At 61.2% G+C, this 113,166-nt stretch carries 102 protein-coding genes and 3 pseudogenes (1 of these 105 cut by a window edge); 46 read left to right on the forward strand and 59 right to left on the reverse strand.

Annotated elements, in window-relative coordinates; genetic code table 11:
* The 3 genes and pseudogenes from ACFIQF_RS09330 to katG all read left to right on the forward strand — a co-directional run.
* Window positions 1-360, forward strand: a pseudogene (locus tag ACFIQF_RS09330) (ornithine cyclodeaminase); the annotation flags it as partial.
* A complete protein-coding gene (rocF, locus tag ACFIQF_RS09335; RefSeq protein ID WP_393942197.1) occupies window positions 344-1,312 on the forward strand; it encodes an arginase in 969 nt (322 codons plus the stop codon). The pseudogene ACFIQF_RS09330 and the gene rocF, both read left to right, overlap by 17 nt.
* 341 nt (window positions 1,313-1,653) lie before the next feature.
* Window positions 1,654-3,858, forward strand: a complete 2,205-nt coding sequence (katG, locus tag ACFIQF_RS09340) for a catalase/peroxidase HPI (protein WP_393942199.1) — start codon at window positions 1,654-1,656, stop codon at window positions 3,856-3,858.
* Between the two features lie 140 nt (window positions 3,859-3,998).
* Here the strand turns inward: katG and ACFIQF_RS09345 are convergent, their stop codons facing one another.
* The 4 genes from ACFIQF_RS09345 to efeU are packed head-to-tail and all read right to left on the reverse strand — an operon-like array spanning window position 3,999 to window position 8,999.
* Window positions 3,999-4,526, reverse strand: a complete 528-nt coding sequence (locus ACFIQF_RS09345; protein WP_393942200.1) for a DUF6882 domain-containing protein — start codon at window positions 4,524-4,526, stop codon at window positions 3,999-4,001.
* Between the two features lie 11 nt (window positions 4,527-4,537).
* Window positions 4,538-5,380: an iron uptake system protein EfeO gene (efeO, locus tag ACFIQF_RS09350; RefSeq protein ID WP_393942201.1), complete on the reverse strand. Its 843-nt coding sequence runs from the start codon at window positions 5,378-5,380 to the stop codon at window positions 4,538-4,540.
* A 47-nt stretch (window positions 5,381-5,427) separates the two neighbouring features.
* Window positions 5,428-6,831 carry an iron uptake transporter deferrochelatase/peroxidase subunit gene (efeB, locus tag ACFIQF_RS09355; protein ID WP_393942203.1) on the reverse strand — a complete coding sequence of 468 codons (1,404 nt, stop codon included), beginning with the start codon at window positions 6,829-6,831 and terminating at the stop codon, window positions 5,428-5,430.
* Window positions 6,832-6,887: 56 nt separating this feature from the next.
* Window positions 6,888-8,999, reverse strand: coding sequence for an iron uptake transporter permease EfeU (efeU, locus tag ACFIQF_RS09360; protein WP_393942205.1), 2,112 nt, complete (start codon window positions 8,997-8,999; stop codon window positions 6,888-6,890).
* Window positions 9,000-9,735: 736 nt separating this feature from the next.
* On the opposite strand from efeU, the gene ACFIQF_RS09365 reads away from it, so the two are divergent.
* On the forward strand, window positions 9,736-10,323 hold the full coding sequence (locus tag ACFIQF_RS09365) for a peroxidase-related enzyme (RefSeq protein WP_393942207.1): 588 nt from the start codon (window positions 9,736-9,738) through the stop codon (window positions 10,321-10,323).
* Between the two features lie 14 nt (window positions 10,324-10,337).
* On the opposite strand, the gene ACFIQF_RS09370 is transcribed toward ACFIQF_RS09365, so the two are convergent.
* The 4 genes from ACFIQF_RS09370 to maiA all read right to left on the reverse strand — a co-directional run bounded on the left by ACFIQF_RS09370 (window position 10,338) and on the right by maiA (window position 13,717).
* A complete protein-coding gene (locus tag ACFIQF_RS09370; RefSeq protein ID WP_393942209.1) occupies window positions 10,338-11,651 on the reverse strand; it encodes a type II toxin-antitoxin system HipA family toxin in 1,314 nt (437 codons plus the stop codon).
* A gap of 33 nt (window positions 11,652-11,684) precedes the next feature.
* On the reverse strand, window positions 11,685-12,023 hold the full coding sequence (locus tag ACFIQF_RS09375; protein ID WP_393942211.1) for a helix-turn-helix domain-containing protein: 339 nt from the start codon (window positions 12,021-12,023) through the stop codon (window positions 11,685-11,687).
* Window positions 12,024-12,154: 131 nt separating this feature from the next.
* Window positions 12,155-13,033 carry a purine nucleoside phosphorylase YfiH/LACC1 family protein gene (locus tag ACFIQF_RS09380; protein WP_393942213.1) on the reverse strand — a complete coding sequence of 293 codons (879 nt, stop codon included), beginning with the start codon at window positions 13,031-13,033 and terminating at the stop codon, window positions 12,155-12,157.
* Between the two features lie 12 nt (window positions 13,034-13,045).
* Window positions 13,046-13,717 (reverse strand): maleylacetoacetate isomerase, encoded by a 672-nt coding sequence (maiA, locus tag ACFIQF_RS09385; RefSeq protein WP_393942215.1) that lies wholly within the window; start codon window positions 13,715-13,717, stop codon window positions 13,046-13,048.
* Between the two features lie 191 nt (window positions 13,718-13,908).
* Here maiA and ACFIQF_RS09390 point away from each other — a divergent pair, with 191 nt between their 5' ends.
* Complete coding sequence (locus ACFIQF_RS09390) at window positions 13,909-14,607, forward strand: fumarylacetoacetate hydrolase family protein (RefSeq protein ID WP_393942217.1); 699 nt, start codon at window positions 13,909-13,911, stop codon at window positions 14,605-14,607.
* 77 nt (window positions 14,608-14,684) lie between these two features.
* Here ACFIQF_RS09390 and ACFIQF_RS09395 read toward each other — a convergent pair whose 3' ends face one another.
* Both ACFIQF_RS09395 and ACFIQF_RS09400 read right to left on the reverse strand, forming a co-directional pair.
* Window positions 14,685-16,049, reverse strand: a complete 1,365-nt coding sequence (locus ACFIQF_RS09395) for a hypothetical protein (RefSeq protein ID WP_393942219.1) — start codon at window positions 16,047-16,049, stop codon at window positions 14,685-14,687.
* A complete protein-coding gene (locus ACFIQF_RS09400; protein ID WP_393942221.1) occupies window positions 16,046-16,546 on the reverse strand; it encodes a hypothetical protein in 501 nt (166 codons plus the stop codon). Before ACFIQF_RS09400 ends, ACFIQF_RS09395 begins: the two co-directional genes overlap by 4 nt.
* A gap of 313 nt (window positions 16,547-16,859) precedes the next feature.
* Here ACFIQF_RS09400 and ACFIQF_RS09405 point away from each other — a divergent pair, with 313 nt between their 5' ends.
* Window positions 16,860-17,426 (forward strand): NUDIX hydrolase, encoded by a 567-nt coding sequence (locus tag ACFIQF_RS09405; RefSeq protein WP_393942223.1) that lies wholly within the window; start codon window positions 16,860-16,862, stop codon window positions 17,424-17,426.
* Between the two features lie 56 nt (window positions 17,427-17,482).
* Window positions 17,483-18,025 carry a hypothetical protein gene (locus ACFIQF_RS09410; RefSeq protein ID WP_393942225.1) on the forward strand — a complete coding sequence of 181 codons (543 nt, stop codon included), beginning with the start codon at window positions 17,483-17,485 and terminating at the stop codon, window positions 18,023-18,025.
* Between the two features lie 83 nt (window positions 18,026-18,108).
* Here ACFIQF_RS09410 and ACFIQF_RS09415 read toward each other — a convergent pair whose 3' ends face one another.
* The 4 genes from ACFIQF_RS09415 to smc form a co-directional block, all read right to left on the reverse strand.
* Complete coding sequence (locus ACFIQF_RS09415; protein WP_393942227.1) at window positions 18,109-18,732, reverse strand: DMP19 family protein; 624 nt, start codon at window positions 18,730-18,732, stop codon at window positions 18,109-18,111.
* A 37-nt stretch (window positions 18,733-18,769) separates the two neighbouring features.
* A complete protein-coding gene (gene ligA / locus ACFIQF_RS09420) occupies window positions 18,770-20,863 on the reverse strand; it encodes an NAD-dependent DNA ligase LigA (protein WP_393942228.1) in 2,094 nt (697 codons plus the stop codon).
* A gap of 160 nt (window positions 20,864-21,023) precedes the next feature.
* Window positions 21,024-22,175, reverse strand: coding sequence for a cell division protein ZipA C-terminal FtsZ-binding domain-containing protein (locus tag ACFIQF_RS09425; protein ID WP_393942230.1), 1,152 nt, complete (start codon window positions 22,173-22,175; stop codon window positions 21,024-21,026).
* Window positions 22,176-22,198: 23 nt separating this feature from the next.
* Complete coding sequence (smc, locus tag ACFIQF_RS09430) at window positions 22,199-25,726, reverse strand: chromosome segregation protein SMC (protein WP_393942232.1); 3,528 nt, start codon at window positions 25,724-25,726, stop codon at window positions 22,199-22,201.
* 204 nt (window positions 25,727-25,930) lie between these two features.
* Here smc and ACFIQF_RS09435 point away from each other — a divergent pair, with 204 nt between their 5' ends.
* From ACFIQF_RS09435 to ACFIQF_RS09475, 9 genes are all read left to right on the forward strand, one after another.
* Window positions 25,931-27,451 carry a protein adenylyltransferase SelO gene (locus ACFIQF_RS09435; RefSeq protein ID WP_393942234.1) on the forward strand — a complete coding sequence of 507 codons (1,521 nt, stop codon included), beginning with the start codon at window positions 25,931-25,933 and terminating at the stop codon, window positions 27,449-27,451.
* A complete protein-coding gene (gene msrB / locus ACFIQF_RS09440) occupies window positions 27,448-27,858 on the forward strand; it encodes a peptide-methionine (R)-S-oxide reductase MsrB (RefSeq protein WP_393942235.1) in 411 nt (136 codons plus the stop codon). Before ACFIQF_RS09435 ends, msrB begins: the two co-directional genes overlap by 4 nt.
* A 198-nt stretch (window positions 27,859-28,056) precedes the next feature.
* Complete coding sequence (locus tag ACFIQF_RS09445) at window positions 28,057-28,626, forward strand: septation protein A (RefSeq protein WP_393942237.1); 570 nt, start codon at window positions 28,057-28,059, stop codon at window positions 28,624-28,626.
* 85 nt (window positions 28,627-28,711) lie between these two features.
* A complete protein-coding gene (locus ACFIQF_RS09450) occupies window positions 28,712-28,981 on the forward strand; it encodes a BolA family protein (RefSeq protein ID WP_393942239.1) in 270 nt (89 codons plus the stop codon).
* 63 nt (window positions 28,982-29,044) lie between these two features.
* The gene (locus ACFIQF_RS09455) at window positions 29,045-29,830 is read left to right on the forward strand and encodes a peptidylprolyl isomerase (RefSeq protein ID WP_393942241.1); all 786 of its coding nucleotides are present in this window, start codon (window positions 29,045-29,047) and stop codon (window positions 29,828-29,830) included.
* Window positions 29,831-30,002: 172 nt separating this feature from the next.
* Window positions 30,003-30,416 (forward strand): lactoylglutathione lyase, encoded by a 414-nt coding sequence (gloA, locus tag ACFIQF_RS09460; protein WP_393942243.1) that lies wholly within the window; start codon window positions 30,003-30,005, stop codon window positions 30,414-30,416.
* 194 nt (window positions 30,417-30,610) lie between these two features.
* Complete coding sequence (locus ACFIQF_RS09465) at window positions 30,611-31,597, forward strand: TRAP transporter substrate-binding protein (protein ID WP_393942245.1); 987 nt, start codon at window positions 30,611-30,613, stop codon at window positions 31,595-31,597.
* Window positions 31,598-31,847: 250 nt separating this feature from the next.
* Window positions 31,848-32,363 (forward strand): TRAP transporter small permease, encoded by a 516-nt coding sequence (locus ACFIQF_RS09470; protein ID WP_393942248.1) that lies wholly within the window; start codon window positions 31,848-31,850, stop codon window positions 32,361-32,363.
* Between the two features lie 18 nt (window positions 32,364-32,381).
* Entirely contained in the window at window positions 32,382-33,668 is a 1,287-nt protein-coding gene (locus ACFIQF_RS09475; protein WP_393942250.1) for a TRAP transporter large permease, read from the forward strand.
* 98 nt (window positions 33,669-33,766) lie between these two features.
* Here ACFIQF_RS09475 and ACFIQF_RS09480 read toward each other — a convergent pair whose 3' ends face one another.
* From ACFIQF_RS09480 to ACFIQF_RS09495, 4 genes are all read right to left on the reverse strand, one after another.
* Window positions 33,767-35,521, reverse strand: coding sequence for a diguanylate cyclase domain-containing protein (locus ACFIQF_RS09480; protein ID WP_393942253.1), 1,755 nt, complete (start codon window positions 35,519-35,521; stop codon window positions 33,767-33,769).
* Window positions 35,522-35,798: 277 nt separating this feature from the next.
* Window positions 35,799-36,440, reverse strand: coding sequence for a bifunctional 4-hydroxy-2-oxoglutarate aldolase/2-dehydro-3-deoxy-phosphogluconate aldolase (gene eda, locus ACFIQF_RS09485; protein WP_393942254.1), 642 nt, complete (start codon window positions 36,438-36,440; stop codon window positions 35,799-35,801).
* The gene (gene edd / locus ACFIQF_RS09490) at window positions 36,425-38,275 is read right to left on the reverse strand and encodes a phosphogluconate dehydratase (RefSeq protein ID WP_393942255.1); all 1,851 of its coding nucleotides are present in this window, start codon (window positions 38,273-38,275) and stop codon (window positions 36,425-36,427) included. Before edd ends, eda begins: the two co-directional genes overlap by 16 nt.
* A gap of 123 nt (window positions 38,276-38,398) precedes the next feature.
* The gene (locus ACFIQF_RS09495; protein WP_393942257.1) at window positions 38,399-38,926 is read right to left on the reverse strand and encodes a gluconokinase; all 528 of its coding nucleotides are present in this window, start codon (window positions 38,924-38,926) and stop codon (window positions 38,399-38,401) included.
* A gap of 145 nt (window positions 38,927-39,071) precedes the next feature.
* Here ACFIQF_RS09495 and gntR point away from each other — a divergent pair, with 145 nt between their 5' ends.
* The 6 genes from gntR (at window position 39,072) to ACFIQF_RS09525 (ending at window position 43,768) form a co-directional block, all read left to right on the forward strand.
* Window positions 39,072-40,172, forward strand: coding sequence for an HTH-type transcriptional regulator GntR (gene gntR, locus ACFIQF_RS09500; protein ID WP_393942259.1), 1,101 nt, complete (start codon window positions 39,072-39,074; stop codon window positions 40,170-40,172).
* Between the two features lie 220 nt (window positions 40,173-40,392).
* Window positions 40,393-40,920, forward strand: coding sequence for a 2,4'-dihydroxyacetophenone dioxygenase family protein (locus ACFIQF_RS09505; RefSeq protein WP_393942261.1), 528 nt, complete (start codon window positions 40,393-40,395; stop codon window positions 40,918-40,920).
* Window positions 40,898-41,662, forward strand: coding sequence for an SDR family NAD(P)-dependent oxidoreductase (locus tag ACFIQF_RS09510; RefSeq protein ID WP_393942263.1), 765 nt, complete (start codon window positions 40,898-40,900; stop codon window positions 41,660-41,662). The genes ACFIQF_RS09505 and ACFIQF_RS09510 overlap by 23 nt, the downstream gene beginning before the upstream one ends.
* Window positions 41,663-41,685: 23 nt before the next feature.
* Complete coding sequence (locus ACFIQF_RS09515) at window positions 41,686-42,405, forward strand: SDR family NAD(P)-dependent oxidoreductase (protein WP_393942265.1); 720 nt, start codon at window positions 41,686-41,688, stop codon at window positions 42,403-42,405.
* Between the two features lie 203 nt (window positions 42,406-42,608).
* Window positions 42,609-43,169 (forward strand): chromate transporter, encoded by a 561-nt coding sequence (locus tag ACFIQF_RS09520; RefSeq protein WP_393942267.1) that lies wholly within the window; start codon window positions 42,609-42,611, stop codon window positions 43,167-43,169.
* Entirely contained in the window at window positions 43,166-43,768 is a 603-nt protein-coding gene (locus tag ACFIQF_RS09525; protein ID WP_393942269.1) for a chromate transporter, read from the forward strand. Before ACFIQF_RS09520 ends, ACFIQF_RS09525 begins: the two co-directional genes overlap by 4 nt.
* A 92-nt stretch (window positions 43,769-43,860) precedes the next feature.
* Here the strand turns inward: ACFIQF_RS09525 and ACFIQF_RS09530 are convergent, their stop codons facing one another.
* Genes ACFIQF_RS09530 through ACFIQF_RS09550 form a run of 5 tightly spaced genes read right to left on the reverse strand, consistent with a single transcriptional unit; the run spans window position 43,861 to window position 50,273 of the window.
* Complete coding sequence (locus ACFIQF_RS09530) at window positions 43,861-44,847, reverse strand: Bug family tripartite tricarboxylate transporter substrate binding protein (protein WP_393942271.1); 987 nt, start codon at window positions 44,845-44,847, stop codon at window positions 43,861-43,863.
* Between the two features lie 23 nt (window positions 44,848-44,870).
* A complete protein-coding gene (locus ACFIQF_RS09535) occupies window positions 44,871-47,195 on the reverse strand; it encodes an acyl-CoA dehydrogenase family protein (RefSeq protein WP_393942273.1) in 2,325 nt (774 codons plus the stop codon).
* Window positions 47,196-47,242: 47 nt separating this feature from the next.
* Complete coding sequence (locus ACFIQF_RS09540; protein WP_393942275.1) at window positions 47,243-48,028, reverse strand: enoyl-CoA hydratase/isomerase family protein; 786 nt, start codon at window positions 48,026-48,028, stop codon at window positions 47,243-47,245.
* Between the two features lie 17 nt (window positions 48,029-48,045).
* Entirely contained in the window at window positions 48,046-49,263 is a 1,218-nt protein-coding gene (locus ACFIQF_RS09545) for a CaiB/BaiF CoA transferase family protein (RefSeq protein ID WP_393942277.1), read from the reverse strand.
* 38 nt (window positions 49,264-49,301) lie between these two features.
* Window positions 49,302-50,273 (reverse strand): Bug family tripartite tricarboxylate transporter substrate binding protein, encoded by a 972-nt coding sequence (locus tag ACFIQF_RS09550; protein WP_393942628.1) that lies wholly within the window; start codon window positions 50,271-50,273, stop codon window positions 49,302-49,304.
* A 106-nt stretch (window positions 50,274-50,379) separates the two neighbouring features.
* Here ACFIQF_RS09550 and ACFIQF_RS09555 point away from each other — a divergent pair, with 106 nt between their 5' ends.
* Window positions 50,380-51,330, forward strand: a complete 951-nt coding sequence (locus ACFIQF_RS09555) for a LysR family transcriptional regulator (RefSeq protein WP_393942278.1) — start codon at window positions 50,380-50,382, stop codon at window positions 51,328-51,330.
* A gap of 51 nt (window positions 51,331-51,381) precedes the next feature.
* Here ACFIQF_RS09555 and ACFIQF_RS09560 read toward each other — a convergent pair whose 3' ends face one another.
* On the reverse strand, window positions 51,382-52,011 hold the full coding sequence (locus tag ACFIQF_RS09560; protein WP_393942280.1) for a GNAT family N-acetyltransferase: 630 nt from the start codon (window positions 52,009-52,011) through the stop codon (window positions 51,382-51,384).
* Between the two features lie 497 nt (window positions 52,012-52,508).
* Here ACFIQF_RS09560 and ACFIQF_RS09565 point away from each other — a divergent pair, with 497 nt between their 5' ends.
* Entirely contained in the window at window positions 52,509-52,727 is a 219-nt protein-coding gene (locus ACFIQF_RS09565) for a YMGG-like glycine zipper-containing protein (RefSeq protein ID WP_393942282.1), read from the forward strand.
* 186 nt (window positions 52,728-52,913) lie between these two features.
* Here ACFIQF_RS09565 and ACFIQF_RS09570 read toward each other — a convergent pair whose 3' ends face one another.
* Window positions 52,914-53,414: a PH domain-containing protein gene (locus tag ACFIQF_RS09570; RefSeq protein WP_393942284.1), complete on the reverse strand. Its 501-nt coding sequence runs from the start codon at window positions 53,412-53,414 to the stop codon at window positions 52,914-52,916.
* A 53-nt stretch (window positions 53,415-53,467) separates the two neighbouring features.
* Here ACFIQF_RS09570 and ACFIQF_RS09575 point away from each other — a divergent pair, with 53 nt between their 5' ends.
* From ACFIQF_RS09575 to ACFIQF_RS09590, 4 genes are all read left to right on the forward strand, one after another.
* Complete coding sequence (locus tag ACFIQF_RS09575; RefSeq protein WP_393942286.1) at window positions 53,468-53,752, forward strand: hypothetical protein; 285 nt, start codon at window positions 53,468-53,470, stop codon at window positions 53,750-53,752.
* Between the two features lie 137 nt (window positions 53,753-53,889).
* Window positions 53,890-54,729 carry a LexA family transcriptional regulator gene (locus tag ACFIQF_RS09580; RefSeq protein WP_393942288.1) on the forward strand — a complete coding sequence of 280 codons (840 nt, stop codon included), beginning with the start codon at window positions 53,890-53,892 and terminating at the stop codon, window positions 54,727-54,729.
* Between the two features lie 568 nt (window positions 54,730-55,297).
* Window positions 55,298-55,489, forward strand: coding sequence for a CsbD family protein (locus tag ACFIQF_RS09585; protein ID WP_393942289.1), 192 nt, complete (start codon window positions 55,298-55,300; stop codon window positions 55,487-55,489).
* A gap of 201 nt (window positions 55,490-55,690) precedes the next feature.
* Complete coding sequence (locus ACFIQF_RS09590; RefSeq protein ID WP_393942291.1) at window positions 55,691-55,915, forward strand: hypothetical protein; 225 nt, start codon at window positions 55,691-55,693, stop codon at window positions 55,913-55,915.
* A 24-nt stretch (window positions 55,916-55,939) separates the two neighbouring features.
* On the opposite strand, the gene ACFIQF_RS09595 is transcribed toward ACFIQF_RS09590, so the two are convergent.
* The 4 genes from ACFIQF_RS09595 to lhpI form a co-directional block, all read right to left on the reverse strand.
* Window positions 55,940-56,716 (reverse strand): YdcF family protein, encoded by a 777-nt coding sequence (locus ACFIQF_RS09595; protein ID WP_393942294.1) that lies wholly within the window; start codon window positions 56,714-56,716, stop codon window positions 55,940-55,942.
* Window positions 56,717-56,814: 98 nt separating this feature from the next.
* The gene (brnQ, locus tag ACFIQF_RS09600; RefSeq protein WP_393942296.1) at window positions 56,815-58,167 is read right to left on the reverse strand and encodes a branched-chain amino acid transport system II carrier protein; all 1,353 of its coding nucleotides are present in this window, start codon (window positions 58,165-58,167) and stop codon (window positions 56,815-56,817) included.
* A 46-nt stretch (window positions 58,168-58,213) separates the two neighbouring features.
* Window positions 58,214-59,470, reverse strand: a complete 1,257-nt coding sequence (locus ACFIQF_RS09605; protein WP_393942298.1) for an NAD(P)/FAD-dependent oxidoreductase — start codon at window positions 59,468-59,470, stop codon at window positions 58,214-58,216.
* 120 nt (window positions 59,471-59,590) lie between these two features.
* The gene (gene lhpI, locus ACFIQF_RS09610; RefSeq protein ID WP_393942300.1) at window positions 59,591-60,586 is read right to left on the reverse strand and encodes a bifunctional Delta(1)-pyrroline-2-carboxylate/Delta(1)-piperideine-2-carboxylate reductase; all 996 of its coding nucleotides are present in this window, start codon (window positions 60,584-60,586) and stop codon (window positions 59,591-59,593) included.
* Window positions 60,587-60,817: 231 nt separating this feature from the next.
* Between lhpI and ACFIQF_RS09615 the strand changes: the two genes are divergently transcribed.
* Window positions 60,818-61,429, forward strand: a complete 612-nt coding sequence (locus ACFIQF_RS09615) for a helix-turn-helix domain-containing protein (protein WP_393942301.1) — start codon at window positions 60,818-60,820, stop codon at window positions 61,427-61,429.
* A 23-nt stretch (window positions 61,430-61,452) separates the two neighbouring features.
* Here ACFIQF_RS09615 and ACFIQF_RS09620 read toward each other — a convergent pair whose 3' ends face one another.
* The 11 genes from ACFIQF_RS09620 to scpA form a co-directional block, all read right to left on the reverse strand.
* On the reverse strand, window positions 61,453-62,904 hold the full coding sequence (locus tag ACFIQF_RS09620) for a SulP family inorganic anion transporter (protein ID WP_393942303.1): 1,452 nt from the start codon (window positions 62,902-62,904) through the stop codon (window positions 61,453-61,455).
* A gap of 472 nt (window positions 62,905-63,376) precedes the next feature.
* Window positions 63,377-63,859: a hypothetical protein gene (locus tag ACFIQF_RS09625; protein WP_393942305.1), complete on the reverse strand. Its 483-nt coding sequence runs from the start codon at window positions 63,857-63,859 to the stop codon at window positions 63,377-63,379.
* An 87-nt stretch (window positions 63,860-63,946) separates the two neighbouring features.
* On the reverse strand, window positions 63,947-65,197 hold the full coding sequence (locus ACFIQF_RS09630) for a S1 family peptidase (protein ID WP_393942307.1): 1,251 nt from the start codon (window positions 65,195-65,197) through the stop codon (window positions 63,947-63,949).
* Between the two features lie 668 nt (window positions 65,198-65,865).
* Window positions 65,866-67,914, reverse strand: coding sequence for an acetyl-CoA carboxylase biotin carboxylase subunit (gene accC, locus ACFIQF_RS09635; protein ID WP_393942309.1), 2,049 nt, complete (start codon window positions 67,912-67,914; stop codon window positions 65,866-65,868).
* Window positions 67,915-67,965: 51 nt separating this feature from the next.
* Entirely contained in the window at window positions 67,966-68,883 is a 918-nt protein-coding gene (locus ACFIQF_RS09640) for a hypothetical protein (RefSeq protein ID WP_393942310.1), read from the reverse strand.
* A 65-nt stretch (window positions 68,884-68,948) separates the two neighbouring features.
* A complete protein-coding gene (locus tag ACFIQF_RS09645) occupies window positions 68,949-69,665 on the reverse strand; it encodes a hypothetical protein (RefSeq protein WP_393942312.1) in 717 nt (238 codons plus the stop codon).
* Between the two features lie 22 nt (window positions 69,666-69,687).
* Window positions 69,688-71,223 (reverse strand): acyl-CoA carboxylase subunit beta, encoded by a 1,536-nt coding sequence (locus ACFIQF_RS09650; RefSeq protein ID WP_393942314.1) that lies wholly within the window; start codon window positions 71,221-71,223, stop codon window positions 69,688-69,690.
* Window positions 71,224-71,270: 47 nt separating this feature from the next.
* Window positions 71,271-72,341 (reverse strand): methylmalonyl Co-A mutase-associated GTPase MeaB, encoded by a 1,071-nt coding sequence (meaB, locus tag ACFIQF_RS09655; RefSeq protein ID WP_393942316.1) that lies wholly within the window; start codon window positions 72,339-72,341, stop codon window positions 71,271-71,273.
* Between the two features lie 80 nt (window positions 72,342-72,421).
* The gene (locus tag ACFIQF_RS09660) at window positions 72,422-72,880 is read right to left on the reverse strand and encodes a GNAT family N-acetyltransferase (RefSeq protein WP_393942318.1); all 459 of its coding nucleotides are present in this window, start codon (window positions 72,878-72,880) and stop codon (window positions 72,422-72,424) included.
* A complete protein-coding gene (locus ACFIQF_RS09665) occupies window positions 72,877-73,104 on the reverse strand; it encodes a hypothetical protein (RefSeq protein WP_393942320.1) in 228 nt (75 codons plus the stop codon). The genes ACFIQF_RS09660 and ACFIQF_RS09665 overlap by 4 nt, the downstream gene beginning before the upstream one ends.
* Before the next feature lie 5 nt (window positions 73,105-73,109).
* Window positions 73,110-75,284 carry a methylmalonyl-CoA mutase gene (gene scpA / locus ACFIQF_RS09670; protein ID WP_393942322.1) on the reverse strand — a complete coding sequence of 725 codons (2,175 nt, stop codon included), beginning with the start codon at window positions 75,282-75,284 and terminating at the stop codon, window positions 73,110-73,112.
* Window positions 75,285-75,415: 131 nt separating this feature from the next.
* Between scpA and ACFIQF_RS09675 the strand changes: the two genes are divergently transcribed.
* A complete protein-coding gene (locus ACFIQF_RS09675; protein WP_393942324.1) occupies window positions 75,416-76,051 on the forward strand; it encodes a GntR family transcriptional regulator in 636 nt (211 codons plus the stop codon).
* Window positions 76,052-76,138: 87 nt separating this feature from the next.
* Complete coding sequence (locus ACFIQF_RS09680) at window positions 76,139-77,173, forward strand: D-cysteine desulfhydrase family protein (RefSeq protein WP_393942326.1); 1,035 nt, start codon at window positions 76,139-76,141, stop codon at window positions 77,171-77,173.
* Between the two features lie 14 nt (window positions 77,174-77,187).
* Here ACFIQF_RS09680 and ACFIQF_RS09685 read toward each other — a convergent pair whose 3' ends face one another.
* Complete coding sequence (locus ACFIQF_RS09685) at window positions 77,188-78,492, reverse strand: TIGR03862 family flavoprotein (protein WP_393942329.1); 1,305 nt, start codon at window positions 78,490-78,492, stop codon at window positions 77,188-77,190.
* Window positions 78,493-78,724: 232 nt separating this feature from the next.
* Between ACFIQF_RS09685 and ACFIQF_RS09690 the strand changes: the two genes are divergently transcribed.
* Window positions 78,725-79,060, forward strand: a complete 336-nt coding sequence (locus ACFIQF_RS09690) for a hypothetical protein (RefSeq protein WP_393942331.1) — start codon at window positions 78,725-78,727, stop codon at window positions 79,058-79,060.
* 118 nt (window positions 79,061-79,178) lie between these two features.
* Window positions 79,179-79,679 carry a hypothetical protein gene (locus ACFIQF_RS09695; protein WP_393942332.1) on the forward strand — a complete coding sequence of 167 codons (501 nt, stop codon included), beginning with the start codon at window positions 79,179-79,181 and terminating at the stop codon, window positions 79,677-79,679.
* Window positions 79,680-79,925: 246 nt separating this feature from the next.
* Here the strand turns inward: ACFIQF_RS09695 and ACFIQF_RS09700 are convergent, their stop codons facing one another.
* Together ACFIQF_RS09700 and ACFIQF_RS09705 are read right to left on the reverse strand one after the other, a co-directional pair.
* A complete protein-coding gene (locus ACFIQF_RS09700; protein ID WP_393942334.1) occupies window positions 79,926-82,283 on the reverse strand; it encodes a midcut-by-XrtH protein in 2,358 nt (785 codons plus the stop codon).
* 352 nt (window positions 82,284-82,635) lie between these two features.
* On the reverse strand, window positions 82,636-83,139 hold the full coding sequence (locus ACFIQF_RS09705; RefSeq protein ID WP_393942336.1) for an MgtC/SapB family protein: 504 nt from the start codon (window positions 83,137-83,139) through the stop codon (window positions 82,636-82,638).
* A 422-nt stretch (window positions 83,140-83,561) separates the two neighbouring features.
* On the opposite strand from ACFIQF_RS09705, the gene ACFIQF_RS09710 reads away from it, so the two are divergent.
* A complete protein-coding gene (locus tag ACFIQF_RS09710; protein ID WP_393942337.1) occupies window positions 83,562-83,894 on the forward strand; it encodes a hypothetical protein in 333 nt (110 codons plus the stop codon).
* A gap of 237 nt (window positions 83,895-84,131) precedes the next feature.
* Here ACFIQF_RS09710 and ACFIQF_RS09715 read toward each other — a convergent pair whose 3' ends face one another.
* From ACFIQF_RS09715 to ACFIQF_RS09730, 4 genes and pseudogenes are all read right to left on the reverse strand, one after another.
* Window positions 84,132-85,700, reverse strand: coding sequence for an Ig-like domain repeat protein (locus tag ACFIQF_RS09715; RefSeq protein ID WP_393942339.1), 1,569 nt, complete (start codon window positions 85,698-85,700; stop codon window positions 84,132-84,134).
* A 45-nt stretch (window positions 85,701-85,745) separates the two neighbouring features.
* Window positions 85,746-86,462, reverse strand: a pseudogene (locus tag ACFIQF_RS09720) (Kelch repeat-containing protein); the annotation flags it as partial.
* Complete coding sequence (locus ACFIQF_RS09725) at window positions 86,384-86,863, reverse strand: Kelch repeat-containing protein (protein WP_393942630.1); 480 nt, start codon at window positions 86,861-86,863, stop codon at window positions 86,384-86,386. The gene ACFIQF_RS09725 and the pseudogene ACFIQF_RS09720, both read right to left, overlap by 79 nt.
* 626 nt (window positions 86,864-87,489) lie before the next feature.
* Window positions 87,490-89,256 carry an MBG domain-containing protein gene (locus ACFIQF_RS09730; protein ID WP_393942341.1) on the reverse strand — a complete coding sequence of 589 codons (1,767 nt, stop codon included), beginning with the start codon at window positions 89,254-89,256 and terminating at the stop codon, window positions 87,490-87,492.
* An 817-nt stretch (window positions 89,257-90,073) separates the two neighbouring features.
* Between ACFIQF_RS09730 and ACFIQF_RS09735 the strand changes: the two genes are divergently transcribed.
* The 5 genes from ACFIQF_RS09735 to arsH all read left to right on the forward strand — a co-directional run bounded on the left by ACFIQF_RS09735 (window position 90,074) and on the right by arsH (window position 93,681).
* Window positions 90,074-90,328 (forward strand): hypothetical protein, encoded by a 255-nt coding sequence (locus ACFIQF_RS09735; RefSeq protein ID WP_393942343.1) that lies wholly within the window; start codon window positions 90,074-90,076, stop codon window positions 90,326-90,328.
* A gap of 317 nt (window positions 90,329-90,645) precedes the next feature.
* A complete protein-coding gene (locus ACFIQF_RS09740; protein ID WP_393942344.1) occupies window positions 90,646-90,990 on the forward strand; it encodes an ArsR/SmtB family transcription factor in 345 nt (114 codons plus the stop codon).
* 103 nt (window positions 90,991-91,093) lie between these two features.
* Window positions 91,094-92,383 carry an arsenic transporter gene (locus tag ACFIQF_RS09745; protein WP_393942346.1) on the forward strand — a complete coding sequence of 430 codons (1,290 nt, stop codon included), beginning with the start codon at window positions 91,094-91,096 and terminating at the stop codon, window positions 92,381-92,383.
* A gap of 25 nt (window positions 92,384-92,408) precedes the next feature.
* The gene (gene arsC, locus ACFIQF_RS09750; protein WP_393942347.1) at window positions 92,409-92,840 is read left to right on the forward strand and encodes an arsenate reductase (glutaredoxin); all 432 of its coding nucleotides are present in this window, start codon (window positions 92,409-92,411) and stop codon (window positions 92,838-92,840) included.
* 124 nt (window positions 92,841-92,964) lie between these two features.
* On the forward strand, window positions 92,965-93,681 hold the full coding sequence (arsH, locus tag ACFIQF_RS09755) for an arsenical resistance protein ArsH (protein ID WP_393942349.1): 717 nt from the start codon (window positions 92,965-92,967) through the stop codon (window positions 93,679-93,681).
* An 83-nt stretch (window positions 93,682-93,764) separates the two neighbouring features.
* On the opposite strand, the pseudogene ACFIQF_RS09760 reads toward arsH, so the two are convergent.
* A pseudogene (locus ACFIQF_RS09760) lies at window positions 93,765-94,817 on the reverse strand (BclA C-terminal domain-containing protein).
* A 51-nt stretch (window positions 94,818-94,868) separates the two neighbouring features.
* The gene (locus ACFIQF_RS09765) at window positions 94,869-95,351 is read right to left on the reverse strand and encodes an IPTL-CTERM sorting domain-containing protein (RefSeq protein ID WP_393942352.1); all 483 of its coding nucleotides are present in this window, start codon (window positions 95,349-95,351) and stop codon (window positions 94,869-94,871) included.
* A 247-nt stretch (window positions 95,352-95,598) separates the two neighbouring features.
* Here ACFIQF_RS09765 and ACFIQF_RS09770 point away from each other — a divergent pair, with 247 nt between their 5' ends.
* Window positions 95,599-95,937 (forward strand): hypothetical protein, encoded by a 339-nt coding sequence (locus tag ACFIQF_RS09770; RefSeq protein WP_393942353.1) that lies wholly within the window; start codon window positions 95,599-95,601, stop codon window positions 95,935-95,937.
* A gap of 245 nt (window positions 95,938-96,182) precedes the next feature.
* Here the strand turns inward: ACFIQF_RS09770 and ACFIQF_RS09775 are convergent, their stop codons facing one another.
* The 10 genes from ACFIQF_RS09775 to ppa form a co-directional block, all read right to left on the reverse strand.
* Window positions 96,183-97,457 (reverse strand): amidohydrolase family protein, encoded by a 1,275-nt coding sequence (locus ACFIQF_RS09775; RefSeq protein ID WP_393942355.1) that lies wholly within the window; start codon window positions 97,455-97,457, stop codon window positions 96,183-96,185.
* A gap of 29 nt (window positions 97,458-97,486) precedes the next feature.
* The gene (locus tag ACFIQF_RS09780) at window positions 97,487-98,410 is read right to left on the reverse strand and encodes an ABC transporter permease (protein WP_393942357.1); all 924 of its coding nucleotides are present in this window, start codon (window positions 98,408-98,410) and stop codon (window positions 97,487-97,489) included.
* Window positions 98,411-98,457: 47 nt separating this feature from the next.
* Window positions 98,458-99,519, reverse strand: coding sequence for an ABC transporter permease (locus ACFIQF_RS09785; RefSeq protein ID WP_393942359.1), 1,062 nt, complete (start codon window positions 99,517-99,519; stop codon window positions 98,458-98,460).
* A 21-nt stretch (window positions 99,520-99,540) separates the two neighbouring features.
* Entirely contained in the window at window positions 99,541-101,109 is a 1,569-nt protein-coding gene (locus ACFIQF_RS09790; protein ID WP_393942360.1) for an ABC transporter ATP-binding protein, read from the reverse strand.
* 172 nt (window positions 101,110-101,281) lie between these two features.
* Entirely contained in the window at window positions 101,282-102,286 is a 1,005-nt protein-coding gene (locus tag ACFIQF_RS09795) for a BMP family protein (protein WP_393942362.1), read from the reverse strand.
* Between the two features lie 380 nt (window positions 102,287-102,666).
* Entirely contained in the window at window positions 102,667-102,990 is a 324-nt protein-coding gene (locus ACFIQF_RS09800; RefSeq protein ID WP_393942363.1) for a hypothetical protein, read from the reverse strand.
* A gap of 15 nt (window positions 102,991-103,005) precedes the next feature.
* Window positions 103,006-103,404: a phage holin family protein gene (locus ACFIQF_RS09805; RefSeq protein ID WP_393942365.1), complete on the reverse strand. Its 399-nt coding sequence runs from the start codon at window positions 103,402-103,404 to the stop codon at window positions 103,006-103,008.
* Between the two features lie 82 nt (window positions 103,405-103,486).
* Window positions 103,487-103,789 (reverse strand): ElaB/YgaM/YqjD family protein, encoded by a 303-nt coding sequence (locus tag ACFIQF_RS09810; RefSeq protein WP_431193941.1) that lies wholly within the window; start codon window positions 103,787-103,789, stop codon window positions 103,487-103,489.
* A gap of 255 nt (window positions 103,790-104,044) precedes the next feature.
* Window positions 104,045-105,160, reverse strand: a complete 1,116-nt coding sequence (locus ACFIQF_RS09815) for an NAD(P)/FAD-dependent oxidoreductase (protein WP_393942369.1) — start codon at window positions 105,158-105,160, stop codon at window positions 104,045-104,047.
* A 697-nt stretch (window positions 105,161-105,857) separates the two neighbouring features.
* Complete coding sequence (gene ppa / locus ACFIQF_RS09820; protein ID WP_393942370.1) at window positions 105,858-106,388, reverse strand: inorganic diphosphatase; 531 nt, start codon at window positions 106,386-106,388, stop codon at window positions 105,858-105,860.
* Window positions 106,389-106,655: 267 nt separating this feature from the next.
* Between ppa and ACFIQF_RS09825 the strand changes: the two genes are divergently transcribed.
* From ACFIQF_RS09825 to ACFIQF_RS09850, 6 genes are all read left to right on the forward strand, one after another.
* The gene (locus ACFIQF_RS09825; RefSeq protein WP_393942372.1) at window positions 106,656-108,089 is read left to right on the forward strand and encodes an aldehyde dehydrogenase family protein; all 1,434 of its coding nucleotides are present in this window, start codon (window positions 106,656-106,658) and stop codon (window positions 108,087-108,089) included.
* Between the two features lie 614 nt (window positions 108,090-108,703).
* Window positions 108,704-109,564 (forward strand): hypothetical protein, encoded by an 861-nt coding sequence (locus tag ACFIQF_RS09830; protein WP_393942373.1) that lies wholly within the window; start codon window positions 108,704-108,706, stop codon window positions 109,562-109,564.
* A 298-nt stretch (window positions 109,565-109,862) separates the two neighbouring features.
* Window positions 109,863-111,122, forward strand: a complete 1,260-nt coding sequence (locus tag ACFIQF_RS09835) for a glutamate carboxypeptidase (protein ID WP_393942375.1) — start codon at window positions 109,863-109,865, stop codon at window positions 111,120-111,122.
* A 276-nt stretch (window positions 111,123-111,398) separates the two neighbouring features.
* Complete coding sequence (locus ACFIQF_RS09840) at window positions 111,399-112,370, forward strand: TRAP transporter substrate-binding protein (protein WP_393942631.1); 972 nt, start codon at window positions 111,399-111,401, stop codon at window positions 112,368-112,370.
* A gap of 181 nt (window positions 112,371-112,551) precedes the next feature.
* The gene (locus ACFIQF_RS09845) at window positions 112,552-113,046 is read left to right on the forward strand and encodes a TRAP transporter small permease (protein WP_393942377.1); all 495 of its coding nucleotides are present in this window, start codon (window positions 112,552-112,554) and stop codon (window positions 113,044-113,046) included.
* On the forward strand, window positions 113,043-113,166 hold the start of the coding sequence (locus ACFIQF_RS09850; protein ID WP_393942379.1) for a TRAP transporter large permease. 1,151 nt of this gene lie beyond the right edge of the window; the window shows 124 of its 1,275 coding nt (coding positions 1-124); the start codon lies at window positions 113,043-113,045; its stop codon lies off the right edge, out of view. Before ACFIQF_RS09845 ends, ACFIQF_RS09850 begins: the two co-directional genes overlap by 4 nt.

The raw sequence follows: 113,166 nt of genomic DNA on the forward strand, positions 1-113,166 counted from the left end.
CTGGATGCCGCGATCTTGCATGCCGCGCAGGTATTTGTGGAATACACGCCGCAAAGCCGGATCGAAGGCGAAATTCAACACATGCCAGCCGACTTTGCCGTGACCGAGCTGTGGCAAGTGCTGCGCGGCGAAAAGCCGGGCCGCCAAAGCGATACCGACATTACCGTGTTCGACTCGGTCGGCTTTGCCATCGAAGACTATTCCGCCATGCGCTACCTGCACGCGCTGGCACGCAAACACGGCGTATTGCAAGCGTTGCCACTGCTGCCACAATTGGCCAATCCCAAGGATCTGTTCAGCCTGCTGAGCGCCGACACCAGCCCCACCACCCGCAGCAACCACCATGTCACCACTGCCTGATATGCCCCACAGCCCTGCCCTCAGCCTGATTGGCGTACCCACTGACATCGGCGCTGGTCGCTTGGGCGCGGCCATGGGGCCGGACGCCTTGCGGGTGGCGCAGTTGGGCCCGGCCTTGGCCGAGCTGGGCTGCGAGGTGCGCGACCTGGGCAATCTGGCTGGCCCGCCCAACCTGCGCCAGCCGCGCGATGCGGCCCATGGTGATTTGCGCAATTTTGCCGAAGCCGTGGCCTGGAACCAGGCGGTGCACGATGCCGTTCACGCCGAGCTGGCTGGTGGCCGCCTGCCGTTGATGCTGGGCGGCGACCACAGCCTGGCCATCGGCTCGATCAGCGCCGTGGCGCGCCACTGCCGCGCCGCGGGCAAGCGCCTGTACGTGTTGTGGCTCGATGCCCATGCCGATTTCAACACGCCAGAAACATCGCCCTCGGGCAATATCCACGGTATTCCGGTGGCCTGTCTGAGCGGCCTGGGCCCGCAAGAGCTGACGCAGCTGGCCGGCTTTGCGCCCGCGCTGGGCCCGCAGTCGCTGTGCCAGATAGGCTTGCGCAGTGTGGATGCACAAGAAAAGCACCTCATCAAAACCCACAACATCGAGGTGTTCGACATGCGCGCCATCGACGAGCTGGGCATGCGCGAGACCATGCTGCGCGCCCTGGCGCCGCTGCGCGACGCCGACCCGGCCACCACCCATTTGCACCTGAGCTTTGACGTGGATTTTCTCGACCCCGAAATCGCCCCCGGCACCGGCACCACCGTGCGCGGCGGTCCCAACTATCGCGAAGCCCAGCTGTGCATGGAGATGATTGCCGACACCGGCCTGCTCGGCTCTATCGACATCGTCGAGCTCAACCCCGCGCTGGATCTGCGCAACCAGACCGCCGAGCTGGTGGTGGACCTGGTGCAAAGCCTGTTTGGCAAAAGCACCCTGGTCAAGAACGTGCAGCGCTGAGCGCTTGCCTGCCCTGGCGTCTGGCTTCTCCCACCGGCCCAGACTTCAGCGCTTGGCTGACAAGGCCCTGCCACACAGCAATGCTCTAATGCCTCGGGCTGAGAACTCAACACGCACTGCACCGCTTGGCAACAGGCCGTGCATTGTGGCCGCCACCGATAGCTTTGTGGGTGATTTTTGGCTATGGTGCAGTTGCGTTTATTCAATGGGTAAAAGGCGCAAATATGGCGCCCAGCCATCATAATTAATAGCAATCAAGAGCGCACACACCATCGCCTTTGTATCCTTGCTGCTGCCCCGTGGCGGCCGGCCTTCTGTTAATCCCAAAACCGGAGAACCCCATGACCACTGAATCCAAGTGCCCCTTCCACCAAGGCAAGAACAGCGAAACCGCTGCCGAAGGCAATGGCACCACCAACCGCGACTGGTGGCCCAACCAGCTGCGTGTGGATCTGCTGAGCCAGCACAACGCCACCAGCAACCCGCTGGGCCAGGATTTTGACTACGCCGCCGCTTTTCAGAAGCTGGATTACGAAGCCGTCAAGCGCGATCTGCGTGCGCTGATGACCGATTCGCAAGACTGGTGGCCGGCCGACTTCGGCCACTACGGCCCGCAGTTCATCCGCATGGCCTGGCACGCCGCCGGCACCTACCGCGTGCAAGATGGCCGTGGCGGCGCAGGCCGTGGCCAGCAACGCTTTGCACCTTTGAACAGCTGGCCGGACAACGTCAACATCGACAAATCGCGCCGCCTGCTCTGGCCCATCAAGCAAAAGTACGGCAAGGCTTTGTCTTGGGGCGACTTGATGATTCTGTGCGGCAACGTGGCGCTGGAGACCATGGGCTTCCGCACCTTCGGCTTTGCCGGCGGCCGTGTCGACACCTGGGAACCCGATCAAGACGTGTACTGGGGCGCCGAGAAAGAATGGCTGGCCACCAGCGACAAGCCCAACAGCCGCTACAGCGGCAAGCGCGATCTGGAAAACCCGTTGGCCGCCGTGCAGATGGGCCTGATCTACGTGAACCCCGAAGGCCCGGACGGCAATGGCGACCCGATTGCTGCTGCGCACGACATTCGCGATACCTTCGCTCGCATGGCGATGGACGACGAAGAAACCGTGGCGCTGATCGCCGGCGGCCACACCTTTGGCAAAACCCACGGCGCCGGCCCGGCCACCAACGTTGGCGCTGACCCCGAAGCCGCCGGCCTGGAAGCCCAAGGCCTGGGCTGGCACAGCAGCTACAAGTCCGGCAAGGGCGGCGACGCCATCACCTCCGGCCTGGAAGTGACCTGGACGCAAACCCCCGCGCAGTGGAGCAATTTCTTCTTCGAAAACCTGTTCAAGTACGAATGGGTGAAAGAAAAGAGCCCGGCGGGCGCCCTGCAATGGGTGGCCAAGGATGCCGGCGATGTGATCCCTGACGCGCATGGCGGCCCCAACAAAAAGCCCACCATGCTGACCACCGACATTTCGCTGATCAAGGACCCGGCCTACGAGAAAATCTCGCGCCGCTTCCTGGAAAACCCACAGGCCTTTGCCGAAGCCTTTGCCCGCGCCTGGTTCAAGCTGACCCACCGCGACATGGGCCCGCGCGCCCGTTACCTGGGCCCCGAAGTACCCAAGGAAGAGCTGCTGTGGCAAGACGTGATCCCGGCCGTCAAACACCCGCTGGTCAATGACGCCGACGTGGCCGCGCTCAAGAGCAAGATCCTGGCTTCGGGCCTGACTATCTCCGAAGTCGTGGGTACGGCCTGGGGCTCGGCCTCGACCTTCCGTGGCTCGGACAAGCGCGGTGGTGCCAACGGTGCACGCATCCGCCTGGCGCCGCAAAAAGACTGGGCTGCCAACAAGCCTGCGCAACTGGCCAAAGTGCTGGCCAAGCTGGAAGAGATTCAGCGCGAGTTCAACAAGGCCGCTGACGGCGACAAGCGCATATCGATGGCCGATTTGATCGTGCTGGCGGGTAACGTCGGTATTGAAAAAGCAGCGGCCGATGCAGGCGTGACCCTCAGCGTGCCTTTCCATCCCGGCCGTGGCGACGCCACGCAAGAGCAAACCGATGTGGAATCTTTCCAATACCTGGAGCCCAAGGCCGACGGTTTCCGCAACCACCTGCAAGGCCAGTTTGCGGCACCAGCGGAAGCCCTGCTGATCGACAAAGCCCAGCTGATGACGCTGAGCGCGCCCGAGCTGACCGTGCTGATCGGCGGCCTGCGCAGCATCAACATCAACAGCGACGGCAGCAGCAACGGCGTGCTGACCAAGACGCCCGGCAAGCTGACGAACGATTTCTTCGTCAATCTGCTGGACATGGGCACGCAGTGGAAAGCCACCGAAGGCGGCAACTACGAAGGCCTGGACCGCAAGACGGGCGCCAAGAAGTGGACCGGCACGCGCGTGGACCTGGTGTTTGGCAGCAACGCCGTGCTGCGCGCTGTGGCCGAGGTCTATGCCGAGAAGGGCAACGAGCAGAAGTTCTACCAAGACTTCGTCGCCGCCTGGGCCAAGGTGATGGATCTGGACCGCTTTGATCTGAAGAAGTAAGCCAGCCATGCAGCGCTGGGGCCTGCGCCCCAGCGTCTACTGCCACGATCCTCCAACACAAAACGCCCTTTCGGGCGTTTTGTGTTTCTTGCTTTTGGGGCGCTATTGAGCGTCGCCGAGCAGAGCTACCGTGCCTGGCCTCAGTTCGGCAGTGCATCACCCTCCATCGGCGCCAGCTGCAAATGCAAGATGCTGAAGTACAAGCCCACATCGCCTTGCTGGTCGATGAAAGTGCCCACGGCACGCTGCAGGCGGGCGGCGATGCACATGCATTCGGTGGCCTCGGGCCGGCCTCCCGGGATGCGCGCTGTGGTCAGCAAGGCCAGGTGGTTTTCGCGACCGAAATCGTGCACCACTTCCAGCGCCTGGCCGTGTTGCGCGGGAATGGCCTCGTTGGCCCAGCTCCAGACAAAGCTGCCTTCGGATTCGCTGGTGGTGCCCACCAGGCAAACAGTGGCAATCACCTCGTGCAGCGGGCCTTCGAGCACCATGGTGGCGCTGTCCAGATCCCAGCGGAAATTAGGCTGGCCTTGCAGGCCGAACTGGCGCGGCCATTCGGCATTGCGCGCCACCATCATCTCGACGGCGGCGCGGCTCCAGGCGGACCAGTCGGTGTTTTCTGGACTATCGGTCGGGTCGGTTTTGTCGGTTTGGCTTGTTTCGCTCATGGCCGCCATTATCAGTTCAAGCCGAGCATGCCGCGCAGTTTGGACAGGTCTTCGGCCAAGGTATTGACCTTGCCGGCCAGCACCTTGCGGTCGCGGTCGCTGAGCTTGGTGTAAAGCTCAAAGCTGCCGTCGGGTTTGCGGTATTTGGCCAGGGTGTCGAACACGGTTTTGAAGTTGGCAGCCACCTTGTCGGCAAAGGCCTTGTCTTTTTTCTCGATCAAGGGCGCCAGCAGCAGCACGATCTTGTCGGCGCCTTCAAAGTTGGCCTGAAAATCGTCCAGATCGGTGTGGCTGTAGCGGTTTTCCTCGCCCGATATCTTGGTGGCGGCCACCTCTTCCATCAGCACCGCCGCGCCGCCCACCACTTTTTCGGGCGGGAAAGTCAGGCTGGCCACGCGCTTTTGCAGCTCTTTCACATCGGCCAGCAGCTTGTCTGCCACCGGGCCGAGGTTTTTGGTGGATTTTTCCACCCACAGGCCGTATTCGATGCGGTGAAAGCCGGTAAAGCCGGGGTCTTTTTCGCCTTTTTCGTGGTCGTCGGCGCGCGAGTCGATGGCCTTGTCCAGATCGGCAAACAGCTCGGCAATCGGCTCAATGCGCTCGTAGGGACGGCGCACCACGGGAAAGAGCTTTTTCGCCTTGTCGATATCGCCCGCCTTCACCGCCACCACAAACTCTTGCACGCCTTTGACCAGCTGACGCGCGTTGTCGTTAACGTAGAGCTTGTACTCGGCCAGCGGTTTGACCAGATCGAGCGGCGAAATGGCAGCGTCTGCTGCACACACCGGAGCAGCCAGGGTCGATGCGCTGCCAAGCAGCAGAATCTGTTGTAGAAATTGACGACGTTCGAGCATGAGTTTTCCTTATTGCTGATCTAGTAAACCAAGGGCGATCGCAGGCTTTAGACAGGTTTGGCGCCGGCATCTGTACCGTTGCGGGCGGCTGCCAACAGGCTGCGGCCCAGCCAATCGTCGGCACTCTGCACACCAGGCAACACGTAGAAGAAACCACCGCCAATGGGCTTGATGTATTCCTCCAGCGGCTCGCCATCGAGGCGCTTTTGCACGGTGTTGAAGCCCAGCTCTAGGCTGGCCTGGTAGCAGATAAAGAGCAGCCCCATCTCCAACTGGCCCGATTTGGTGACGCCATTGGAGTAGTTGAATGGGCGGCGCAGCATCAGGTTGGCCTCGCTGCCCGGCGTACGCGGGTTGGCCAGGCGGATGTGGGCGTCGAGCGGTGTCTTTTTGCCATCTGCATCGGCGCTGTAATCGGGCACATCGTGCTCGGTCTTGGCGCGTGCATCGAGCGGCGCGCCGCTGTCTTTGGCGCGGCCCATGATGGCTTCCTGCTCCTGCAGCGGCGTGCGGTCCCAGCGTTCGACAAAATTGCGGATGATGCGCACTACCTGGTAGCTGCCACCCACGGCCCAGGCCGGCTCGGCTGCGCCGGGCTGCACCCAGACAATGCGCTCCATCAACCCGCCGTCTCCCGCATCCGGGTTGGCCGAGCCATCGCGGAAGCCCAGAAAATTGCGAGCACTTTCCGCCGGTTGGCCCAGCACTTCGGGAATGGGCGGCACGCTGCCCTCTTGCTTCCAGCGCAGGCTGAGCAGATCAGGCAAATTCTTGATGATGTCGCGCAGCGCGTGGATATTGGTGTCGGGCGTGTTGGCGCAGAACTGGATGGACAAGTCACCATGGCACAGCCCGGGCACCAGCGCATCGTTAGGGTGTTGCCGCATGGGCGTGAGTTGGCGGGGCTTGAGCGCCTGCAAACCGTAGCGCTCTTCAAACAGGCTGGCGCCGACTGCTACCGTCACCGTCAGCGCATCGGGCTGCACCACTGGGCCCAGGATGCCTGAGCCAGCGGGTGGCAGCTTGGCATCCACCACCGGCTGAGCCCCGCCCTGGGTGAGAAAGCGGATGCGCTCGGTCAGCGTTTTGAACAAGCGCTCCAAATCGGCCGCGTTGTCGGCCAGCACATCAAAGCTGGCCACCATGCCAGCCAAGGGGCGCGGCGTCACAATGCCTGCCTGGTGCAGGCCTTGAAAAGGCACGCGCTGCTGGGAGTTGCTGGTGTGCGGCGCGTCTGTCACTTGGGCATGGCCGGTGGCGGACGCAGCCACGGCAGCCAGCTGCGCCTGTGCCGGGCAAGCCATGCCGGCCAGCATGCCTGCACCCACCACACTGGCTGCATCGCCCAGCCAACGGCGGCGAGCGGGTTGTTGCGGCTGGCTGGCAGTGCTGCCGCTAGCCGGGCAAGCGCTTAAGGATTGAGAATCGTTTCTATCGCTGAACAAAGACATGGTGAAAATCCTGCGGTTCTGCCATCGTAAACCTTCTGTCGCCAGGCAGCCTGCAGCTATGGCTGCAGCCCCAACGCGGCGTTGACCTTGCTCATGGCTTGCGAAGCCTGGTACAGCGCCTGCGCAAAGTTTTGGCACTGCACCGGGTTGAGCACTGCGCCATGGAGCTGGGCAGCATCGGCATCATCCGCCGGCACGCCCTGCTCTGCCAGCAGTTGCTGCACCTTGGCCAAGCTGGCTGAGAGTTGCTGCGCCAGCGCCGGGTTGGCTGGGCTGAGCACGGGTTGCAGCAACTGCTCGGTCTTGGCCGCTGCGGCCCAGCTGCCGCGCAAGAACTGCAGCACCCAGCGGCCCTGCTCCGCCGTCGTGGCTTCGCCTGGCACCAGGGTGGAGGCGCGTTCCAAAGCTTTGGCGCTGGCTGTTGCCATGCTGGCTGGCTGCAACTGCAAGCTGCCCAAGCGCTGGCCCAATGCCTGCAAATCTGTTTGCAAGGCTTGTGCCAGCGGCAGCAAAGTCTCTGGTGCATCGCCCGCTTGCAGACCGGCGGCAATGCGTTGCAAGCCGACAAAAGCAGGGTCTTTGTCGCGCTGCGCAAAATCGGCGGCGCGGGCATCGATGCGGGCGTTCAAGTCGCCATGCTGCATGGCGATCGGCACCAGCTTTTGGTACTGGCCACGCGCCAGCGCAGCGAGCTGCAACACATCGGCGGGGAGTCCGTCAATGGAAGCCTGGTTGGCTGCATCGGCCGGCTGAGCCAAGCGCTGCTGCAGCGCTTGCACCATGTCTTGCAGCGTGATCAGCTCGGTCTGCAGATAGACCTGGTAATCGGCCAGCGCACCGACAAAAGCCATCACCGGCGGCTTGGCTGCCGCGGCCTGAAAGGCGGCCGAAGGCGTTACCACCAGTTTGCCGCGCGGCGCATTGAGCAAGCCGCAGGTCATCGCATAAGTACCCGGAGCCAGGCGCGCGTTGATGCTTTGCGTCATGCCGGGCAAGATGTTTTCGCGCTCTTCGAGCACCATCACGCCGTCGAGAATTTCCCATTCCAGCGCGCGCTGCGAGCGGTTGACAATGCGAAACTGCACCCGGCCTGCGGGCACAGTAACATTGTCAGGTGTGCAGCTGTTCTGGCTGATTTCCACTGTGACCACAGGCGTGCCATCGGCCGCTGCGGCTGTGTCATGGGCCTGGCGTGGCGCAGACGAAGCCAGCGCAAAAGCCACCAGACCGGCCAGCAGCACCAACACGCTCAGGGCCAATGCGCCGCGCAGCTTGCCTGGCTCAACAGCCGCGGTTGCCACGCTTTCGGCGCGTTTTGCTTGCGCCGAGCTTGCTGCAGCACCGGCAGCCGACGCAGCAGCTGGGCTGGGCCAAAAGAACACCAGCAAGCTCAGCAACAAATACAGTGCCCAGGCCAGCACCTCGCCCAGCACCGGCGCATGCATGTAACCCAGCAAACCACCCAACACCACCCCCAGCGCGCTGTCTTCGGGCAACACGCCACTGCTGTCGAAAACGACTTGCTGCAACTGGTTCCACACTCCGGCCTCATGCAAGCGCCGCACGGCCCCGGCCAACAAACCAGCGGCCACCAGCAAAATGAACACGCCGGTATAGCGGAAGAACTGGCGCAGGTTGATCTTCACGCCGCCCTGGTACAAACCCACGCCCAGCAAAACGGAAAGCGCAATGCCCAGCAGCGCACCCGCAGCCGCGCCCCAGCCTTGGCTTTGCTGAAAAATGGCCAGCAAAAAGAAAACCGATTCCAGCCCTTCACGGGCCACCGCCAGGAACACCATGCCGATCAGCGCCCAGCTGGCGCCGCCTGAGCCTGTGCGGCTGAGTGCCTTGTCTACCGATGCCTGCAGCTCGCCTTTGATGGAGCGCGCTGCCTTGCGCATCCAGAACACCATGCCGGTGAGCATGCCCACCGCGATCAGGCCGACCACGGCCTCAAACAACTCCTGCTGTTTTTGCGGAAAATCAGCCGCCATCCACTGCAAACCCGCGCCCGCCAACAGCGACAAGCCCAAAGCCAAAAACACGCCGGCCCAGACTGCCGGCATCAGCGCCGCACGGCCGCTATGGCGAAGAAAGCTGGCGATGATGCCAACAATGAGCGCGGCTTCTATGCCCTCGCGCAACATGATCAAAAACGGAACCAGCATGGAGCAGTGGGCTGGCTTGGCTTCTGGCAGCGAGCCAGCCCGGGTCTTTCTAACGGTGGGTGGTGGGTTTGCCCTGGCCGGCCATCCACATGGCAACACCAGCACGGCGCCAAGGCCTGCAGGGGCCAGCACCGCGGCAAACGGTGCTGCATATTACGACCAAATATCGCGTTCGGTGGCCAGCGCCGGGCAAAGGTGGTGCAACAAGCTGTTCATTCAGCGCTAAAGCGCCAACAATCCTTGCGCACAAAGATTGAATCGCTCTTAATTCAATAGCAGGTAACCCTGCTAACAGCCCTGCTTGCAAAATGGTGCCGGCTGGCGCTCCGGTAACAAAAAAAAGCCCGCACAAGGCGGGCCAGAAATCAGCTGGTTGCCCTGGCTTGCATGCCTGGGCGGATCAACGCTCAAGAAGAGAGGGAGGGTCGAGAGCAATTGAAACCAACTGACCGCGCAAGTATTGCAAACAAGCGCTGTTTTTCCATCGCTTCAAGCCCGATTCCGCAGGGGAAATGTCGCCCAAAACAACCAATATTGACCTATCTCAAATTAAAGAGCCATTGATAAATTGAATGATTTGAACGATTTTTCCGTAAGCACCGCGAATCCTAGTAGAAACCCTTGTATTTACACACTTTTTCATGCTTGGTCGTGGGCGCTCAGACAGTCCCACAGGCGTACTCGGCAGCAGCGCAGCACCGATATGATGGTTTGATTCACCCTTTGGAGACAACGCATGACAAGTACCAGTGCCCGCTACCCCTTGCCCGATCTGAACAGCTTGCCCGAAGACATTCGGGCGCGTATCTTGCAGGTGCAAGAGAAAGCCGGCTTCATCCCCAACGTGTTCCTGGCCTTTGCGCGGCGCCCGGCTGAGTGGCGCGCCTTCTTTGCTTACCACGACGCTTTGATGGAGCGCGAGGAAAGCAGCCTGAGCAAGGCCGAACGCGAGATGATCGTGACCGTGACCAGCGCCCACAACGAGTGCCTGTACTGCGTGGTGGCGCACGGCGCCTTGGTGCGCATTTACGAAAAAGCACCTCTGCTGGCTGACCAGCTCGCCGTCAACTACCGCAAGGCCGACATCAGCCCGCGCCAGCGCGCCATGCTCGATTTTGCAATGAAGGTCTGCACCCGCTCGCAAGAGATCAGCGAAGCCGACTTTGCCCCGCTGCACGCCCACGGTTTTGACGACGAAGATATCTGGGACATTGCCGCGATCACCGCCTTTTTCGGCCTGAGCAACCGCATGGCCAGCTTTGCCGGCATGCAGCCGAACAACGAGTTCTATTTGATGGGCCGCATTCCACGCAACAAGGCTTGAGCGCCTGGTTTTGCTTACAGCAGCGCCAGCTTCACCCCGCCGCGCAGGCGCTGCGCCACCGCCTCGCGCATGGCCGGCGGTGCATCTGCCAACAAGGCGGGCCATTGCGCTTGCGCCTGTCGCACCAGCTCCTTGAGCAGCGCCACATGGCGCGAGGCCCGCAGCAAGCCGGCAGATTTGATCAATGCCTCCACCTCTTCCCAACCCAGCTCGCACATGGCGTGGTCAATGGCTTTGTTGACTGCGTACTGCTGCGGCGCTGAGCCGGGGAAGAACGAGGTGACGCAAACACAGTCGTACACCGGTGCCAGGCGTGGTTGGCGGCCATTGGGGTAGACGAGCGCCCAGTTCTTCAAATGGGCATCGGTATTGCCCATCAACATGGCGGCCATCGTGCGGGCCAGAAACTCGCGGGTATCGGCCACCGGCTCGGGGCTCAGGCGATCGAGCACGCGCAGCATGGTGGGCCAGTCCTGCTGCAGGCCTTTGCCATATTTGTGGCGCGGCGCGTAGCCCAGGGCCTGGTTGAACTCCTCCATGTGCACGCGGCTGCCGTCGGGCAAATGGTCAAAGCGCTGTACGGCCAGAATCTCGTCGAAAGGCACGTGCTCGGGCAAATCGGCCTGGGCGCGGCTGATGACCTGGGCGTCAGCCGTCGTCAAGCCCAGCGCCTGGCACAGGCGGTAGCAGCTGAATTCGTTGCGCACCAGATCCGGGTGCTGCGTGCTGGGCAGCTTCAAGATCACGCTGCCAGCCGCGCCTTTGCGGTGCACCGTGTAGCGGCGCCCGTCTTGCACGGCGCTGAACTTGGTGACGATGCCTGGCAAGGACGCCGCATCGGCCACTGGAAACTCCACAAAGCCCGGCTCCAGCACATCCAACCCTTGCGTTGTGTGCCAGTGCCGCACCACCTCGGGCACCGGCTCATCGCTGGGCACAGGCTCTACCTCGAGCGCGCCCATCAGATCGTGGCCGGCTGCGGCGAGCAGCTCGAACTCGTCCTCCGGCGAGCACCCTCGCTCGGCCGCCAGGCGTTCGCGGTTATGGCCTTCGGGCAGCAGGTTCTGAAAATACACTGGCCAGCGCCCGTCGGTGCGCACCAGGCGAGCGTCGCGTGCCGAGCCCAGAATGGCTTGCGTATCTGCCTCGTTGGCGCCCAGGTAGCTGAGCGACAAAGTGGGCCGCTTGGCATCGGCGATGTAATCGCTCTCGAAAGACAGCCGCAACACATCGCCGTACTGCGACAAATAGCCAATCGCCCGGCGCCCACCACCCAGCGCAGCCGGTTGGTGCATATACAGGCGCAGATAGCGGATCGAGGTGGACATGGCGCGTGCTGCTGGCAATAGTTGGCGAGCGGCTTAGCGCGCTTTGTCTTGCCGGTACTGGGCCTGCTGCTCGGCCGCGATGGTTTCCACCACCGAGGGCGGCGCATCGGCCCCCGAAGGCTGGGCCAGAAACTTGCCGCCCGATTGGATGAAAGCCTGCAGCGCGGGCACCAAATCAGCCGGCACGGCTAGCAGTTGCAAGCCCAGCACACGGGCCATTTCAACCACGGTGGAATAGCGCGGGTCTACATCGCCGGTTTCGGTACGCTGCACGGCCATGCGCGAGAGCCCAGCCCGCTCTGCCAATTGCGCCTGGGTGATGTGCTGGGCCTTGCGGCTGGCCGCCAATGAGTCGATCAATGCATCAGTCATTATTATTATCATACTCTTTTATTCAAAAAAGAGTATCAAAGATATCAAAATCAGAAAAAGAAATGCTTCTCTTTGTATGCATTTTTATCAAAAAGCATCTTTTGAGATACTTTTTAACGCTCTGCTGTCTGTCAACCCACCCACACACAGGCCGCAAACCGGCCTGAGCCACCGAGCACGCCGGGTTGGCCATCGCGCCGGTGCGAGAAAAAGCGCTCCGGGTTGCGCACCGTGCACCAGGGTTCGCTGCCGTCATTGCCATACAGCGCCGAGATACCCATGCGCTGCAAGCGGTGCCGCGCCAAACCGCTGAGGTTGGCGTAGAACTTGCCCGGTTTGCCGTCGGCAAACAAGGCGGCGGCACTGGCATCGTGTTCCACAAACGCAGCGCGCACTTCTGCACCCACTTCAAACTCTGGCTGGCTGATGCAAGGGCCCAGCCAGGCCAGTGTTTGCGCGGCTATCTCAGCGTTCGTCAAGCCCTGCCCGGCATGTTTGCGCACCAACTGCGCATAAGCTTCAAAACAAGTCTCCAGCACACCCATACCGCCCTGGCCCACCAGCCCGCGCCAACCGGCGTGAGCAGCGCCTACCAGTGGCAGGCGCGCATGCGAAAACAGCACGGGCAAGCAGTCAGCAGCCATTACCGCGCAGCCCATGCCGGGCGTGTCGCTCACGCTGGCATCGGCGTCCTGGCCGCTGGTGGCGCACTGGTCGATGTACTTCACCACCGTGCCATGTACTTGCCGCACAAACACGGGCTGCCTGGGCGCCTGCACATCCGAGCCGGGCGCTGCTTGCCTGGCCTCCAGCGCCGCCATGGCCTGCGCCAGCAGCGCCCGGTTGCTCAGTACATGGGCTTGCTCGTCGCCCACATGCAGGCTCAGGTTGGTGCTACCAAACAGGCCGGTGCTGCTGCCACCGGCGCGTGTCGTACACAGCGCGTAAACGCCCTTGGGGGCCGGCCAATCGAGGATGATCCAGTCTGCAGGAAATGTCTTGTCTGTCACTGCTCGCTCCACTCAAGCCTGCGCATCGGGGCAGGCAGAAGGCTGTGCTTTTTGCACCGCATCGGTGGCCAAGGCAGCGTTGTAGGCGGCCATGGTGAGCGGCAAGCCTTCCAAATTCACGTTGAAGCGCTGGGCATTGAAGATTTGCGGCACCAGCGCGCAGTCAGCCAAGGTCAGGCTGTCGCCCCAGCAAAAGGTAGATGGCGGCAAGCCTTGCGCATTGCGCTCGGCCGCCAGCAGCACCAGTTGGCGCTCGAAAGCCTCCAGCCCGGTACGGCACCAGTGCTGGTACCAGCTGTTTTTGACCTCTTCGCTCAGACCCAGATCGTTCTTCAAATAACCGAGCACGCGCAGGTTGTTGATGGGATGGATCTCGCAAGCCACTTGCAGTGCCAGCGCCCGGATGCGTGCGCGTGCCAGCGCCTTGCCTGGCAAGAGCGACGGCGTTTCCGGATAGGCCTCGTCCAACCATTCGATGATGGCCAGCGACTGGTTCAGCCAGTGGCCATCTTCCGTCTCCAGCGCGGGCACCAGCGCATCGCCCACATGGCTGGCAAAGCCGGGCGCCCGGTGTTCGCCCTTGACCAGGTGGACCGGCACATAGTCGTAAGGCAGGCCTTTGACGTTGAGGGCAATACGTACGCGGTACGACGCAGACGAGCGGAAATAGTTGTGCAGCTTCATGGCTGCAAAGCATACCGCAGGACGCCCTGTGCTTGCAGCTGCAACCACTGCGCAGTCGCCAGCCGGACAGGCTGCCTACCCGCCCGCAGCCGCCCGATACAAGGCTTTACCTGAGCGGCAGCATTTTTTGCCTGATAATTTTTGCCACCGCTTCATCCACGGCGTTTTCCGCGCCATAACCAGAGACAAGCATGAGCCACTACGTCATTCCCGCGCCCCAGCAAGCCACGGTGCCCGTACAGGGCAGCAACGAGCTCTTTCCCGTGCACCGCATCTACTGTGTGGGCCGCAATTACGAGGAGCACGCCAAGGAAATGGGCTTTACCGGCCGCGAGGCGCCGTTCTTCTTCATGAAGCCAGCGGACGCCATCGTGGCCGTGGCTGCGGGTACCACCGGCCAGGTGCCCTACCCCACGCTCACCAGCAATCTGCACCATGAAATTGAATTGGTGGTGGCCATTGGCAAGGGTGGCAAAAACATCAAGGCGGCCGATGCGGCCCAGCACATCTGGGGTTACGCCGTGGGCCTGGACATGACGCGCCGCGATCTGCAAGGTGAGATGAAGAAGCAAGGCCGCCCCTGGGAGATCGGCAAGGCTTTCGAAGCCAGCGCGCCCATCGCTCCGCTGGTGCCTGCCGCCCAAGCCGGCGATGTGAACCATGCCGACATCTGGCTGAAGGTGAACGACGCCGAGCGCCAGCACAGCAACGTCAGCAAGCTGATCTGGAACATAGCCGAGACGATTGAAGTGCTCTCGCAAGCCTGGGAGCTGCAGCCCGGCGACCTGATCTTTACCGGCACACCCGAAGGCGTGAATGCCGTGGTCAAGGGCGATGTGCTCGAAGGCGGCGTAGCCGGCCTGCCTTCGCTGAAGATCCAGTTGGTCTGATGGCTGGCGCTGCTGGCGCCGCCGCAGCTATTGGCGCGCGAACAATCCGCGCGGCAGTTAAGGCCAATTAACGCCAGCTAAGACAGCAAGCGCAGCAACAGCATGGCAGCCAACATGGCTGCCATGCAGATAAGCACAAATTTCAAAGATAAGCCGCTGCTTCCCGATGGTTCGTCAGCGCGGCTTTCCTCCACCCTTCTCGCTTTTTGGCGTGGCACTGCGGGTGCGGTTCTGGGCACAGGCTTGGTTGCGGCTGCTGACGGCGCTTCTTGCAAGAGCAATTGCACGGCTTGCTCACGCGCTGTTTGCTGCGCTTGGCGCTGCAAATCGGCCACGTCGTAACGCTGCCCCAGGCGCTTTTCGCTGGCATCGCGCCACACCTCGACAAACTCCGGCGACCACAGCGCACAAGGCAGCAGCTTCACATGGCGGCTGATGTTCGGAGCAATCACCAGCGGCACGCCCGTATAAGACAACATGCCATCGGGCAAATGGGCCTGCTCCACCCACATCGAACTGAGCTTCAACGGGTAGCCAAACAGCTGCTCGGGCACGTCCTCGCTCAGCTTGCGCACATCTTCCTGCCGCAGATAGTGGCCAATGGCCTGCACTTCGGCAGGCCAGTCCCCGCCCTCAGGCAAAGATTTCAGCTGCAGCAAACGCTGCGCCACAAAGGCCAGGTCGGCATACGACAGGTAGTTGTTCGGGTCAAAAACCACTTCGGCCAGCGACAAGCCCACATACTGCGGCTCGTACAACAAGCGGTTGGCCTGGATGACCGCGCCACAGACAAAATAGCCCGCCTGCAAAATACCCTGCTGCTGCGCAAAATAGCTTTGCATCTGCGGCTGCACCGGCCGGCTCGGCAGCGCGTTCAGCACTTCACCATGGCGCTGCGCGGGCAAAGCGGCCCAACGCTGCCGGTAGGCGCTGTCTCGGTCTGCGGGCGCTGCTGGCAAGGCCTGATCGGGCTGCTCCAACACCTTGATATTGATGAGCGTGCTGAGGCTGCCCAGCAAATCAGCGCTCTCCTGCACCCAGGCGTGCTGCACCACGCCGGGCAAGGCCAGCATGCCAAAGCTGCAGTGCCGATCTTCGGGAAAGTTGACCACGGCCGCGCCGCCTTCGATCTGCGTCCAGCGCGGAATGCCGTGGCTGGTACGTGCTATCCACTCAGCTACGTAAAAGCTCAAGAGCATCAAAGTATCTACGTCTTTTTGCTCGTCAAAAACCGGCCGTTGCGCCGCCAAGCGCAAGCGGCGCTGCTTGCTCAGCCAAGCCTGAATACGTTGGATGCTGCTCGGCGAATAATCCAGCCCCAACAGAGCTTGGAGGTTCTGCGCGGCGCGCGGCAAAAACAGCAGCGGTTTGCCATGCGCCAAGGCCCAGACGCTTTGGCGCGCAATAAAGTTCAGCGGTGGCGCAGAAGCATTTGGCATCATCGGCGGCGCAAAAACAAAAACCAGTAACCGAACATCAGCACGCCAACCAAAAGCGGAATGAACTTGCCAAACACCCAAAACCCCGCTTTGGCGCCGCCGGTATAGGCCTGCATCGACACCTCTTGCACAGTCAGCCCCTGCACTGAGCCCAGGCCAAACTGAATCACCACCGGCTTTTTCTTCTCGACATGGAAAGCGCTCGGAATATCGCAGCGCATCAGCAGCGTTCCCGGTTTGGGGTTGGATTTTTCTGCGGCGCAAAGCACCACTTTGCCGCCTTGCTCGTCGCCAATAGTCGCAATCACCACCGCCTTGGCCAAACCCGAATGGTTAGAGCTGCGCTCGCCGCTGACCACTGCTTCCAGGCGGTAGCCGCCCTCTTTCGGATCGGCGTTGACCACACCCTGCGCGGGCCGGTCTTTCCAGGCGGCAGCGTCGTTCTTGGCCGCCTCTTGCAACATTTTGCTCACCTGCTCAGGCGAAGCCTTTGCGTCCATGACCGGTTTGTCATCGGCCTGCGCCCATGGAGAAAGCAGCGAGGCACAAAACAGCAAGGCCATTGGCTGAATGAAGCGCATAGCAGGATTTTTTTCTGAGAAAAAGAAATTCTAGAGGCGCCTCTGCCAACGCCAATCCCGCCCGATGCAGCCACACAACAGCGACTGCGATTTAAGCAAAAATGGGCCAGGCGTTGTTCAAACAGCGAAAACCTGTTGTAAAACCAAGCGCAAGCACAGCTTTGCGCCGCCACCCTTGAAATAGCTCAAGCAGCGCAGCAAAACCACAGCGCCATGGCGCACAATAGCCTGCATGACTTCTCGCGCCCCCGTTGATTACTGCCGCAAGTGCGGCACCAAGGTTGACCACCGCATACCCGATGATGGCGACACCAAGGTCCGCGCCATCTGCCCCGCCTGCGGCACCATCCACTACGAAAACCCGCTCAACGTTGTTGGCACCGTGCCCTATCTGGGCGATCAGGTGCTGCTGTGCAAGCGCAATATCGAACCGCGCAAAGGCTACTGGACTTTGCCGGCCGGCTTCATGGAGCTGGACGAAACCACCGGCGCCGGCGCAGCCCGCGAGACGGACGAGGAAGCTGGCGCCGACATCACGCTCGGCCCGCTGTTCTCCATCATCAACGTGCCCCATGTCGGGCAGGTCCACATCTTCTACCTGGCGCAGCTCAACAGCGATCAGTTCCAGCCCGGCTGGGAAACCATGGAAGCGCGCCTGTTCCGCGAAGACGAGATTCCCTGGGACGACATCGCCTTCCGCACCGTCAAAGTCACGCTGCGGCGCTATTTTGAAGACCGCAAAAAAGGCAGCTTCGGCATCCATGCCGTGGATCTGGAGCCGCCCAAGCAACCGCTTTGACAGGCCCTGCACTTCTGGCAGTACCATTGCCGTCTAGTATTTTGCGCACCTACCGTATGACTTCCACTCGCCGCCACTTCTTCGCCCGCTCTGCAGCCTTTCTGTCGCTTGCCGGTGGTGCGGCCACCTTTGCACTGCCCGCGCAAGCGGCCAAGCTGGTCGATATGGCGCAGGCCATGGTCGAGAAATACAAGCTCGGCCACAGCCTGCCGCAAGTGGCCTTGCAGCTGGCCGCCAAATCGCCCGACTACCAGTTGCTGATCGACAAAATGGGCGCCCAGGCCGCCCAGCAGCAGCTCATTGCCGCTGCGCGCCAGGTGGTGCCGCCTTACCAAAAACAGTGGGATACGCTGCTGGCCAACGCCTACGCGCAAACGTTCAGCGAAGTCCAGCTCAAATCGCTGCTCGATATGGGCCCCAAATCGCCGCATGCGCAGCTCATGCAAAGCAAGCAGGCTGACATCAACCAGCAGATGCAAAAAAATGCCTCGGGCATGTTGCGCGAACTGCTGGGCAAAATGTTTGTAGCGGCACAACAGCCAGCGCCCAAACCCGCTGAAAAGGCAGCTGAAAAAGCGCCAGAAAAAACCAAAAAATAAACGGCTTGCGCGTAGAGCGAAAACGGAAAAAGGCCTTGCACTTTGCACGCAAGGCCTTTTTTCATGGTTCAGCGGAGAGAAACTCAGCCAGCCTCAGGCAAAAAGAAGGCGTCCGGGTGGGCGTCTATGTAGGTGGCCAGCGGGCTGAAAAAAGCTGCGTTATAGCCGCCGCGCACACCTTTGCGGTGGATGAAGCCGTAGTAACGCGATTCCAACTCGCCCCAGAGCTCTTCCGTGCCTTTGGCCAGTGCGCTGTAGTGCGCCAGCATGGCTGCGGCATTGTTAGCCGCGGTGCCGCTTGCGCCAGCATCGCTGTCTTCGTCTTCGCCCAGTTGCTCAAGCATCAGAATGCGCTGCTCGCGGTCTTTGGGAATGGGCCGCTGCGCAAACGCCGCATAAGCCTGCTCGAAAATAGCCGCGCATTCCTGCATGCCCAGCAAATGGAAGCCTTGCAAGGCTTCTTCGGCCAACTCGCCGTAGCTGTTGTAGAAGAACTGCGAAAAGCCGCCATTGCAAACCTGCCCATCGGCGTTCAGGATGGCCCAGACGGCCAGCTGTTGCGGCGTCAAATCAGCAGCCATGGTAGCGGCGTGCGCCGGGTCGTCCCAACGCCAGACCTCTTGCACGCGGTCCATGCTGTATTCCACAAAGGCGTAGAGCTTGCCCTTCCACTGCGTATCCAAGGGTTCCAGGCTGCGCCTGGGCATGCGGTAATCCACTGGTTCGCTCCTTTGCCTTAACTGATCAAGCCTGGCCCGTTGCCAGCAAGCGCAGCATGCCGGCCTCGTCGAGCACGGCCACGCCCAGCTCCTCGGCCTTGGCCAGCTTGCTGCCGGCTTCGGCACCGGCCACGACATAGCTGGTTTTTTTGCTGACCGAGCCAGACACCTTGGCGCCTGCGGCTTCGAGCAGATCTTTGGCCTCGTCGCGGCCCATGGTGGGCAAGGTGCCGGTGAGCACAATCGTCATGCCAGCCAGAATCTGCGGCGGCTTCTCGGCCGGCGCACCTTCTTCCCAGTGGATGCCGGCAGCGCGCAGCTGCTCCACCACCTCGCGGTTGTGCGGCTGCGCAAAGAAAGTGTGGATGCTTTGCGCCACCACCGGGCCCACATCGTTTACCTGCAAGAGCTCTTCCACCGAGGCGTCCATGATCGCGTCCAGCACGCCAAAGTGCTTGGCCAGATCTTTGGCCGTGGATTCGCCCACATGGCGGATGCCCAGGCCAAACAAAAAGCGCTGCAGTGTGGTCTTTTTCGAGGCTTCGAGCGCCGCCAGCACGTTCTGCGCCGATTTCTCTGCCATGCGCTCCAGGCCGGACAAGGTGGCAATGCCCAGCTTGTACAGATCCGGCAAGGTGCGGATCACGCCCGCATCCACCAGCTGGTCGACCAGCTTGTCGCCCAGGCCTTCCACATCCATCGCACGGCGTGCGGCAAAGTGCAAAATCGCCTCTTTGCGCTGCGCCGAGCAGAACAGGCCGCCCGTGCAACGGTGGTTGGCCTCGCCTTTTTCGCGCACCACCGCGCTGCCGCAAATCGGGCACGCTGAGGGCATATGGAAGTTGGGCACGTAGGCAGGGCGTGCACCTTCCACGCGGCCCACCACCTCGGGGATCACATCGCCAGCGCGGCGCACGATCACGTCGTCGCCCACGCGCACGCCTTTTTTGCGGATGTCGAACACGTTCGACAAAGTGGCGTTGGTGACAGTCACACCGCCCACAAACACCGCCGCCAAGCGCGCCACCGGCGTCAGCTTGCCGGTGCGGCCTACTTGCACGTCGATGCCGTCAAGGTGCGTCACCATCTCTTGCGCCGGGTATTTGTGCGCAATGGCCCAGCGCGGCTCGCGGCTGACAAAGCCCAGCTCTTGCTGCAGCGCGCGGCTGTTGACCTTGTAGACCACGCCATCAATCTCGTACCCCAGGCTGGCACGTTGCTCGCCCATGCGCTGATGAAAAGCAACCAGCTCTGCGGCGCCGCGCGCAATGCATACCTGCGGCGCTACCGGAAAGCCCCAAGCCTTGATCTGCATGAGCATGGCGTAATGGCTCTGCCAATCCGGCCCACCACTGTTTGCCGGCGTTACCTCGCCCACGCCATAAGCAAAGAACGACAGCGGCCGCTGCGCCGTGATGTTCGAGTCGAGCTGGCGCACGGCACCTGCTGCCGCGTTGCGCGGGTTGACAAAGGTCTTGCCGCCCGCCGCTTCTTGCTTGCGGTTGAGCGCATCGAAATCGTCGCGCCGCATATAGACCTCGCCGCGCACTTCCACCACCGGCGGCACGCCCGCATTGGCAGGCAAAGACAGTGGAATCTGGCGGATGGTGCGGATGTTGTGCGTCACATCTTCGCCCACCTCGCCATCGCCACGTGTAGTGGCCTGCACCAGCTGGCCGTTTTCGTAACGCAGGTTCATGGCCAAGCCGTCGAACTTGGGCTCAGCCACGTATTCCACCGGCTCTGCCAACAGATCCAAGCCCAGCTCTTTGCGGATGCGCGCATCAAACGCCTCGGCACCGCTGGCCTCGTTGTCAGTCTCGGTACGGATGCTCAGCATCGGAACCGCATGGCGCACAGGCAGCAAGCCATCGAGCACCGCGCCAATCACGCGCTGCGTAGGTGAATCAGGCGTGACCAGCTCAGGGTGCGCTTTCTCCAGCGCCTCCAGCGCCTGGTAGACGCGGTCGTACTCGCCATCGGGCACGCTGGGCGCGTCTTGCACATAGTATTCATGCGCCCAGCGCTTGAGCTGCTCACGCAGCGCCGCTGCCTGGCTGGCAACCGCTGCGGGCTGCTCGGGCGCCGGTGCGGCAAAAAGGTCAAAATTCTCAGCCATAAGGCTTGGCTCCGGAAATCAAGGGGAAGCGCCACGGCAAGCGGGCTTCGACAAATCGTTGCATGGCACTATACGGCCAAAAAAGTGCCGCACAAGGGCGGATACCTGCGGCAACAAAAAAGGCTGCACAAAGGCAGCCTTACCAAGGAAGATAGCGTGATCAGCTGAACAAGCGTCGTGCGGCCAGCGAGCCGGCAGCGAGGTCGCGCTGTTCCAGCTGGTCGTAGAGGTTTTCCAGGTCTTGGGCGATCGGGTCGACCACCATCACGGGCAGCGGCGTGCCGTTCTGGTCGCAGATCACACCGTCCATCTCGGCGCACAGGGCTTCGGCGGCGGCGCGCATTTTGTCGAAGGGCTTTTCGCTGCGGCTGACATGGGGCACGTCCAGGCTCAGCAGCACATCGCGCAGCGCGCTTTGCTCAGGGTCGTCGGCCAGGGCGGCTTGGGCGTCGTAGCTCAGCGCCAGAATGGCTGGCATTTGTGGCGTGCTGGCGGGCATGACCATGCGGCCCGGGCCAGCTGCCACAAAGCCGTGCTTGGCAGCAATTTGGGTGACGTAGCCGGGGCTCCACGAGGCACGCTTGGCGCGCAGCATGAAGGCCAGTTGCGCATCGTGCTCGCTGGCAAAAATATCCAGCTCGCGGGCACGGGCCACTTCTTGCAGCATGTCGGGCAGATCGGGTGAGCCGCCAATGGTGTCGGCGAACTGCTGCACCTTGCCAACGAATTCGGAAAACTCGATCTCGTTCATCGGGCCGTGGCGGTTGGCCAGCTGAATGCCGGCCTGGAAGCCAGTGTAGCGCTCGCCGGCCTTGGGCAGTTCCCAGGTTTGCGTGCTCTCGTTCATGCCTTCGATGTTGAACGCCTTGTTGCCGGCGCGGAAGCTGCTGGGCATGGCGGCAATGGCCGCGTTACCGGAGACAACGCCTTCGGTGTGCACGGGGGCGATGGCGTCGGTCAGCGCATCCAGAATCTGTTGGCGCTCACCCAGGTAGGTGCCGGGGTTGCCGCTGCGTGCCACGGTGCCTGCGGGGAAGGCATCGGCGCTGGCGTTGCCGCCCAGGTTGCCACCGAGCTTGGGGCCTTGACCGCCCAACTGGGCATCAAGCACCGGGTCGCCCGTGGCGTTGCCTACTTTGCCGTCAAAGCCCGGCTCGTAGCGCATCTCGCCTTCTGCGGCAGGCGCGGCAACCGATTCTTCGGGTTTGGGTTTCTTGGGTTCGTTGCGGCGCGCCGACCAGGTGTTGTAGGCGACGTACAGCACCAGAATGACACCGAAGGTGATGACCAGGGCCAGTTGAAAATTACTCATACGATTTGGTTCTTAAATGTCCGTCAGGCAGTCTCTGCCATCGACAGTGCCGATTCCATGTCCACCGCCACGATGCGCGAAACGCCCTGCTCCTGCATTGTCACACCAATCAGTTGCTGGGCGATCTCCATCGCGATCTTGTTGTGGCTGATGAACAAAAACTGCGTGCCCTTGGCCATGGTGGCCACGAGCTTGGCGTAGCGCTCGGTGTTGGCGTCGTCCAGCGGCGCGTCCACCTCGTCGAGCAAACAGAAAGGCGCCGGGTTAAGCTGGAAGATGGCAAACACCAGCGCAATGGCGGTCAGCGCTTTTTCGCCGCCCGAGAGCAGGTGAATGGTCTGGTTCTTCTTGCCTGGCGGCTGCGCCATCACCTGTACGCCCGAATCCAGAATTTCGTCGCCGGTGATGATGAGCTTGGCCTGGCCGCCACCGAACAGCTCGGGGAACATGCGGCCAAAGTGCTGGTTCACCGTGTCGAAGGTGCCCGAGAGCAGCTGGCGGGTTTCCGCGTCAATCTTCTTGATGGCGTCTTCCAGCGTCGTCATCGCCTCGGTCAGGTCCTTCATCTGCGAATCGAGGAAGGTCTTGCGCTCGCGTGCGTGGTTCAGCTCGTCGAGCGCTGCCAGGTTGACGGCGCCGAGCGCGTCGATCTCGCGGTGCAGGCGGTCAATCTCGCCTTGCAGGCCGGTCAGGCGCACATTGCCTTCCTTGATGGAGGCGGCCAGCGCTTCCATGTCGGCCTGCGCGTCGTTGAGCAAGGTGGTGTATTGCTCCAGGCCCAGTTGCGCGGCCTGTTCTTTGAGCTTGAATTCGGTGATGCGGTCGCGCAGCGGCTGCAGCTCGCGCTCGAACTGCTGGCGGCGCTCGTCGCTGCCGCGCAGGCGGGCGGTCAGATCGTCGTACTCGCTGCGGCGCCCGGCCAGCTCTTTTTCGCGCTCCATCTTCAGGTTCAGCGCGTCTTGCAAACCGCCTTGGGCGGCTGCGTCGTTGAGGCGGCCCTGCTCTTCTTGCGCCCGCAGCTGTTCTTCGCCCAAGGCCTTGGCCTGCTGCATGGCGGTTTCCATGGTGCGGTTGAGCTCGGCCCGGCGGGCGTCCATGCTGCGCTGGCCAAACACGGCTTCTTGCGCCTGGCGCTCCAAGGCGCGCAGTTGCTCGCGGGCGCTGCTCAGCTTGCGTTCCAACTCATAGACTTGCTCGTCCAGCTGGGCGTGGCGCTCCTGACTGTCGGCCAATTGCATGTCCAGCTCTTCAAAACGGGCTTCGGCAGCAATGCGGCGCTCTTGAATCTCTTCGAGCTGGATGGTGACTTCAGACAAATCAGCGTCCAACTGAGCCGTGCGTGCCCGCGCCTGCTCGGCCAGCTGGGTTTGGCGCAGTGTTTCCACCTGCAGTTCGTGGGCGCGGTTGCGGGTTTCGGCCGCTTCGTTGCGCGCAGCCACCAGGCGTTGCGAAGCATCGGCATAAGCCGATTCAGCCCGCACCAAGGCATTGCGCGCTTCTTCGCCTATCAGCGACTGGGCGCGCAGCTCTTTCTCCAGATGCTCAATCTCTTGTGCACGCGCCAACATGCCCGATTGCTCGGAGTCTTGCGCGTAAAAGCTCACGCTGTGGCTGCTGACGGCGTGGCCGGTGGGCACAAAAATGGTTTCGCCGGCTTTGAGACGGCTGCGTTGTGCCAGCGCTTCGTCCAAGGTGGGCGCGGTGTAGCAGCCGCACAACCAATCGACCAGCACGGCGCGCAGGCCGGCATCGTGCACGCGCAACAGATCGGACAGTTGCGCCATCTGGCCTTGCGGCGCAGCGCCGGGGGCCTGGGGCGTGCTGTAGAAAGCCAGGCGGGCCGGCGGCGCATCTTGCGCGCCCGCGCCCAGAAAGCCGCGCACCATGTCGAGGCGGCTGACTTCAAGAGCAGAGAGGCGCTCGCGCAATGCGGCTTCGAGCGCGTTTTCCCAGCCCGATTCAATCTGGATGCGGCTCCACAGCCCTTGCAAACCGTCCAGGCCGTGCTTGGCCAGCCAAGGTTGCAATTTGCCGTCGGTTTTGACTTTTTCTTGCAGCGCTTTCAGCGCTTCCAGACGGGCGGCCAGCTCGGCCTGCCGGGCGCCTTCGGTATTGACCTGTTGCTGCTTGTCGCGCCGCGCTTCGTCCAACTGCGGCACACTGTCTTGCAGCTCCAGCAAGCAGGCTTCGGCAATTTCTGCGGCCTCGGCGGCTTCGTCGTTCTGCTGCTTGAGGTTGTTCAGGCGCGCCTCGTCGGGCGCGGCCATGGCGTTGCGGTCGGTGCGCAGGCGTTCGCTGCGCACTTCCAGGCCACGGCTTTGTTCGTTGAGGCTGCGCTGCTCGGCGGCCAGCACCTGGATCTGTTGCTGCACCTGGGTGACAGAGCCTCGCTGCTCGTTGGCGCGTTGCTGCGCCTGGCGGTGCGCCTCTTCCATGTCGGGCAGCTGCAGGTTTTGCTCTTCCAGCTGCGCGGCCAGCATTTCGGCTTTTTCTTCGGCGTCCATGCCCTGGCCGGCCAAGGTCTCCAGCTCAGCCTCGGATTCGTCCTTGCGCACGACCCACATGGCAATCTGCTCGGCCAACTGCACCAGGCGGTTTTCCACGCGCTGGCGGCCTTCCACCACGTAGCGGATTTCAGCCTCGAGGCGCCCGACTTCGGCCGTGGCCTCGTAGAGCTTGCCTTGGGCCTGGTTGACGGTGTCGCCCGCTGCATAGTGCGCTTGGCGGATCGATTCCAGATCAGCCTCCACATGGCGCAAATCGGCCATGCGGGCTTCCAGGTCGTTGACGGCTTTGAGGCCTTCGAGGCGCACTTTCTCCTGGTCTTCGGCGGCATCGCTGCGCTTCAAAAACCACAGCTGCTGCTGCTTCAAAGTGGCGCTGGCGTTCAGCGCGTTGTACTTGGCGGCCACTTCGGCCTGCTTTTCCAGTTTGTCGAGGTTGTTGTTGAGCTCGCGCAGAATGTCTTCGACGCGGGTCAGGTTTTCGCGCGTGTCGTTCAGACGGTTTTCGGTCTCACGCCGGCGCTCTTTGTATTTGGAGACGCCAGCCGCTTCTTCCAGAAACAAGCGCAGCTCTTCGGGGCGCGATTCAATAATGCGGCTGATCGTGCCCTGGCCGATGATGGCGTAAGCGCGCGGGCCCAGGCCGGTGCCCAGGAACACGTCTTGCACGTCGCGCCGGCGCACCGGCATGTTGTTGATGAAGTAGCTGCTGTTGCCGTCGCGCGTGAGCACGCGCTTGACCGCGATTTCGGTGTACTGGCTCCACTGGCCGCCGGCGCGGTGGTCGCTGTTGTCAAAGCTCAGCTCCACGCTGGCTCGGCTGGCCGGTTTGCGGTGGTTGGTGCCGTTGAAGATGACGTCCTGCATGGATTCGCCACGCAGCTCGCTCGCCTTGCTCTCGCCCAGCACCCAGCGCACCGCGTCCATGATGTTGGACTTGCCGCAACCATTGGGCCCGACCACGCCCACCAGTTGGCCTGGAAGCATGAAATTGGTCGGCTCCGCAAACGATTTGAAGCCAGCAAGCTTGATGGAATTGAGACGCACGGTGCAGGGGTTCTCTCTCTAGGTCGCTCTTATAGGCAGATGTACTCAGGCCGACATAATACCGCGCCCTCCTCGCCCGTACCGGCCAAAACGCCCTGGCTTGCGCTTTGCCCGCCCGCTATGGCAAAGAAGTGTTGCAATGCAGCAGCGCCACCAATAAACACAGCTGCACCCAGGGCAAGCCGCTGCAATGACAATGCAGCCATGGATTCGACCCTGTCTGCCACCGCCGCCACGTCGGCCCCCACCAGCCAAGCTACCCAGCCGGGCGCGCACTGGATCAATGGCTTTGCCCAGCTGCCACCGGTTTTCTACACCCGCCTGCAGCCCACGCCGATGCCGCAACTGGCGTTACACGCCCACAACGACAGCTTGGCCCAAAACATGGGCTTGGCCGAAGGCTGGTTGCACAGTGATGCAGCAGCACAAGTGCTCGGCGGCAATGCGCTTTTGCCGGGCATGGACGCCATGGCCACGGTCTACAGCGGCCACCAGTTCGGCCAGTGGGCTGGTCAATTGGGCGATGGCCGCGCCATTTTGCTCGGTGAACTGGCTTTGCCCGGGCAAAAACAGGGGCAGGAGCTGCAGCTCAAAGGCGCTGGCATGACGCCTTACTCGCGCATGGGCGATGGCCGCGCGGTGCTGCGCTCGTCCATCCGCGAATACCTGTGCAGCGAAGCCATGCACGCGCTGGGCATCCCCACCACGCGAGCGCTGTCGCTGGTAACTTCGCCGCAGCCGGTGTACCGCGAGACGGTGGAAACCGCCGCCGTCGTAGCCCGCGTAGCGCCCAGCTTTGTGCGCTTTGGCCATTTTGAGCATTTCGCCGCTCGCGACCAGGTGGAGAACCTGCGCACACTGGCCGATTACATGGTCGAGCGCTACTTTGCCAGCGCCGCCCAGCATGCCAGCGGCTCGCCCGAGCGCTATGCCACCTTGCTCAAAGAGGTAGCCGAGCGCACAGCGCGCATGATCGCCCAATGGCAGGCCGTCGGCTTTTGCCATGGCGTGATGAACACCGACAACATGAGTCTGCTGGGCCTGACCATCGACTACGGCCCGTTCCAGTTTCTCGACCATTACGACGCCAACCACATCTGCAACCACAGCGACAGCAGCGGCCGCTACGCCTTCGCGCGCCAGCCACAAATCGCCTACTGGAACCTGTTCTGCCTGGGCCAGGCACTGCTGCCACTGATTGAAAACGAACAGAACACGATTGCCGCCATCGACGCCTACAAGCCGGCGCTGGAGAGCGCCATGCTCGGCGCCATGGCAGCCAAGCTCGGCCTGCCCGAGCAAGCTGCCGGCATTGCCGAACTGGCCAATCCGCTGCTCACACTGATGCAAAAACACCGCGTGGATTACACGCTGTTCTGGCGCGAATTGTCACAATCGGTGAAAGAAAACCGCGCGCCCATCGTCACGCACTGGTTCGCGGGCGACCAGGCGCTGGACGATTGGCTGCTACAGTATCAGGAGCTTCTCGCGCACACCGACCGCGCACAAGCGGCCGATTTGATGCTGAAAACCAACCCGCGCTATGTGCTGCGCAACCACCTGGGCCAACAGGTGATCGAGGCGGCGCAAAAAGACGACTGGGCACCGTTTGCCCGCTTGCAAAGCGTGCTGGCCGCACCATTTACCGACCACGCGGGCTGCGATGATTTGGCCGCCCTCCCGCCCGAATGGGCGCAACATATTGAGATCAGTTGTTCGTCATGAGCTTTCCTGTCCAGAAAACCGATGCGCAATGGCAGGCCGAACTGGCCGCCAAACAGGCCGAGCCGGCAGCCTACCAAGTCACCCGCCATGCGGCTACCGAGCGCCCATTCACCGGCAAGTTCGAGCAGCACTGGGCCGACGGCAGCTACCACTGCGTGTGCTGCGGCGCCAAATTGTTCGATAGCGACACCAAGTTCGACGCTGGCTGCGGCTGGCCGAGCTTCTCGCTTGCCGTGCCCGGCGCGATCCAAGAAAACGTAGACCGCAGCCACGGCATGGTGCGGGTGGAAACCGTCTGTGCGCAGTGCGGCGCCCACCTCGGCCATGTCTTCCCTGATGGACCCACGCCCACCGGCCTGCGCTATTGCATGAACTCCGCCGCCCTCGATTTTGAGGCGCAGAAATAAGCGCACCGGAACTTTCTGCCGCCAGCACTGTCCGACAAAGCCGCGCCCTCAGCGCAGCTTAAGTTTGGAGCGTTTGGCTCGCGTATCATTGCCAGCAGTTGCAGTCTCTACGCCCAGAACAAGCACTCCAAACCGCCAGGCACTGCTTTTTGTTTGCGCACCAGTGTCTGCCCGGCAGCGCTGATCTTGCCCTTTGTTATGAAATTTCTGATCGATTTTTTCCCCATCCTGCTGTTTTTTGCGGCCTTCAAGCTGTGGGGCGTGTTTGTGGCCACCGGGGTCGCCATCGTGGCCACCTTCGCCCAGATTGCCTATCTGCGCTACAAGACCGGCAAGGTCGAGCCGATGCAGTGGATCAGCCTGGTCATCATCGTCGTCTTTGGCGGCGCCACCCTCATTTCGCACAACGACACCTTCATCAAATGGAAGCCCACCGTGCTGTATTGGGTGATGGCCGTGGCGCTGCTGGGCGCCTACTGGATTCTGGGCAAAAACCTGATCCAGAAGCTCATGTCCGCCCAGGTGCAGCTGCCGCAAGCGGTCTGGAACAAGCTCAACTACAGCTGGGCCATTTTCTTTGTGCTGATGGGCGTGCTCAATATCTGGGTGGCTTACCAATTCGATCTGGACACCTGGGTCACCTTCAAGATGTTTGGCGGCCTGGGCCTGATGCTGGTTTTCGTGATTGGCCAAGCGCTCTATCTGAGCCGCCATATCCAAGAAGCACCGCCTGCCGCCGACAAACCACAGGATTCGCTGCCGCGCTAAGCCGCCAGCCACATTTGCAACACCAATAACAGCTGCCGGCACTGCGCAAGCAAGGCCATCCGCCGCACCATAACCAGTTTCTGCCATGCAAGCCCACGAGATCAACGCCGCCGCCATTGAGGCTGTGCTGCGTGCCAAACTCCAGCCCACCGAGCTTGAAGTCATTGACGAAAGCTACCAGCACGCCGGCCATGCCGGGGCCAATGGCACAGGTGTGGGCACGCATTTTCGGGTGCGCATCGCTTCACCATTTTTTACGGGTGTATCTCGCGTAGGCCAACACCGGCTTGTGTATGATGCGCTCCAAGCATTCATTGACGCGGGCTTGCACGCCCTTGCCATTGAAGTCCTGTAATGCACTCGCCGCAGTGTCGCTGCGGTGCATTTTCATTTCATTGATAAACACTTTGGATTTCGCATGAAAAAACAGCTCATGTCCGGCCTGGTGGCCGCTGCACTGCTGGGTTCCGCTGCCCTGCCCGCCGTGGCGCAGAACATCGGCATCGTCAATGGCAAGCCCGTTCCTTCGTCGCTGCTGCAAACCTTCAAGGAGCAGATGGAGCGCAGCGGTCGCCCTGTGACGCCCGACCAGGAAGCCCAGATCAAGGACGCCATCATCGAGCGTGAAATCTATGCCCAGGCCGCCCGCGCCCAAGGCCTGGATGCCACCGAATCCTTCAAAGGCCAAATGGAACTGGCCAAGCAAGGCGTGCTGACGCAAGAGCTGTTCGCCGCTTATGAGAAGTCCCACCCGGTCACCGACGAAGCTGCCAAGGCTGAGTACGACAAGTTCGTGGCTGCCAACCAAGGCAAGGAATACCACGCTTTCCACATCCTGGTCGATAGCGAAGACAAGGCCAAGGCCTTGATCGCCCAGATCAAGAAGGGTGCCAAGTTTGAAGACCTGGCCAAGAAAGAATCGAAGGACCCAGGATCGGGCCAACGCGGTGGCGATCTGGACTGGGGCAATGCCGCCAACTACGTGCCCGAGTTCTCGGCCGCCATGGCCAAACTGGGCAAGGGCCAGATGACCGACACCCCGGTCAAGACCCAGTTCGGTTACCACATCATCCGCGTTGATGACACGCGTGATGCCCAGCTGCCCAAGTTTGACGATGTCAAGCCACAAATCCAGCAGCAACTGCGCCAGCAACAAATCCAGAAGTACCAGCAAGAGCTGCGCGAAAAGGCCAAGGTCGAGTAATCGCCCGGCACTTTAGCGAAAGCGCTTCTCTGCAACCCCTGCCCCGCGCAGGGGTTGTGCTTTTGGTGGCTGCATCCGGTGCCGCTGCCGATACACTAGGCGCGAACCTCCCGCCCCGAGCAGCGCTGCCGCCGGTTTGCCAGCGCTGTCCATTACAGAAAGAAAACACCCCATGCGACTTCTGCACACCATGCTGCGCGTTGGCAACCTCCAGCGCTCCATCGACTTCTACACCCAGGTGCTGGGCATGAGCCTGCTGCGCACCTCGGAAAACCCCGAGTACAAGTACTCGCTGGCCTTTGTCGGCTACGAAGGCGGCAACCCCGGCCAGGCCGAGATCGAGCTGACCTACAACTGGGGCGTCGAGAGCTATGACATCGGCACCGCCTACGGCCACATCGCCCTCGCCGTGCCCGACGCCTACGCCGCCTGCGAAAAGATCAAGGCCGCTGGCGGCAACGTCACGCGCGAGGCCGGCCCCGTCAAGGGCGGCAGCACGGTGATCGCTTTTGTCACGGACCCTGATGGCTACAAGGTAGAGCTCATCCAACGCGCCGAAGGCGCAGCCGGTGGCGGTTTGCGTTAAACCACCGCTCCCAGCTTTGCCCTCTGAGCCACGCCAACGCGTGGCTTTTTTGCGTTCGCTTGCCCGAGCCATCGCCAAGCGCGATGCCCGCACCCGCGTTTTGCCAGCACCCGGTAAGCAAAATCACTTAGTCCCTACTCACTACAATTTTTGCCTTCGATGGTTGTTCTGATAAGTACCGAGAGAGACTAGTTATGCCGATGATTCGCCGCACCTTTGTTACCGCTGCCGTGGCCGCTGCTTCTGCCCTGACCATGGGCTCCGCTTTTGCACAAGGCAAAGAGGTAAAAATTGGCTATGCGCTGGCCGTGAATTCGCACTTTGGCGCGGGCGCCAATGCCTGGGCCGAATCGGTGGAGAAAAGCACCAATGGCGCCTTCAAGTTCAAGCAGTTTCCCTCGTCGGCCCTGGGCGGCGAGCGCGAGCTGATCGAAGGCCTGCAGCTGGGCACCGTGGAAGCAGCGATTGTCTCGACCGGCGCTCTCTCCAACTTTGTGCCCGATGTAGGCGCAGTGGACATTCCCTTCCTGTTCCGTGACACCGCTCACGCCCGTGCGGTGATGGACGGCCCTTTCGGCCAGGAGCTGCTCGCCAAGTTCCAAAAGCGTGGCCTGGTCGCTCTGGCCTGGGGTGAGCAAGGCTTTCGCCACCTGAGCAACAACAAGCGCGCCGTCGCCAATGTGGCAGACATGAAGGGCCTGAAAATCCGCGTGACGGAAAACCCGGTGCACATCACCGCCTTCCGTACCTTGGGTGCATCGCCCACACCCATGTCCTGGCCTGAAGTGATTGGCGCGCTGCAGCAAGGCACGATCGACGGCCAGGAAAACCCAATCTCGGTGCTCTCCTCGGCCAAGCTGTGGCAAGTGCAAAAGCACCTGACGCTGACCGCCCACGTCTACGCACCGATGGCCATCCTGGTATCGCCCGGCTTCTGGGGCACGCTGAACGACGCGCAAAAGGCCGCCTTCACCGAAGGCGCCAAGAAGGGCGCTGCTGCTTCGCGCGTGTTTGTCGACACGGTCGAGAAAAAGGGCGTGGAAGAAGCCAAGTCGCACGGCATGCAAGTGGTGGAGAAGGTCGACCAGGCCGCTTTCCGCACCGCGCTGGAGCCAGCCTACAAGGAATACGCCAAGAAGTTTGGCCAAAAGACCTTGGACCAGATCACCAACACCAAGTAATTCAACACCCGGTGAGCGCTGAACCGGCGCTTGCCCCCGTGCGCCAGGCTGCTGCAGCCTGCCGCGCTGGCGCCTGACAGGCCGGGGCCACCGCCCCAAACGCAGCGTCGCCCAGCTTCTGCTCACCTGCAGGCCGGGCTTTCCGTGCACTCCACCCCGCGCACACCGCCCTGCCCGCTTGTTGCCAGGCGCCTTTCTCGAATGGCTGTCCGCCGCATGCCGCGCCGACAGCCGCAACCGCAAAACTCCTATGCTTGATCGTTTCGAACGCACCTTGGTCGCCTGCAACCGCTGGCTGCTTATCGTGCTGCTGCTGGCCATGGCCTGCATCGTATTTGCCAACGTGGTACTGCGCTACACCACGGGCGACTCCATCGTCTGGGCCGAAGAAGTGGCCCGCCACATGATGATCTGGGTGACCTTCCTGGGCGCCGGCCTGGTGCTGCGCTTTGGCGGCCATGTGGCCATTGACAACCTGCACCGCGCTGTCAGCACGCGCAGCGCACAGATCATCCGCGCTATCGTCGCGGCCGGTTTGGCGATTTTCTTTGTGGTGATGACGGTCGCCTCGTCGCAGTACGTGTACGCCACGCGCTTCCAAACCACGGCCGCCACCGACATTCCCATCTCTTACATCTACGCCGCCATGCCCGTGGGCTTTGTGCTGATGCTGGTGCACTTGCTGTTCATCGTGCGCGTGTACGTCAAATCCGGCGGATACGCAGTGTCCGACGAGATGGACGCCGACGCCGCAGCATCTATTTAAGACGGGACGAACACCACCATGGGTATCACATTATTCGTCGCCATCGTCGTGCTGCTGACCTTGGGTTTCCCGGTCGCTTTTGCACTCGCTATTTCTGCCGCGCTCGCCGTTTTCGTCGGCGGGAAATATCCGCAGCTCATCGTCTTCAAGGAGATGTTCACTGGCATCGACAGCTTTCCGCTGATGGCCGTGCCCTTCTTCATTCTGGCGGCCGAGCTGATGTCGGGCGGTGCACTCACTGCCGTGCTCTTGCGCTTTGCGGCGCAGTTTGTGGGCCACTTGCGCGGCGGCCTGGGCTACGCCAATGTGCTGTCGCTCACGCTGTTCTCGGGCATCTCGGGATCGGCGCTGGCCGATGCGGCCGGCCCCGGCTCGATGATGGTCAAGATGATGGACAAGGCCGGCTACGGCCGCCCTTATGCAGCGGCGCTGACGGCCAGCACTGCTATCGTCGGCCCCATCATCCCGCCCTCGGTCAGCATGATCATCTATGCACTGCAGGATGAAAACGTCTCCGTCGGCGGCCTGTTCATGGCAGGCTTCATCCCCGGTATCTTGATTGCATTGGCCATGGCCGCCGTCAACTGGTGGGTTTGCCGCAAGCGCGATTACCGCAGCACCGAACCACGCCCGAGCGCACGTGAGATGTGGATCACCAGCTTCAAGGCCATTCCGGCGCTGATGCTGATCGTGCTGATCGTCGTCGGCATCCGCTTTGGTATCTTTACGCCAACCGAAGCGTCTGTGGTCGCCGTGTTCTACGCGCTCATCTGCGGCAAATGGGTCTACCGCACCTTGCAATGGTCGGCGCTTCCCGGCATTTTGGCGCGCTCAGCCATGCTGACGGCATCGGTGCTGCTGGTGATGGCCACCTCGGCCGCGTTCGCTTGGGTGCTGACGGTCGAAGGCATTCCGCAGTACCTGTCGCAACTGATTGTGAGCTGGGAGCTTTCGCCCACCATGTTCCTCATTGCGGTGAACATCTTGCTGCTGCTGTTTGGCATCTTCATGGAGCCGCTGCCCGGCGTGATGATTCTGGTGCCCATCCTGGCGCCCATTGCCAACAGCCTGGGTATTGACCCGACGCACTTTGCCATGGTCGTCATCGTCAACCTGACCCTGGGCATGATCACGCCTCCGGTCGGCGGCCTGCTGTTTGTCACCTCGGTCGCCACGCGCGTCTCCATTACCGATCTGACGCGCGAGATGCCGCTGTTCCTGGTGGCGCACTTTATCGTGCTGTGCTTGCTGACCTTCATTCCCGAGCTGTCGACCTGGTTGCCGCACATGCTGGGCTTCCAATAAGCCGGGCAGGTAGCAAAAACAACCGCGTGCGAGCTTTACGCTCCACGCGGTTTTTTCTTGCCGCTACCAAACCTGGCCAGAGCGGTTGTGGCGCAAGGTCAGAATTGACTGGCGTCCGTCCACGGTCCCTCGCCGCGGCTGCGGCTTTTGTTGCGGTACATGTCGCGGTCGGCGTGTTTGAGCAAGGTTTGCGAATCGCAGCCATCGGCCGGGAAGATCGCCCAGCCAATGGCAGCGCCCAGCACCACGCTCTCGCCCACTGGCAAGCCGTGCAGGCTGCCCAACGCAGGAGCCAAGGCCTGCTGTATTTTGTCGGCCACCATCTGCGCCTGCGCCTCGGTCTCCGCGCCTTGCAGGCCCACGACAAATTCGTCGCCACCCAGGCGCGCCAGCACGTCGTGGGCCCGCAGAACACTGCGGATGCGCTGCACCACCTCGATCAAGGCACGGTCGCCGTTGTCATGGCCCCAGCGGTCGTTGAGCGGTTTGAAGTGGTCCAGGTCGATGAATAACAGGGTGAACGGCGCGGGCGGCACGCCGGTGCTGGAAGTGGTGGTCCAGCTCGTCAGAATATGGTTGAGTGCACTGCGGTTGGCCGCACCGGTGAGCGAATCGGTGAACAAGCGGTGGCGCATGTGGTGCACGTTGCTGGCCAGCTCGCCAATTTCGTCGTTGCGCGCCACACCGATGGGTGCATCAATCTCGCCTTGGCCCACGCGCCGCACAGCGTGCGTCAGCGAGCGCATGTCGTTGGCCAGGCCGCCAAAAATGCGCAGCCCCAAAGCCAGCGCCAGCCCCAGGGCCAGCAAGCCCAGCGCCACTACCAGCACCACATGCGAGCGAATGCCGCTCAGCATCTGCTGGTGCGGCACGGCCACCACGGCCAGCCAGTTGAGGCCGGCGTCGTCGGTGATACGGCGGTAAGCCACCTCGATGGGGTGGCCGTCGGCGTCCACCATCAAGGCGGTTTCGGCCACTTCGTTGGCGTCCAGAAACTTGGAGAGCAGGCTTTTGTAGGCCACTTCAATCAGGTGCTGGCCCGATTCAGCCGCGTTCACGCGCATCGGCTTCTGGTTGCTGTCGTAGCGGATATTGGGCAGGCCGGTGGCCGCAATCAGGTTGCCGCTGGGCTCCATGATGAAAGCGCTGGCACCCACGGTCAGCGGCAAGCGGTCGACAAAATCACGCAGCTCATGCAAAGACACGTCGGTGGCCACCACACCGACGTAGCTGCCGTCGGCCGCCAACACGCTGCGAGCGCGCGTCATCACCAGGTCTTTGGCATTGAAGTCGATATACACCGGCGTCCACACATGGCCGCGGGTTTTGTCAGCCACGCGATACCAGGGGCGCATGCGCGGGTCGAAAAGACTGTCTTCGTCGCGCTGGTAAACCGGCTCGGCGTTGATGCCGGGCAGCGCGTAGATACCGCGGTGGTCGCCCGCATGCAGCTTCAAGCGCAGCTCGGCCTGCTGGCCGCTTTTGCGCAACAGGCCAATGGCCTGGCCGTCGCGGTTGCCGTAATAAACATAGTCGCCAGCTTCGCCGCTCAGCGAGGTGGCGGCCCAAAGCCGGCGACGCAAGGCGGGCAGCTCAGACTCCAGCGGCTCCGGCCCGGCCAGGCCTTCGGGAAAAGCCGCCTCGATGACGGTGCGCGAGCTGAAGATATGGCGATCCACCGCCTGGCTGATACGCTCGGCCATTTCTACCATCAGCTGCTGCGACAAGGTGGAGACGGTTTTGCTGCCCGTCCAATACCACAGCACGCCGAGCACGCCGGTGAGCAATGCGATCAGCATCACAAACGGCAGCACCAGCGACAGGGTGAGCGACGAGGCTTTACGGGTAGGCATGTAGGCGTATCAGAAGCGCAGGCCGCCTACGCAGCCAACCCGGCACCACATCGGCGGCATGGGAGCGGCTGCAACAGCGTCGCGAGGCCGCAAGCATAAACCGATAGCCAATAGGTATTGAAATTTTCGTGGCAAATTAACAAAGCTTTGCAGCGCTCCTGCGTCGTCCAAGTGACAAAACGGCCCGCCCTCTTTCGCAGATGGCGAGCCATTGGTACAAACATCGGCTACCGGCATTGGCGCAGCAAGCGCCGCAGCGCCGCAGCGCCTGCCAACATCAGTCCTTGCGCGGCAGCGCGGCAGCCTCGCGGGCCAGCATGGTGATGTGTTCCCAATCGCCGCGCTCCAATGTGTCGGTGGGCACCAGCCAGGAACCGCCCACGCAAACCACGTTTTTCAGCGCCAGAAACTCGGGTGCGTTGGCCGGCGTGATGCCGCCCGTGGGGCAAAAGCGCACTTCGCCAAACGGGCCTTGCCAGGCCTTGAGCATGTTGAGGCCGCCCGCTTGCAGTGCAGGGAAAAACTTCAGCTCGTTAAAGCCGTCTTCCTGCGCTTGCATGATTTCGCTGCTGGTGGCCACACCGGGCAGCAAAGGCAAAGCCAGATCACGGCAGGCCTGGCCCACGCTGTGCGTGTAGCCGGGGCTGACGGCAAAGCGCGCACCAGCGGCGGCAGCGGCTTTGGCGTCTGCTGCGCTACGCACCGTGCCAGCGCCCACAATCGCCTCAGGCACCGCCTTGGCAATGGCTTCGATGCTGGGCAGGCCTTGCGGCGTGCGCAACGTCACTTCGAGCACGCGGATGCCGCCGGCCACCAGGGCCTTGGCCATCGATACCGCGTGGTCCACATCGCGCAGCACGATCACCGGAATGACCGGTGCGTCCTGCATGATCGATAAAGCTGTCAGTTGAGCAGCCATGTGCAAGCCCCTTCTTCTGCGCTGAGCGCATTGCGCCGGAATCCGGCAAACAGTTCACGGCCCAGGCCGCGCCCATTGGCGCGCAGCTGCTCGGCCGGTATGGTGGCGTTGGGCCGCGCTTCCCACTCGGCGGCCGCCACTTCGGCCTGCATGATACCGGTTTCAGCATCCAAGAGCACCATGTCGCCGTCTTGAATTTTGGCCAGCGGCCCGCCCGCCAGCGCCTCGGGCGACACATGGATGGCGGCCGGCACCTTGCCCGAGGCGCCGCTCATGCGCCCGTCGGTCACCAGCGCCACCTTATAACCCTTGCCTTGCAAAACGGCCAGCGGCGGCGTCAGTTTGTGCAGCTCGGGCATGCCATTAGCCTGCGGGCCTTGCCAGCGCACCACGCACACCACGCCGTTGTGGCCATTGGTTTGACAAGCCTCTTCCAGCGCACCAGATTTGAAGGCAGCCTGCAAAGCATCTTGCGAATCAAACACCAGCGCCGGAGCCCGCAGCACATGGCGATCCTCAGGCACGGCACTGACCTTGATAACGCTGCGCCCCAGATTGCCCGTGAGCAGCTTCAAGCCGCCGGTGGGGCTGAAAGGCGCGCTCACCGGGCGCAGTACTTTGTCGTCACCCGAAGCGCCGGCATCACGCCACACCAACTGCCCTGCTTGAACATGGGGAATGCGCGCAAAAGGCGCCAAACCGCCTTCGCGCACGGTCAGCACATCGCCGTGCATCAAACCAGCTGCCAGCAATTGGCCGATGACGTAGCCGGGCCCGCCGGCTGCCTGGAACTGGTTCACATCGGCCGCGCCATTGGGGTAGACACGCGCCAGCAAGGGCACAACGGACGAGAGCTGCTCAAAATCGTTCCAGTCGATGACGATGCCGGCCGCCCGCGCCACCGCCACCCAGTGGATTAGGTGGTTGGTAGACCCGCCGGTGGCCAGCAGCGCCACCATGGCGTTGACGATGCAGCGCTCGTCCACCACATGGCCAATCGGCGCAAAGCGCTTGCCGTGCGTGATGCCCAGCACCGTGCGCATGGCTTCGCGGGTCAGCAGCTCGCGCTCGCCGTCTTCAGGGTTGATGAAGGCCGTGCCCGGCACATGCAGGCCCATGGCTTCAAGCAGCATCTGGTTGCTGTTGGCGGTACCGTAGAAGGTGCAGGTACCGGCGTCGTGGTAGGCGGCCATTTCGGCTTCGAGCAGCTTTTCTCGGCCCACCAAGCCCTGGGCGGCCAGCTCGCGCACCTTGGCTTTGTCGTTATTCGACAGGCCGGATTTCATGGGCCCGGCGGGCACGAACACCATGGGCAAATGGCCAAAGTGCAAAGCGCCAATCAACAGGCCGGGCACGATCTTGTCGCACACGCCCAGCATCAGCGCGGCATCGAAAGTATCGTGCGTCAGCGCCACGGCCGTACCCATGGCAATGGCGTCGCGGCTGAAAAGCGACAGCTCCATGCCCGGCATGCCTTGGGTGACGCCATCGCACATGGCGGGCACGCCGCCGGCCACTTGCGCGGTGGCGCCGTGCTGGCGGGCTTCGTCTTTCAAAATGTCCGGGTAATGCGCGAACGGCGCGTGCGCCGAAAGCACATCGTTATAAGCGGTGACGATGCCAACGTTCGGGCCTTTGGCTTCGACGATGCGGATCTTGTCCTTACCGGGCAAACCAGCTACGGCGTGCGCTACGTTGGCGCAGCCCATCGAACGCATCTGCGGCGGCCGCGCCGCCATGGCATCGACCTGCGCCAGGTAATCGCTGCGCGTGGCAGCGCTTTTGCGCCGAATACGGTCGGTGACCTCTTGGAGAACGGGGTGAAGTGCAGTCATGGGGCAGTCCTTGGGGGAAACACAGCGCGCTGCGCCAAGGGCTGCGCGCTTTTGTATCAGGTAACTATTCAGGCAATCGTCAGCGAATTTTTATAGCACAGCGGCAAGCGCAAGGTTTAGCACTCAGCGCGCCAACCATTGCTGCACCTGGACCGCAATAGCCGGCAGCGGCAAAGTGGCCGGCAACGTGAGCACATCGGGCTCGGCACGCGGGTCTTCCAGCGTGGCGAACTGGTTGGCCACCAGCTCAGGCGAGAAAAAATGCCCGGCCCGCGTCTGCACGCGCGCCAAGGCGGTGGCGTAATCCAGATCCAGAAAAACAAAGCCCAGCCGAGGCTGAGCACAGCGTAACTCGTCGCGGTAACGGCGCTTGAGTGCCGAGCAGGTAAGCACCAAGCCATCGTCTGGCGCGGCTGCAGCCAGCATATCGGCCAAGCGCTGCAGCCAGCCGGCGCGGTCTGCATCGGTGAGCGGCGTGCCCGCGTTCATCTTGGCCACGCTCTCGGGCGAGTGGTAGCTGTCGCCCTCCACCAAGTGCCAGCCCAGTTGCTGCGCCACGGCAGCCGCAGCGCTGGATTTGCCGCAGCCCGAAACGCCCATTACCACCAAGGCCAGCGGCGGCAGGCCGGCTGGCGGCGGATTCGTATGCATGGGAGTTGTGCTGTCCATATCCATCCAACAAAAAAGCGGTTTGGCGACCGGAAATACCTCGGCCCGACCCACCCGACAAGCAGTGGCGAGCGTTTGGGATAGCGCTATCATAGCGGCTGTTTTTGAGCTTTTCCTGAGCCGTACCTTGCCCACTTCCCCGGCCCACAAAAGGCCAGCGCCCTCTTCCGCCGCCAACGCCGCGCCAATTGCCCGCCGCTCGCGCGCCACCGGCCGCATTACCTTGCGCGAAGTGGCCGCAGAGGCTGGCGTGAGCCCCATCACGGTTTCGCGGGCGCTGCGCGGTGAGCGGCGGGTGGATGCAGCACTGGCCGACCAAGTGCGTGCCGTGGCGCAGCGCATGGGCTATGTGCCCGACCCGGCTGCACGCGCCCTGGCATCGAAAAAAAGCACACAGGTATTGGTGCTGGTGCCCATGCTGTCGAACACCTTGTTTGTCGACCTGCTCGAAGCAGCGCACCAAGTGCTGTTTGCAGCGGGCTTCCACATGCTGATTGGCGTAACGCACTACCGCCCGCAGGAAGAAGAGCAATTGCTGCGCGCTTACCTGCCCATGCGCCCTGCGGGCTTGCTGCTGACCGGTTTTGAGCGCAGCGCAGGCGCCGCGCAATTGCTGGCGGCCAACGCCATCCCCAGTGTGCATTTGATGGAGTTGCACGCCGAAGCGGCAAGCACGGAATCTGTATCGGCACCGCTCTACAGCGTGGGTTTTTCGCAAGCCGATGCGGGTGCAGCCATGACGCAGCATTTGCTGCAGCAAGGCTACCGCCGCATTGCTTTTTGTGGAGCGCAGTTGGATGCCCGCGTACTGCAACGGCTGCAAGGCTACCGCCAGGTTTTGCAGGCCCAAGGGCTGTACGACGCGACCTTGGAACTGCTGCAACCGGAAAGCTCTTCGCTCGCACTAGGTGCTGCAATGTTTGAGCGTCTGACCCAAACCCAGCCAGCGCCCGACGCCATCTTTTTCTGTAACGACGATTTGGCCCAAGGCGCTCTGCTTGCCGCCACACGCCTGGGCTTGCGCGTACCCGAGCAGATTGCCATCGCCGGCTTCAACGATTTACCAGGCAGCGCGCACATGGTGCCGCCGCTCACCACCATCCGTACACCGCGCAGCGCCATTGGCACGCAGGCGGCCACATTGCTGTTGCAGCTTATGCGTGGCGAGGCCGTGGACGAAGCGCGTCTGGATCTGGGCTTTCAGCTGGTGCAGCGGCAAAGCAGCTGAATCTGCCTGGCCGCGCACGGCCAAACGGCGCAGGCAGCGCCCGCCCAAATTGCCCATTCAGTAGGCTGCCAGCAACTGGCGTATCCGCTTTTGTCTGCAGCCAAGCCAGAAAAACAAGGGTTATTACTTATTTTCTAGCACCACACGAACGCGCCGCGCGCTTTAGAATGTCCATATTGTAGTTATTAAATCCATATTATGGACAATCAGGAGCCACACGATGCCCGTTGAACAGCCCGAAGCCAATCCCTTGATGCCCTACCAATACCCGAACCCGGCAGAAGCGCTGCCCGAGATCGTGGTGGAAAGTGCCATCCCCAAAGACGAGCGCCTGTGGGTGCCGCAGGCCGAGAACGTCTGGTTCCGCCCGCTGTGCCTGAACGCCAGCCAGGGCTACTGGATGAACCTGTTGAAGGTGCGCAAATCGGGCGTGCTCAGCCGCCACCGCCACCCGCAAGCCGTGCACGGTTTTGTGCTCAAAGGCAAGTGGAAATACCTGGAGCACGACTGGTGGGCGCAAGAAGGCTCGTATGTTTTCGAGCCGCCCGGAGAGACACACACGCTGTATGTGCCAGAAGACTGCGAAGAGATGATCACCTACTTTCAGGTCAACGGCATCATGTACTACACCGACCCTTGGGGCAAAGGCATGGGTTACGAAGACGTGTTCACCAAGATCGACATGTGCAAGCGCCACTTCGAAGCCGTGGGCCTGGGGGCTGACTATGTCAAGCAATTCATCCGCTGATCGCACGGCCGCCCGCGCAAAGTACGACTTTGCTGGCCAGGTGGCCATCGTCACCGGCGCCAGCAATGGCATCGGCGCCGAGATCGCCCAGCACTTGCGGGCCTCCGGCGCCAGCGTGGTGAACTGGGATCTGCAGCCCGCTGCCAACGGCCCCGCTGCCGACCTCTTTTGCCAGGTAGATGTCACCCAGCCGGCCACCATTGCTGCCGCGCTGGCGCAGGTGCAAAAGCGCTTTGGCCGCGTGGATATGCTGGTCAACAGCGCCGGTTTTGCCGGGCCAACGCTGCCGCTGATCGACTACGACCCTGCCATGTGGCAGCGCATTGTCGATGTCAACCTGGTCGGCGTTTTCCACGTCTGCCAGGCGGTGGCGGCAGCCATGCGGGCTGGCGGCTATGGCCGAATCGTCAACATCGCTTCGCTGGCTGGCAAGGAAGGCACGCCCAACTCGTCGGCCTACAGCGCCGCCAAGGCCGGCGTGCTGGCCCTGACCAAAGCGCTGGGCAAAGAGCTGGCGAAAACCGACGTACTGGTCAACGCCATTGCGCCCGCAGCCATCAAAACCGCTTTGCTGGAGCAGATGGCGCCCGAGCACGTGCAAACCATGGTCAACAAAAGCCCGATGGCCCGCCTGGGCGAGGTGCAGGAAGTGGCCGAGCTGGTGAGCTGGCTGTGCTCGCCCTCATGCACCTTCAGCACCGGCGCGGTGTTCGATCTTTCGGGCGGCCGCGCCACCTACTAAAAGAACAGAAGAAGAGAATTCCCATGACATTCGCCAACAACCTGTTTGCCGGTAAATCCGCCCTGGTCACCGGTGCCACCCAAGGCATTGGAGCCGGCGTGGCCAGCGCCCTCGCCCGTTTGGGTGCCAATGTGATCGCCGTAGGCCTGGGCGCCGGCGATGGCTCGCTCGACAAGCGCGTGCAAGTCATCGAAGCCGACGTCACCAACGCCGAGCAAGTGAATGCGGTTTATGCGCAGATTCAGCAACTCGACATGCTGGTCAACTGCGCCGGCATCATCAAACGCGGCGAAGAGCTGGACCCCGACGTATTTGACAAAGTGGTGGCCGTTAACCTGAGCGGCACCATGCGCATGTGCGCCGGTGCACGCGAGCTGCTCAAGGCCAGCAAAGGCAGCATCGTCAACACCGCCTCCATGCTGAGCTTTTTTGGCGGCGGTCTGGTGCCCGGCTATGCGGCCAGCAAAGGCGGCGTGGCGCAGCTGACCAAATCGCTCGCCATCGCCTACGCCAAGGACGGCATCCGCGTCAACGCCATCGCGCCCGGCTGGATCGCCACTGCGCTCACCCAGGCCCTGCAAGACGACCCACAGCGCGCCGAACCCATTTTGGCGCGCACGCCGCTGGGCCGTTGGGGCACACCCGAAGACGTGGCCCAAGGCGTGGCCTTTCTGTGCTCGCCCGCAGCGTCGTTCATGACCGGCGTGGTGATGCCGGTGGACGGCGGCTATCTGGTGGTGTAAAAACCAGCGCTTTTTCACCGCAGCGCACGCAAACCAAGACGGCCCTCGTGGCCGTTTTGTCATGGCGCCCACGGCCGGCCATGCCGCCAGGCTGAAATAATGGCGGCTCAGGCTCTCACTCACCGCCCATGCCTTCTGCCCCGCCAACCCCAGCCGCAACGCCAGCTTCCGTTGCCCCATCGCGCCCGCACAGCTGCTGGCAATTGTTTCTGGCATTCACCGCCATCGCGCTGCAAGGCTTTGGCGGTGTGCTGGCCGTCATCCAGCGCGAATTGGTGGAAAAGCGCGGCTGGCTGACGAACCAGGAATTTGTCGAAGACTGGTCGGTCGCGCAAATCATGCCCGGCCCGAACGTGGTGAACATGAGCATCACCCTGGGCGACCGCTACTTTGGCTGGCGCGGCGCCCTGGCCGCTGCGCTGGGCATGCTGCTGCTGCCCATGTTTGTAGTGCTCGCCCTGGCCTTGCTCTACAACCACTGGGCCAACGTGCCACAAGTGGCAGGCGCTGTTCGTGGCATGGGTGCCGTGGCCGCTGGCTTGGTAGCGGGCACGGCCTGCAAACTGGCGGGCTCGCTGCGCGGCAACCGCCTGGGCCTGGCACTGGGCTTGGTATTGGCCGCCGCCACCGTGCTGGCTTTGGCCTGGCTGCACTGGCCGTTGGTCTGGGTGTTGCTGAGCTTGGGCGGCATCAGCTACTGCCTGGTGTATGCGCGTTTGGCGCCAGCAGGCCCCCCAAAAACCGACCCGGAGCAGCAACCATGAACGCCGCACTCAGCGCCATGCAAGCGGCCGACTGGTGGCACCTGTTTGGCTATTTCCTCTCGGTATCGCTGCTGACCGTGGGCGGCGCCATCGCCACTTCGCCCGACATGTACCGCGTGCTCGTCGGCCAACAAGCGTGGTTGACGCCGCTGCAGTTCAACAACTCGGTCGCCATTGCGCAAGCCGCACCCGGGCCGAACGTGCTCTTTATTGCACTCATCGGCTTGCAGATCGGCCTGAACGCCAGCCAAGGCTTGCCGCTGTGGCAGGTATGGGCGCATTGCACGCTGGCCGTGGCCTGCACCATGCTCGGCGTGCTGCTGCCCAGCTCCCTCGTCATGCTGGCCACCGCACGCTGGATCTTCAAACACCGCGAGCACCGTGCCCTCAAAGCCTTCAAACAAGGCATGGCGCCCATCGTCATCGGCATGATGTTCACCACCGCCTGGGTGCTCGCCAGCAACCACGGCCTGCCCACCGAGGTACCCGGCCTTTGGATTCTGAGCATCGCCACTGCCCTGCTGGTATGGCGCACGCGCTGGCATCTGCTGTGGTGGCTGGCCGCTGGCGCGGCGCTGGGGGCCTTGGGCTGGGTGTAGCGGGCCTTTCCATCGGGATCAGGCTTGGCCGCAGCACGGCAACCACCTCAGGTTTCGCGAGAAGAACGCAAACAAACTGGCGCAGACTCGCTCTAGTCCAGTCGCACGCCTGAAGAGTCGATCGCGGCCTTCCAGCGCGCAGTGTCTTGGCCCACAAAATCAGCGAAAGCTTTTCCCGTCAGCGAACTGGGCACTCCGCCACTTTGCGCCAGCTTGTCACGCAGCTCGGGGTCGCGCATCACTGTTGACACCGCAGTTTCAATGGCTTGTGAGACGTTCTCTGGCACCGCAGACGACACGAAGAGCCCCACCCAGGCGCTGGAGATCATGTTCGGGTAACCAGCCTCGCCCATCGTCGGCAGGTTCGGCAGATCCGGTACCCGGCTCTCTGCCGTTACCGCCAACGCACGCAGCTTCTGGGATTGGATATGGGGCAATGCCAGCGTCAGATTGTCGAATTGAAACTTGGTCTCGCCAGCCAACAAGGCCATGGTTGCTGGAGCGGATCCCTTGTAAGGCACATGCACAGCGGCAACGCCCGTTTGCAGTTTGAATATCTCGCCCATCAGGTGGCTGGTCTGCCCAATGCCAGCAGACCCGAAAGAGGCATCCTTGGGGGTATTTTTCAAGCTGCTCACCAGTTCAGCCACGCTTTTTACGTCGGAGCTGGCATTTACCACCAGCACATTGGGGAATGAAACCACACCAGCAATCGGCCGAAAATCCGCTGCCTTATAGGGCAGGTTCTGGTAGGCGCTGTAGTTGATCGCTTGCGGCCCGACATTCCCCGCCAGCAGCGTGTAGCCGTCTGCTGGCGTGCGCAAAAATGCCTGTGTTCCTATGATGCCCCCGCTGCCCGGCTTGTTGATCACCACCACAGGCTGGCCCAGCAAGACGCCCAGTTTTTGCCCCAATAAGCGAATCGGGTTGTCGACACTCCCGCCCGCTGGCCCCGGAACGATGATGGTCAGCGGCCGGCTTGGCCATTTTTCTTCGGCATGCAAAGCTGGCACCAGCGCCAGGCCCAAAGCAACAGCGCCCATCCAAGCTTTGCATCCAGGCTTCAGCAGTAATTTCATGGCATTGTCTCCTTCATCGTTTTTTAAATATGCGCTTCGAGCAAGCGAGCCAGATGTTGCTCGGAGCTACCCAACAACAAATCGTTGTTGAACACCCGTTTCGCCAGATGGCTGATGGGGGTTTCATCTTGGAAACCTATCGCGCCATGCAGCTGCAACACATCCAACGCAATACGGCGCCCTGCAACCCCTGCGAGATATTTCAATTTGCTGGCCTGGCGCCAGCGCTCGGCCGGCGTGTGACGCGGCTCCTGGTCCAAGATGCATTCCAAATAACAGTGGGCTTTGTGCCATTGCCTGAACAGATCCGCCAAGCGATGCTGAAGCACCTGGAAATCTGCCAATGGCCGTGAGAATTGCTTGCGCGTACCCAGGTAATCCGCCGTTTGCCGCAGGGCCAGGCGACAGATGCCAATGCTCTCCGCACACAAAGCCAGGTTGGCGAGACTGCGGGTGTCCTGCAGCGCCAGAGCCACGTGCTCGCCCTTGGCAAGCAGTTGCTGCTCAGTGACGACTATGCTTTTTGCCTTGATGGAGAATGCCGGCCGTCCATCATGTAAACGATAGGCTTGCAAACTGCCCTCGTCTGCGCAGCGTTGCAGATCCTCCGGCGACAAGCAGAACAGCAACGGATCTGTGCTGCCTTGCTCACAGGCGATCAGCAGCAAGCCTGCCCCGACAGGGCTGCCCATGACAAGCGGCGCCTGCACCGACAGTTGCCAGCCCTCGCCTGCTTTCAAGCACACGGCATCAGGTACATCGCCGTCTTCCAGCCATACCGCGAACTTGCTTTCACCCGTGCTCAAAGCCAGCAGCATTGCGTCAATGTGCGGCTGCGGCGCCAGCATCTGCAAAAAATGCAAAGGCAACAGGTGCTGCCACAGCACCGGCTCTAGCAGCAGCGACTCAGCCAACACGGCGTTGACTCGAATAAGGTCCGCCATCGGCCGCCCAAGCCCCTCCAGGCGCTCAGGCAGCCCCATCGTCAGGACACCAAAATCCGACATCGCAGCGACTATGGAGCCTTCGCTGGCGAGGGTCAGTTCTTTTTGCCGCAGCTCGAAGCTGTGATTTTTTTGCAGCCAGTGGTTCAGGGAGTCCAGCAGCATCGCCAGCTCTGGCGCTAGCCGGGACTCGGACACCTGGTGCAATGGCGTCCGTTGCTGCAACAAGGTCTTGGCCACAATGCCCAGCTGAATCTCGGTGGAGCCCCCTGCCAGCGAGCTGCCGCGATAGCGCCAAAAACCCAACGCAGCATTGCCATCCACGGCCTCTGGATATTCGGCCGGCAGCCCCTGCAGCGCCTCGGCATTCAAGCGCAGGGCCAAGTTGCCACGCAGATCCATGTCGAGCAAATGGATGTCTTGGAGCAACTCAATACCATCGAGCTTGAGCAACGAGGCTTCGAGTGAAGGGCTGCCGCCGGCTTCCGCCAAGGCGATCGCAGGTTTCCAACAAGACTCCAGTGCTTCGCCACGAATCTGGAGCGCAGCCAAGCGGCTGCACAAAAAACTGGTGTTCAGATGGGAGCGGCCTGATGCAAGGCGCCTGTCCATATTGGCCTGCAGCTTCGCCAGAGCGGCTTTGCACTCCGCCACTCGTGCCACAAACAATCTCTCGATGACCAGCAGCCCCTTGGCAATAGCCCAGCCGCCGTTGACCTCGCCCACCAACTGATCTGCAGGCACCTGCACATTGTCGAAAAATATCTGTACATGAAACGGCGCGCCATGCATGTATTGGATGGGGCGCACCGTGACGCCTGGGGCTGTCAAATCCACCAAAAATACCGATATGCCCTCTTGTTTCTTGGCTGAGTCAAAATGGCTACGCGCCAAGACGATGGCCCAATTGGCCCAATGGCCCAGGCTTTGCCAAATCTTGCTGCCGTTCAACACCCATGTCTGGTCAGCCCAAACAGCGGAGGTTTTCAGCGCTGCCAGGTCCGATCCGGCCTCCGGCTCCGAATAGCCTTGCGCCCAATAGTCTTCAAAGCTCAGCATGCGGCCCAAAAAGCGTTCGCACTGCTCGGCCGTGCCAAAGCGCATCAAGGTTGGGCCAATCGTATCGATACCCAGGTTCTCGGCATGCGGAGCATCGCTTGCGGCCAGCTCCTCTTTGAAGATGGCTTGCTCGCCCAGCGACCAGCCGGTGCCGCCATAGCGCTGCGGCCAAGAAGGCGCTGCCCAGCCTTTTTGATGCAGTATTTGCTGCCAGCGCTTGGCCTGTTCACGCGTTACCAGCGCATGAGAGCGGGTGGAAGCCTTGATGTCCTCTGGCACAGCAGATGCCAGAAACTGGCGTACTTCTTGGCGAAATTTCTCAAGATGCAGGGAGTTATCGGTCATGTTGAACAGCTCAGGTAACTAATCACGAAGTCCACGGCACTTGCCCATCAACGCTGGTCAGAGGGCCAACGGGGAGCGCGCTTCTCCACAAAAGCAGCCATGCCTTCGTGGGCGTCTTCGGTGCCGGCTACGTTGCCGAAATGCTCGACGGCTGACGCCACGCCGCGGCGGTATTCCACGTCGACCGCTTTGTAGAAGGCCTGGCGCCCCAGCCGCATGACCAAGGGCGATTTGGCGGCCAGTTGCTGGGCAATGGCGCGGGCGCGCTCCATAACCTGGGCTTCAGGCACTACCTCGTTCACCAAACCCAGCTGCAAAGCCTCCGCCGCGCCAAAACTGCGCCCAGTAAACAGCAGCTCAAACGCCCGGTGGCGGCCGATGATGCGCGGCAGATGGGTGTAGTGGATGGCGGGCGTCACGCCCACGTCGATCTCGGGGTAGCCAAAGCTGGCGTCGTCTGCCGCCACCAGCATGTCGCAGGAAACGGCCAGCGTCATGCCACCGCCACGCGCCGTTCCATTGACGGCGGCAATGGACGGCTTGCCCAGCCGCGCCTGCGCATCGAACAGGCCGAGATAAAGCTTTTCCACCAATTGCAGCTTTTTCTCGAAGCTGGCGTTGCCCATTTCGCTCAGGTGCAGGCCGGCACAAAAGCGGCGCGGCACGGCGCTGCCCAGAATCACGGCTTTCACGGCCGGATCGCTGCCCGCTTGCGCCAAGAGCGCCAGCAGGCGGTCCATCAGCGCTTCGGTGATGGCGTTGACGGGTGGGCAGTCGAGCAGAATCTCTGCCACCTGGTTGCGAACTTCGTAGTGGATGCTTGCGGTTGTCATGGTTCTTTCCTCTGGGTTCAAGCCTGGGCGTCAGTTTGGCTATGCTCGTTTTGCACCACCACCCGCTGCTGCAAAAACTCGGCAATCTGCGCTTCGCTGTAACCTGCATCGCGCAAGATGTCCTTCGTGTGTTGGCCCAGCAAAGGTGGCGCACTGCGCTGGGCACGCGGTTGCTGGTCAAAGCTGATGGGCAGGTTCACGCTGGGCATGTTGCCCAGGCTGGCGTGCTGCGAAAAACCCACCACCTGGCGCGCAGCAATTTGCGGGTGCTCCAGCGCCTGCTGCAGGTTGTTGATGGGCGCACAAGGCACGCCCACGGCCTGCAAGGCTTGCACCCAATGGGCCACCGGCTGCTGGGCAATCACTTGCTGCACCAGCGCTACCGTCTCGGCAAAGTGGGCTACGCGGTCGGCATTGCGGGCAAAACGCGGGTCGTCCACATACTGCGACAAGCCGGCCACGGGGCAGAACTTTTTCCACTGGCTATCGTTGCCAACGCCCACCATGACCGGGCCGTCGGAAGCCATGAAAACCTGGTACGGCGCCATGGCCGGGTGGCCGGTGCCCATGCGCTGCGGCAGCTGGCCCGAGCACCAGAAGTTTTGCGCCAAGTAGCCCATCAAGCCCATGGCCGTGTCCAGCAACGACACCTCAACATAGACGCCGCGACCGGTTTGCGAACGCTCGATCACCGCCGCCAATACGCCGCTGAAAGCCATCATGCCGGTGCCCAGATCGACGGGCGAGAAAGTGGCGCGCACCATGGGGCCGCCCTCTTCGCCCATGACGCTGACCATGCCGCTGAAGGCTTGCAGCATCACGTCGTACCCCGGCTCCTTGCCCAGCGGGCCTTCCCGGCCATAGCCCGATATTTCGCAATAAATCAGGCGCGGGTTCAGCGCTGACAAGCTGGCGTAATCCACGCCCAGTTTTTGCGCCGTGCCAGCGCCAAAACCTTGCAGCACGATATCGGCGTCCTGCACCAGGCGCTGCACGATGGCCCGGCCCTCAGCGGTTTTCAGATCCAGCGCAATGCTGCGCTTGTTGTGGTTCACCGCCAAAAACGTGGCCGATTCGCCTTGTTTTTGCGGCAGCCAGCCCCGCGTGTCGTCGCCCAGCCCCACAGGCTCTACCTTGGTCACATCGGCCCCCAGATTGCCCAGGTACTGGCCACACAAGGGCCCGGCGAGCACCTTGCTCAAATCCACCACTTTCAAACCGCGTAAGGCTTGCATCACTCTTCCTTTTCCTTATCACCAAGCGCCTGGCGCCATCAAACCGGCTGGATATTGATCTCTTTGCCCAACGCCTGCCAATGCGCTGTGTCCTGCAGCACAAAGCTGTGCACCTGGTCGGGAGCAATCGCCAAAGCCTCGGCGCCACGCGCCTGCAGTGCGTCCACGTATTCCTGGTTCTGCAAGCAGGCGTAGAGCGCCTTGCGCAAGGCATCAACCACGGGCGCCGGCGTTTTGGCGCTGATTTGCAACGACAGCCAGAACTTCAATGCCACATCGGGGTAACCGCATTCCTTCATCGTCGGCACGTCTTTGAGCAGCGGCGAGCGCTGCGCCGAGGCAATCGCCAAGCCTTTGAGCTTGCCGCCGTTGATCAGTCCGACCGAGGTTGTCATGCTGTCGAACAGGCAATCCACATTGCCGGCCATCACATCCGCACTGGCCGGCGCACTGCCTTTGTACGGCACTTGCACCGCTTCAATGCCGGCGTTTTTCAGCAGCAGCGAGGTGTAGATATGCGGCGAGCTGCCAGGGCCAAAGGTGGCATAGCTCAGCTTGCCCGGCTCTTTTTTGGCCAGAGCCACCAGGTCTTGCAGCGACTGCACGCCCAATTTGCTGGGGTGGACCACCATCACGTTGGGCACCACCGAGCCAATGCCCAGGGTCACAAAATCTTTGCTCGGGCTGTAGCGCAGGCTCGGGTACAGCAAGGGATTGATGGCCTGCATGCCCACGGTGTTGAGCAAGATGGTGTTGCCATCGGCCGGCGCATCGGCCACCAATTGCGCGCCCAGGTTGCCGTTGGCGCCGGGTTTGTTGTCGACGATCACGGTCTGGTCGAGCACCTTGGCCAGGTGCAAAGCCACCAGGCGGCCGGTGAAATCACCCGGGCCGCCTGGCGCAAATGGCACCACGATCCGAATGGTGGGCCCACTGGCGCGGGCTGGCAGAGCGGCCGTCATCAGGGCAGCGCCCGTGCCCAGCAAAGCTTGGCGGCGATTGAGGTTCAGCATGCAGGTCTCCTGTCGTTTTATTTGGGTTAGCGAACCTCCACTGTGCGCAACGGTGCTATAAAGGTCAAAGACGGAATTTTGATGCTAGGTATATAAACTTCTTATGGCTACCGACCTGCGCAGCCTGCGCTGCTTACTGGCCGTGTGCGCCACCGGCTCCATATCGCGCGCTGCCGAACACATGCACATTGCCCAGCCGGCCATGAGCTTGCAAATCAAGAACCTGGAAGAAGACCTGGGCGTGCAACTCTTCGCGCGCAGCGCCCAAGGTGTGCAGGCCACCGAAGCAGGCAAGCGCCTGGCCCTGCATGCGCAGCAACTGCTGGGCGCATTCGATCTGGCTTTGCAAGATGTGCGCCAGCTGCAAGCCACGCCTTCGGGCCGAGTCAGCATCGGTTTGCCGCAATCCATGTCCAAACTGCTGACCGTGCCACTGCTCAACGCCGCCCTGGCGCGCTGGCCGCAAGTGCAGTTGCAAATTGTGGAGATGAGCACCGGCTATATCCCGGAGCAACTGCTGCAATCGCATATCGACCTGGGTATCACCTTTGCCGAACACAGCAACCCGGCGCTGCGCTACGAGCCACTGGCACAAGAAAAGCTGGTACTGATCACCCCGCCCGGCCCCACGGGCCGCAGCCGCAAAACGCCGCGCAAGCTGCAACCAATCCAGTTTTCAGCACTCGCCGATGTGCCGCTGGTGCTGCCCGCGCCCGAGCATGGTTTGCGCATGCTGCTGGAGAGCTACGCTGCCGCCAACCGGCTCAAGCTGCGCCCGATTGCCGAGGTCAACACCATCCAGCAACTGATCGACGTGGTCGCCAGTGGCGTGGGCTGCAGCCTGCTGTCTTATGCCGCCGTAGTGCAAGAAGTTCAGCAAGGTCTGCTGGCCGCTGTCGATGTGGTGGGCCCGGAGATATCGCGCCCGGTCTTTGTGGCCAGCCGGGCGACTACAGCGCCTTCCATCGCCACATCCAGCCTGAGCCATTTGCTGCGCGAGCTGGCGCAGCAACTGATTGCGGATGGACGCTGGCCGGCACGCTATGGCGGCTGATGCCTGCCGGGCTACACCGAATGACCAACTGACGACACCAGCGAATTTTGATCAATCGAACGAACACTTCGCATTCGCCAACACCCGATTACTGTATTCAACCCCTTCGATGGCGTACTTTGTCTCGCCAGGATCGGTGTAGCCCTTTCGGGCATAAAATTTTTGCGCTCTGTGGTTGCCGCTCCAGACCGTGAGCCAGACAGAGCGCGCGTCTGCATCTTGGGCCAACTGCTCAGCGGCGCGCAATAAGCGACCACCTACTCCCTGGCCCTGCATGGCAGGCTGCACATACAGCCGAATCAGCTCGGCTCCAACAAGGGTGCCAGCAGGAGAGGCTTGGGCCTCTGTGTGCAGTTCAGCGAATCCCAGCAAAGCATCACCCCGCTTTGCCAACAGAAATCGGCGCTTTGCTTCGCACAGCCGACACTCGAATGCCTGCGTGCAGTACTCGCGTAGCGCTTCCCTCGCCAGTTCGGGGCGAATGCCTTCCGTCGCATAGGTATCCAGAAAAACCTGTATCGCCAGCGCCGAGATTGTGGCAGCGTCACCTGCTTGTCCGGCGCAAAGCTCGATGGTTTGTGTCATGGCTGCAAGCGTAGCTGATTTCGCGTGAACCGCGTTCGACAAATACATGGCCAGACGAGACCTGGAACTGCGCAGGCTGTTGTCGTCGACTTCCAAGCCCACACTCAGACCATCAATTGGTCTAGGTGAATGAAAACCAGAATGGATGTCGAATAGCAAGATGAATAGATATTTCCTCATCAGCACAACCGGACATCATCAAATTTGCCTGAGTGCGAGCAACTGATCACCAAGCGCAATGCCTTATCCGGCGCAGCCTGCAGGCCCTGGCAGGGTAGCAGTCAAACGCTTGGCGATGCAGAACCCAACGCCAACGCTGCATCAGGCGTGAATAGATAGATGCATAGATACTTGCCGCTTTTCAAGCATCAACGCGGCGAAGCGGGCGAAAGACATTCCCGCTCACAACTGACTGAAAGGCTCCTACAAGCCCTCCATGGGCGGCCCTACAGCCCCAAACCGCTGAATGCGCGACAGTTAGCACCATGGGTCATGCGCAGCTGCAAACTAGCGGTTTTCAGTTGCCGGCCCACGCCAACACGGTGTCTTGCGACGCCTAATTTCTGTGATCTGACTGTTTTGAGGAACCCATCATGAACCTGCGTCTCCTTATCTCTACCGCGGCCTGCGCTGCCGCATTCGGCCTGGTCGGCTGTTCCAGCAACCCCACCAACCAGCAAGTGGGCACCGGCGTGGGCGCTGTAGCCGGTGGTGTGGTGGGCAACGCAGTGTTTGGCGGCACCTTGGGAACGGTGGGTGGCGCTGCGGCTGGTGCGCTGATTGGCAACGAAGTGGGTAAAAGCAAGGACTGATCACGCCCGCCAGTGACGGGCTGCTGAGCCAGCCCGCTTGCCCCCAAGAGCACCTCCCTGCGATGGCAGCGGAGGTTTTTTGTTTTTGTGAGACACCGATTACCGAGCAGCAGCCAAGTACATGGCATGGAACGTATGCAGATCCAACGATCTGCTTGGCAGCCCCCCAGTGATTCTCAACCGACCCTAGTCCTGCTTCGCCAAGCGCTTGGCATCCATGTGCTCTGCAACTTCCTGAACTTCCGCAAATTGCTTGCGGAACACCAGCGGTGCGTCAATCCCTGGAATTGGTGCCTGCGGATTACCCGCTCCTGCAACCACTACCGAGCCGAAGTTAAAGATACGTCCAAGCACCCCTTGGTCTACCTGGATACTTTCAATCCGTTGAAGCTTTATCTCCACGGTGTTTCTACGGATCAGCCCAAACTTTGCAATCACTCGCTTATTGGTGATGGCTAACTCTGTTGTTAGAACCCGTAACACGGCACGCGTAATAAACCATACACCTAGTAGAAACAGCAACCAGATAACTACATTTCCTGCACCACCACCAAGCACTCCAACGCCTGCCAGCAGCAGAAAAATACTCCCTGTCACCAAGGACGGCAGTACACTTAACCAACTAACCTTTGCGCGAAATTCGACGCGCTCACCGACCGATAACGAACTCTCGACATAAGACGCCATAGTTACCTCCTGGGCGCATTCTAGGGGTAATCTCAACAAAAAATCACGCCTTCATGCAAAGCAAGAAAAGCACTACAAACTCACAACCGCAACACTACACAGATAGTTTTAAAATTTGTACTACTACAGCACATCGCGGCACCAAAAAATTTCCAACAAGCCATTCTCCAAACTTGGACAAAACGCTCAATCAAGGGCAAACACATACAAAATATAAAACACCCAGCACCCTCGTATCACATGCATCTGCAGAAATGGAATTTGATGCAAATACAGCAATCGCGGCAGGATCGCAGGACACCAACAGCAAGGTGTATGCAAAGCATACGAATGAATAAAACAGATTCACCTCAAAAGAGCTGGCGCCAAGTCCAATCCTCTCCGTTTTGGATGTACATCAAACAGCACATGGACCACCATCCTCTTAGTAGTACTAGTTTTATGTTTTTTCCGCAGTGCAGCTAATAATCCATGCATGTTTAAACCAACCCGCCGTCGAAACGTCGTCACTTCTGTGCAAAAAGCAGAGGCAGATACGCTTTTGAGCCTGTGGAGAGAGCGCCATAGGCGTACACAGGCAGAATTTGCCGAATACTTTGGCTTGGGCAGCCAGGCCAATGTTGGACACTACCTGCACGGCCGTACAGCGTTGAATTTAAAGGCAGCTGTAGCATTCTCTGAAGAACTGGACTGCCTGCTTAGTGACTTTGCACCGTCACTCATTCCGCAAGCCAACGCCTGGGTGGAACTATCGGCAAGCTTGAGCAAAAAACGTAATGAATGGCCTTTGCTTGATGTAGCTCAAATCCCCAGTCATCCGCAAAATACGGACGCAAGTCTTTCAGCATTGAAAATCCAGAACAAGCCTGGCTCAATACAAAAACAAGAAGCTCTTCATATACCCCAATTCGATACAAACGACTACAGGAGCACGAACGGACTCGTTCTTGCAGATCAGCCCGGGACAATCACCAATTGGGGCGTTACTACAGAATGGGCAAATAAAAACCTGCCCCCCTTCACCTCGTTTCAAAATCTCGCCATCGTCACCGGCTTTGGGGATAGCATGCTTGGCATGTTCAACCCTGGCGATCCCTTGCTAGTCGACAAGGGCGTTACCAGATGCGACGTAGATGGCGTCTATTTCTTCAGTGTGGATGGGGAGGGATTCATTAAAAGACTTCAGAGAATACCCGGCGAGGGAATTCTCGTTATCAGTGAAAATAAAAAGTACCGCGATTGGACAATCAAACCACGGATGAGGCTCACTGTATTTGCCAAAGTACTTATCGCTTGGGAAGGTAAACGGTACTAGAAGCTGAAATTATGGAATCTTATGAAAAACCACTAAACATCTGCAGCAGCCTCAACATTTTTTCCCATTTCAATAAATAGGATGTCCTATCGGGGACCTCTCAAAACCCCTGAATTTTCAAAAAGTCGATTCGCAACCCATTGATTTCATTGAGGCGAATTTGTCAAAAGTGAGGTTTTGAGAGGTTCCCTATTGTCTATTTTTCAGGTCACGCTTTATAGCAGTCTTCAGTTGCCGCATGGGGCGATGGGATCCGCTGTTAATGTAATTGCTTGTCTGCGTCGCAATTCAATACTCCGGCAAATTCAGTGCAGGGTCCGTAGAATAAAAACAGCGATCGTGCTCAGCAGCAGTTGAGACTTAGGACTGCTTCTTCACCATGGCGAGCAAGCATTCAGCACGAAATTTTCTGCTTGCTGCGCACCAGGTCTTCCGGCTGACACACCGTGTCAGACAAGGCAGACAATCAGTTCAGACAATCGCTAACTCACATCTGATTTCTCCAGAAATATGATGGCATTCCCGCTAAGCACTGGCGGTTCAGCAAGCATTTTTTCGGAGAGACAGGATGAATAGCGATCAAGTCAAAGGCTCGATCAAAGAAGCCGTGGGCAAAGTACAGCAGAAAGTGAGCGAGTTGATCGACAGCCCGGAGCAGCAGGCCAAGGGCCTGGTCAAGCAGGTGGAAGGCGAAGCCCAGCAAGCCGTGGGTGAAGCCAAGAAGCTTGTCGAAGATGCGGCCAAAGCCATCAAGAGCTAAGCCCAAGCGCGGCGGGACTGAACCATGCACCACCAACTGGCATCCATTGCCGAATGCTCAGCAGGTGCTGGCGTGGCCATTGGGGCCAGGCAGAGCATCTGCACACTGACAACACCGCGTGGTTCAGCCCGGTCCCTCCCAGCGGCAACTCGCCGTATTTCCCCAACGATGTAAGCCCAGCCAGTGATTACCGAATGCATCATGTTTAACGACACCCACCTGTCCCCTGGCCGCCATGGCCAAGACAGCCTGCACTTTCAGCAAGAACTGCTGGTGCAGGAGCTGGCCCGCCTGCTCTTGCTCCCGCCCATGCTCCAAGAGCTGCAACGCGTTCGCATGCAAGCCATAGACCAGTTCGTCTCGCAGATGTACCTGCATACGGCTTTGCAAAAGCAGCTGGAGCAGCAACGCGCCAAGCAGCATTGAGCCAGCTTCAGGCGCTACAAACACCTACCATTCACCCAAGGCCCAACTGCTGGCCACGGCAAAGTATTCGCGCAGCCAGCCGTTGAAGCGCGTCAGGCGCGGCGTGGGTGCGGCAACGCCAATCGGTTGCGTATAGCCTTGTTGCTTGGCAGTGCGCAAGGCGCGCCACAGGTGGAAATCGCTGCTGACAATGGCGATGGGCTGGTTCAAATCCACGCCACGCGCTTGCAGCAGCGGTTTGCTCAGTTCCAGATTCAGTTCGGTACTGGTGCTGGCTTCTTCCAGCACCAAAGCGGCTGGCTGCATGCCGTGCCGCTCGGCCAGGTAGCGCGCCATCACGCTGCCTTCGCTTTCCTTCTCGCCAAAATCCACGCCACCGCTCACGGCCACCAAAGCCTTCGGTTGCAGTTGTGCCAGTTGCGCAGCGGTATCCAGGCGCATGGCCAAAGCTGGGCGCGGCTGGCCGTCTTGCGTTCCGCTGCCCAGCACCACCATGGCTACTACCGGTGGCACATCAGCCGGCGCTTTGCCCACCTGGGCAATCACGCTCCACAACCAGGCCACGCTGGCCGCCCACAACACCAGGCCGAGCCAAAACAGGCGCCACAACCAGGTGCGCGCAGAACTGGCTTTGCGCCAGCGCTGTACTGCCGGCCAGCGCCAGGTGAGCAACCAACCGCCCACACCCAAAACCACCGGCACAACGACGCCCAGGTGCAAATGGCCGGCGCTCAATGGCGCCAGCCCCAACGCCAGCAATACAGTGGCCAGCAACGCCAGCCCGCTTCGCAACCACATCATCCGCCCCCACTTTCTTTTAACAAGCAGCGCCAGCCCATACAAAAACGGCATCTGCGCGTTTGCACAGATGCCGTTGCGGCTAAAAGCAGGCGGGGCGATCAGGCCACCGGCACGTTCTTGAAGCCGGGCGCATTACCAGCCGCCAGCTTGCCTGCCAGCGCACCGAGCACACCGCCGGCCAGTGCCAGCACTATCCAGCCCATGCCGCTGGCGTACAACGGCAGGTATTGTGCCAGCGCGTCAGCAATGCCTTGTGGCAACAGGTTGATGTCCTTGAGGCCATCGAAAAAGCCCATGATGGCGGCGCCAATCACCGTGCCCACGTACACCGAGCGCTGGCCGCCGAACCACTTGTTCAAGAAAACCAAAGCAATCAGCGAGATGGCGATGGGGTACAAAAACAGCAGCACGGGCGAGGCGAACTTCAAAATCGTCGTCAGGCCAAAGTTGGTGATCAGCAGGCTCAGCGCGCCAAAGGCCCAGACCCAGCCCTTGTAGCTGAGCTGCGGGCAGATGCGCGAGAAGTACTCGGCCACCGCTGCCAGGCAGGCAATGGCAGTGGTGATGCCCGTCATCATGATCACGCAGGCCAGCATGCCCACGCCCAGGTTGCCCAGCAGCAGCTTGACCATCTGGGTCAGCGCCTGGCCGCCGTTGGTAGAGACGCCCAGCACGCTCACGCTGCTGGCCCCCATGCTGGCGAGCGACAGTTGCACGGCCGCCAAAGCCAGCACCGCAAAAGCGCCGGCACGCACAAACAGCGTCGCCATCTGGCTGGAATGCACGCCCGCATTACGCGCTGCGTCCAGGAAAATCTTGCCAAACACAAAGGCCGCCAACACGTCCATGGTGTAGTAGCCAATGGTGAAGCCCTTGCCGAAAGCGTGCTCCACGTACGGGCCGCTCGGCGCTGCCCAAGGGCCGATAGGCGTGATCAGCGACTTGGCCACAATCACCACCAGCAGCACGATAAAGATCGGCGTGAGCACATCGCCCATGCGCGCCACCAGCTTCTTGGGCTCCAGCGACAGGTAGATAGTGAGAAAAATAAAGAGTGCCGAAAAAGCGAACAGCACCCAGCCGCTGGCAAAAGGCAGATCCTGCGGCACAAAGGGCAGCACCGACACCTCATACACCACGGCAGCGGTGCGCGGCACCACGTAGATGGGGCCAAGCGTGAGGAACAGCAGCACCGAGAAAAACTTAGCAAAGCCCGGGCTCACGCGGCCGGCCAGGCTCTCGATGCTGCCGCCAGCGATCGACAGCGCCATGATGGCCAGCAGCACCAGGCCCACGCCGGTGATCAAAAAGCCGCCCATGGCGACCCACAGGCTGGTGCCCGCAGCCTGCCCGAGCGGCGGCGCAAAGATGATATTGCCTGCGCCCAAAAACATGGAGAACAGGAAGAAAGCCAGCGAGATGAACTGCCGAAAGCTCAGGGAAGATGCCATGCGCGAACCTCGTATGCAACAGAGAGGGAAAGGGTGGAAAAAACAATCACTGGAAAGAGCCTGTGAACGGGAAACGGGTAGCGCGGTAAGGCGCCAGGTCAATAGCAGCACCACGGCCCAGCAGTTGCGCGGCCATGAGCTGGCCGGTAAATGCCGCCAGCGTTACGCCAACGTGCTGGTGGCCAAAGGCAAAGCCAAGCTGCGGGTGCTGGGGGTGCGTGTCGATGATGGGCAGCGAATCGGGCAAGGTCGGGCGCATGCCCATCCATTCGCTCGCCTGGCCCAGCTGCGCCGTGGTTTGCGGCAGCAGGGCCGACACATGGTGGCGCAGCGAGCCAAAACGCTCGGGCTTGGGCGGCAGCTGCGTGCCGCCCAGCTCGCTGAAGCCCACCACGCGCAAGCCGCCGTCGAGCGGGTTGATAAAAATATTGCGCTCGGCCGAACACACCGGCCCGCGCAGCAAACCGCGCACATGCGGCAGGTTCAGGTGGTAGCCGCGCTCAGCCATGAGTGGAATGCGCACGCCCAAGGGGCGCAGCAGATCAGCGCTGTAAGCGCCAGCGCAAACCACGGCGCGGTCATAGCGCTGGCCGTTGACGGCAACGCCCTGCTCTTGCGGCAGCACGCTGCTCACGTTTTGCTGCAGCCACTGGCCGCCACGCTGCAAAAACACATCGAACAAAGCCTGGCACAGCACGAACGGATCGCTCACACGGTGCGCATGCGGCAGCACCACGGCGTGGTGGATGGTGGCGGCCAGCGCCGGCTCCAGGGCGGCCATTTGCGCCCGGTCGGCAAACTCGGCGGCAATGCCCCATTCGCGGTAAAAAGCAGCCTCGGCCTTGGCGGCAGCCTCGCCTTCAGGCTTTTCCCAAATGCGCAGGTAGTGCACATCGAGCAAATGGCCAGACAGGCCTTCGCGCGCCAGCAATTGCTTCCAGGCAGGCGCTGCATTTTTCAGCAAGGCAGACAAAGCAACGCGCGCTGGCTTGACGCGCTCGGCCCGCGCCGACAGCGCCATGCGCAGCATCCACGGCAAGCTGTTCTGCCAGTTACCGGGCGGCACCGAAAGCGCACCATGCGGGTCGCGCAACAAGCCCATGGCGCGGCGGATGGTGTCGGCCGTGCCCAGCGGGTCGACCGATTCGCTGGCAATAAAGCCGGCATTGCCAAACGATGCGCCGCGCCCGGGCGCATCGCGGTCGATCAAGGTAACGGCAGCGCCGCTTTCGAGCAGCTCCAGCGCCGTGCACAAACCGATGAAACCTGCGCCCACAACGGCGCAACGGGGAGATTGATCCATAAGCGGGATCTCTTGAAAATTTTGGGCATGCACCCAGCCCGCCGACACGCACGGTCAGCCAGCTCGGCAACACACCAGCAGAAGAAAAAGAAAGTGGGCGAGGCCGCAGCGCCGCCGCTTTTAAGCGCTAACGCTTTCGGCAGCGCTGCGCTGCGTGTTGGCAGCCTGGGCGGCCTGTGCCATATAGGCGTCGTAAGCCAGCGAGGCGGCGGCCACATCTTCCAGCGCCGTGCCTACTGCCTTGTAAACCGTGATCTCGTCAGCGCTGCTGCGCCCGGCGTGCTTGCCGCGGCACAGGTCTTCCAGCGTGGCGGCCAGGCGCTCCTGGCTCCAGGCACCGCTGGCAATCGGGTCCAGAATATCGCCCGCCTTCATCAGCGCTTCGGCGGTATCGACAAACACGGTGCCACGCGCAAAGCAAGCGTCGTCGCTCTCGCGCATGGTGGGGGTAAAACCGCCAATCAAATCCAAGTGCGCGCCCGGCTGCAACCATTCGCCCTTGACCATGGGCGCAGTCGACAAAGTGGCGCAAGTGACGATATCGGCCCAGCGCACGCCCTGCTCCAGCTCAGCCACTGGCTGCGCGTTAATGCCTTGGGCACGCAGGCTGGCGGCCAGCGCTTCGGCCGCCTCGGGGCGAATGTCCCACACCTGCACCTGCTCGATGGCGCGCACACAGCGGTAAGCGTCGGCCAACAGGCTGGCCACACGGCCTGCACCCACCACCAGCAGCTTGCTGGCATCAGGCTTGGCCAGCCAACGGGCGGCCAGCGCGGAGGCGGCGGCGGTGCGGCGCGAGGTAATCACATCACCATCCAGCACAGCCAGTGGCGCGCCGGTGCTGGCGTCGTACAAAATGAAAACCGAGTGCAAGCCCGGCAAGCCCTTGGCCTGGTTGCCGGGGAAGATCGACACCGTCTTCACCCCCAGGCGCTTGCCCGTCTGCCAGGCCGGCATCAGCAGCAAAATGCCGTTGTCGGCCGCCGTTTCGCCTTGGACTGCGTGGTTGTGGCGCAGCGGCACCTCGCAGCCTTGCACGAACATCTGCTCGATGCTGTCGATCAAAGCGGCAAAGGGCAAATGGTGGGCGGTCTGGGTCTGGTCAAGAATCTGCATACAACTCGGGCTCACAAAACAAATCTACTAAAGAGGAATATTTCTCGTATACGAAATTTTATTTATACTTTGAAAAAATTTCTCTAGGGTTTACCCTGGAATGCGCGTATTCCCGCCCACGCCGCCCGTGCTGGCCAGCGCCGGACCCTACACTTGCAGACGCACCGGTTCTGCAGACCGGCCGGGCTTGCCAGCCCAGCCCGCGCGCACCCACCGGGTCAACCACAGCCCATGCCCCACACCACGCCTTTGCCAGATACGGAAGCTGCCGAAGCCTCCACCAGCATTCTTGCCACCAAGCTGCGCCTGCTGCGCCGCCAGGCCGATCTCACCTTGCAGCAACTGAGCCAGCGCTGCGGCATCTCGGTCTCCACGCTCTCCAAAATTGAGCACGGCCAGCTCTCGCCCACTTACGAAAAAATTGCCGCGCTGGCCAAAGGGCTGGAGATCGACGTGGGCGAGCTGTTCAGCCCGCCACAACAAAACGCATTGCGCGCCCGCCGCAGCGTTACCCGCAAGGGCGAAGGCGTGCAGCACAGCACGCAGCAGTACGTGTATGAAATGCTGCACACCGATCTGTCAGACAAGCGTTTCATCCCGCTGTTCACCACCATCAAGGCGCACGAGCGCGCCGAGTTTCCGCAGCTGCTCAACCATGATGGCGAAGAAATGGTCTATGTGATCAGCGGCAAAGTCATGGTACACACCGACTCCTACGCCCCGCTGGAGCTCGGCCCCGGCGACTCCTGCTACTTCGACAGCACCATGGGCCACGCCTGCATCTCCAGCGGCGCCGAAGACGCGCAAGTGCTCTGGGTCTGCTCGCATGTGACGCTGCGCTGATGGGGCAGCACTAAACCCCAACCTCAACTCTGCACAGCCAGCCGCTCCATCAAGCCCTGGCTTTGGTCGTTCAGGCCCAGCAGTTCCACTTGGCTGCCGTGCTTGGCCAGGCGTTGGCGTACTTTGTGCAAGGCTGCTACGGCGGTGATGTCCCAGAAATGGGCTTGCGAAAGGTCTATGCGCACGGCGCGGCTGGCCACGTCGCGCACGTCAAACTGCTCCAGCAAGATATCGGCTGAAGCAAAGAAAACTTGCCCTTTCACCCGGTAAAGCACGGCGTCTGCGGTTTCAGATTTTTCGACTGTCAGCAAGCGCGCTACTTTGAAGGTAAAGAACACGCCGCTCAGCAAAACGCCACAGCAAACACCGGCCGCCAGGTTGTGTGTGGCCACGGTGACGACCACTGTCGCCAGCATCACTGCGCTAGAGAGTTTGGGGTGTTTGAGCAAGGCGCGCACCGAGCCCCAATCGAAGGTGCTGGCCGACACCATCACCATGATGGCCACCAGTGCCGCAATCGGCACCATCGACACCCAGGGCTTGAGCAGCACCATCAAGATCAGCAAAAACGCGCCAGCAAACAAGGTGGACAAGCGCCCTCGCCCGCCGTAACGCACGTTGCTGACGCTTTGCCCGATCATGCCGCAGCCGGCAATGCCGCCAAAAAAACTGGCGGCCACATTGGCCATGCCCAAGCCGCTGCATTCGCGGTTCTTGTTGCTGGGCGTGTCGGTCAACTCGTCGACCACGCTGGCCGTCATCATCGATTCCAGCAGACCCACCATCGCAATCGCCAAGGCGGGCAAAGCGATCAGCTGCAGCGTCTCCCAGTTCAAAGGTACGGCCGGCAGCCCAAAACCGGGCAAGCCTTGCGGCAGCGCGCCCAGATCGGCCACGGTCTTGAGCGGCAAACCCAGCCATTGCGCCAACAGCGTCAACACCACAATGCAAACCAAGGGCGAAGGCACGGCACTGCTGATGCGAGGCAGGCCGTAGATGATCACCAAGCCCAAGACACACATGGCCCAAGTGGCCAAGTTGGCGCCCAGCAAGTGCGGCATCTGCGCCGAGAAGATCAAGATTGCCAAGGCATTGACAAAGCCCGTGCGCACCGAGCCCGAGACAAAGCGCATCAACACGCCCAGCTTGAGCCATCCAAACAGCATCTGCATCAGGCCTGCCAACACGCCGGCCGCCAGCAGGTATTGCAAGCCATGCGCTTGCACCAGCGGTGCGGCCACCAATGCCACCGAGCCGGCGGCGGCCGACACCATGGCGGGCCGAGCGCCCGCAAAGGCAATGACCAGGCTGATGACAAACGATGCAAACAGCCCCACTGCCGGATCCACGCCAGCCACAAAAGAAAAGGCGATCACTTCCGGAATCAGCGCAAAAGTGGCCACGGCACCGGCCATCAGCTCACGCGGAACACTGGGCGCCCATTCTGCGCGAGAGAAATAAGAACGAAGAGACATGCAAACAAGGGCCTCGCCGCGCAGCCGCGTCTGCGGGCACCAGCGAAGCCTGGAGAAAACCAGAGAAAAGCACCAACGCCGCTAGCCAACGCAAAGCGCTGGCGAGTGGATGGGAGCAAGGGAGTTGCGTAAAAAGCTGACAGGCAACGCTGCTGCTGCCAGCAGGCTTATCTCAAGGCGGAGTCAGGCGCGTGCGCCCCGATTGCCGGCTCATGCCGTCGCGCGCCATGCGCTGCAAGCCAAAGCTGTAAAAACGTGCAGCCTCACAGCCCTGCCCGTTGCGGGTCGGGTGTTGCTGAAAGTGAAGGCTGGTGTGCACGGGCTGCATTCTATCGGCTCGGCTGGGCTTGCCCAGGCAAACCAGGCCAAGGCAAAGCTTGGCGAACCTACTGCTCACACGTACCGGGTAATGCGCCAGCTAGCGGCGTTGTGCTCAAGATAATCGGGAAATAGCTGAAGAAAGCCTGTTCAATCATTGGCTGAGCATTTCACTCCAATGCCCGCCAAACGTAGTAGGAGCATCTTGTGGGAAGAGTCTGACAACCCCATTGTCCATATGCTCTTTTTTCAGCCATGCGTTGACCTCTTGAAATTTATCCGCCCTGGCATAGACGAATACAGAGTTTGACTGCACATCAATATTCACCCCATAAACACCTGAAACTTCCCGACTGGATACAGCCTCAACCACTTTTTTATTGACCTCTTCCAGATAAGCATAAGTGTTATTCACATACACCACCCGCATTCTTGATCGGCAATAAAAATTTTCATCCAACTGCGCAGGCTTTACCAATGCCAGAACAAAGACCACATCCTTGTTTTTGTCATAATCCAACCACGAGCCTGCATATCCATCGCCAGCAGATGCTTGAATCATAAACATATTTTTTTGGAAAAATTCCATCAACTCCTGATTGGTGCTGAGCGCACAATTTTTTGATTCAGCATTCACAATAGATGTCAAACAAAAAAATATAGTAAGTATAAGATATCTCATAATTTAAACTAGCAGGCATTAAAATACCTGCCATTCAAATATTTAAGGTTGACTTGTTTTTATCCTAACATTGGGGTATCTTGCCAAATACCAACTTACAGGCGTAAATATTGAGGAAATAGTCTCTCCTCCGCCTACACTTGCCCCACAAGTATTTGTTTGATTAGACCTTTTAGCTCCTCCATAAATACCTATAGCATTCATATTTGGAAATGCATCAGTTACCACCGGACCTCCAGAATCGCCACGCGCTCCACAAAAAGAAGCTAGAGCATAATTCATTGGCCTATAAAATCCAGTAAATTCACTCGAGCTATACGCAGTTAATCTCCCGCACTTCCACAATGTCACAGCACCATGACGACAAATAGGTGCTCCCATTATCAATGACTCAACCGACTGCACAGCTCTGACAGGAACTTCAGAGTAAGATGTTGTAGTATGTATTGCATTGGGCAACTCATGCTCATTGTTTTCATTGCCAAAAAGTACTGCATCAACTCCACTATTATACTCGTTGGCTAGATATGCCCCAATATATGGACCCTGAACGATGCCTGTCGCTGGATTTCCAGCGCGATTGAAATAGACACCCTGACCACCCAATGCACAATGACCAGCAGTCATTGCACCGGTAATATATCCATCTATTGTTACATTAAAACCAGAAGTGCACCCCATAAGATTATTTGCCTGACCTGAAAAAATCGCATCACCACCAACCAATCTCGCATGCAGACTAACTGGCCCATCTTGCTCCACAAAGCCCATCATCTCCAAATTAATATCCTTTGATTTGAGCCATTTTTTTAATTTATCAAAATCATCAGCCCTGGATGTCACAATCACTTTATTACCAGGAATATCAACATAAGTAGACAGCAAATAAGAGTACTCTTTAGAATCCCCCATGCGATCCAAGTAGTAGCTATTCGCTATTAACTCCTTAGTGGCATTTAAAACATCGAGAGAATATTCAACTTTCGTCGGAACCCCATAAACCACACCCGCCTTGACTTTATTGATAGCTTCGTAATCCACAACACCTATATGAATCGTAGGATTCCCTCCATCATCATAATCTATCCACATACCTCCAAAATCATCGCCTAGTTTATTCTTGTATGTTTCGTATTCAGCTTGTGCATTTTTTAAAAGTAAAACATTTTTCTCCTCCATCATTGCTTCAAGTCCAGCACCCTTCATAGCCTCACTACGACTAGTATATAACCCCTCTTCGGCATATACCGCATTAACGCTTAAAGCAAAAATCGCAAATGCTAAATTTTTCATACATCCTCACTAAAAAATTACCGGGATCGGTAAATCTCATAGTGCGGGCCAGAAGATGAAAATAGGTTAACGTAAACCCTATCCAAATCATCCAAATTAACACATCGCAATTATTTTTCTAAAATATCCCCAAAAAAAGAGTTTGTTATATTTCGAAGGCTTGACAATGAGCGCTTCAGAGGCACGAAGCTGTGAATGACCTACGAAATAAGAACAGTTAACGCCTAAGGCCGGCCTGCATCAAGGCCAACTACAGCGATTTGTGTTGATGTCCCGGCGTCTTTTGCCGCTTTCAGATGCTCCAACGCAGGGTTGGCAAACAGATCGACACCTCGCTCAAGAACGGCGCCGTGTGTTTGATGTTTCAGCATGAGGCCATTACAGGGGCATCGTTTCAGTAGCCTCCTGCCAATGTACGATTTTGCTATCCATAAGACATATAACGGGTGCCTGCATATGCCACCCACCTTTCCATGTCTTTACGCAAATCTTGTTGCCAGAGGCGTGGACTAGTTTGCGTTGAACGCCAATGGCAAACAAGCATCCAGCGCAAAGCTTGATACAAGTCGCTCCAAAGCGCATGTCTGCACCAAAAACAAAACACCCGCTGGTGTTAGCAGCGGGTGATTTGTGCAGGTTCAGCGCCAGCTGAACAGATCGATGTCAGATCATTCGAATTCCAGAATGATGTCGTCCACAGCCAGCGAGTCGCCCTTGCCGGCGCTGATCTTGCCGACCACGCCGTCTTGGCTGGCGAAGAGGATGTTTTCCATCTTCATGGCTTCGATCACGGCCAGCTTTTCGCCGGCTTGTACCTTCTGGCCGGGCTGCACGGCCACGTCCACCAGCAGGCCGGGCATGGGCGAGAGCAGGAACTTCGACATGTCGGGCGGTGCCTTGTAAGGCATCAGCTTGTACAGGTCGGCGCCCAGGTTGGAGAGCACCAGCACGTCCATCTGCGTGCCGTTGTGGATCACGCGCAGCGCCAGCGGGTTCTTGGGCGTGCCGCGCTCGATCTGGCAGACGAAGGGCTTGCCGTCGCAGGTGCCGCGCACCACCAGATCGCGGATGTCGGAGTTGCTGCGCAGCTCGTAGGTTTTGCCGTTGATGACGACCTTGCACACGCGGGCTTGCGCGTCAAAATCGGTCACCTCGCCGCTCACGTACTGGTGCTGGCCTTCGGCACCCAGCACCACGGCGGTGTAGCTGTGGCCCACTTGCAGCTGGTGGCCTTGCATTTGGCCGCTGATGGTGGATGCACGCGCGCGGTAGCGGCGGTTGCGGAACATGGCCAGCGCCACCAGAAACTCAGGGTCGGCGTGCGGCACATCTTCGGCATGGAAGCCGTGGCTGTAGTGCTCGGCGATGAAGCCGGTGTTGAACTGGCCCGAGACAAACTTGGGGTGAGCCAGCAGCGCAGCCTGGAAAGGAATGTTCGAGCTGATGCCGCGGATGGCAAAGCCGTTGAGCGCTTCGCGCATCTTGGCGATGGCTTCCTCGCGGTCCTTGCCGTGCACGATGAGCTTGGCGATCATCGAGTCGTAGAACATCGGGATCTCGCCGCCCTCAAACACGCCGGTGTCCACGCGCACGCCGTGCAGGTGCTCGGTGTCGGCTTGCCACATGGTTTGCTCAGGGGGCTGGAAGCGCACCAGGCGGCCGGTCGATGGCAGGAAGTTACGGAATGGGTCTTCCGCGTTGATGCGGCACTCGATCGCCCAGCCCTCGCGCTTGACATCGGCTTGCGTGAACGACAGCTTTTCGCCAGCGGCCACGCGGATCATCTGCTCGACCAGATCGAGGCCGGTGATGCACTCGGTCACCGGGTGTTCCACCTGCAGGCGGGTGTTCATTTCCAGGAAGTAGAAATCCTGGTCCTTGCCCACCACAAACTCCACCGTGCCGGCGCTTTGGTATTGCACGGCCTTGGCCAGAGCCACGGCCTGCTCGCCCATGGCTTTGCGCGTGGAGTCGCTGATGAAGGGCGAAGGCGCCTCTTCAATCACCTTCTGGTGGCGGCGCTGGATCGAGCACTCGCGCTCGTTCAGGTACACCACGTTGCCGTGGCTGTCGCCCAGAATCTGGATTTCAATGTGGCGCGGCTCTTGCACAAACTTCTCGATGAAGATGCGGTCGTCGCCAAAGCTGTTGCGCGCTTCGTTCTGGCAGGCGGTAAAGCCTTCCAGCGCTTCCTTGTCGTTGTAGGCCACACGCAAGCCCTTGCCGCCGCCGCCGGCCGATGCCTTGATCATCACCGGGTAGCCAATGCCTTGGGCAATGCCGACCGCTTTTTCTGCGTTCTCAATAGCGTCGTTGTAGCCGGGGATGGTGTTGACCTTGGCCTCGCCCGCCAGCTTTTTGGAGGCAATCTTGTCGCCCATGGCGGCAATCGAATGCGCCTTGGGGCCGATGAAGGCAATGCCTTCGTCTTCGCAACGCTTGGCGAAGGCTTCGTTCTCGCTCAAAAAGCCGTAACCGGGGTGCACGGCTTGCGCGCCGGTCTGCTTGCAGGCAGCGATGATGCGGTCTGCCACCAGATAGGATTCGCGGCTGGGCGCAGCACCAATGTGCACGGCCTCGTCAGCCAGTTTCACATGGCGGGCGTCCTTGTCGGCGTCCGAGTACACGGCGACCGTCTGGATGCCCATCTTGCGGGCGGTGGCGATCACGCGGCACGCGATTTCACCCCGGTTAGCGATCAAGATCTTAGTGAACATAGTGCTTCCGTCTCTCAAATAAATTTTTCAACCAATCTTTGCCGCCCTGCTTCAGGGCAGCGCCTTGTCATGTGCCCATTGCCCTCCGGGCAGGAGCAGATAGTCTTCACAATCGGGTTCGGCGCAGGCTTGGCTGCCCAGCACCTGCAGCACCACGCGGTCTTGCGTGCGCACGTCGATCGAGCGGCCATGTACCTTGGCTGCCAGCATGCGGCTTTCCTTGCCCCATTTGGCAATCTCGTTGCCCTCGGCCAATGCCTCGGTCACGTCCCAGCCTTCACGGTGCGCAGCCCGCACGGTGGCCGCTTTGCGCGACAACACCCGCTCTGGCCGCACGCCTACCAGTACCACCTGGCCTTGCCAGCGCGTGAGGCCTTTGTCCAGCGTTTGCAGATCAACCACGCGGCGCGCCTCGTACTTGCGCTGCAGCGCCTGCAGGCGGTGGGCGTTGGCGCTGTACTCTTTGCGCTGCTCGGGCTCGCTGGCCTTTTGGCGCTGCAAAGCGGCGGCGTTGTTGCTGTACTGCTGGAACAGCAGCTCCTGCCCTTGCAGCGAAGCCGTGGCTCGCACCGTGGCCTGTGGCAAGTTGCCATCGGCATCGGGCACCAGCTCAAAGCCGGCGTACAGCGCCAAGCGCACCAGGCCCACGGCCCGCGCCGCATTGCCCGGGCAAGCCCGCTGCCACTGGTGATGCGCGGCTTGCAGCCATTGGCGTGCTACCGATTCCATGCCCAGCGGCGTGTGTACATCCACCAGCACATGCAAAGCCTTGGGCTTGCAAATGTTGGCGGGTTGCTCGCCCTGCGCACTGGCCTCTACCCACAAACGGCCGCCGCGCCCTTCCGCATCAGCCAGCGGGCCTAGATCCAGCAGCACATTGTTGCCTGCCAAAACCTGGCTGGCACGCGGCTGCGCCCCAACAGGCAAGCCGCCCGCCAGCAGCGCGCAGGCCAGCAACACAGGCGCCATACGGCGGCTGTGTGCTTGGCGGAGGCGCTGGCAATGTGGCATGGTGGCTTTTCTGGGTTTAGGGGTTACTGACTGGAATGCACTGGCATTACCGGCGATACAGGCGTTGCAGGTGCTGAGGCTGGAGCTACCACCGTCACTGGCCATTGGCCGTTCAAGCATTGCTCTTTGGCGCCGCCGCTGATGCGGGTAGCGCCCTGCTGCTCGTAAGCGCTGGCGGGATAGCGGTAAAAATACTCCACCACTTTCTGCGCCAGCTCCTCGCCCACCGGGGCTGCTTTCTGTGCCGATTGCAGGGCTTTCGCCACCGACCCATCGCGCCGCTTGCCTTGGCTGGCTGCAGCGCCCGCCAAATTGGCGTTGACGCAGGCGTTCACCCGCTGCGCATCGGCCTGCGGAAACCAGGCTTGTGCGCAAGCGCGCAAAGCACGGTCTACATACATGCCGACTGCTGCCGCATATGCCTCGGCGCCATTGTCGTAGGCATCGCTGCCACGAAAACTTTGCGCCAGCGTTTGGTACAAGCGCAAGGCCTCGGGCTGCATCTCTGCGCGGGCTTGCTGCAGGCTTTGCACTGCCAGCGAATCCGGGCCGTCGTTGGAGCCAATCTGCACCAAAGCGAACAAGGCCTCTTCCACCAGCTGGCACTGCACGCCCTTCGATGCCATTTCTGGCAAGGCCGGGGCGGGTACAGCCGCCGTGCTTAGCGCCTGCGCATAGCTGCCGCTCTGGCCCCAAGCCAGAACCGCAGCTGTTGCAACAGAAACCATGGAAGTGCGCATGCCGGTGCCTGCTATCTGTGGCTTACAGCGGAATATTGCCGTGCTTGCGCCACGGATTTTCCAGCTGCTTGTTCTTGAGCATTTCCAGGCTGCGGCAGATGCGCTTGCGCGTTTCGTGCGGCTGGATCACGTCGTCGATAAAGCCACGGGCGCCGGCCACAAACGGGTTGGCAAAGCGCTCTTTGTACTCGGCCTCGCGGGCGGCGAGCTTCACCGGGTCGTTCTTGTCTTCGCGGAAGATGATCTCCACCGCGCCCTTGGCACCCATCACCGCAATTTCTGCGTGCGGCCAAGCCAGGTTCACGTCGCCGCGCAAGTGCTTGGAAGCCATCACGTCGTACGCGCCGCCGTAGGCCTTGCGGGTAATGACGGTGATCTTCGGCACGGTGCACTCGGCGTAGGCGTACAGCAGCTTGGCGCCGTGCTTGATGATGCCGCCGTACTCCTGGCTGGTACCGGGCATGAAGCCGGGCACGTCCACAAAGGTCACCACGGGGATGTTGAAGGCATCGCAGAAGCGCACAAAACGCGCTGCCTTGATGGACGACTTGATATCCAGGCAGCCTGCCAGCACCAGCGGCTGGTTGGCCACAATGCCCACGGTCTGGCCGGCCATGCGGGCAAAGCCGATCAAGATGTTCTTCGCGTAATCGGGCTGCAGCTCGAAGAAATCGCCGTCGTCCACGGTCTTGACGATCAGCTCGCGCATGTCGTAGGGCTTGTTCGGGTTCTCGGGCACCAGGGTGTCGAGCGACAAGTCGGCGCGGCCCACCGGATCGGTGGTTTCGCGCACAGGGGCTTTTTCGCGGTTGTTCAGCGGCAGGTAGTTGTACAGACGGCGCAGCATCATCAGTGCTTCCACGTCGTTGTCAAACGCCATGTCGGCCACGCCGCTCTTGCTGGTGTGGGTGATAGCGCCGCCCAGCTCTTCGGCCGTCACTTCTTCGTGCGTCACGGTCTTGACCACTTCGGGGCCGGTCACGAACATGTACGAGCTGTCCTTGACCATGAAGATAAAGTCGGTCATGGCCGGCGAATACACCGCACCACCCGCGCAAGGGCCCATGATCATCGAGATCTGCGGCACCACGCCCGAGGCCAGCACGTTCTTCTGGAACACGTCGGCATAGCCGCCGAGCGAGGCCACGCCTTCCTGAATGCGGGCGCCGCCCGAATCGTTGAGGCCGATCACCGGTGCACCCACCTTCATGGCCTGGTCCATCACCTTGCAGATCTTCTCGGCATGGGTTTCGGACAGCGCGCCGCCGAACACCGTGAAATCCTGGCTGAACACAAACACCAGGCGGCCATTGATCATGCCGTAGCCGGTGACCACGCCGTCGCCGGGGATCTTGGTGTTTTCCATGCCGAAGTCGGTGCAACGGTGCTCGACGAACATGTCCCACTCTTCAAAAGTGCCGTCGTCCAGCAGCAGCTCGATGCGCTCGCGCGCGGTGAGCTTGCCCTTTTTGTGCTGGGCATCGATGCGCTTCTGGCCTCCGCCCAGGCGGGCGAGTTCGCGCTTTTTCTCCAGTTGTACCAAGATATCGTCTTGCATGTGCTGTCCTCTGAAGCTAGCTGGTTGTCTCTGTGTCCGGCCCGGGCTCAGCGCCCTGGGCCTTCCGGTTTACTCTTGATCGCGTCGGCTGGCGCAAGCCCGGCGGGCCCGGCCTGCGCAGCCAACAAATTTCTGGCGGCGGTGGATGCCGCCAAGCGCCCATCGGCTACCTCGCGCTGCACCTGCGGCAGCATATCGCGCACCGCCGGGTGGGCGCGGAAAGCCAGTTTCAGGCCATGGTCAATGCGCTCCCACATCCAGGCCAGGGCCTGCTTTTCGCGGCGCAAGGCCAGGCGGCCATTGGCGGTCTGCAGCTCGCGGTAGCTGCTGACGGCTTCCCAAAAACCTTCCACGCCCTGGCCCAGCAAGGCACTGATCTGCACCACACGCGGCTGCCACAGCGCACCGCTGTTGGCGTGATCGGGGTTGCCGTGCATGCCCAAGAGGCGCAGGCTGGACGTAATTTGTGCTTGTGCGCGGGTGGCGGCGTTGGGGTCGATATCGGCCTTGTTGATCACCACCAGGTCGGCCAACTCCATCACGCCTTTTTTGATGGCCTGCAAATCGTCGCCCGCATTGGGCAATTGCAGCACGCAGAACATATCGCTCATGCCGTGCACGGCAATCTCGCTCTGGCCCACGCCCACGGTCTCGACAATCACCACGTCGTAACCGGCGGCCTCGCACACCAGCATGGCTTCGCGGGTTTTCTCGGCCACGCCGCCCAGGGTGCCGCTCGAAGGGCTGGGGCGGATATACGCCTCGGGCCGCATCGACAACTGCTCCATGCGTGTTTTGTCGCCCAAAATCGAGCCGCCCGAGACGGTGGACGAAGGGTCAATCGCCAGCACCGCCACGCGCAAGCCTTTGCCAATCAGGAACAGGCCCAACGTTTCGATAAAGGTGGATTTGCCCACGCCCGGCACGCCGCTGATGCCCAGGCGGAACGAGCGGCCGGTATGCGGCAGCAGCGCCGTCAGCAGCTCGTCGCCCTGCGCCCGGTGGTCGTTGCGGGTTGATTCCAGCAAAGTAATCGCCTTGGCCATGGCGCGGCGCTGCTGCGCCGGCTGGCTGCTTTGCGTGATGGCGGCTACGCGCTCGGCAATCTCTGCACTCATGCCTGTGCCGCTTTCTTGGCTGCGTAGCGCTGCGCGCTGGTCTCCTGCATTTTTCTCACTTTCCTGTCGCTGCCAGCCGCTCAGGCTGGCGCCCATTCGTAAATCAAATCGATGGCATCGCCACCGGTCTGCACAAAACCATGGCGCTCGTAAAAACGGATGGCATCGCTCTTATTGAGCACTTCCAGCCACACGGTTTTGCCTTCGCGCCGCGCCTGTTTTTGCAGCTGCTGCATGGCCCAGTCGCCAATCTTGCGGTTCTGATACGCAGGCAGCAGGTACAGGTGCTGCAGCTTGGTGCGGCCGTCGTGGTACGGCACCACCGTCAGCAAACCGGCACGCTGCGGGCCTTGGCCATCACCCGCATCCACGCAAATGTGCTGCATGTACTGCGGGTCAAACTGGCCTTGGAAGCGCTTGCGGGCGTGGTCCAGGTTGAAAATGCCCAATCGCTCCAGACTCTCGCGCATGGCGGCAATGCGCAGGTCAAACAGCGCTTCGAAATCGACTGCGGAGACGGGAGCGAGGGAGAGGTTCATTCTTTTTCCAGACCCTTTTTCATCTTTTGATGCAGTCGGTAAATGCCGTAGCCTGCTGCTGCCCAAATACCCAAACCTAGCAAGACCTGCAGCCAAGTGGGCAAGATAAATACGCGGTAAAGCCCATACAGCCACGCAATTCCAAGTACCGGCTCTAGAAACATCATGACAAACGCCAGCAAGTAGTCTTGCCCAAAAGGCCGCTGCTTGTCGGGTTTGCTCATACCGATTAAGCTGCTACCGCCTTCTTGATCTGCTCCAGCACATCTTTGGCGCTGGCCGGGATCGGGGTACCTGGGCCGTACACGCCCTTCACGCCGGCGCTGTACAGGTAGTCGTAATCTTGCGCGGGGACCACGCCGCCGACGAAGACGATGATGTCGTCTGCGCCCTGCTTCTTGAGCTCGGCAATAATGGCGGGCACCAAGGTCTTGTGGCCGGCGGCCAGCGTGGAAACGCCCACCGCGTGCACGTCGTTCTCAATCGCCTGGCGGGCGCACTCTTCGGGCGTCTGGAACAGCGGGCCCATGTCCACGTCGTAACCCAGGTCAGCAAAGGCGGTCGCCACCACCTTGGCGCCACGGTCGTGGCCGTCCTGGCCGAGCTTGGCGATCATCACGCGGGGGCGGCGGCCTTCGGTGTCGGCGAAAGCAGCGATCTCTTCCTTGAGCTTGTCCCAGCCTTCGGCCGAGTCGTAAGCGGCAGCGTACACACCGGTCACCTTTTGCGTATCGGCGCGGTGGCGGCCAAAGGCCTTTTCCAGCGCGTCGGAGACTTCACCCACCGTGGCGCGCAGGCGCACGGCCTTGATAGCCAGATCCAGCAGGTTGCCCTGGCCGGATTCGGCCGCGTCGCTCAAAGCTTGCAGCGCTTGCGCCACGGCCTTGGCATCGCGGCTGGCCTTGATGCTGTTGAGGCGCGCAATCTGGCTGTCGCGCACCTTCACGTTGTCCACTTCGAGGATATCGACCGGGTCTTCCTTGGCGAGCTTGTACTTGTTCACGCCAACGATCACTTCCTTGCCCGAATCAATGCGCGCCTGTTTCTCAGCGGCGGCAGCCTCGATCTTGAGCTTGGCCCAGCCGCTGTCCACGGCCTGGGTCATGCCGCCCATGGCGTCGACCTCTTCGATGATCTTCCAAGCCGCGTCGGCCATGTCCTGGGTGAGCTTTTCCATCAGGTAGCTGCCGGCCCATGGGTCGATCACGTTGGTGATGTGCGTCTCTTCCTGAATGATCAGCTGCGTGTTGCGCGCAATGCGGGCGCTGAACTCGGTAGGCAGTGCAATCGCTTCATCGAGCGCGTTGGTGTGCAGGCTTTGCGTGCCGCCGAACACGGCTGCCATGGCCTCGATGGTGGTGCGCACCACGTTGTTGTACGGGTCTTGCTCGGTCAGGCTCCAGCCGCTGGTCTGGCTGTGCGTGCGCAGCATCAGGCTCTTGGGGTTCTTGGCGTCAAAACCCTTCATGATGCGGCACCACAGCAGGCGGGCGGCACGCATCTTGGCGATCTCCAGGTAGAAGTTCATGCCCACGGCCCAGAAGAACGACAGGCGGCCGGCAAACGCATCCACGTCCATGCCCTTGGCGATGGCGGTCTTCACGTACTCCTTGCCGTCGGCCAGCGTGAAAGCCAGCTCCAGCGCCTGGTTGGCGCCGGCCTCTTGCATGTGGTAGCCGCTGATCGAGATCGAGTTGAACTTGGGCATGTTCTGGCTCGTGTACTCGATGATGTCGCCAATGATCTTCATCGACGGCTTGGGCGGATAGATGTAGGTGTTGCGCACCATGAACTCTTTCAGAATGTCGTTCTGAATGGTTCCCGAGAGCTGGTCTTGCGAGACGCCCTGCTCCTCGGCCGCCACCACGTAGCCGGCCAGCACGGGCAACACGGCGCCGTTCATCGTCATCGAGACCGACACCTTGTCCAACGGAATCTCGTTGAACAAAATCTTCATGTCTTCAACCGAATCAATCGCCACGCCGGCCTTACCCACGTCGCCCGTCACGCGGGGATGGTCGCTGTCGTAGCCGCGGTGCGTGGCCAGGTCAAAAGCCACCGAAACGCCTTGGCCGCCGGCGGCCAGCGCCTTGCGGTAGAAAGCGTTCGACTCTTCAGCCGTAGAAAAACCTGCGTACTGGCGGATCGTCCAGGGGCGCACGGCGTACATCGTGGCCTGTGGGCCGCGCAGATACGGCGCAAAACCGGGCAAGGTATCGGCAAACGGCAAATCGGCCGTATCCGCTGCCGTGTACAGCGGCTTGACGGTGATTCCGTCGGGCGTCACCCAGTCCAGCGCGCCCACATCGCCACCGGGGGCAGACTTGGCAGCGGCTTTCTGCCAGGCGGCCAGATCGGCCTGCGGAAACTCGGAAGCGGTGTTTTGCTTTGCAGAATCAGTCATGTCTCAAGCTCGGTATCGTAATGAAACGCATGTTGACCTATCTCAGGCCATGTTGCAAGTGCACATATTATTCATAATTATGAATGCAAAATTTTGAATTTCAGACTTTTTTTGTACAATATGGGCCAAACATGAACAAAGCCACCCTCGCCCCGCGCGCCCTGTACGAAGAAGTTGCCGAACTGCTGCGGCAACGCATATTTGCGCACCAGCTCAAGCCCGGCAGCTGGATAGACGAACTCAAGATTGCCGAAGAATTCGGCATTAGCCGCACGCCCCTGCGCGAAGCGCTCAAAGTACTGGCCACCGAAGGCCTGGTGACCATGAAGCTGCGCCGCGGCGCCTACGTCACCGAAGTCTCGCAAACCGATCTGCTGCAGGTCTACCACCTGCTCGCCCTGCTCGAAAGCGACGCCGCCTCAGAGCTGGCCCGCGCCGCCACTGATGAGCAAATTACCGAGCTGCAAGCCCTGCACGACGCACTGGAAGCCGCCGTAGCCGACCGAGACGAATTCTTCAGCGCCAACGAGCGCTTTCACATGCGCGTGCTGGAAATGCTCAACAACAAATGGCTTAGCCAAATGGTGGCCGACCTGCGCAAGGTGATGAAGCTCAACCGCCACAACTCGCTCTTCAAATCGGGCCGGGTCGAAGAATCGCTGCAAGAGCACCGCGACCTGATGGCCGCCCTGGCCGCCCGCAAAGCCGAGGCAGCGCAGGCTTGCGTCAAACTGCACTTCAAGAACGGGCTGGCGGCTGCCGTCTAACGCAGCCTGACCGCACCACCATTTGGTGCCGCCCCGCAACGGCAGTGCTACGCTCGCTCACTTCTGCTATCCGCGAGCCTGCTCTCCATGTCTGCCACTACCCACCACGCTGCCGCACTCACCCGTCTCGCCGCCCTGCCCCGTAGCGCGCTGGGCTTTTTGCCCACGCCTTTGCAGCCGCTGCGCCGGATTTCCCGGCAACTGGGTGGCCCGGCCATCTGGGCCAAGCGCGACGACTGCACCGGCCTCGCCACCGGTGGTAACAAAACCCGCAAGCTCGAATATTTGCTGGGCGACGCGCTGGCCCATGGCTGCGACACGCTCATCAGCACTGGCGCGCTGCAATCCAACCACGCCCGCCAAGTGGCGGCTGCTGCGGCATCGGCCGGCCTGGCTTGCCACCTGGTGTTGACCGATTCGGTGCCCGAGCGCAGCGCCCACTACACCCGCGTTGGCAACACCCAGTTGTGCCGCATTCTGGGCGCGCAAGTGCAAGAGCTGGATGGCACGCAAGACGCAGCCGCAGCTTGCGAGCAACTGGCTAGTGATCTGCGCCGCCAAGGCGCAAAGCCATATGTCATACCGATGGGCGGCTCCAACGGCATGGGCTCGCTGGGCTATGCCAGCGCGTTTGCCGAGCTGCAAGCGCAAATGCAAACGCTGGGCGAACCGCTCGATGCGATTGTGCTCGCCAGCGGCAGCGGCGGCACACAGGCCAGTTTGGTATTGGGCGCTCAGCTGGCGGGCTGGCAAGGCCAATTGCTGGGCATCAGCGTGGGGCCAACGGCCGATATTGTGCGAACCCGCGTGCACAACGCGCTGGCCGAGGCGGCGCAGATCTTGGGCTTACCAGCAAGCACCGCTAGCCATGCCAGCATAGAGGTGGACGACAGCCTGCGCGGCCCGCATTACGGCATACCCAACGCGGCTACCGAAGCCGCTGTACTGCTGGCCGCCCGCCAAGAAGGCTTGGTGCTGGACCCGGTCTACACCGGCAAAGGCTTTGCCGGCTTGCTGCAAGCTTTGCAAACCGGGCGCTTTGCCGGCCTGCGCAATATTGTGTTTTTGCACACGGGCGGCGCGGCAGCAATATCGGCCTACCCGGAAGTGGGCGCGGCCTGATATTGGCTGCGCTCTCAGGCCGCCACGCCGTGGTCTTGCGCCAGGTATTGCGCTACACCCTGCGCAGCGCGCACACCGCTGGCGAAAGCGGCTGTCAGCAAATAGCCGCCAGTAGGCGCTTCCCAATCCAGCATTTCGCCGGCGCAGAACACGCCGGGCTGTGCTTGGCACATCAGCCCCTCGGTCAAGGCGGAGAAAGCCACGCCGCCGGCGGTGCTGATGGCTTCGTCCAGCGGGCTGGTGGCGGTCACGGTAATGGGCGCGGCTTTGATGGTGGCGGCCAGGCGCTCGGCGTCGTGCATGCCGTCTTTGCCCAGCACCTCAAACAGCAGCGCGGCCTTGATGCCGTCCAACCCCAAGCGGCCCTTCAAATGGCTGGCCAGGCTGCGCGAACCGCGTGGGTGGCGCACCTCGGCCAGCACGCGCTCGGCGCTGTGGTTGGGCAACAAATCTACCGTGAAAGTAGCGCTGCCGTGCTGCGCAATAGCGTTGCGCAACGGTGCAGACACGGCATACACCAAACTGCCCTCCACGCCGCTCGCCGTCGCCACAAACTCGCCCTTGCGCTCAAAAATCTGGCCGCTGCCGTCGTCAAAACGGATGGCGACCGATTTGAAAGGCTGGCCCGCAAACTTGCTGGCAAAAAACGGCGTCCAGCCGTCGGCCCCCGCCGAGCCATCGCTGGCACCCTGCATGCGCACCACAAAACCGCAATTGCTGGGCTGCAAAGCGTTCACCTGCACGCCCGCTTGCTGCAGCAGCGGCACCCAGGCGCCGTCTGACCCCAAACGCGCCCAGCTGCCGCCGCCCAGTGCCAGCACCGTGGCCGGTGCGTGCAGCGTGGTTTCGCCATCGGGCGTGGCAAAGCGCAGTGCGCCAGACTCTGCCCAGCCCAGCCAGCGGTGGCGCATGGCAAAGCGAACGCCGTCACTGCGCATGGCTGCAAGCCAGGCACGCAGCAGCGGCGCAGCCTTCAAATCTTTGGGAAAAACGCGGCCCGAGGTGCCCACAAAAGTCTCAATGCCCAGGCCGTGCGCCCAATCTTGCACCTGCTGGGCGCCAAAGCTCTGCAGCCAATCGCCCACCACGGCCTGCTGCGCGCCATAGCGGCTGACAAAAGGCGCCATGGGCTCGGAGTGCGTCAGGTTCAGCCCGCCGCGCCCGGCCAGCAAAAACTTGCGTCCCACCGAGGCGCTGCCGTCGAACACCGTCACCCGCAAACCTTGCTGCGCCAGGCGCTGCGCCGCCATCAGGCCGGCCGGGCCAGCGCCGACAACAGCAACATCAATAGCAGCGGGGGAAGGTGCAGACAGCGTCATGGCCAAAGCGATTCACAAAACAACAAGGGGGCGAACCTTACACCAAGGGCAAAGCCCTCGGGGGCAAACGCGGTACAGCGTGGGTGGATTGCAGCCATTTTCATTACCCTGCGATCAGGCGTGCGGCCACCGCAGCCCATACGTAGCACCGCGTAAATTGCGCTACCAATGTCAAACGGCAGACCGCTCAGCCAGAACCGTCACTTATAGTGCGCCCCAAGGAGATACATGCATGAAACTCACAACAGCCTTGGCCCTCACCCTGACCCTTGGCGCCGCACACGCGGCCGATGTACCCAACGCCACCGCTGCAGGCATTGTGCAAATGTCTGCCGGCCTGAACGAAATGGCGCTGGCCTGCAAACACCAGAGCGCCAGCGAGATCGACGCCGCCAAGGCCAAACAAAAATCGTCCGCCATCGCCGATCTCAAAATCAGCGCCGCCGAATACGACAAACTCTACGCGCAAGCCGCTGGCGACTTCAAAAAGCAATGGGCCACCGCCCCGGCGGAGCGGCAAAAGCAATCTTGCGATCAAATGAAGAACATGCCCAAAAGCGCCTCGTGACAAGTGCCGCCTGGCAATGACCACCTGCGGGTGGTTTTTCTTTGCCTGCAAAACGCTGGCAGGTTTGTGGCATGGTTATGCCTTTGCCAAATTGCGCGGCCAAACACTGACGAATGCCATGAACACAGAGCGCTTCCACCTCCAAGACGACAACGACCATTGCTACGCCCTGGCCTCCTGCCACTGCCGCTACCAAGGCCAAGCCATGAAGTCGACCGTGGTGCTGTATTTCTCGCCCACAGACGAGTCAGCGCCCTTCTCCTGGTATTGCTGGGGCGAAAGCGGACAGCGCCAAATGTTCCACCGCGGCCCGGACTATTCGCCAACACCCGAAGCAGCGCTGTTGGATTTTTGGGTGCAAGAAGGCGTTCCCGCCTACGCCTGGCAACTGGTGCAGCGGCCGGCTGCCCATAGCTTCCCCAATGCTGAACATGAGGCCTCCTACCTGCAAGCACGCAAAGAGCTATGTCGTGCCCTGTACGGTCTGCGCGCCAAAGCCGCAACACAAACCATGCTGAACGTGGCGCCCCTGCTCTCGCCCCCCGAAGGCGGCTACGCCGCTCCGGACGCGTTTGCCAGCACGGAAGAAAACGCAGAGATCCTTGGGGCAATGCTCTGACAGCGCCGCAAGGCGCGGCCCATTGCGCCCATGGTGCTTGAGTTCATAGCGCATGTTCACGATCTCTTCGCCGCCCTATTGAGCTGCCGTCGCCTCCGAAGTCAGGGCGACCTTGGTGGACAGTAGCTTTTCGCTACGCAAGCACAGCCGCATGGAGGATGTTTGCACTACCCACCGCCAGCAGTAGCAATGAACGCGCTACTTCGTAAAGCCGCTATCGCGGCGTGAGGAATTCGTAAACATGCGCTAAGGGCTGCCGTTCACGATGATGTACACCATGGCGGAGTTTGTGCCGCCCTGTCCATCGCTCACAAGATAAGTGAAGTTGGCCTGTCCCACAAAGTCTGCCTCTGGCATGAAAACCAGATTTCCGCTTATAAAGTACAGAGAACCACGCGATGGGCCTACGGCAGAAGACACAAACAGCTGGTCACCATCCGGATCTGAGTCATTGGCCGTCAAGGTCACCAACGGAATGGTCAGGGCTGTGTTCTTCGATGTCGCTAGGTAGTCATCGACCGGTGCCGGCTGCCGATTGCCGCCCATCACCAATGTCACTTTGGAAATGGCCGTCCCACCATGTCCATCACTCACGGTGACGTCAAAACTATCCTGCCCCAGGAAATTCGCCTCCGGCACATAGGTGAATGCCCCCGTAGCCGCGTTGAGGACCACCGTTCCATGACTGGGTGCCACGCTGACCAAATACGACAACTGGTCACCATCTGGGTCAGTCGCGCTCACCACGCCACTCATGGCCGTCGCGGTATGCGAATAGAGCGACAGGTTCGTGGTGACAGGCGAATCGTTGCCATTGTTGACCGTGATCGTCACTGTAGCCGTCGCCGTTCCACCATGGCCGTCGTCAATGGTGTAGCTAAAGTAGTCGGTGCCGCTGAAACCACTGTTGGGCGAGTAGATCGGGTTGCCGGTGACGGAATCGGTCACCACGCTGCCATTGGCGCCCTGTGTCACGCCTACTACGGTAAGCGCGTCGCCGTCCGCGTCGGTGTCGTTGGCGCGCACTGCGATGGTTACCGAGCTGTTCTCGGTCACAACAGCCGTATCGTCGTTGGCAATGGGCGCCGTGTTCACCACCGGGGCGGCGTTGACCGTCACGTTCACGCTGGCTGTTGCCGTGAGGCCCTTGCCATCGGTGATTGTGTAGCTGAAGCTGTCGGTGCCGCTGAAGCCGCTATTGGGCGTGTAGATCGGGTTGCCGGAGACGGCATCGGTCACCACGCTGCCATTAGCGCCCTGTGTCACGCCTATCACGGTCAGCGCGTCGCCCTCCGCGTCGGTGTCGTTGGCGCGCACCGCGATGGTTACGGAGCTGTTCTCTGTCACAACAGCCGCATCGTCGTTAGCGATGGGCGCTGTGTTCACCACTGGGGCGGCGTTGATCGTCACGTTCACGCTGGCTGTTGCCGTCAGGCCCTTGCCATCGCTGATGGTGTAGCTGAAGCTGTCGGTGCCCTGATAGCCTGCAGTGGGCGTATACAGCAGCTTGCTGCTACCGTCCACAGCCACACTGCCGTGTGCACCAGAGCTATGCGATTGGATGCTGAGCGTGTCTCCATCGGGATCACTGTCATTGACCAACACGGGAATCGACACAGCAGTGCCAGCCGTGGTTAGCGCGCTATCACTCACGGCATGGGGCGTTCGGTTGACCGTGACGGTCAACAGCCCCTCGGCGCCCGTATGGGTGCGGTAGTTCACTACCAAGTCAGCAGCGGGAAACGGCTTGGCCGCCGTAAAAGAAAATGCGCCATCTGCCTGCAAGCTAAAACTGCCCAGCGTTGGCGCACTGGCAGCACTGCCCGCCATGTAGCGCACGCCATCCACCCCATAGCTGGCCACCAGCAAGGCGCCATCGGCATCGCTGTCGTTGCTCAATACGTTGCCCGCCACGGTCTGCCCTTCATTCACAGAGGCGCTATCCGCCACCACTACAGAGGGCCCAGCCCCTTGCAGCGCGGCGATGGCATCGGCACACAACTGGGCTACATCCACCTGGCAGGCTTTGCCCACATCCACCTGGTTACCCACCGTGCATGGCGTCGCTGTAGGCGGCGACGCCGTGGTCACCGGTACGGCGGGGGCACCTGCCGGAAAGCAGGCTTGCCAGGTCGGCATGGTGATGCTTTTGATCAGCAAGGGCTTGCTGCTTGCGTTGCTGAATTCCACAGGCACAAAGCCGGTGATGACGCCTGCGGTCTGCAGCGCCTGCACCGGCACATTCAGCGTCTCACCGCCGTCTTGGGTAAATTGCAGTTGTAACAACTGCAACTGCGCCAGCACCTTGTCTCCCCACAGCGCAGAAGCGCTCAGCGCCAACATGGCAGCACCCAAAGCCGCACTGCGCAAGGTGTGCAAAGACACGCCCATGCAGCGCAACATGGCCACCAGGCCCAGCACCAGCACGGCCATCAGCAGCAGCCAGGTCAGCGCATGCCCGGCAGGGACCGGCACCGGGCCAGCAGCCACTGCCATGGCGACGGGGGCCGTAGTGATGGTTTGGGCCTGCGCAGCGCCTGCCAAAAGCCCCGCTACGGCGGCTGTACCCACGGCTGACAGCCGGGCAGAAACGGTGTAAGTCATAGGTGTTTTTGCAGCAGCAAGTCGGCCGCCTTCACAGGAAAGGAAACACCCGCAATCTAACACTTGTTTACTTGTTTGAAGCAACGGCACGTGTGCACCACGGCAAATTCATCCAGCCTTATGAGAAGCCGGTTCAAGCCCCCGTTTGACTGCGGATGCGCTCAGGGTGAACGTAAAAACAATGGGGCTGTGCATGCCCACAGACTCTGGGCCACAGTGGCCCACCCACAAGCACCGGCAGCGGAAGCAGCCTGCTCCTCGGTGGAGGCGAATCCTGGAGTTTTTTGCCTGCTGGCATCCCCCGCGTGCTCAGCGCAAACGATTGAATCGAAAACAAAAACGCCAAGCATCCCTACTTTTTAGCCGGGCGCTCCTTGGTCAGCCAGGGCACCACCATCAACACCACCAGCGCAATCACGGTGCAAAAAATGGCGGCCGACTCCTCGCCCACGCCCACGGCTACGCCAATCGCGGCGGTAAACCAGATGCCGGCCGCCGTTGTGAGGCCTTTCACATCTTCCTCACCACCTTTGCTCGATTTGAGAATCGCGCCCGCGCCCAGAAAGCCCACGCCTGCGATCACGCCCTGAATCACCCGGCTCGACTCTTGCGGCGTCACGCCCAGCAACAGCGCAATCGTCATGAACATGGCCGCGCCCATGGCCACCAGCATATGGGTACGCAGCCCGGCAGATTTGCCACTGGCCTCGCGCTCAAAACCCAGCAAACCACCCAACAGCGCAGCCAGCACCAACTTGAAGACAACGCGCGTGGCCTGCTCCAGATCGGGCAGGTCCGACAGCTCTTTGGCGATGGTGTTCCAGATGATGGCGGCAGCGGAATCGGTGGCGCTCATGGCACATGGCTCCTGTAAATATGGTGGCCCGATGCTAGCGCCTCGCTCGCCCCTCTTATGTAGGACGGTCCATGCGATAATTCCCCCAGCCCCCCGTACAGGGGCTGGTGCGTAAGAACACCCCAACCAGTGCGGTGCAGCCTCCCCGTTAGCGAGGCTTTGTCACGTCTGAATACTTGGGCGCAGGCCATGCTTGCGCTCGCCGGTTTCGGACGGGATGGGGCTGTCCGTGAGGCTGCCCGCACGGCATTGGACGTGTTCTTAACATCCCGTCCACCCGTTTGTGCGTAAGAACACAAGCGGGTGGCTCCAAGTCTCTCAATGGAGCATGGAACCATGAAACCTATGGACCACCCTCACCGCAGCGCCAGCCTCTCGCACGGCCTGCTTGGCCACCTCGCAAAGACAACGGGAGGTGCTCAATGAGCGATACCCTGCGCGACGATCCCCAGCCGTTTGACCTGCACGCCGCCGCCCACGCCCATACGGTGGCCGGTTTTACCTACAGCTTGCGCCTCCAAAGCCACCAAGCCGCCAGCCTGGCCCGCAGCCTGCGCGGCATAGAAGCAGCAGCCCGCGTGCTGGTGGCAGAAACCGGCGAGGACTATAGCGACACCGCCCTCGTCTTGGGCGACTACCTGCGCAGCGGCCTGGCGGAAGCCATCGTCACCATGGCCGCCAATGCGGGCGAGCTGCTCGACAGGGTGAACGACCAAACCCGCGCCGCCCACCAGGCAGCCCAGCCCTTGCGCTGAGCCAGCCCGCTAATACCAACACCCTGAAAAAATCCCGCCTGGTTGCAAACCACGCGGGATTTGTGTTGTGCAGGTGGAGCTGCTTTCAGGATTGCGCTGGTATGAGCCCTGTTGGCTTGCAGCTCCCGACCCGTTGCGACAGTTAACGCCGGGCCAAAACAGCCATTCACCCTCTGCGCCACCCCATACACCACCAAGCCACCCGAAGGTGGCCTGGTGATTGGGGGCGTCAAGCGCTTAAGCCTGGATCGAGGTTCTTCTCCAGCGCAGGCCCAATGCCCCCAACGCTGCGGCGGCCAGGTTCAGCAGCACGATGGCCAAAGCACCCAGTGATGGCACCGGCGTAGGTTCTGCAAGCACCACTGCAGCCGACACTGTTTGTGTGAATGCTGCACTTTGTGCCGCTGCGTTGTTGGCGTCGCCGCTGTAGCTGGCGATGATGGTGTGCGCTCCTGGCGTGGTCAGCGTTGTCACCTTCAGCGTAGCGCTGCCGTTCACCAAGGTCGCCGTGCCCAGCGGGGTGCCGTTGTCGGTCACGGTGATGGTGCCCGTGGGCACGGAGGCTGCCTTGGTCTGCAGCTGGGCGGATTTGCTGGCGTCGGGCGTCACTGTAACGGTAAAGCTTACCTCGTCACCCGGCTTGGAGGGGTTGGCGCTGGAAGTCACCACCACGCCCGTGCCGGTCTGGCCTACGGCGATGGTCTGCGGCGTAGGCGCTGTTGCATCCTCGTAATCCGCATTGCCCAACTGACTGGCCGTGACCACACAGTTGCCCTTGGCGTTGAAACTCACCACGCTGCCTGCGATGGAGCACACGCTGCTGGCGCTGGCGTCAATTGCAAACGTCACCGCATTGCCCGATGCGCCGCCGGTGGCAGCGACGGTGTACTTTCCTCCCACCTTGGCACCCGTGGGGACGGTGCTGGTGAACTGGATGGTCTGGCTAATCTTGCCCACCGCAATAGTCTGCGGCGTAGGCGCTGGCGCATCCTCGTAGTTCGCATTGCCCAACTGGCTGGCTGTCACCACGCAGTTGCCCTTGGCGTTGAAGCTCACCATGTTGCCCGCAATGGAGCACACGCTAGTGGCGCTGGCATCTATCGCAAAGGTCACCGCATTGCCCGATGCGCCACCGGTGGCAGCTATGGTGTAGTTGCTGCCCACCTTGGCACCCGTGGGGACGGTGCTGGTGAACTGGATATTCTGGCTGCCCTTGGCCACAGCGATGGAAAACGTCACATCTCTGGTGTTGGTGGCGCTGTTGCTGTTGCCTGTATCGGTCACACGAACTGTGAGGTTGATCGCAGTCGCTGTGGCAGTCGTGGGGGTGCCAGTGATGGCCGCCCCGATCAGGCTCAAGCCTGCAGGCAATGTGCCCGAATGCAGCGCAAAGCTGTAGTTGCCAGTACCACCACTGGCGGGCAAGGGCAAGTGGAACGCTTCGCCGACCCTGGCGATGAAAGGTGCCAGCAGCGTGAGTCCAGCCAGCGGCGTGGCCGCTGCGCTGGGCGCTGATTCGGCACTTGGGCCTGCTGAGTTGTTTGCCACCACGGTGAACACATATGGCGTGTTGTTGGTGAGGTTGTCCACTGTACAGGTGGTGTCAACATCATAAGGGTAGAAAACGCTTGCCTTACTGCTGCATTGGCCCAAGACAGGGCTGGTTGTACCAGGCGCATAGGCATACACCGTATAGCTCGTGATGTCGCTGCCGTTGCCGCTGGCCGATGCGGTCCAGCTCACCGCAACGGAACCGTCTCCGGCCAGAGCTGAGACTCCCGTAGGAGCGTCGGCTTGGATCCACATGTGCTTGTATATATCCACGCTTGCGATAGAAGCGCTGCCATTCCATCCCCCCGTGATCAGCACCTGGCTTCCCGGAAGTAGCGTTGCAGTGTGCAAGGCTTGTTTTTTTAGCGCAGTACCCCAGTTCCAGACATTAAGAGCTGGGTCGAACAACTCCGCAAAGGGCCAATCGCTTGAAGGATAGGAAGCATATCCTCCTATGACCAGCACCATGCCATCCGGTAGCAGCGTCGCTGTGTGCAAGCCGCGAGATCGCGACATAGCCCCTGACACGCTCCAGCTGTTGCTGGCCGGGTCATACAGCTCCGCGCTCGCGAGAAAACCGGAGTTACGTACTCCCCCCGCGACCAGCACCCGGCCATCAGCCAGCAGCGTCGCCGTGTGACCATACCGAACCGCTGACATACTGCTCGCGGTGCTCCAGCTGTTGCTGGCCGGGTCATACACCTCCACGCTCGCAGAACTGGGGCCGCCGAGGTCCCCCCCCGTGACCAGCACCTTGCCATCTGGCAGCAGAGTTGCAGTGTGCGAGTGCCGTGCTATTGTCAATTTGCCCGCTGCACTCCAGCTTTTAGTGGCCGGGTCATACACCTCCGAGCTATTGGTGATAACTTGGCTGCCGCGCCCCCCCGCGACCAGCACCTTGCCATCTGACAGCAGCGTCGCAGTGTGCGCATAACGACCTAATGCGAGATTGCCCACCGTGCTCCAGCTGTTGCTGGCCGGGTCATACACTTCCGCGCTCGTGAGTTCAACGGTGCCGTTGCGCCCCCCGTGACCAGCACCTTGCCATCGGACAGCAGCGTCGCGGTGTGAGCAATCCGAGCCGTCTTCAGATTACCCCCCGCGCTCCAGCTATTGCTGGCTGGGTCATACAACTCGGACGTCGCTAGAGCGCCATTGTTGTCTCCCCCCGTGACCAGCACCCTACCGTCCGCCAGCAGCGTCGCCGTGTGTGAGTCCCGCGCACCCGCCATGCTCGCAGCAGCATGAAAGCTTCGGGCCTGAGCGCCAAGGCCCAGGAACATCGCTCCCCACACGAAAAAAAGCAAACACCAGCGCATCAGCGCTCTGGCTCGCCCAGGTACGTGCCCTTGAACCAAGCTGTGCGTAGTGAACTGCATCGATAACCCCTCTTCATGGCAAATGCTGAAGTGGTTCATCGCGATGGGAAGAACCACGGTGGTAGTTATCGAATTACACACAGAACAAATTGAAACAAGCAATAGACCATTTGTACTATTGGATGTTCATACAGTGGTTAGGACTCCAAGGTCTGCTTTAGGAGCGGGTTGGTGAAGGACTGGTATTGGCCGCCAGCGGACCTCCGCCACCTCACGCCCCATCACCGGCCTGCAGACCGGCTCCCAGAACAGAACTCGGCTACCTGCCTCCGCCTCAAAACAAATCGTGATTCGCTGACTTGTTGGCCGCTGCGCTGCGCTCACGCACGCGGCTGATCAGCTTGCGCAGGCCGCGCTCGCTGATATCTTACTGGCGGGCCAGCTCGCCCAGGTTGCGGCCCACCCTTCAATAACGCACCCCCAACCGCTCATCCCACGGGTCGAACTGCGCCAACTGCCGACGCCTACTGCGCTCGGCCGTTTTGTGGCCCTCTGAAACCCTGGGCGGACAAGTCGTAAGCCTTCGCCCTGGCACGCCCAGCCATGCCGAGCAGCCCATCCTGTAAGCGCCAGCGCGTCAGTACCAACAGCTAACACCAACACATGCGCCGCCCATATACAACCAAGCCACCCGAAGGTGGCTTGCATCAATGGTTGACGGCCGTTTATGCCTGTGCGGTCTTACGGCGCAAACGCAGGGCCAAGCCTCCAAAGCCGGCGGCCATGGCGCTTAGCAGCACCAGAGCCAGGTTGCTCAAGCTGGGCACAGGCGTGGGTGCAGATACGGACGCAGCGTTTACGGTTTGGATCCAGACGGCACTTTGAGCTGCGGGAAAGCTCGCATCGCCGCTGTAGCTCGCCACAATGTTGTGCGCGCCTGGTGTAGTCAACGAGGTAACCGCCAGCGTAGCCTTGCCACTGCCGTCCAGCGGCGCGGTGCCGAGCGTTGTGGCGCCATCGGTCAAAGTGACGGTACCCGTGGGCACAGGCGCTGCCTTGGCCTGGCTGCTTTGCGCTTGCAGGCTCTTGGTGGAATCGGGCACCACAGCAATGCTGAAGGTCACCTCTTGGCCCGGCAGCGATGGGTTGTGCGAGGATTCGACGGTGATGACCGATGCCGCTTGCCCAACCTTCACCGTTTGGCTGACGGGCTGCGCTGCGGTGAAATTGCCGTCCCCCGCCTGGTTCGCAGTGATGACGCAAGTACCAACCGTATCGAAGCTCACGACCGATCCCGCCAGCGAACAGGCATCGCCGCTCACGCTCAGCACCACCGGCTGGGTAGAGCCACCACCGCTGGTGGTGACCGTGTAGCTGCCACCCACCTTGGCATTGGCAGGCGCTGTGGATGTGATAGCCAGCGTTTGCCCAGCCTGGCCAATGGTGAGCGTGCCCGGCGCGTAGGCGATGGTGTAATTGGCGTTGAGTGCACCATTTGCCGTAATGGGGTAGCTGCCAACGGGCGATGCTGCCGTTGCGGTTGTGGTGACAGCAGGAGGCGGGTTCAATGAAGCAGCAGTATCTCCATTCACCCAACCGCTGTAGCTCACCGTAAATGCAGGCAGCGCTTGCCCGTACACCATGCTGGCATTGTTCGCTGTGATGGTGAGTGGTGCGGGGTTGACCGTAACGTTGACGGAGACCGGCAGTGTGCTTGCGCCATTGCTGTCGGTGGCTGTGATGTCGATGGTGTAAGTGCCGGCGGCAAGCGTGTTGGCTGCAGAGATATTGCCTGTGCTGTCAACACTCAACCCCGCTGGTGTGCTGGCGGGCGCGCTGAAGCTCAACGTACCTGCACCACCCGTGGCACTAGCCGCTTGGTTGTAGGCCGTACCGTAGGTTGTGGTGAGTGTGCTGGGCGCGGTGACGCTAAAGGCACTGAACGTAGCGGTAACGGTTTTGGCCGCATTGACCGTTACGCTGCAGCCAGGGCTAGTGCTGCCAGCGCAGGCATCGCCGCTCCAGCCTGTAAAGGCCGAACCGGCAGGGCTTGCCGGGCTGGCGGTGAGTGTGACAAGCTGGCTTTCAAAATAAGCCAAGGCGCTGCAGTTGTCGGTGGGGCATGCGGGCGCCGTGCTGGCCCCCTTGGGCGGGGTGTCCAGCTGAACATTGCCTGTACCGGTGAGGCTAACGGTCAGCGGGTACAGACCCAGCTCGACAGCACCTGCGTCGCACTGCGCGCTCTGCGGCCTTGCCACACCACGCTGATCGGCCGCAGGTGTCAGTGGCGTGCAAGCGTAGGCATCAATGGCAGAACCGCCCACACCGGGCAGCATGGTTTGCGTGGGGCCGCCGTTGTCTTGCAGTGGGCCAAGTTTGGGATCACTGTCCAGATTGCCGCCCCCATCCGTTCCTAAATCTGCTAACCAATTTGCAGAACCGCCCGAGCCTTGCAGAATATTGTTGCTGAACGTGGCGCTTCCACCGCGCAAGTTATAAACCTCTGCACCTTCCTCAGTCGCAGTATTTCCCCAAAAAATGTTGCCGGAATACTTGTTTCCCGTTGAGGAATTATTGGTAACCGCACCCCCATATTTTGCCGAGTTGCCAGAAAAGGTGGAATTGCTGACGTTGGCGTTACTGGTGCCGTAAGCCCCGTTGTTGACTACAGCACCACCGTAGCCGGAAGCCGCAGAATTATTCAGAAAAGTTACGTTGGTAAAGGAGGGGCTGCTATTACCAGATGGATTGGCGCTGTTCACCACCGCTCCGCCTCCCCCTGCAGCTGAATTACCCTCAAAAAGTGAATTCGTGATGCTGGGGCTGCTCGTCCCGTGGTTGCCAGCCTCGTTGAACAAAGCGCCTGCAAGTGCAGCTGAACCATTTGCTCTGTTATCGCTAAACACCAAATTGTTCATACGGGGACTGCATTCGTGGTTGGCACCCGATCCATTGCAATACATGCCCCCGCCTGCGAGTTGATCGGGGAAAGCCACCATTGCCTGTGTCGCCAATCCTCGAACCACACTGAACCCGTCCAGCACCGTGGTTCCCGTGATGCGGCCACCTGCCGTTGTCGTGCCGTCGATATAGAGCACCGTGCGTGTGTTTTCTCCATCAAGTACGGTGGTGCTGCTGTTCACCGGTGCAGGGCGCGCTGCAAAGCTGGTTTCATTGCCAACAAACCCGCCATAGAGCTGGAGTGTTCGCGCAATGATGAAGCCTTTGGCTTCTGCCTGCTGCGTGTAGGTGCCTTGTTGGAGCCAGATTTCTGTACAGCTCGGCTCGGCAAGCGCCGAGGCCAGGCTCATGGCGCTCGACCACGCCGCGCTCGCTGCTGTGCCTGTACCCGTTGGCGTCACCACGCAGACACCTGCGGCGGGTGTTGTCTGCGCCTGCGCTTGCATAGCCGTGCCAGCCAAAAGCAATGTCGGCAAGAGCACCCGCCAGACCGGCTTGCGCAGAAGCCGCGTCGCGGACCGCAAAGTGGATGGAGGTTTGCTCAACGGATTGGACTGCTGCATAGGTCGACCCCTGTTCTTTGTTGAATTTGTGATTTATTGATCGCAATGTGCGAATCGATAGCTGCACCAATTCGAGCAAACCTGCAAGAGTTTGAATACCCTTGAATCAGGTGTCTTAGTGTTTTATAGACAATTGTTCACCCTTGCATTTGAGCTTGGGTATCAGGTTGGCGTCAGATGCTGCTGTATACGGGCAAGCCCGCACCGGAGCAGCGAGCAGTGCTTGCCCGCGAGCGCGAAGCACGGACTGCCCTTTTTCAAGACACAGCCACTTACCACTTTGCGTTAGCTAGGGCAGCCAACCCCAAGCCCAACGTGGTTTGCACAAATATTCAATACTTCAAATATCATTGAACTATGTCTGAAGACCAAATCATCAAATCCCTCGCCGCCTTGGCGCACCAGGTGCGGCTGCGGGTGTTCCGTGCGCTGGTGGTGGCCGGGGCCGACGGGCTGACGCCTTCGGTTTTGGCCGAGCAACTGGGTGTGGCGGCGACGGCGCTGTCCTTCCACCTCAAAGAGCTGGTGAACGCCGGCCTGGTGAGCCAGGAGCGCATGAGCCGCAACCTGATCTACCGCGCCGATTTTGCGCAGATGGACGGCGTGCTGGGCTACCTGACACAGAACTGCTGCGCCGGCGCTGGCTGCGAGCTGGCCGCGCCCGTTTGCTGCCCCGGCAACGACAACACGCCCTGCTGCTGAGCATGGCGACGAATGGGCTGGCTTTGTTCAGCCGCAACTCAGCCAGCCGCATGCTGGCCAGAGCCAAGTTTCACCCCACACCCGCATTGAGGACACACCGGTCATGCTCACGGCCATTTTGATTTTTTTACTGACACTGACGCTGGTGATCTGGCAACCACGCGGCTTGGGGATTGGCTGGAGCGCCTCGCTGGGTGCCGTAACGGCGCTGCTCTTGGGCGTTGTACACCTGGCCGACATACCGGTGGTCTGGAACATTGTGTGGAACGCCACGGCCACCTTTGTGGCGGTGATCATCATCAGCTTGCTGCTCGACGAAGCGGGCTTTTTTGAATGGGCTGCGCTGCACGTTGCCCGCTGGGGCGGCGGCAGCGGCAGCAAGCTGTTCGCCTTTATTGTGCTGCTGGGCGCAGCGGTATCAGCCTTGTTTGCCAACGATGGCGCGGCGCTGATTTTGACGCCGATCGTCATGGCCATGCTGGTGGCGCTGGGCTTTTCAGCGGCAACCACACTGGCCTTTGTGATGGCGGCGGGCTTTATTGCAGACACGGCCAGCTTGCCGTTGATAGTGTCTAACCTGGTGAATATCGTGTCGGCGGATTTTTTCAAAATCGGCTTTAACGACTATGCCTCCGTGATGCTGCCCGTCAACATGGCCTCGGTGCTGGCCAGCCTGGTGGTTTTGCTGCTGTTCTTCAAGCGCGATATTCCGGCCACCTACAAGCTGGGCCAGCTTAAAGCGCCTGCTGCAGCCATCAAAGACAAGGCCACTTTCCGCGCTGGCTGGGTGGTGTTGGCGCTGCTGCTGGTGGGCTTTTTTGCGCTGGAGCCGATGGGCGTGCCCGTGAGCGCAGTGGCAGCGGCAGGCGCTGTGCTGCTCTTGGCCGTGGCAGCGCGTGGGCATGTCATCAGTACTAAAAAAGTGCTGCGCGGCGCGCCGTGGCAGATTGTCATCTTCTCTTTGGGCATGTACCTAGTCGTCTACGGCCTGCGCAACGCCGGGCTCACCAACTCCATTGCCAGCCTGCTCAACCGCTTTGCAGAAGGCGGCGTGTGGGGCGCTGCCATGGGTACGGGCATCTTGTCGGCGCTGCTCTCATCCGTGATGAACAACATGCCAACCGTGCTTATTGGCGCGCTGTCGATAGACGCATCCAGCGCAAGCGGTGCCGTCAAAGAAGCCATGGTGTACGCCAATGTGATTGGCTGCGACCTGGGCCCCAAGATCACGCCCATAGGCAGCCTGGCAACGCTGCTGTGGCTACATGTGCTTGCCAAAAAAGGCACCAGCATCAGCTGGGGCTACTACTTGCGCGTAGGCGCGGTGCTCACCTTGCCCGTGCTGCTTTTTACGCTGGCGGCGCTGGCCTTACGGCTGAGCGTGGTTTTCTGATAACTGGCAACACCACCCAAGTGCTATGAGCAACATCACCATTTACCACAACCCGGCCTGCGGAACCTCGCGCAACACCTTGGCCTTGATCCGCAACAGCGGCGAATCGCCAACGGTTATCGAATACCTTAAAACCCCGCCAGACCGTGCCACCTTGGTGCAACTGATCCAGGCCATGGGCATGCCCGTGCGCGAAGTACTGCGGCAAAAGGGAACCCCGTACGACGAGCTGGGCCTGGCAGATGCCAAATGGACGGACGACCAGCTGATGGATTTCATGCTGCAACACCCGATTTTGATCAACCGCCCGATCGTTGTTACGCCCATAGGCACGCGCTTGTGCCGCCCATCTGAGGCGGTGCTGGACATTCTGCCGAAGCCCCAGCAAGCGGCATTTACCAAAGAAGATGGCGAAGCGGTGGTAGACGCAAACGGCAAGCGCATCGCCAAGCGCTGATCAAAACCCATAACCACAGCCCAAGGCTTAAGCCGGTGGGTGGCACGCGCCAAACCATCCAAGCGCTGGTACGAGCGTTCGCCACCTGCCGCCCGCCCCTGAAAATTCCACTCTGTTCTCTCCCATGTCTGCCGAATCCATCTCCACCAACCTCGACGCTGCCAGCTTCCACATCCCCACGCAACAAGCGCTGGTGGCAGCCCAAACCTCCACGCATGCGCCGCGCATTCTTATGCTGTATGGATCGCTGCGCGAGCGCTCGTACAGCAAGCTGCTCACCCAAGAAGCCGCCCGCTTGCTGCAAGGCATGGGCGCCGAGGTGCGCATTTTTGACCCCGCCGGCCTGCCCCAGCCCGACGGCGCGCCCACCGACCACCCCAAGGTCAAAGAGCTGCGCGAACTGGTGCGCTGGTGTGAAGGCATGGTCTGGACCTCGCCCGAGCGCCACGGCGCGATGACCGGCATCATGAAGTCGCAGATCGACTGGATTCCGCTGTCCGAAGGCGCCGTGCGCCCTACCCAGGGCAAAACGCTGGCCGTCATGCAGGTGAGCGGCGGCTCGCAGTCTTTCAACGCCGTGAACCAGCTGCGCATTCTGGGGCGCTGGATGCGGCTATTGACCATCCCCAACCAAAGCTCGGTCGCCAAGGCCTACGAAGAGTTCAGCGAGGAAGGCCGCATGAAGCCATCGGCCTACTACGACCGCGTGGTGGACGTGATGGAAGAGCTGATGAAGTTCACCCTGCTGACCCGCGACATTGCTCCCTATCTGGTAGACCGCTACAGCGAACGCAAGGAAGAACGCGCCAAGATGCACGCGCAGACTTTGGCGAGGATGTGAGGCTATTGGGGTTGGGGTTGTAACAGCTGTCTGGAAAGTTGGGGCGACACCTGCGTGCCACCCCACAAGTGCTCATTGTGCCGCTACTTAATTTTCACGAGGTTGAAGTTTGCACTGCCCGTCAGAGTAGCTGCTCCAAGTAAGCCATACATTTGCACACTGAGAGTATCGTCAGCGGTTAGCGACACAATAACTTGAGAGGCAAACTGAGTAGTCGCTACTACAGGGCTGACAACCGAAGTGCTAAGTGGCGAACCATTCAATACAACACGTGTACTCATCAACAAAGCAGTGTTTGTCATGAGCTAATAAGACAGTTGGTAAACACCCGTACTGGGAACAGTGACCACCGTATTCGATGCATTAACTACAACACCTGCATTGGCATTAACCGTAGGAAACGGCAAAGGTGTGCCCGCCAAAGTTACGGCTACTACTGCCCCGGAAACGTTGGAGGCTGAAAAGTAAGTGTCTGTAGCAGACCCGCTCTCCCCCTTGGCCGCCAACACAGACCAGACCGTAGCGTCCGTACCGGGCGTGATGTTTTGATTGTTTACCAAAGCAATATAGCTGGAGCCTTGGGAAGAAACTGCATCGCCAATTTGGTAAACCGTAGCGCCGCTCCAGACACCTTTGAACACCATTCCCACTGGGCCTGCCGGGCCGATAGGGCCAGTTGGGCCAGCGTCCCCCTGGACACCTTGAGGGCCTATGGCACCTGGACCACCAGGAGCCCCGGGAGCACCAGCAGCACCCACTGGCCCTATCGGCCCGGCAACGCCAGCAGGCCCTGCGGGGCCCATGGCTCCGGCTGGGCCAGCTGGCCCTATTGCACCGGCAGGGCCAGCCGGGCCGGTAGGCCCTGGCGTGCCGGCAGACACCGAAGCATCGCACTGCCCCAAAACACCTGCGGAATCACGGCACACCGTGTTGCTGTAGCTCGCAGCCGCAGGCAAACCCGGCAGTTGCACCTGCTGGTTGGGCAGTACCTGGATGGCCGGCGTTGAGGCACTGGAGTTGATGGTGACGCCAGCGCCAGGCGCGGGCGTAATCACCACATCGTCTGCCGCCCAGGCAGAGGCGGACAAAAGTGCTGCCAGCAAAGGAACGATAGTGGGTTTGATTGGTTTTTTCATGATGTTGCAAGCCAGGTATGGGGCAATAAAGGCAGGCCAGAAGGTGCTTGGTCAGCGTTGACGGCGGACACGCCAAGCGCCCAGCGCGGCGAGCAGCAAAGACAAGAGCAGCAGTGCCAGCGGTTGCAGCGAAGGCACAGGCACAGCCGCCACGGCAGCGGTGGCCTTGCCCGACGGATCAACCGCACCCAACGGCCCTGCGGCCGGGCAGGCCACGCTGTCCACCCGGGTGACGCTGCCGCCAGTTGCCACCACTGAGCCTTGGTTGCTGTAGTTCTGCGCCAGCTGCACGCTGGCTCCCGATATATCCAGCAGACCGCCAACATTGATCTGCACATTGCGCACATTCACGATGGACCCGCCCGCACCCTGCACCAAGGTGCCCGACACCTGCAGATCCGTGCAACCCAGGTTCAGTGCGCTGCCCGCCTTTTGGTAACTGGCTCCGGCTGGAATGACAATGTCCGCCTGTGCCACCGTGCCTATAGCCAATAAAACGGCCAAGCCGCCCCACTTGCGCAGAATTGCTGGCACACCCAAAGCAGCCTGAGCCCATAAATGTTTCATAGCCGCGATTACAACCTAAATGTGTTTAAACGTAAACCGTGCAAACAAAATATTCAGAATCTGAGCATACTAGGATGCATCTGCGGGATGCGCGGGCGAAGAAGCCACATCCATTGAAATCAATGGCTTGAACTGGTTATCGGATACAAAATGGCGTTATTCGGACGACCCAGGGACTTTCCCCTGAGCACAAGCGCAGGCAACGCAGCACCGCATGCACCCACTAGAACGCACCAAAGCCTTGCTCGATCAAGCCATGGATTCACACTCTGCACAGCAGACGCTGCTGCATGTGCTGGAAGCAACACTGGAACTGGTGTCGCTGCCGGGCAATGATTTTTCTTGGTCATCTTGGCGGGACGCTGCCCATGCGCAAACCGAGTTGGAAGGGCAGATAGCGCTTTTGCAAACCGGCGCTTTGCCAAACCGACAGCAGTTGCTGGTGCTGTTTGCGGCAACCGGGCCGCTGCAAGAGCTGGCCATGGCCAGCGGCTGGGCAGAGGTTTATCTGCAGTTGGCGGCAGTGTTTGATGCAGTTGAGAGACGGATGTGAATCAGGTGTTGGCTGTTCAGGATGTCCCTCTCCACCCCTTTCGGGGACGCTGGCTGCAGGGCACGTTTTTTCCCCTAGCTTTCTTGCGGCCGGCGTTCCGGTGGCCGGCACTCCGGACGTGCAGCAAAAAGGGAGGTCGCCTGCCGGCTCAGTCCCGGCCAGCAGCTGCAAGCATTGCCAGCAACCGCCAGTTAAAAAACCAACCCTAAAAAGCCTTTCAGGCGCTGAGCAAAACAGCGCCCAGCTTACTTGCTCAGCAACGTCGTACTAGCAGGCCGCCCAGCCAAATTCAAGCTAGCCACCGGCGCTGGCGTGCTGGCAATGCGCTGGCCACGGCGCCAGACGCCCAGGCGCGTGGCTTTCAGGCGCAGGGCTTCGACCGGGTCTTTGGCGTGCAGCAGCACAAAGTCGGCATTGCAACCGGCTTCGATACCGTAGCCTTGCAGGCCCAAGAGCTTGGCTGGGTTTTGCGTGACCGCGTCAAAGGCTTGTTGCATGCCTTTGCGACTGGTCATTTGCGCTACGTGCAGGCCCATGTGCGCTACGTCCAGCGCGTCGCCGCTGCCCAGGCTGTACCAGGGGTCCATCACGCAGTCATGGCCGAAGGCGACGGTCAGGCCGGCGGCCATGAGCTCGGGCACGCGGGTCATGCCACGGCGCTTGGGATAGGTGTCGTGGCGGCCCTGGATGGTGATGTTGATCAGCGGGTTGCTGACCACGCCCAGCTGCGCCTCGGCCATCAGCGGGATGAGTTTGCTGACGTAGTAGTTGTCCATGCTGTGCATGGAGGTGAGGTGCGAGCCGGTGACGCGGCCTTGCATGCCCAGGCGCTCGGTGTGGAAGGCCAAGGTTTCGACGTGGCGCGACATCGGGTCGTCCGATTCGTCGCAGTGCATGTCTACGCGCTTGCCCAGATCGGCCGCCAGCTCGCAGAGAATGCGCACGCTTTCAGCGCCGTCGGCCATGGTGCGTTCAAAGTGCGGAATGCCGCCCACCACATCAACACCCATATCGAGCGCCCGCTTCAAGTTGTCCAAACCGCCCTTGGTGCGCAGCACGCCGTCTTGCGGGAATGCGACCAGTTGCAGGTCGATGTAAGGGGCAACGCGCTTTTGCACGTCGAGCATGGCCTCTACCGGCAGCAGGCTCGGGTCGCTGGTGTCCACATGGCTGCGGATGGCCAGCAGGCCACGCGCCACGGCCCAGTCGCAATAGGCCAAGGCGCGCTCCACCAGAGCTTCGTGCGTGAGTTGCGGCTTGAGCTCGCCCCACAGCGCAATGCCTTCGAGCAAGGTGCCGCTTTCGTTGACGCGCGGCATGCCGTAGCTGAGCGTGGCGTCCATGTGGAAGTGCGGGTCGACAAAGGGCGGGCTGAGCAGCAGGCCTTGGGCGTCGACGGTTTCGTGCGCAGGCGCTTGCAGGCCCTCGGTCACTTCGGTGATTTTTCCGCCGATGACAGCGACCGACATGTTCTGGCGGCCATCAGGCAGCGTGGCGTTTTTGATGAGTAAATCGAGCATTTTTTATTCCTTGTAGGAGGGCGCGGCGTTCAGCGCTCGCCCTTGCGATAAGGCTTCATCAAAGCCTGCGGGTACGCGGCTTTGCGCGCTACCAGCACCAGGGCCAGGATGGAGAGCAGATACGGCAGCATCAGGTAGAACTGGTAAGGCACCAGGCCTTCACCCGATTGTTGCAGGCGCAGTTGCAGCGCATCGAAAAACGCAAACAGCAGCGCGCCCAGCAGCGCCTTGCCGGGCCGCCACGAGGCAAACACCACCAGCGCCACGCAGATCCAGCCGCGGCCGTTGACCATGTTGAAGAAAAAGGCGTTGAAGGCCGACAAGGTGAGAAAGGCGCCAGCCACGCCCATCAAGGCCGAGCCGGCGATGATGGCGCCGCTGCGCACGGCCAGCACGGGAATGCCCTGCCCTTCGGCGGCCTGCGGGTTCTCGCCCACCATGCGCACGGCCAGGCCCAGTGGCGTGCGGAACAGCGCCCAGGCCAGCAAGGGCACCAGCAGCAGCGCCAGCAAGGTGAGCGCGGTTTGCTCGCCCAGAATGGGGATGGGCAACCAGTCCATGGCCTCAAATGGCGTGATGGTGGGCGGCGTGTTCACCTTGGGGAAGCTCACGCGGTAGCCGTAGTACGACAAAGCCGTGGCCAGCATGGTGATGCCCAGGCCCGATACGTGTTGCGACAGCGCCAGCCCCACCGTAAGCCACGCATGCAAAGCGCCAAATACAGCACCGGTCAAAGCCGCCACCAGCACGCCCGTCCACAAGCCATGGCCCGCGTAGACGGTGAGCCAGCCGGCAAAAGCGCCGGCCACCATGATGCCTTCGATACCGAGGTTGAGCACGCCTGCGCGCTCGCACAGCAGCACGCCCAAGGTGCCCAGCAACAGCGGCGTGGCGGTGCGCAACACGGCTACCCAGAAGGAGCCGTTGGCCAAAATATCCATCAGTTCAGTCATTGCGCACTCCGCACGGCTTGCTTGTTGTTTGGTGTTTCATTGGCGGCTCACTTTCTGCGCAAACGGTATTGGGTGAGCAGGCTTGCCACCAGCACCGACAGCAGCGAGGCGGCCACGATCACATCGGCAATCGCATTGGGCACGCCCACGGCGCGGCTCATGCTGTCGGCCCCCACCAGCATGCCGGCCACAAACACGGCCGAGGCCACCACGCCCAGCGGGTGCAGGCCGGCCAGCATGGCGATGACGATGCCGCTGTAGCCGTAGCCGGGCGACATGTCGAGCGTGAGGTAGCTGGTGCGGCCCGCCACTTCGATAGCGCCCGCCAAACCGGCCAGGCCGCCCGAGAGCAACGCCACCAGCACCACAGTGCGTGTTACCGGCACGCCAGCAAAAGCAGCCGCGCGCGGGTTGGCGCCGGCAGCGCGGATGGAGAAACCAGACACCGTGCGCTGCAGCACCAGCCACAGCACCACGGCCAAGCCCACGGCCATCAACAAGCCGTTATGCAAGCGGGTTTGCGAAATGAGCTTGCCCAGCTCCAGATCGCCTTGCAGCGCCACGCTTTGCGGCCAGCCCATGGCCATGGGGTCTTTCATGGGGCCGTCGAGCAGGTAAGACACCAGCAGCAGCATGACAAAGTTGAGCAGCAAGGTGGTGACCACCTCGTCCACGCCCAAGCGGGTTTTCATCAAGGCCGGGCCCAGCAGCAAAGCCGCGCCAGCCAAGGCCGCCGCCAGCATCATCAGCGGAAAGAGCACAACCATAGGCAGCTCAAAACCACTGCCGCCATGCATGCCACCCACAGCCACGGCAGCCACAGCGCCTGCGTAGAGCTGGCCTTCGGCACCAATGTTGAACAGGCGCGCGCGGAAAGCCACTGCGGCCGCCAGGCCGGTAAGAATCAGCGGCACTGCGCGGGTCAGCGTTTCGGACAGCGCAAACAGCGAGCCAAAAGCGCCTTTGAACATGGCCGCATAGGTGGCGCCAACAGGCGCGCCCGCCCACAGCACCAGCAAGCCGCTGACAAGCAAGGTGAACACCACCGCGCCCAAGGGCGCCGCCACCATGGCGATTTTGGAAGGGGTTGGTCTTTTTTCTAAACGCATAGGATTCTCTTAGGAGGCGCCTCAGACCGGGCCCGATCCGGCCATGGCCAGACCAATGGTTTCGCGGCTCCAGTCGGCATGGGGCAGCGCGGGCGAGAGATGGCCTTCGTGCATGACGCCAATGCGGTCGCCCAGGGCAAGCACTTCGTCGAGGTCGTCCGATATCAGCAACACGGCTGCGCCGGCATCGCGGGCGGCCAGCAATTGCTGGTGCACAAAGCGCACGGCACCGATGTCGAGCCCCCAGGTGGGCTGGTGCGCCACGATGAGACGCGGCGCCGCACCGTCCGAGCCCTGGGGTGCCAGCAGAGCGCGGCCCAGAATGAGCTTTTGCATGTTGCCGCCTGAGAGCGAGCGGGCCGGCGCATCGAGCCCGCCACCACGCACGTCGAACTTTTGCGATACGTACTGCGCCTGGCTGCGAGCCGCAGCGCGTTTGACCCAGCCCAAGCGCGAGAACCAACGGCTGCGCAGGCGCTCAGACACAGCGTTTTCCCACACCGGCAAATCGCCCACCACGCCCGTGCCGTGGCGGTCTTCCGGAATGCGGGCCACGCCCTGCGCCACCAAGGCGACGGGCGATGCTGGCAAGGGCTGGCCCTGGTAGGTAACCTGTCCGCTGCCAATGCGACGCACGCCGCAAAGCACATCGGCCAAAGCCACTTGGCCGTTGCCGGAGACGCCGGCAATGGCCACAATTTCGCCAGCACGCAATTGCAGCGATACATCGACTAAGCGATCACGCGCCGTGCTTTTTTTGCTGAGCACGGTGTGCACCTTGTCCAACTGGCACACGGTGGCACCAACGTTTTGTGCAGGCCGGCGCTCGGGCAAGGCCACGGCTTCGCCCACCATCCACTGCGCCAATTGCGCTTGGGTAGTGCCTTTTGCGGGCGCCTCGGCCACCAGCTTGCCATGGCGCAAGACGGCCACACGGTCGGCCACGCGCAGCACTTCGCCCAACTTGTGGCTGATAAAGATGATCGACAAGCCTTGCGCCACCATTTGCGCCAGCGTGGCAAACAGCGCTTCGCTCTCTTGCGGCGTGAGCACGGCGGTGGGCTCGTCCAGAATCAGAATGCGGGCGCCGCGGTACAGCGCTTTGAGAATTTCTACCCGTTGGCGCTCGCCCACGGTGAGGCCTGCCACGCGGGCATCGGGCTCTACCGGCAGGCCAAACTGCTGCGCCACCTGCACCAGTTTGGCGCGCGCTTCGCGTTTGGCCGATGCGGGGCGCAAGAGCGATTCGCTGCCGACCATGATGTTGTCGAGCACGCTCAGGTTGTCGGCCAGCGCAAAGTGCTGGTGCACCATGCCAATGCCGGCGGCCAGCGAAGCACGCGGCTGGCCGGGCGGCAAGGGCTGGCCCAAGACGGAGATGCTGCCCTCGTCGGCCACATAGTGGCCGAACAAGATGGACATGAGCGTGGATTTGCCAGCGCCGTTTTCGCCCAGCAGCGCCACCACCTCGCCCCGGTGCAGGGTGAGCGAGATGGCATCGTTGGCCACCAGCGGGCCAAAGCGTTTGGTGATGCCTTGCAGTTGCAGCACCACGGGCGCAGCTGCGGCAGAAGATGGGGGAGACGACATGGTGTTGAGGCACGTGGGGGTGCCGGGGCGCTGGGATGGAATGGGTTTGGGGTGGCGCGCTGGGGCGGAACATGCGACGCATGCAGAACAGCCCCCTCACCCCGCCCTCTCCCGCACGCGGGAGAGGGAGTGAATACCAGGCCGCCGTTAGATTGGCGGCCGGTTTGCAGCTTTACTTGGCAGTCGACTTGGGTTGCGAGTCGTCCACCTTGACCGTGAACTTGCCAGCCAGAATGTCGGCTTCCTTGGCCTTGACCTTGGCTGCCAGATCGGCTGGCACCTTCTTCTCGAAAGTGCCCAGCGGCGCCAGCGACGAGCCCTTGTGCTTCATCATCGAGTACGGGCCGTAGTCCTCAGCCTTGTAGCTGCCGTCCTTGACCGCCTTGATGGCGCGCTCCACGCTCGGCTCCATGTGCCACAGCGCCGAAGCCACCACCGTGTCCGGGTACTGGGCCTGGGTGTTGATCACGTTGCCAATGGCGAGCTTGCCCTTTTCCTTGGCGGCATCGCTCACGCCAAAACGCTCGGCGTAGAGCACGTCGGCGCCCTTGTCAATCATGGCGAAGGTGGCTTCCTTGGCCTTGGGTGGGTCAAACCAGCTGTTGATGAAGCTCACGGTGAACTCCACCTTGGGGTTCACTTCCTTGGCGCCGGCCATGAAAGCGTTCATCAAACGGTTCACTTCGGGGATCGGGAAGCCGCCGACCATGCCGATCTTGCCGGTCTTGGACATGCCGCCAGCGATCATGCCGGTGAGGTAGGCAGGCTCTTGGATGTAGTTGTCGAACACGCTGAAGTTGGGCGCTTGGATCTTGCCCGACGAACCGGCCACGATGGCCAGCTTGGGGAAGTCTTTGGCCACCTTGCGGGCAGCGGCTTCCACGCCGAACACCTCGCCGAACATCAGCTGTGCGCCGCCGGTGGCGTACTCGCGCATCACGCGCTCGTAATCGGCGTTGGAGACGTTTTCGCTCGATTGGTACTCGATCTCGCCACGCGCCTCGGCCGCCTTCAGTGCGGTGTGGATGCGGCTCACCCATTGCTGCTCGTAGGGCACGGTGTAGACCGCAGCCACCTTGATCTTGGCCTGGGCCCATGCCGCCACCGGCGACAGGCCGACGATTGCGGCAGGAATTGCGGCCAGACCCAGCTGAACCAGACGACGCCTTGTACTCATTGCGAAAACTCCTTGTGGTGTAGATCGTCCACCTTGCAGCGGCGGCGCCGATGGGCAAAGTGGCCTGGTGCCAGGCAGAGCAAGTTTCGTACCGGCTGGTCAAAATACCGGTTCAGGCCGAAAAAAAGCAGCGGCTCCAAGGAGCGCTGCACTACTGTGGCGATGCACGGCCAATACCATGCACCAAAACCGGGCGTTGAACGGATAAAGAGACTGGCCAGGCCGCGAGGCACCAGACGCTTGGCGCATATACGCAAAGCGTCGGCATTCTACGCCCGAGTGCCGCACCCAGTGAATATTTGGCAGAGTTTTTGTCGGGGATTTGGCGCAGCGCGCCAGAAAAACTATGCGCACTGCGTAGGCGATTGGCAGGGGGGTTTTCAGCGGCGCAGCTTCATCACCAGCGGCAAAGCCACGGTGGCAATACGCATCAGCTTGCGCGGGCCCAGCAACAGGCCCAGCCCCAAAGCTCCCACACACACCACCGGGTGCTGGCGGCCAAAGCCGATCAGGCGCTCTACCAGCGAGCCGTGCGCCAGCGCATAGTTCGGGTCTTGGGCTTTCAAAGCCAGCGCCTGCTCTTGCGCCAGGCGGCGTCCATGCAGGCGCTCGCGCTGGCTGCGGATGCGCTCCAGCACTTCGCGCTCTTGCGGGCTGGCCTCTTGCAGCAGCAACAGCTCGGCTTGGTTGCGTTCTTCTTTCATAGCGCTCCCCTGCATTTATTTGAGGCGGCGCTTGAGCGCCACCCAGTCTTTGCGCAACACGCTGCGGCTGAGCGCAAACGGGCTGGCCGCCTTTTTGGCCGTCAACGCCAGGAAAACCAGCACCCCCACCCACAGCAGCAACCAGCCACCCGCAACCAGCCAGGTCACCAGCATGCGGTTGGGCGTGTCCCAGTAGGTGATGATGATGGCGCCCGAGAGCACGGTCAGCGCCACAATCGTCAGCCCCGCCACCACCAGCCCCATGACCAGCAGCCAGAGCAGATTCTTCTTCTGGGTCTGCCACTCCAGGGCCAGCAAATCGATGCGGTCTTCGGCCGCAATGGCGCCTTCGCTCATCAGCGAACGGGCGCGCGCCAGTGTGTCATCGAGCCCCAGCAAAGACAACCAGTTCATGGACTCTCCTTCGTCAAAACAGGGCTTGCGCCCTGTTCTTGGTGGATGGGAACCGGCCTGTTGCCAGGCCGGTGGCTCAGCATCAACGGCGCGAGAAGATAAAGCCGATCAACGCGCCCACGGCCAGCGCAGCACCTGCCACGCGCCAGGGTTCGTCGTGTGCATAGCGGTCTGCGGCCAGCGCGGCCTCTTTGGCTTGGCGGGCTGCATCTTGCGCGGCGCGCACAGCGCTGTCGCGGGCATTGCCAGCGGTATCTTCCAGGCGGGCACGCAGGGCGCGAATCTCTGGCACGCCGTCGAGGTCTTTGCTCGACAGCACGCTGCGCAGATCGCCCACCAGCTTCTCCAGGTCTTGCTGGGCGTTTTCGACGGTATCGCTGAACATATTCGACTTGCGCATATTTATCCCTTTTAAAAAGCGGTTAACTGTGAAGTTCGCGTCAGCGCGATCGGGGCTCCCGAGCACTTGCGCTTGCAAACATCGTAACGGAGAACGGAGCCATGCTTGCGCTACCTTGCACCCACAAGCCTGTAAGAATACACCGACAGTCTGCAAAAGCCCCCAATTGCAGCCCAAAAAGGGGCAGATGCCGCTTTGTCAAAGACTGTCAGAGCGAGCCGCCACCACAGCCAGCGGGCTTTAAGCCAACTCGCCCAGCACGGCGCGGCCAATGGCCAGGCAACTGGTGAGGCCGGGCGACTCAATGCCGAACAAGTTCACCAAACCTGCCACGCCATGCACGGCTGGGCCTTGGATGCAGAAGTCTGCCGAGGCCTCGTTCGGCCCGCTGATCTTAGGGCGAATACCGGCGTAACCAGCGGCCAAAGCACCATCGGGCAAAGCCGGCCAGTAGCGGCGCACCTCGGCATAAAACGCATCGCCACGCGCCGGGTCCACCACCAGATCGTCCGCGCTCTCGACCCACTGCACATCGGGGCCAAACTTGGCTTGACCACCCAGATCCAGCGTCAGATGCACGCCCAGGCCAGCGGCCTCGGGCACCGGGTAAATCAAATGCTGGAAAGGTGCGCGCCCGCTCAGCGTGAAGTAATTGCCCTTGGCGTAGTAAGCGGTTGGCACATGCTCGGCCGCCAGCCCGGCAAACCGGCGCGCCAGATCAGGCGCCCACATGCCGGCAGCGTTGACCACGGTTTTAGCCAGTAGCTGCGTGCCGTCTTGCGTGGTGAGCAAAATGCCCTGCTCGCCATTGGCTTGCGCCTTGCAATCAGCGCTGGCCAGCGGGCTGTTGAACACCACCATGCCGCCAGCGTTTTCCAGATCGCCTTGCAGGCTGAGCATCAGGCCATGGCTGTCGACAATACCGGTGCTCGGCGAATGCAGCGCAGCCACGCATTCCAGCGCAGGTTCCATCTCACGGGCTTGCTCGCGCGTGAGCAGCTCCAGATCGTTCACGCCATTGGCGGCGGCGTGCTGTGCAATAGCGTCGAGCTTGGGCCGCTGCGCATCCGAAGTAGCCACAATCAGCTTGCCGCAGCGCTGGTGCGCCACGCCGCGCTCGGCGCAGTATTGGTACAGCAGCTCTTTGCCCTGCACGCACAACTGAGCCTTGAGCGAGCCTTGCGGGTAATAAATGCCCGCGTGGATGACCTCGCTGTTGCGCGAACTGGTACCCGTGCCAATGGCATCCTGCGCCTCCAGCACCATCACCTCCCGCCCAGCCAGCGCCAACTCCCGCGCCACCGCCAAGCCCACCACGCCCGCACCCAGCACCACCACATCGACTGCATCCACCACGGCATTGCTCCTAGTTTTTAACCGCCCCAAGCTTACAGGCAATGCCGGGCCGGAAAAGAAAAAACTGCTTTGCGGAATGGCGGATTTTGAACGAGTGGGCTGGTGCTCTATCTCGCCCGTTGAACCCACATAAACACTAGCAAGCAGTGCCGCTCCCGCAGGCTGTTGGCTGTTGGCTGTCCCTCCCCCACCCTTTCAGCCAGCGCCTGCGGCCGCAGCAAACGGCGGCGGTTTGGCTGCCGCAGGACAGCCAAACTTCGTGCTCTGACTCGCAGACGCTGTTTGAACGGAGCGCCTTGGCGCGGAGAGAGTTCGTCTGCGCGCCGGGGTTTGCTTCGAGCGCAGGTTGCCCCGATTGCCCCGCTACGCGGGGCAGTCGGGGACGCTGGATGCAGGCACGTTTCTTTGCTGACTTTCTTCTGGGCCGGCACACCGGACGTGCAGCAAGAAAGTCAGTCGCCCGCCGGGGCGAGTCCCGGCCAGCAGCTGCATGCAATGCCAGCCAACGCCAGTTAAAAAAACAAGCCTCCCGGCATCTGCGCGAAGCGCAGACATCCTTGTAGAGCCAACAGTGGCTCGCCGCCACGCGCCCGCCGCAAGCCCCAGCCAGCCGCTGCAAGCAAAACAAAAAAGCCAGCACCTTCACCAGCGCTGGCTTTTTCTTCATGAGGCCGCAGCCTCACAACCAACAGAAGATTTACTTCTTGTTGTAGGCGGCAATACCGTCCACGATTTCCTTGTGGGCTTCGTCCAGGCCCTTCCAGCCCAGCACCTTGACCCACTTGCCCTTTTCCAGGTCCTTGTAGTGTTCAAAGAAGTGCGAAATCTGCTGCAGCACCAGGTCGTGGATATCGCCCAGCGTGTTGATCTTGTCGTAAGAAGGCAGCAGCTTTTGCGTAGGCACGGCCAGCACCTTGCCGTCCACGCCGCCCTCGTCTTCCATGTGCAGAATGCCGATAGCGCGGCAAGGCACCACCACGCCGGTAGGCAGTGGGAAGGGGGTCATCACCAGCACGTCCACCGGATCACCGTCGCCAGCCAGGGTTTGGGGCACATAGCCGTAGTTCACGGGGTAGTGCATGGCGGTGCCCATGAAACGGTCCACGAACACGCAGCCGGTTTCCTTGTCCACTTCGTACTTCACAGGAGCGGAGTTGGCCGAGATTTCGATCACGACGTTGAAGACTTCAGGCGCCTTGGCACCGGGGGTCAGTTTTTCGAAGGACATGCGTTTCCTTATGGGTCAAAGAGGAGGTTGTTCGGGTGCGCACCGTGCGGCCAGCCAAGCGGCGCAGGCGTGCAAAACCGGCTGATTTTAGGCGCTTTGGCTGACGGCTGGCTGAAAAAACCCAAGCAGCAACGCCGCCAGCCCGGTCAAACCCGTGACAGGCGCGGGCATTTGCCGGTAGGCGCAGGCACTTTCCTGCGCTAAGGTGGCGGACGTTGTGCGGCCCCTGTGCCGCTGCCTTTTTTTGCCATTCGAAAGCCTGCCACCATGCAACTGCACTACATCGCCAACGCCTCCGTGCCCTCGCTCTCGGGCAAAACCATTCCGGTGGTCGACCCGTCGGACGGCCAGCAGTACGACGAAATCCAGCGCGGCAATGCCGAAGACATTGACCACGCCGTGCAAGCCGCCCGCCTGTGCTACCAAAACGTATGGGGCAAACTGGCGCCGGTCGAGCGCAGCCGCCTGCTCAACAAGCTCTCGGCCAAAGTGCTGGAGCACGCCGACGAGCTGGCCGCCATTGAACAGCGCGACTGCGGCAAACCCACCAAGCAAGCCAAGGCCGATGCGGTCGCCCTGGCGCGCTACTTCGAGTTCTACGCCGGTGCCTGCGACAAGCTGCATGGCGAAACCATCCCCTACCCGCAAGAATTCAGCGTGCTGACCTGGCGCGAGCCGCATGGCGTCACCGGCCACATCGTGCCCTGGAACTACCCCATGCAGATCTTCGGCCGCTGCGTGGGCGGCGCGCTGGCAGCGGGCAACACCTGCGTGGTCAAGCCTTCGGAAGACGCCTGCCTGAGCCTCATCCGCGTGGCGCAACTGGCGGCAGACGTGGGCTTCCCCGCAGGCGCCATCAACATCGTCACCGGTTTTGGCCACGAAGTGGGCGACGCCCTGGCCCGCAACCCGGGTGTGGACCACATCAGCTTTACCGGCAGCCCGCGCGTGGGCACCCTGATTGAGCAAGCCGCCGCCGAGCGCCACTGCCCCTGCACCATGGAGCTGGGTGGCAAAAGCCCGCAAATCGTGTTTGCCGATGCGGACTTGGATGCGGCCATCCCCGTCATCGTCAACGCCATCATCCAAAACTCGGGCCAAACCTGCTCGGCCGGCTCGCGCCTGCTGGTGGAGCGCTCCATCTACGAAACCCTGTTGGCCCGCCTGGCCTCGGCCTTTGAGGCGCTGCGTGTTGGCCCGGCCACGATGGACTTGGATCTGGGCCCGCTGATCCGCCAATCGCAACAGCAACGGGTATGGGATTTTCTGAGCGATGCGCACAACGACGGCATCTCCATCGTCGCCCAGGGCCAGATCGTGGACGACGCCCCCGAAGGCGGCTTCTACCAGGCGCCCACGCTGCTGCGCGACGTGCCCGTCAACCACCGCCTGGCACAAGAAGAAGTGTTCGGCCCGGTGCTCAGCTCCATGGCTTTCGACAGCGAGGAGCAAGCCATCGAAATGGCCAACGCCACCGAGTTCGGCCTGGTAGCCGGTGTGTGGACGCGCGACGGCGGCCGCCAGTTCCGCGTGGCCAAGCGCCTGCGTAGCGGGCAGGTCTTCATCAACAATTACGGCGCTGCTGGCGGCGTGGAACTGCCCTTTGGCGGCGTCAAAGCCAGCGGCCACGGCCGCGAGAAAGGCTTTGAAGCGCTGTACGGCTTTACCGTGTTGAAGACGGTAGCCATTCGCCACGGCTAAGCTTGGCCAGGCGCATTCGGTGCGCCTTGGCTGGGTAAGCGCGCTGGGCGTGGAAAGCCTCGCACCGTCAGCCGCCCTCTCAACCCGAGTTGCTCGCTAAAAACACTGCCACTGCGCACGGTTCGCCCTGCGCAGTTTTGCATTCTCACTACTGGCGTGTCGCCTGCACTGCACATGCAATGGGTTTGCACTGTTGATTTGGCGGTTGGCAAAAGCGCTGCCCAGGGCTGCCAATGCGGCAAAAATAGCGAGTTGGCGCGGCTGATGGCTGTAGAGCGGCCAGGTATTGGGCAGTGTTGCTGACCCAAACCCTGAGCATGTGCGCCGGTGTGGCTGCACTCGCTGGCCGCCTGAGCCACCACCCCACCCTGCCTGCAAACCACCTGCGGGTGGTTTGTTTTTGGTGCGACAACTGCCAGCACAAACCCGTTGAATATGCCCAGCCCAGGGTTTTAGCCAGGCCTGGCAAATCATTTTGCAGCGGCTCATGCAGTGGCCGAGCGCAGTATGCAGGCCCAGGAGATAAGGGTTTTCATTGGGTATTTTCCGTCATCCCCATGGCCCGAGTGAACGTTAAACTGGGCAGCACAATCACCAGCAGAAACCATAACAAGATGATAAAAAAGCGAGTTCTCAGCGCTGCCCTGGCAGCTATTGCCCTGTCCTCCATGGCGGCCGAGCCGACGATTAACTTGGGGCCCATCGATAACGACAAGCTGGAGTCCGATGGCATTTATCTGCTGGACGATGTGTTTGCCATTTCCGTCGCGTTTGCGCTGGGCGGTTATGACAAGTACCCCGACGCCATTGCCGGCCTGGTGAACCGCGAGCAACTGGGCCTGTACAGCAACCCGGCCGGGGTGTACCGCTCCAAACCCAAAAATGCCATTTTGCAGGCCAAAGAAAAGTGCAACCAGGTGATGGAAACCTTTGCCCGCAAAGATTGCAGCACCCAATTGGCCAAGCAGGTGGTTGAGTACGGCAACACCGCTGCTGCCAAAGCCAAGTTTTTACGCGTGCACCTAGACGACTTTACCGAGTGGGACGCGAATATCAACAAAATCAGCGTTGCCAACGTTCATTACCGCACCTATAACCGCGACCCCAATTGTCTGCCCCAGGCACTGTGCGTGGCCGTGGCCGAGTACAACGCGATGATCGACCATAACTATATGGTCTGCTACAAGATGCAAACCGGTTATCAGAACAACTTGTTTGTGAATGCCAGCGAGGCAGAAGCCCGCGCCCTCTCCCAAGCCGCCGGCACCATTGGCATGGTCAAAAAATCCATGGTGTTTGAGGTGGTCAGCCCGCTCAAGATTTTGCCCACGCCGCAAGCATGCGACCAGAAGGAGAGCCGCAACAACAAATTGGTGGGCATAGGCATCATTGAGCCGCGAGCGATCATCATGGGCGGCTTCAAGAACGCCAATCTGGTGTCCAAGCAATTGGAGTGGAAGACTTCGCGGAAATAGCGAACGCTTGTCTCCCTGACGGGCAGTTCTGCGCTTCGCGCAGATGCCGGGAAGGTGGTTTTTCAACTGGCGTTGTGCTGATCTGCTTGCGGCAGCTGGCCGGGTCTCGCCCCGACATCTGCGCGAAGCGCAGGCGTCCTGAGCAAGGGTACAGACGCTCACAGCCACACATCCACCACCAGCGCCACCGGGCGCTTATCCCGGCCCCAGTCTCTGCAGCGACATGCATTGCCAACCGCTGGTTTACATCGCCGTAACAATCAGCGCGTTTTCACCTACAACGCATAACGCTTACCCCATGAAAAAAACCTTGCTTGCTTTGGCTGCTGCAGCGGCGCTGTCCTTCTCCGTTTCCGGCTGTTCGGACGGCAACGCCGCCTCGCTGCGCTACAACGCCACGCTGGACCAGGCGTCCAAAGCCGAGACATCGGCCGTGCTCAAAACGCTGCAAGAGCTGGTGAATATCGAAACCGGCACCAACGACAGCGTCGGCATTCCCGAAATGGGCAACTACCTGGAGCAACGCCTGCAAGCGCTGGGCGCGAATGTGGTGCGCTACAAGGCCGAGGCCGGCGTGGTGGGCGACAACATTGTGGGCAGCTTCCAAGGCAGCGGCAGCAAGAGCATTTTGCTGATGGCGCATATGGACACGGTGTATGCCCGCGGCATTTTGGCAACCGCGCCTTTCAAGGTAGATGGCAATAAGGCCTACGGCGCCGGCATTGCCGATTGCAAGGGCGGCATTGCCGTCATCCTGCACAGTCTGGGCCTGCTCAAGGCGCAAAACTTCAGCCAGTTCAAGACCATCACCGTGCTGTTCAATACCGACGAGGAAAAAGGCTCGTTCGGCTCGCGCGACCTGATCCAGAAGCTCTCGGCGCAGCACGACTATGTGCTGTCGTACGAGCCCTCGGGCGAGAGCGAAAGCTTTGGCACCGCCAGCTCGGGGATTGCTTATGTGCAAGCCATTGTGCATGGCAAGGCTTCGCATGCCGGTGCTGCGCCGGAACTGGGTGTGAACGCCCTCACCGAGGCGGCTGATCTGGTGTTGCGCACGCAAGATATTCAGGACAAATCCAAAGAGCGCGGCTTCAACTGGACGACGATGACGGCCGGCGGCACGGTCACCAACGTCATTCCGGACAAAGCCGTTATCAACGCGGACGTGCGCTACGGCAAGAACGAAGACCTGGAGCTGATGAAGAGCATGCTGGACACCGCTGCCACCAAGAAGCGCCTGCCTGATGCCAAGATTGAGATCAACCTGACCCGCGGCCGCCCAGCCTTCAATGCCACCGATGAAGGCAAGAAGGTGATCGACAAAGCCATTGCCATCTACAGCGATGTGGGCGGCAAATCCACCATCGACTACCAGCGTTACGGCGCCGGCTCTGATGCCGCTTATGCCGGCCTGTCTGGCAAACCGGTGGTAGACGGCATGGGCCTGCCCGGCGCCAACTACCACTCCAACTTGGCCGAGTACGTGCTGATCGACCCGATCCCGCGCCGCCTGTACCTCTCGGCCCAGCTGATTTCGGAGCTGGGGCAAGGTTTGTAAATACTTTCCAATTTGCCCAAACCCGAAAGCGCCAGCACAGCCTGGCGCTTTTTCATACCACCCACTGTCCACCCTGAGACAGCCCCGTCCCACCCACAAGCCCTGTGCTATCAAACACTTAGCGCGCCGACCGGCTGGCACAGCACCCCAAGCCGCACAACAGCAGAAAAACCCCAATACGAAACGAATACATATTGCCCACAATGCATAGCTCGTGCGGCTTGCCGCAGACCACCTGACAACCATTCGGCGAGGCCGAGGAGACAAAAAATGAAGATGAAGACATTGGCGTGGGGCGTGGGCTTGGCTTTGGGGCTGATGGCTGGTGGCGTGGCCAGCGCGCAGACGACCATGCGGATCAGCATCTCGGTGGCGCAAAATTCGCACCAGGGCGTGGCCATTGATACCTTTGCCAAAGAGGTGGAAAAGCGCACCGCCGGCCGCTACAAGGTCCAGACCTTCTACAACGGCGCGCTGGGCGGCGAGCGCGAGTCGATCGAGGCGGTGCAGCTGGGCACGCAAGAGCTGGCTTTCAGCTCCAGCGGCCCGGTGCCCAACTTTGTGCCCGAGACCAAGATCTTGGACGTGCCCTTCCTCTTCCGCGACAAGGCGCATGCGCGCGCCGTGCTCGACGGCCCTATCGGCCAAGAGCTGCTGGGCAAGTTCGACAGCAAGGGTTTCAAGGCGCTGGCCTGGGCCGAGAACGGCTTCCGCCACATGACCAACTCCAAGCGCGCCATCAACAGCCCGGACGATACCAAGGGCCTGAAGATGCGCACCATGGAGAACCCGGTGCACATCCAGGCTTACAAGGCGCTGGGCATCATCACCACGCCCATGGCCTTCCCCGAAGTGTTCACCGCGCTGCAGCAAGGCACGGTGGACGGCCAGGAGAACCCGCTGCCGGTCATTACCTCGGCCAAGTTCGACCAGGTGCAAAAGCATTTGTCGCTGACCGGCCACGTGTATTCGCCTTGCATTCTGGTGATGAACAAGGCCAGCTATGACAAGCTGAGCGCCGACGACAAGAAGGCCTTTGCCGAGGCAGCGGCAGAAGCCGTCAAGGCCAACCGCGCCCGCGTTGACCTGGACGACACCAACGGCGTGGCCGAGCTGCGCAGCAAGGGCATGCAAGTGGTGGAGAACGTCGACAAGGCCAAGTTCGTTGCCACGCTGGCCAAGACCAACGAAGACTTTGAGAAGCAGTTCGGCAAGGCCAATCTCGACCGCATCCGCAACTTCAAGTAAGCCATCCGGCGCTCAGGCCTGCGCTGGCAGCTTGAGCGCCCGCTCCGGCGGAGCCTTTCTTTGATGATTTGATTCCCTAGCTGTTTGCCCGCTGCCCGGCAGCGCAAACGGCTGTTTTTTGTGAAGAACTGGAGGAGAGCGCAGCCGCTGCGCTGCAGGCCGGTGGCCGCGCTCGCTCACCATGAAAAATGCATTTCTCGCTTTCGAGCGCTGGACCTCGGGGCTGGCCATGGCCATCGCCTGCCTGATGCTGGCGGTCGCCTCCACCCTGGGCATGTTCCAGATCATTACCCGTTTTGTGCTGGAGCAGCCGGCCGAGTGGACCGAGGTGCTGATCCGCTTCAGCCTGATCTGGATGGTGTTTTTGGCCATTCCCATGGCGTTTCGCCAAGGCGCAATGGTCAGCGTGGATGTGCTGCGCCGCTGGACGCCGCGCGGCTTTAACCGCTTGCTCGACTGGATGGTCTGCATCGCCACGCTGGTGCTGCTGGCCGTGCTGATCTGGTGGGGCTGGGATTACGCCCAACGCGGCGGCGTGCAGACCATGGCCGGGCTGGAGTCGCTGTCCATGTTCTGGGCCTACCTGGCCGTGCCCGTGGGCGCGGCGTTTGCCGTGATAGGTGCCATCGGCAACCTGCTGGATCCCAAGAATACTGAACTGGAGAACGCGCAATGACCACCGTGATGCTTTCCACGATGGTGCTGTGCTTTGCGCTCACTGTCTCTGTTGCCGTCTCCATTGGCCTGGCCGCCATCTTTGGCATCCAGGCGAGCAACGCCAATATGCTCATCTCGG

Source organism: Comamonas trifloxystrobinivorans (genome assembly GCF_043359985.1).
GTDB classification, from domain to species: Bacteria; Pseudomonadota; Gammaproteobacteria; order Burkholderiales; family Burkholderiaceae_C; genus Comamonas; species Comamonas trifloxystrobinivorans.

Excerpts from the sequence above, each read along its gene's own strand:
- rocF (WP_393942197.1), top strand. The coding sequence starts at position 344 with ATGTCACCACTGCCTGATATGCCCCACAGCCCTGCCCTCAGCCTGATT.
- katG (WP_393942199.1), top strand. The coding sequence starts at position 1,654 with ATGACCACTGAATCCAAGTGCCCCTTCCACCAAGGCAAGAACAGCGAA.
- ACFIQF_RS09345 (WP_393942200.1), bottom strand. The coding sequence starts at position 4,526 with ATGAGCGAAACAAGCCAAACCGACAAAACCGACCCGACCGATAGTCCA.
- efeO (WP_393942201.1), bottom strand. The coding sequence starts at position 5,380 with ATGCTCGAACGTCGTCAATTTCTACAACAGATTCTGCTGCTTGGCAGC.
- efeB (WP_393942203.1), bottom strand. The coding sequence starts at position 6,831 with ATGTCTTTGTTCAGCGATAGAAACGATTCTCAATCCTTAAGCGCTTGC.
- efeU (WP_393942205.1), bottom strand. The coding sequence starts at position 8,999 with ATGCTGGTTCCGTTTTTGATCATGTTGCGCGAGGGCATAGAAGCCGCG.
- ACFIQF_RS09365 (WP_393942207.1), top strand. The coding sequence starts at position 9,736 with ATGACAAGTACCAGTGCCCGCTACCCCTTGCCCGATCTGAACAGCTTG.
- ACFIQF_RS09370 (WP_393942209.1), bottom strand. The coding sequence starts at position 11,651 with ATGTCCACCTCGATCCGCTATCTGCGCCTGTATATGCACCAACCGGCT.
- ACFIQF_RS09375 (WP_393942211.1), bottom strand. The coding sequence starts at position 12,023 with ATGACTGATGCATTGATCGACTCATTGGCGGCCAGCCGCAAGGCCCAG.
- maiA (WP_393942215.1), bottom strand. The coding sequence starts at position 13,717 with ATGAAGCTGCACAACTATTTCCGCTCGTCTGCGTCGTACCGCGTACGT.
- ACFIQF_RS09390 (WP_393942217.1), top strand. The coding sequence starts at position 13,909 with ATGAGCCACTACGTCATTCCCGCGCCCCAGCAAGCCACGGTGCCCGTA.
- ACFIQF_RS09395 (WP_393942219.1), bottom strand. The coding sequence starts at position 16,049 with ATGATGCCAAATGCTTCTGCGCCACCGCTGAACTTTATTGCGCGCCAA.
- ACFIQF_RS09400 (WP_393942221.1), bottom strand. The coding sequence starts at position 16,546 with ATGGACGCAAAGGCTTCGCCTGAGCAGGTGAGCAAAATGTTGCAAGAG.
- ACFIQF_RS09405 (WP_393942223.1), top strand. The coding sequence starts at position 16,860 with ATGACTTCTCGCGCCCCCGTTGATTACTGCCGCAAGTGCGGCACCAAG.
- ACFIQF_RS09410 (WP_393942225.1), top strand. The coding sequence starts at position 17,483 with ATGACTTCCACTCGCCGCCACTTCTTCGCCCGCTCTGCAGCCTTTCTG.
- ACFIQF_RS09415 (WP_393942227.1), bottom strand. The coding sequence starts at position 18,732 with ATGCCCAGGCGCAGCCTGGAACCCTTGGATACGCAGTGGAAGGGCAAG.
- ligA (WP_393942228.1), bottom strand. The coding sequence starts at position 20,863 with ATGGCTGAGAATTTTGACCTTTTTGCCGCACCGGCGCCCGAGCAGCCC.
- ACFIQF_RS09425 (WP_393942230.1), bottom strand. The coding sequence starts at position 22,175 with ATGAGTAATTTTCAACTGGCCCTGGTCATCACCTTCGGTGTCATTCTG.
- ACFIQF_RS09435 (WP_393942234.1), top strand. The coding sequence starts at position 25,931 with ATGGATTCGACCCTGTCTGCCACCGCCGCCACGTCGGCCCCCACCAGC.
- msrB (WP_393942235.1), top strand. The coding sequence starts at position 27,448 with ATGAGCTTTCCTGTCCAGAAAACCGATGCGCAATGGCAGGCCGAACTG.
- ACFIQF_RS09445 (WP_393942237.1), top strand. The coding sequence starts at position 28,057 with ATGAAATTTCTGATCGATTTTTTCCCCATCCTGCTGTTTTTTGCGGCC.
- ACFIQF_RS09450 (WP_393942239.1), top strand. The coding sequence starts at position 28,712 with ATGCAAGCCCACGAGATCAACGCCGCCGCCATTGAGGCTGTGCTGCGT.
- ACFIQF_RS09455 (WP_393942241.1), top strand. The coding sequence starts at position 29,045 with ATGAAAAAACAGCTCATGTCCGGCCTGGTGGCCGCTGCACTGCTGGGT.
- gloA (WP_393942243.1), top strand. The coding sequence starts at position 30,003 with ATGCGACTTCTGCACACCATGCTGCGCGTTGGCAACCTCCAGCGCTCC.
- ACFIQF_RS09465 (WP_393942245.1), top strand. The coding sequence starts at position 30,611 with ATGCCGATGATTCGCCGCACCTTTGTTACCGCTGCCGTGGCCGCTGCT.
- ACFIQF_RS09470 (WP_393942248.1), top strand. The coding sequence starts at position 31,848 with ATGCTTGATCGTTTCGAACGCACCTTGGTCGCCTGCAACCGCTGGCTG.
- ACFIQF_RS09475 (WP_393942250.1), top strand. The coding sequence starts at position 32,382 with ATGGGTATCACATTATTCGTCGCCATCGTCGTGCTGCTGACCTTGGGT.
- ACFIQF_RS09480 (WP_393942253.1), bottom strand. The coding sequence starts at position 35,521 with ATGCCTACCCGTAAAGCCTCGTCGCTCACCCTGTCGCTGGTGCTGCCG.
- eda (WP_393942254.1), bottom strand. The coding sequence starts at position 36,440 with ATGGCTGCTCAACTGACAGCTTTATCGATCATGCAGGACGCACCGGTC.
- edd (WP_393942255.1), bottom strand. The coding sequence starts at position 38,275 with ATGACTGCACTTCACCCCGTTCTCCAAGAGGTCACCGACCGTATTCGG.
- ACFIQF_RS09495 (WP_393942257.1), bottom strand. The coding sequence starts at position 38,926 with ATGCATACGAATCCGCCGCCAGCCGGCCTGCCGCCGCTGGCCTTGGTG.
- ACFIQF_RS09505 (WP_393942261.1), top strand. The coding sequence starts at position 40,393 with ATGCCCGTTGAACAGCCCGAAGCCAATCCCTTGATGCCCTACCAATAC.
- ACFIQF_RS09510 (WP_393942263.1), top strand. The coding sequence starts at position 40,898 with ATGTCAAGCAATTCATCCGCTGATCGCACGGCCGCCCGCGCAAAGTAC.
- ACFIQF_RS09515 (WP_393942265.1), top strand. The coding sequence starts at position 41,686 with ATGACATTCGCCAACAACCTGTTTGCCGGTAAATCCGCCCTGGTCACC.
- ACFIQF_RS09525 (WP_393942269.1), top strand. The coding sequence starts at position 43,166 with ATGAACGCCGCACTCAGCGCCATGCAAGCGGCCGACTGGTGGCACCTG.
- ACFIQF_RS09530 (WP_393942271.1), bottom strand. The coding sequence starts at position 44,847 with ATGAAATTACTGCTGAAGCCTGGATGCAAAGCTTGGATGGGCGCTGTT.
- ACFIQF_RS09535 (WP_393942273.1), bottom strand. The coding sequence starts at position 47,195 with ATGACCGATAACTCCCTGCATCTTGAGAAATTTCGCCAAGAAGTACGC.
- ACFIQF_RS09540 (WP_393942275.1), bottom strand. The coding sequence starts at position 48,028 with ATGACAACCGCAAGCATCCACTACGAAGTTCGCAACCAGGTGGCAGAG.
- ACFIQF_RS09545 (WP_393942277.1), bottom strand. The coding sequence starts at position 49,263 with ATGCAAGCCTTACGCGGTTTGAAAGTGGTGGATTTGAGCAAGGTGCTC.
- ACFIQF_RS09555 (WP_393942278.1), top strand. The coding sequence starts at position 50,380 with ATGGCTACCGACCTGCGCAGCCTGCGCTGCTTACTGGCCGTGTGCGCC.
- ACFIQF_RS09565 (WP_393942282.1), top strand. The coding sequence starts at position 52,509 with ATGAACCTGCGTCTCCTTATCTCTACCGCGGCCTGCGCTGCCGCATTC.
- ACFIQF_RS09570 (WP_393942284.1), bottom strand. The coding sequence starts at position 53,414 with ATGGCGTCTTATGTCGAGAGTTCGTTATCGGTCGGTGAGCGCGTCGAA.
- ACFIQF_RS09575 (WP_393942286.1), top strand. The coding sequence starts at position 53,468 with ATGCAAAGCAAGAAAAGCACTACAAACTCACAACCGCAACACTACACA.
- ACFIQF_RS09580 (WP_393942288.1), top strand. The coding sequence starts at position 53,890 with ATGTTTAAACCAACCCGCCGTCGAAACGTCGTCACTTCTGTGCAAAAA.
- ACFIQF_RS09585 (WP_393942289.1), top strand. The coding sequence starts at position 55,298 with ATGAATAGCGATCAAGTCAAAGGCTCGATCAAAGAAGCCGTGGGCAAA.
- ACFIQF_RS09590 (WP_393942291.1), top strand. The coding sequence starts at position 55,691 with ATGTTTAACGACACCCACCTGTCCCCTGGCCGCCATGGCCAAGACAGC.
- ACFIQF_RS09595 (WP_393942294.1), bottom strand. The coding sequence starts at position 56,716 with ATGATGTGGTTGCGAAGCGGGCTGGCGTTGCTGGCCACTGTATTGCTG.
- brnQ (WP_393942296.1), bottom strand. The coding sequence starts at position 58,167 with ATGGCATCTTCCCTGAGCTTTCGGCAGTTCATCTCGCTGGCTTTCTTC.
- ACFIQF_RS09605 (WP_393942298.1), bottom strand. The coding sequence starts at position 59,470 with ATGGATCAATCTCCCCGTTGCGCCGTTGTGGGCGCAGGTTTCATCGGT.
- lhpI (WP_393942300.1), bottom strand. The coding sequence starts at position 60,586 with ATGCAGATTCTTGACCAGACCCAGACCGCCCACCATTTGCCCTTTGCC.
- ACFIQF_RS09615 (WP_393942301.1), top strand. The coding sequence starts at position 60,818 with ATGCCCCACACCACGCCTTTGCCAGATACGGAAGCTGCCGAAGCCTCC.
- ACFIQF_RS09620 (WP_393942303.1), bottom strand. The coding sequence starts at position 62,904 with ATGTCTCTTCGTTCTTATTTCTCTCGCGCAGAATGGGCGCCCAGTGTT.
- ACFIQF_RS09630 (WP_393942307.1), bottom strand. The coding sequence starts at position 65,197 with ATGAAAAATTTAGCATTTGCGATTTTTGCTTTAAGCGTTAATGCGGTA.
- accC (WP_393942309.1), bottom strand. The coding sequence starts at position 67,914 with ATGTTCACTAAGATCTTGATCGCTAACCGGGGTGAAATCGCGTGCCGC.
- ACFIQF_RS09640 (WP_393942310.1), bottom strand. The coding sequence starts at position 68,883 with ATGGCGCCTGTGTTGCTGGCCTGCGCGCTGCTGGCGGGCGGCTTGCCT.
- ACFIQF_RS09645 (WP_393942312.1), bottom strand. The coding sequence starts at position 69,665 with ATGCGCACTTCCATGGTTTCTGTTGCAACAGCTGCGGTTCTGGCTTGG.
- ACFIQF_RS09650 (WP_393942314.1), bottom strand. The coding sequence starts at position 71,223 with ATGCAAGACGATATCTTGGTACAACTGGAGAAAAAGCGCGAACTCGCC.
- meaB (WP_393942316.1), bottom strand. The coding sequence starts at position 72,341 with ATGAGTGCAGAGATTGCCGAGCGCGTAGCCGCCATCACGCAAAGCAGC.
- ACFIQF_RS09660 (WP_393942318.1), bottom strand. The coding sequence starts at position 72,880 with ATGAACCTCTCCCTCGCTCCCGTCTCCGCAGTCGATTTCGAAGCGCTG.
- ACFIQF_RS09665 (WP_393942320.1), bottom strand. The coding sequence starts at position 73,104 with ATGAGCAAACCCGACAAGCAGCGGCCTTTTGGGCAAGACTACTTGCTG.
- scpA (WP_393942322.1), bottom strand. The coding sequence starts at position 75,284 with ATGACTGATTCTGCAAAGCAAAACACCGCTTCCGAGTTTCCGCAGGCC.
- ACFIQF_RS09675 (WP_393942324.1), top strand. The coding sequence starts at position 75,416 with ATGAACAAAGCCACCCTCGCCCCGCGCGCCCTGTACGAAGAAGTTGCC.
- ACFIQF_RS09680 (WP_393942326.1), top strand. The coding sequence starts at position 76,139 with ATGTCTGCCACTACCCACCACGCTGCCGCACTCACCCGTCTCGCCGCC.
- ACFIQF_RS09685 (WP_393942329.1), bottom strand. The coding sequence starts at position 78,492 with ATGACGCTGTCTGCACCTTCCCCCGCTGCTATTGATGTTGCTGTTGTC.
- ACFIQF_RS09690 (WP_393942331.1), top strand. The coding sequence starts at position 78,725 with ATGAAACTCACAACAGCCTTGGCCCTCACCCTGACCCTTGGCGCCGCA.
- ACFIQF_RS09695 (WP_393942332.1), top strand. The coding sequence starts at position 79,179 with ATGAACACAGAGCGCTTCCACCTCCAAGACGACAACGACCATTGCTAC.
- ACFIQF_RS09700 (WP_393942334.1), bottom strand. The coding sequence starts at position 82,283 with ATGACTTACACCGTTTCTGCCCGGCTGTCAGCCGTGGGTACAGCCGCC.
- ACFIQF_RS09705 (WP_393942336.1), bottom strand. The coding sequence starts at position 83,139 with ATGAGCGCCACCGATTCCGCTGCCGCCATCATCTGGAACACCATCGCC.
- ACFIQF_RS09710 (WP_393942337.1), top strand. The coding sequence starts at position 83,562 with ATGAGCGATACCCTGCGCGACGATCCCCAGCCGTTTGACCTGCACGCC.
- ACFIQF_RS09715 (WP_393942339.1), bottom strand. The coding sequence starts at position 85,700 with ATGTGGATCCAAGCCGACGCTCCTACGGGAGTCTCAGCTCTGGCCGGA.
- ACFIQF_RS09725 (WP_393942630.1), bottom strand. The coding sequence starts at position 86,863 with ATGAACCACTTCAGCATTTGCCATGAAGAGGGGTTATCGATGCAGTTC.
- ACFIQF_RS09735 (WP_393942343.1), top strand. The coding sequence starts at position 90,074 with ATGGCGCTCGACCACGCCGCGCTCGCTGCTGTGCCTGTACCCGTTGGC.
- ACFIQF_RS09740 (WP_393942344.1), top strand. The coding sequence starts at position 90,646 with ATGTCTGAAGACCAAATCATCAAATCCCTCGCCGCCTTGGCGCACCAG.
- ACFIQF_RS09745 (WP_393942346.1), top strand. The coding sequence starts at position 91,094 with ATGCTCACGGCCATTTTGATTTTTTTACTGACACTGACGCTGGTGATC.
- arsC (WP_393942347.1), top strand. The coding sequence starts at position 92,409 with ATGAGCAACATCACCATTTACCACAACCCGGCCTGCGGAACCTCGCGC.
- arsH (WP_393942349.1), top strand. The coding sequence starts at position 92,965 with ATGTCTGCCGAATCCATCTCCACCAACCTCGACGCTGCCAGCTTCCAC.
- ACFIQF_RS09770 (WP_393942353.1), top strand. The coding sequence starts at position 95,599 with ATGCACCCACTAGAACGCACCAAAGCCTTGCTCGATCAAGCCATGGAT.
- ACFIQF_RS09775 (WP_393942355.1), bottom strand. The coding sequence starts at position 97,457 with ATGCTCGATTTACTCATCAAAAACGCCACGCTGCCTGATGGCCGCCAG.
- ACFIQF_RS09780 (WP_393942357.1), bottom strand. The coding sequence starts at position 98,410 with ATGACTGAACTGATGGATATTTTGGCCAACGGCTCCTTCTGGGTAGCC.
- ACFIQF_RS09785 (WP_393942359.1), bottom strand. The coding sequence starts at position 99,519 with ATGCGTTTAGAAAAAAGACCAACCCCTTCCAAAATCGCCATGGTGGCG.
- ACFIQF_RS09790 (WP_393942360.1), bottom strand. The coding sequence starts at position 101,109 with ATGTCGTCTCCCCCATCTTCTGCCGCAGCTGCGCCCGTGGTGCTGCAA.
- ACFIQF_RS09795 (WP_393942362.1), bottom strand. The coding sequence starts at position 102,286 with ATGAGTACAAGGCGTCGTCTGGTTCAGCTGGGTCTGGCCGCAATTCCT.
- ACFIQF_RS09800 (WP_393942363.1), bottom strand. The coding sequence starts at position 102,990 with ATGAAAGAAGAACGCAACCAAGCCGAGCTGTTGCTGCTGCAAGAGGCC.
- ACFIQF_RS09805 (WP_393942365.1), bottom strand. The coding sequence starts at position 103,404 with ATGAACTGGTTGTCTTTGCTGGGGCTCGATGACACACTGGCGCGCGCC.
- ACFIQF_RS09810 (WP_431193941.1), bottom strand. The coding sequence starts at position 103,789 with ATGTTCAGCGATACCGTCGAAAACGCCCAGCAAGACCTGGAGAAGCTG.
- ppa (WP_393942370.1), bottom strand. The coding sequence starts at position 106,388 with ATGTCCTTCGAAAAACTGACCCCCGGTGCCAAGGCGCCTGAAGTCTTC.
- ACFIQF_RS09825 (WP_393942372.1), top strand. The coding sequence starts at position 106,656 with ATGCAACTGCACTACATCGCCAACGCCTCCGTGCCCTCGCTCTCGGGC.
- ACFIQF_RS09830 (WP_393942373.1), top strand. The coding sequence starts at position 108,704 with ATGATAAAAAAGCGAGTTCTCAGCGCTGCCCTGGCAGCTATTGCCCTG.
- ACFIQF_RS09835 (WP_393942375.1), top strand. The coding sequence starts at position 109,863 with ATGAAAAAAACCTTGCTTGCTTTGGCTGCTGCAGCGGCGCTGTCCTTC.
- ACFIQF_RS09840 (WP_393942631.1), top strand. The coding sequence starts at position 111,399 with ATGAAGACATTGGCGTGGGGCGTGGGCTTGGCTTTGGGGCTGATGGCT.
- ACFIQF_RS09845 (WP_393942377.1), top strand. The coding sequence starts at position 112,552 with ATGAAAAATGCATTTCTCGCTTTCGAGCGCTGGACCTCGGGGCTGGCC.